Here is a 112212-nt window from a genome sequence, read left to right as displayed (position 1 = left end):
GCCCGCACTGACCACGATCTTACCTGAACCGCTTTAGCCCGGCGTCTTCCGCCGGGCTGTGGACACGCCCATTCCCATCTTGAGGAGGCGTTGTCCATGTATATAGCTATTCCCGCTGCGGTCTTCTTTACAAGTATTGGTTGGTTTGTGTTTCATGTTGCGGATGTGTTGGTTCGTCATCTCCACTAACCTCTCTGAACTCAATCCAAGAAAGGAGACAATCATATGAGCGCTCAAATGTTCGTCACAGTGGCAGAAGGCTTGACCCTTCACGCGGCTTTTGCCGCGGCGGTCGCTGAAGCCCAGTGGGAACACGGCCATGGCGGCTGCACGGGCACCATTGCCGAAAAAGACTCCGTCTGCGAAATCTCCCCACTCCGTCCCCAGATGTCCGATAACGAAAAATTGGCCTGGGCCTTGAGTCTTCTAACCGACGAAGATGCGGTCCCCCGCGCCTTGGACTGGGTCTTAGACAAATGGAGCCCCGCCGCCGCGTTAAAACTCTCGCAGAACCGCTGGGTCTTTTTTGGTTGGGCACCCGCCTAAGCGGATGCGGGCCGGAACCATTTCCCCATCTTTTGATCCCGCCTAGCGTATTCGTTGCAAAATCTAGTAGAATAAAGGTTACACAATATGGATAATCTCGTAGAGTATACGTATCATGCCCGACAACGCATGATCCAGCGAAATATTACCGAATCCGAGGTCTTAGAATGCTTATTTTGGCCAGACATCACTTATCCTGATGGCCACGGTCATATGAATTACATCAAAAACTCGATTCGCGTTGTCGCAACACTCGATAGAAAGAAGGTGATTACCGTTGTCCGCCAGTCATAATACGGTCACTCGGGTTCTGTCCCACCATTACGATGCGGAAGCGGATGCGTTCTATGTGACATTTCGAAAGGCACCCATCGCATCTCAAGTGACATTATCTCCCGAGATTATCCTCGATGAGACGGTGGATCATACCATCGTCGGCATGGAAGTGCTCTATCCCAGAGAAAATTGGCCCCAGGCTCAAAAATGGTTGCGCCAGCACGGTTTTCTCGTCGATTTCCCATTATCCAGCTTTGACGTGACACCATCCAACAATACGGATCAATAACCTATCCGACGTCCATCACGTCGATGTCACATAGGTGATCATGAGAATATATCACGACACTCCCATATATTTCATCACACCTCAAAGCCCATCGACTCCTTGAACGCGAGGTCTTCCATTATGAGGCTCCCTCAGACTATCCAACGGCTCTTCTATCGCTATCATGCGGACCTCTTAGAGACCGATCGTCACGCCGCGATCATCATTCCGACTGTGCTAGCCGATGGCCACAGTGCGGATTGGCAATGGTTATTCCAGGTGTACGGATGGGAGACCATCCAACAATGGATGCGGGAGTCCGGGCATGCTGCGATGCTCCCGCCTCCCAAGGAACGGTTTTGGACGACGATTCTCTTAGGCACGCCGCAAGAAACCCCACGCTGGGCGGGCGGCAATGCCCGGCGTCTCGTTCCGCCAGACGCCTTACCCAACTGGTTCCCAGATGATTTACGCTAAAACCATTCCCCTTCGTTTCCGGCGTAGCCACCGGGATCAGGTTTTCTCAAGGATTATCGGTTTCCGATTGAGGTTATCATGAAGAGCAAAGGAGAGAGTCTGGTGACGCCCTTCATCGCATCGTTAGATCAACGAATAAACCGCCTGAATGGCCAGCAACCGCTACCGGTGGAAACACGCCGATTCCTGGCAGAGGCTTTGCGGACGCGCATCACCTATGCCTCCAACGCGATAGAAGGCAACCACCTCACCTTAGCCGAAACCCAGATGGTGTTGTCCGGCGTCGCTGTCGGCGGCAAACCCTTGCGCGACCACCTCGAAGCCATCGACCATGCCGAAGCGTGGGATGCCATGATCCAAGCGGTGAATTCCCCGGAACCCATCACCTCTTTTTTGTTGCGCTCCTTGCACGGCCTCGTCTTGCGGCGATCACAGCCGGAGTATGCCGGCCAGTATCGTCAGGGGCCTGTCGCCATCGCCGGGAGTCCTCGGGTGCCGCCAGACCCCATTATGGTGCCCAGCGCTGTCGATGAGTTGCTGACCACATCACAGCACATGGACGCTCACCCCGTCGTGGCGGGAGCCATCATGCATGCCCGATTGATGAGGATTCATCCGTTTGTCGATGGGAACGGACGCACAGGGCGATTGCTGCTCAATCTCTGGCTCCTGCGTCATCACTATGTCCCGACTATCTTGGAACCCGATGATCGTCCGGCCTATTATGCGGCTTTGCAAGCCGCCGATGGCGGCCTCTTTGAGCCAATTATCAAAGTGGTCGCTCACGGCATTTCACGCACCCTCAGTTTGTATGAAGAGGTGCTCCACCTAGGACCTGAGCCGCCTGCTTCGAGACCCCCAGGTCTGCATTTGTAGTTCTCGCGATGATGCCTCAACACCGGTGCGCCCACCCCGACGAACGTCTATTTGTCCAGTGTTTGGCAAAAAGAGTCTCCGATCTTGATAAAAATATCAGATAAAAAATAAATAATAATAATAATAATGAATGATTCCTATGAGCTGTTATATCAAAGATTATTGCGGGAGTCCGGGCATGCCGCGATGCTCCCGCCCCCCAGAGAACGATTCTGGACAACGATTCTTTTAGGTACGCCACAAGAAACCCCGCGCTGGGCGGGCGGCAATGCCCGGCGCCGTGTTCCGCCGGACGCCTTGCCCCCGTGGTTTCCCAACGATTTACGCTAAAATCCTTCCCCTTTGTTCCCGGCGTCTCCGCCGGGATGTGATGGGTTTGACGCACGGTGCTGAGAAAACTTTCCAGCGAAAGGAAGGACTTCCTCATGACGGCATACGCTATCGAATCCGTGTCTTATGGCCCCTATTCTCGTCTTGTCATCGCAATGTCTTTTATGAATCCCTTCGACGATCTGACTTCGATCGAACACGATCTCTTAGGTTTTCAGGGAAAGGTTCTTTTCGATTTGCTTTTTGCTGTCGGACCCACTGCGAATAGATTTGTGGAATCCTTCTTTAATGGGAAACATTTTGTCATGGCCTCTGTTAAACCGGTTGTCATTCACGATGCCCATCTGAAGGCCCTTTTACACTCATTTTATACCGCCTACCCTCATGCAATAGATGCGAGTATCTTGTCACGGTGGGATCGGCTCCGACTTCAAAAAGGCAAAATATAGGTTTAATTTCTTATTTTTCCCATAATGGTCTATTCGTTCATAGATTCCTATATCCGGTTAAATGAATCGCCTCTATTTTGCATGAAATTTGGCGAAGATGGAGAAGATTGCCTATGATGGATCAGACAACAGTAAAAAAGATACTGATTTCTCTAAAGCCCGAACAGATGCAGCACTACTTGAAGATGAAGGGATGGACACGTTCTCAAACCTTTGATCGCGCTGAATTATGGACTCATGCACAGCATGACGCGGAGATTTTACTTCCACGCGATCAACATGTTGCAGACTACCTATTAAGAATGGCCGACGCGGTGGAAGTTTTACGTAAAATTGAGAACCGTTCGTTCATTGACGTGTTATCCGCGTTACATAAGAACACTATATTTCCTCCGCGTTGAAAATGCGCATCGAATCAATATCCGCAACCTTAGAAGGCAATTCCCCAGAGAAATCTATCGCAACGATTCATATTTTTATTGTCTATCCACCAAAGACTGTTCGTCTTTTGTATGAGATTATCCTCATTGTCATTGTTATCGGTTTTGTCAAGTGACTGCTTGCTCATTTAAATTTTTCCTACATCTGTGCTAACCGCATTGGCGTAAACCCATTTTTCACAAAAAGGATGTGTCTGAAAATGCCCTACGCGTTACGCTCTCCGACAATCCATGCTTTGCTTGATCACGCTTCCCGTCTCGATACGGTACGTATGCGTGATAAATTTTATGACTTGTACGAATGCGAACAGGATGGGTTGTTTCTGCTCTGCGAACATGGAACTGATCAGATCACAGCCGTTTTATCTCCCCTTTTCTGGGCGGATTTAAGCGGTGAAACCACAGATTAAGCTGTTTGGCATTTGATAACAGTCCAAATGAGGAGGTTTATTCACCCTATGATTCCTATCAAATCGGACGGCGTGCGCGTCCTGCGCGTGATCAATGCCCAGCGAGTGGTCTCGCCCTGGGCTCGTGAATTATGGGTCGTCCTGGCCGAAATTGTCAATCCCCATCCCTATGTCACATGGGAATGGAATCCCTCGACACAATCCCTCAGCCACGGCCATTATTTTGTGATATTGGACGAAGCACGCAAAGACTTTGACCAGCGAATCGCCGCATTTGCCGGTTTCCCATCATAGCGTGTGCTCACGACAAGGATTCTCGGTTTCTGATTGACGTTATCATGAAGAACAAAGGAGAGAATCTGGTGACGCCCTTCATCGCCTCGTTGGATCAACGCATGAACCGCCTGAATCAACAGGGGTCGCTCCCGGTGGAAACCCGTCGATCTCTGGCCGAGGCATTTCACGTACTTTCAGGGTGTATGAAACAATGCTTCATCGCACTTAGCCCGTTACTGTTCCGACAATCTACCGGGTTCTTTGTTTTCCCAATTTTGCAGACACATTTGGAAAGGAGTTCCCTCGCCGATGAAAGGATTGATTGAGCTCGTTACACGGTATCATGTCGAATGTCTCACATATAACTGTTTTGAAACATACGAGATGGTGGCGTTGAGCTTTAAACAAGTCGAGCAACAATTATACAGCAAAGGCTGGAAGCGACATCAAATCGTAGGAACTTGGCACTGTCCTCACTGTGTGCAACAACTCAATCTGACAGAAAGCATGTCTTTCTGATTATATTCAAGACCAAAAGATGATCTATGTTAATCCTGTGGCTAACCAATATTTTTCCGCATTGAAATGATTCAGATCATGGAATATGAGCATTCGGGACTTTCATATCAACGAGTCTCAGATCTTGCGGAATCCTTTCTTTAATGATTTCTTACCATAACGTCAACCGCAATAAGCCCTTCATTAATTGGATGGTTTCTTTTCCCGCCGTATCCGGCGGGATATTCATAACTTGTTAGGTTTTGACCATCCATTCCATGGCGCCGCGCGGCAAGATGACGCGCTGCTTACGAAGCGGCTCCCTGTGTTGAGTACCTTCGTGATGCGATGATGGCCGTCTGGGTCTCGTGAAGACACCTGACCATCAAGTCGGGGCAGGACCGACCGCCATGTCTGTTCAGTGCTTCACGAAGAGGGGCTTGCGTAGCGAAATCCTCTTTATTGTCAGTGTTTCACCGGAGGGGGGCCTGCGTAGCGGAATCCCCTCCCTTTCTTTTGCCTTAGGCGCGTCGTTCAACGGTAGGACAGCGGTCTCCAAAACCGCTAATGCGGGTTCGACTCCTGCCGCGTCTGCCAATTTTTTCTTGCCCAACGATAACCCGCTTTACACTCCTCTTCACCACAGTATCCCTGCAAATTTCGTGCCAACACGCTTTCCATGTCACGTCGTTATCCAATTTTTATTGATACGCACTGTGCATTATGGGATATAATAAAACCGAGGAGGAAATCTGACGATGGAGATTACTGTGATTGTCGAACAGTTACCCGATTCTCAAGAGTTTCTGGCCTATTCCGATGAAGTCCAATGCCTCGCCACAGGCAATACGGCTGAGCAAGCGATGCAAAATTTTCGCGAGGCTCTTCATCATCTCATGACGCATTATGGCAACGAGCTGATGGCTGATCTCTCCCACAAATCTATTCGTCAAGTCCCTCTCACCTAATGCCAAAGTTACCAGAAATCTCGTATCAAGACCTCTGCCGTTTAATCCAACATTTTGCACAAGATCATGTGGGATTGGGATCACCGCAAATTCGAGGTCGGAATCGCAATGGTGTCCCTTTTAGCATTCATGCGCATCCTGGACACGCGGTTCGACCTGACGTGCTTAGCCATGTTCTTCGCTATCTGGACGTGTCACGCACGGAATTTTTCCTGTGGTACAACCACTAACTTATCGATGCTTTGATAGCTTGGCTCAGAGTTTCTCCATTTATGTCAGAACAATTTTTGCAAAACCGTCACGTTTCTATTAAGCTGAAATGTTTAGAACTCGGAGTCCTCGTAGAAGGCGACTATTCCATGTCCGAACAGCCACCGATACCGCCACCTGCCCCGGATTTTCCTGACCATTGGGGCTTTTATCTCCTCCAAGCGATTAACCGATAAGATTGATGCGGTGCGGCGCGATCAGGACCGTGCAACAGATACGTTGCGTCAAGAAATCAGTGGTGTACGGCAAGAAATCGGAGATGTCCGCCAAGAACTTGGAAGCGTCCGCCAAGAAGTCCGGGCTCTTGATGCCAAATTTGAGAAAAAAGTTAATGCTTTCGATATCAAATTTGATCAAAAACTGACCCATCTCCCATATTGGTATGGGAGTACGCTCGTTGTTATGATTATCGGTTTTGTGACGCTGCTTTTCACTCATCCCTAGATGTCCCTTACGCGGTATCATCTTTTTATTTTTCACTCAAACCCTTCCTGGCGCGTCCTACGGTCTATTCAGACAGTAGGGGGATCAATCACGTTTGGGCAGTTCTCTCGTCATTTTCCAGCGGGAACTCTCCGAATCGTGTCACGTTTTCGGATGGAGGGGTCCGAAGACTGGCGCAAGGCACTAGCGCGGCGTCATCGCGGCGTAAGGCGCGGGAACCTATCCCGTAACGCACCTGGGCCTTGCCCACCCAGGAGACCCCCATGCGTCACAGGAACACTGCGCCATCGCGGTGTAAGGCGCTTTAGCTTCCCATCCTAAAGTACGCGCTTCCTGTGACGGTGGCCTGGGATCTTTCTTTTGGAGTGCTTATTCAATATTTTTTAAGATTTTGCCAGCTTTTTGAAACATCACCGTATTTTTTGCACGCACAACCTTGGACGATGCTTAAAACTCCTTGAGAGGTTGACACGACATTTTGAAGACGCTTAGCTATCTGAAAAGGGTTCATCCTGCTCAATTCGACAGACTACATACCATAAAAAGGTGATCACTATGCGTCAGATGACCAAAGAAATGATTCGGCATATTCACCCCAAAATTTATACGGAGCGATTCGAGCAATCGACAGCACGTCATAATGCTTTGCAACGAAATGGTATCCGTCGTCAATCAGATTTACTACAACACCCGGAACCTAGACATTGAGTGCATCCCCCAGCTCCCATCCCATTCCGATACGAGACCAATCGTTCCCACACAGATTCCTCTGCGTTTCCGATAACATCAAGGAGGTCATCTTCATGTCACACCTCAAAAGACACCACCATGCCTTCCGGGCGGATCCTCAACGGATTGTGGCTCTGCGTGAAATTGCGCGGGACTTAGCCGCAGGGCTGGCACGCCACGAAATGTTTGTCGAGGACCTGCCAGCGCCTGTGCGCCAGCAATTAATCCGTCTGCTGACCTCATAAAAAGTTTGACCATGAGAAGCCTGCCCGTGACAACGAGCCGGCTTTTCCTATCCCGCAGGGCGTGCCCTCTCAGCCATTTAGCGCGGCATCTCATCACATATCCTTATAAAAAACCTATCCTCACCGTTTTTGCTCGCGTAGAAGGGCTCACAGCGGCTCTGACGACTTGCCAGTCAATGACCCCCACCTGAGCCGTTGGCCCTAGGTGGAGGCTTGGGTAGAGACTTGCCCGACGCAAGCATTGCACTAGACCATTGTCATCGGCACTGTAGGACTAACGCCGCGGAATCTTTACCCAAGTTCCGTGTTCCGATGGGGCGTGAGAGTCCACGTCAGGTCGGCTTTTTTACGCCGACGACACAGCCTACAGTCGCATGGTCGATGGGACGTGGCCTGTGTGCCACACAAACTTCGCAAGAAGGAGGACTATCCTCAATGCGCATTGCCGTCGTTTCGCTCTACGGAAAACCGCTCAGTCCCACAACACCAGCTAAAGCGCGCAAGCTGATCAAAAGCGGGGGCGCCATTCCCAAACGGGACAAGCTTGGCACATTTTACCTTCAACTGACAACGCCGACGAGAGAAACGATTCCACACGATACCGTGGCTGGGATTGATCCGGGAAAACTATACTCTGGCCTGGGAGTGCAAACCCCTCAAGCCACGCTTTGGATGGGGCATCTGGTTCTCCCTTTTCCGGTGGTCAAAAAAGCTATGAAAACTCGTAAGACCTTGCGTGGCTTCCGTCGCTATCGCAAGACGCCCCAGCGCTCGATCCGCTTTCTCCATCGTACCGGGCACAAGTTGCCTCCCAGCATTCGGGCCAACCGCGATCTGGAATGGCGCGTACTCCAAGAATTGGCTAAAATCTATCCGATTACGCACGTCGTCTACGAAGTCGTCAAAGCGCGCGGCAACAAATCCTTCAGCCCCGTGATGGTCGGACAGCAATGGCAAATAGACCGCATAGCCCAGCAGTGGCCGCTGACACCCCGATATGGATGGGAAACCCAACGCCTTCGTGATGCTTTGGGGTTGTACAAAACTCGCACAAAAGCTGAACGCTCACCCGCGAGTCATGCAGTCGACGGCGTCGCTCTCGCTGCGAGCCATTTTTTGCGCTATGTCCCGTTTTACGAAAAAAACGGCGACCATGGCCAACGATGGGAAGGACACTGTGACATCACAGATGCTCCATTTGCTGTCATCGGGCGGCCCCTGTGGCATCGCCGGGCGCTGCATGATCAAAACCCGACCCAGGGCGGCCAGCGCGAACGGTTCGGCGGCACCACGACGCCATGGGGCTTCCGCAAGGGGGATTTCGTCGAAGCCACCAAAGCGGACCGCACGGTGCGCGGCTATGTCTCAGGCTATACGCACACGGCGAAAACCCGATCCCTTGCCGTCGCCGATGCCCGTTGGCACCGTCTTGGCCAATTTGTTGTGTCTCACGTGCGTCTGTTACGGCGTTCCACGCGCCTTCTGATAGACGCTGTGGCTTCCTCGGCATTCCTCCCGCCGCTGAACTTTGTTGCAGCGGGGGAATCCTGCCGAGATTCTGTTGAAGGAGGTCCACTGATCATGCGCATCTCTGACCACTTAAAGCAAGGTCAGTCCTTACCACGACAGGTCTGGGGGGCAATTCGCCCCGTCACCCGATCCGTGCCTCCTAAAAAGGGGCGTCATGCGCCCTACCGCCGACAGCCCCGACGCCGCTTGGACCAGGGTGGGGATCGGGAACCCGATTAGCCTGCCCTTTAACGGGCAGGCTCTTGTTTTGTCGTGCTTTTGACCTTCAAAAAGGAGTGATGAATATCATGATGAATCACATTATCCTCATTGGCCGTCTCACCCGCGATCCCGAAATGCGGTACACCCCGCAAGGCACACCCGTTGCCGCCTTCACGCTGGCCGTCGATCGTCCCTTTACCAATGCCCAAGGTCAGCGCGACACCGATTTTATTGATTGCGTGGTTTGGCGTAAACTGGCCGAAACCGTGGGCAATTATCTCCAAAAAGGCCGGCTGGTCGCGGTGGAAGGCCGCTTGCAAGTGCGTTCCTATGAAGCCCAAGATGGCACGAAGCGACGCGTCGCCGAAGTGGTGGCCGAGTCCGTCCAATTCTTGGATAGCCGCAAAGACGCGGCGGGCGTCTCTGCGGACGCGGCCTCTGCCGATGATGCGGCTTTGCCGGATGATTTGCCGTTCTAATCGACCGACACGCCGAAGGGCTTTCGTGCCCTTCGGCGTTTTCTTGTGATGACGAAAGGACTTGTCCGCATGACCCGTCGTACTTTCCGTGTCTCCCTCCCGTTTGGAGGCAGCCTCATCACCTATAGTGGGATTCTCTGGGGCACCGCCCACATTCTCCGGAACACGGTCACCCATATCACTGGCTCGTCGGTCTGGTGCGCATTGGCCCTCACGCCTTTGGCCGTCTGGTGGCAATATCTGGCTGTCCCCTCGTTATCGTTTACGCGGGAACGGTCCGTGCATAATTTTGTGCCCGCTTTATATGTTCTGATTTGGGTGGTCTGGGGCATTCCCGTGGCGGTCCTGACCGCTCTCGGCCATGGTCTTATGACCTTGCTCTATCGCTGGCAAGGCCCCCGCCTGGCTCGCCGTTCTCCCCGCCATCTTGCCGTTCGGGTGTGGGCTGTGCTGGTCAATGATACCCCCGAGCATCTCCAGCGCATGGGGCAAACGTGGGTGCCCTACGCCCAAAATGCTACCGCCGGTCTTTTCTTTCTCGGCTGGCTCTGGTGGTGGCAGTCCGTCATTCCCCCAGCCGATCCTCGGTGGACGGCCCACGCGGTGTCTGTGGCGGTCGCCGTCATCAGTGTCATTACGCTGAATAATTATCTCGGCATTTTTCTGCTCAGTCCCCTTTTGCCCCACGACGACGTCCAGCGGTTGTGGCGCAGCCATATTTGGGCCGACTCGATTCCCGTCAGCGTGGTCGAAAGCATTCTGGCCCTCCTCTTAATCGGCGCGTGGCCCGTGTGGTCGTGGGGTGTCCTGGCTCTGATTATGATTATCGTGCATCGCATGGCCTCCCAACTCACCCAACAACGGCGCCTCTTTGAGCAAGAATACCGCTTACGCCGCGAACAGGAAGCCGCCCGCACCGATACCTTAACCGGCTTGCCCAATCGCCGGGCCCTCGAAGAATATGCCCAGCAGATGACAGCCGAAGGCTTGCCCGCCGTGGTGGCCCTATTGGATATCGACCACTTTAAGCAGGTCAATGACACCTGGGGCCATGATATCGGCGACCATGTGCTCCAAGCCGTCGCCCACCGCGCCCGCCAAGACCGAACGTTCGAGATTATAGCCGACCTGGGATCCGGGATGAACTATTATAAAAAGCCTGAAGTGTCTTCTGAATGAAATCCTGGCGAATCAGGTCAGTCGGCTCGTGGTCACCCACAAGGATTGGCTATTACGCTTTGAAGCAGAGCTCGTCTTGGCAATTTGCGAAGCCAAACAGGTCGAAGTCGTGATCCACGATCATGGGGAAGATACGGCTCGGTTAAGGTGACCCAATTAAAGAATAGGCGAGAATTCCCCATCTCCTTTAGAGGATGGGGATGAAAGTGCCTACTTGCCTTGGCATCCTGGATGTACCGGGGAATGACTTCTGCCGACGCGGATCCCTTTGTTCCTACATAGTACGATCGTCCTAAGCTATTCCCGCCCGCATAGACGCTTGAGCTTTGGAAATCTCTCTCGTCGCTTGAGCAAGGTGTACCCCTTGAGCAGACATCTGGGTGGCGCAGACACGAAACAATACACATAGTTGATGTCCGTATCTCAAGCCAATAGTCTAAAGTCGTGCTGGTCGAAGCATTCCGCAATTAGCGACGTGCAGGCGACATCGACTGCCCCTACCAAAATCTTACGCCGATCCGTCAGTATCCATACAAAGTGAGGCAATTTGCCAATCTATGCAAATGGTGGGCCACAATTTTTTTGGCCAACGTAGATACGGCGTAACAATTACGAAGCCAGGGCAGAACGACAATTCGCTACCCTCACAAGATCAAGTCATTCTATCTACTCACGTGGCCCGCACAAACTATGCATCTGGAAGAATAGCGGATTGTACTCCCCATGGGTCGTGAACGCCCTTCACTGACGTTGCCAAGAGCCGATGACGACGCTGTGTCAAGTTCTGAAGCAACTGTTTTCTCACGCTCTCGTGCCCCATTTCGGACGCGAAAAAGGCCGATCGGCGTGGATCGGCCGGAACTCTGTTTCTTACAATAAAAAAATTGTGGGATGGTCCGCCGACCAAGGTCGAGGTCTGCCATAAATCATTTCTGCAAGAAATCCCGACACCACTTCCCCACGCGCGTCAACGGTCTTCCGAAGTCAAGGCTCGATCAAAAATCCCGCTAGTCGGCATAACCAAAGGTGTTTATGTTTTAACAGAGAAAGTTGAGGTGGTCTTTCTTTGAAGGCTGTGCAAAATCATTCCCAGAATAATAAGCGCCACGCCTCCCATAGATACCGGAGATGGCCAGGATTGACCCAAAAACACCATCGACCCTATCAGAGAAAATAAAACTTCTCCTGACTGCGTTGCTTCGATAGCCGCTAATTGCTCAGGATGTGCAAATGCGTGTTGCGTTGCCCAATAAAATAATACGGTTGCGATGACTCCTGAACCGATTGCTACGATGACGGATTGAATAATTTGAGGTTCCTGTGGCCATCCCCGTTCCATAAGCCCCCAGAAGGCTACGGTTCCCCAAAACGGTAAGCTTCCCAACGTCATTCCCAAGGTGCGCTCCGTAGCACTCATCTGAGGAGCATAGGTTATCATCATGCGATTGCCTAAAGGATAGGCCACCGCCGCCAGAATAATGGGGCCCACGACATTAGCGGTATTATGCCACGACGAGAGATGTCTGAAATGATCCCACTGCAGTAGGCTCACCCCCGCGAGAATGACCATTGAATTGAACAATGTTCGCCAGGGAATTCCTTGAGACAGACTCCGTGCGTGAATGCGGGTCCTCTTGACTACGGGTTCCAGTAATCCGCCCATGATGATCGTGAGTTGCCACGTTCCTGCAACAAGCCAAGCGGGCCCGTATTGTGCTGCAATAGTTAGGGGGGCATAGAATAATCCAAAACCAATCGTTCCGCCCCCAATCCATCGCCAAGGGTGTTCACTTAGTGCTATCCAGAATAATCTGCGTCGGGAACGTGGTGTTAAATAGAGGAGTCCCCACAGCAAAGGCACCATAAAAAAGTAACGCAAGGCGGCAGTCCATTGCCAACTATCATGAGCTAAGCCAAGAGCTTGGTTCACAACAAAGGTTAAAGAAAAAAAAGCCGATGCTACCATGCCAGCAATGATTGTTACTAAGAACGAAGGAGTGGAAAAACGAGTTGATTGAGTATGCAACATTTTATTCCTCCCACCAAAGTGGACTTTTTATCACCGATGGACTGGATGAAGAAATTGATCGGGTCAATTCCAAAAGATAATAGATCACAAAATCAATATCTTTTTCCGTATTAAAGGCGTGTAAGGAAAACCGGATTCCGTGTGGCCGAACGATATGGCGACAAATGATCCCATACTGTTGTAATGTCGCGGTTAACTGTTTGATATCCCATGCCTTACGAGGAATAAGTGTTACAATGCCCGCATCGCCTATTACCCAATAGCATTGAGATAAAATCTCTGAATTCGTAAGCAACCGTATAAAATAGGCATATAAGTGATAGATGCGTTGGGTAATGCGTGGGAATCCCAAATCTCGCAGATATTGTAGGACTGCAAGCCATCCAGCGAGTACAGTAATGTTGCGAGTGGATGATTCTAACCGCTTAACTCCATCCTGCCACTGAATCGCGCCGTTGAAAGCAAACGACTTTATCCCGCAGTATCCTGGTTGGGAAGGCCAAATTTCCTCGATCCACGAGGGGTGGACCCATAATGCGCCCGTCCCGGGAGGCCCACATAACCACTTATGTCCAGGAAAAGCATAAGCATCACAATCGCCGTCCCTTAGCCAAGAAACATCTACATGGCCTATTCCTTGAGCCCCTTCAACTAATGTTTTAATGCCTCGGTTTCGTGCCCAGCGACAAATCATATCCAGGGGACGAATGCGCCCCGTATTCCATGTCACATGACTGAGTATAATCAGCCGTGTAAGTGGGGTGACTAGCGTTTCCAGTTGATGAATTAAATCTTGAGACGTGCAGGGTTCCTTCCAATTCGTAGAAATCAGACGTACAGTCAGACCAAACCGTTTTTGCACAGCAAATACTGGGATAATTGTACTGGCATGTTCGTCAGTCGACACAATAATCTCATCGTCGGGCATCCACCGGATTCCGTTGAGAATTAAATGAAGCCCCTGGGTGGTATTCGTTGTTATCGCGACAGTTTCCGATGGAACCCCTAACAGTTGACTAAGGACTTGGCGGGTACGCTGCACGACGTATTCTGTTTGTTCCCACGGGGTTGCATGCATCGGTTCTTCATTTAAGGCTGTTATCATCGCATTCTTTACAAGGTCTAACAGAGGGCTACTCGTAGCAATATTGAAATAACGGCGGGAATCGCTTCGCGAAACCAGTTGATGCCACGACGGCCACGTTTGAGTCACAAAAATCCCCCCTATTTCCATTGATTTCGAAATCGCAATTTTACGGATATTTGGTTGTATGGGTCTGTTTGCAGGCAAACCGCGACGATGCTATGGTAGGGGCTTTGCCTTGTTGGCGAGTAATCTTCATCGGTGTCTAGGCGGTTTCGGTGCCACGCCGTCCGTAATACTGATAACTGTTAGGGAGAGACGTCCCTCGATTGAATGAAATCATTGTACCGCGCTTTTGGATGGTATAGTAGAGCCATATTGTATCAAAGTGAGCCATCCATAATTAGAAAGAAGGAACCCATGATGTTTATTAAATTGGATCGGTCCCTGTCCCGCCCATTGTGGCAGCAACTCGTGGACGCTCTTATTGAGCTGATGGCCCAAGGGCGATTGCAGGTGGGCGACGTCCTCCCGCCCACTCGCGATCTTGCTCATATTCTTGGGATTTCGCGTTCTACCGTCCAAGTAGCGTATGAGGAGGTCTTAGCTCGCGGATACGTGACCACGACGGGCAAAGGCGGAACGCGGGTGATAGCAGTACCGGCTCCTCGTCTCGATCATCTTGCGCCCCAGATGACAGATGCCCAAGATGTCCCCGTATTGCGCATGAGGCAAGACTCCATTGCCAAAGAACTAACGGATTGGCTTCAAGTCAATGCTGTGAAGCCGTTAGACATTGATTTTCGGCATCAAGAACCGTGGATTGATGACCATTTTCGGACGGCATGGCGACGTGCCGCCACCCGAGCTCTGCGTGTGATGAAGGCGGAGGATTGGAACTATCAGTCGCCTTATGGAACAAGCGATGTGCGGAATCAAATTCGAGACTATCTTGCGGTGGTTCGGGGCATTACCGTCGATACTAATCAAATTTTGATGACGTCTGGTGCTCAACATGCCGTCGATTTAATAGCGCAAACCCTACTCACACGCGGGGCTACGGCCGCCGTCGAAGACCCGGGATTTCCCGGCGCCCGCCTAACACTTGCTTATCGGGGTATCCATGTGGTCGGAGTTCCGGTCGACGCGGACGGTATACAGGTTGAAGCCATCCCTGCCTCCGCACGACTCATTTTTGTCACCCCGACGCACCAGCGCCCTACCGGGAGTGTGCTGTCTGCGAGTCGGCGCCAACTCCTGTTAGATCGAGCCCGCCAACACGGCGCATGGATTGTGGAGGATGACTTCGACAGTGAGTATCGTTATCGTGGCGGGCTCTTGCCGTCCCTCTTTGCCGACGCGGGCTCCCATGTACTCTATATTCTCACGTTCTCCAAACTTCTAACTCCTGCGGTGCGACTGGCAGCCATTATAGGACCCGCCTCCGCCATTGCGAAGCTTGCGAATGTCCATTCCCTCATTCAGCGGCATTTGCCGATTATGGAGCAGCTCACCTTGGCGGAATTTATGCGGACGGGGGATTTTACCCGGCATCTTCGGCGCATGCGCCAACTCTATCGCACCCGCCACGCAATCCTGATACGGCATTTGATGAATAGCCGACTCATCCGGTTGTTTCGTATTCATGGCGTGGAAACGGGACTGCATATCTTTCTGGAAGCAGATTCGACATTCTCAGAACAAGCTGCCGTGGAGGCCGCCGCAAATTGCGGAGTCGGAATTTATCCCTTGCGCCCCTATTGCTACCGCTGTTCGCGTCGAGGCCTGCTGATGGGTTTTGCGCAAACCGACCAACAGGCTATTTCTGAGGGCGTTCGACGATTGGACCAACTGTGGCGAAGTCATCCGTGATGCCGCCGGGGATTTGCGGTGCCCTGCCATGTTCCGTGCAAGAGGAGAATGCCCCATTTTTCGTGGAAATGGAAACTAGCGATCCTGAGGGCTCTGGGGTTGAATAGAGAGTGCTTAACCCATCTTCAGGAGGAATCGCTCGAACGACCCGTATCAAGAAAAAACCGCTGCTCGAACAGTCGGTGACGGGGCCGGGGAGGGACATCCTACGGGATGCCGAAGACGGATTGTTGGCCCTGTCGATGAAAACCCAATGACTGCCAAATTTTAGGTGCGGAAAATGTGATAAATTGTAACAAAGCGGCCCAATAACGCTAACGGGTGGGGCCTGCGGGAAGGAAGTGCTTAGGCTTATGCTGACGAATAGTCCTTATACCGGTTTGGTTCTCGGTTTCGTGTTTTTGACGGGCAGCATGCGCTACTATATCCGCTATAAAGACCAAGGATTTGCCCGCTATGGACTTTTTCTTTGTCTGAGTCTCCTGGGTCTCACCGCGATTGTTGTCGCGATCATCATGCTGATTACAGGGGTTTCCCAGCTATGAACGCGGTCCTAAAAATTTCCCAGGTTTCGTACCGGTATCGTAAAGAATGCGTGTTAAAAGATTTTACGATCTCTCTGCCTCTTTAGCCGCGCTCGCGTGCGGTTTAAATGACCATCTGGTGCTCCATACCGCGCCGATCCTATGGGCCGAAGCCTTATCCCGTTTCCATTGGGTCGGTCGCGGCGACGGGTGGGACCGCGCGCCAGACCGCTTTATCACACGGAAACCCGCTATGCGTTATCTTATCCCCGATATTTGGCACACCTTACACGCCTTGCAATTAATTCCTATGCCGTCTTAAACTGTGCCGCCGTTCGATTCGGTCCCCGTTATCACACACCCCCAGACCGTTTCCGGTGAACCGGAAACGGTCTGGGCCCTTGTCCCTCCACTCTATCAAAATCTTTGCCATCAGGAGCATACCGTCTATGACCCGTCACCCCTTATCGCGTCCAATTATCCGGTCTCGCCAACGCCTTCAAGCGGTCTATGCTCTCATCGCCTGGACCGAGACCATGGAATATGATGAGGATACGCGGTTTATCCCCTGCCCTGACAAAGTGCAGCGGGCCCTCATCAAATTTTTCTCCTAATTTCCCTGCGTTGAAAGGAGTGCGTCATCATGTCCTCCCGGCCTTCCGAATCTTCCCTCGTGACTTCTCTCCCAAGCCTCGTAGACGGGTGTGAACGCGATACCACCTTCCGCGACATCTTGCCAACATCCTGACGCCAACGGCTTTTACGGCTCTGGCCACAGTCCCCGGATCACCATGCCGCGTGTTTGCACGATGGGGAAACCCTCGCGAATCTCCTCGAAGATTCTCCATCTTTGCGGGAGATCATGCCAACCCGTTGCCGTCAGCGGTTTCTTATGCTGCTTCCCCATAGAGAATCCTCCTAACATGACAAATACATAAACAATTCCTTCAAAGGTTTTCTTCTGTCGTTCGATTTCTAACAAACGTATTATGTCCTTTTTGTGACGCATACTGTTTAATATCGGATATAACGGAACTTGCGGCAATCACGGAAAGGAGTCATAATGCAAGAAAACAAGAGGGGGATTGTGATGTTAACCTTAAGTCGTGACGAAATTCGTCAAATAGCTCCAGAAATCGAGAAAATTCCCAGCAGCTTACCACAAGTCCGGCAATTGATGGAGCGTTTAATAGCAAGTCTGTCGGTTTCTAGCGATCCTGTCGTATCCATCGCGATCCGTGAGCCCGACATCTCCTGGATGACCACCGCAGACGTTGCCACCCTCTATGGCGTCTCAGAGCGCACTGTCCGCCAGTGGTGTGAAAAACAATATCTCCAAGCTCAACGTATGCCCGGCCCTCGGGGATCCTGGCGGATTCGCTCGGACCAATTTCCCGCGGATTTGTTCGCGATTAAACGACTTATGACTACCGTGCAAGATATTAACCAACGATTTTCGGCTCCTCCACCGGATGATTATGAACGATAAGCTTCGTGTTGTATTGGACACTACAGTCTTTTGTGGGGCGTTGGTCAATCCAAATGGTAAAACCATGCAGTGTTTACTTTTGGCCAACGGCCCATTTTTCATTCCTGTCGTTGCTCAAACGGTTCTTGCCGAATTTGTCCACGTTGCGACATACGTGGCATTGGAACAGGACGACACCGCCGCATCTATCAGTATGAGGACGTCCAGCGTTTTCTAGAAAGTTTAGCTCCCTTGCTCGCGGGCGCTGTTCCTGTCGGATTGCGCGATATTTTACCGCATATTATGCGCTTGCCATATCTTCCGCTTGCTCAATTTTTTCAAAACCACGCCACGCATTGGCCTATAGGACATATCGAAACGTTTTCCCCCTCCGTGCGCGTCTCAACGATCGATTGATATGATGCTCACGTTATGCTGACTGCAATTGAACAACAAGCCGATCTCATCATCACAAGCAACACCAAGGAATTCCAGATACCCGGTGCACCATGGCGTGTGGAAACACCGCGAAAGTTTTTGTCCCGCTGGATCACCGACTCGGAGTGAACACACCTCTTCTATAAAGATTTTATCCTGACGATCCGTTGCTATTGACCGTTTCGAGGTTCTGGTTAACCGGAAACCGTTTCCCCTCTCGATCGATGCTCAAGGAGTGATGACATCATGAAAACCACCGTATATCACGGCACCCATACCCCGCAAGGGCCCTTTGTCTGGAAAGCCTCCCATAACGGGCGCAGGCTTCAAGCCTTAGAGCCCGTTACGGAGACCTTCCCATGGGATGCCGATCAGGGACCGGGAGCGACCGCCTGAGCACGAGCCCTTTGAGTCGATGCCCTGGGCGACGTCATCCTGGCCGCATCCTGGATGCACGCCTTTCAACACGATATCGTTGATCATCTCCCGCCAACCTGGACATTATCCGCCCAAACGATTCGCAATGGGATCCGCCCGCACTTACGTCCAGCCCTCGTGACGGCGATCACGTCTGCCAGCCCGCCCCGTCCATAAAACTCCTTTAACCCGCTTAGAGAACTTCTCCCTCATGTCCCCTGACTTCCGTTCCCCGCCTCGTATCTCGACAAGACCCTGCTGTTGTGTTACCCTGTACCCATCCCAGTTTTTCCCACCCGAGAGGATCGCTATGGTACGTCATAGCCAAGGTAATGCCGCGAAAAATACCAAACGCTGTCCCCATTGCGGCACCGAAAATGTACTGGCGCTGTGGGAACGCATCCTCCCTGGGGAAACCCGTGTCGCGCATTCTTGCCTAGCGTGCGGTCAATGGATTGTGCTCGATCCAACTGGATGGCAGACGTTTTGGTCCTAATTGTCTTTCTATGATAAGGATTCCCTGCATACATGCTCTTTGACTTTCCATCGTTCTGCCTGGTGCTCAGTTAGCCCGGTCGTCTTCCCGCGACCGGGCTTATTTTTTTGCATACGGTGGTCGGTTGTCCGTAAACCGTTCCCCTCCACCGTTTCCGGTTTCCGGTCATCGACGTGTTGTACCGATGTCTCTATGCCCTCTGTGTTGCCAAAGGAGTGATTCCCCTGTCTGACTCTTTATCCGTTTCTGCCCTCATTGCGCAGATAAAAACCGTATTAGAACTGGCCTTTCCCCGTGTCACCGTGCACGGCGAACTCAGCGGCGTCAAACATCATCCCTCGGGCCATTGGTATTTTACGCTCAAAGATGATCAAGCCCAAATTCGCAGCGTCCTCTTCCGCCGCGATGCGGCCCGGTGTTCTATCCCCTTGCACGATGGCCTTTCTGTGCAAATTACTGGACGCCTTGGCGTTTTTGAACGCGATGGGCAAACGTCCTTATATGCCCAGACTATCACCGCCGTCGGCGAAGGCGCGGCCAAACTCGCGCTCGAAACCTTGTACCGCCAACTCAAAGCCGAAGGCCTCTTTGACCGGCCCAAACGTCCATTGCCCCGCATTCCCCGCCGCATTGCCGTGATTACCAGTGCGTCCGGCGCGGCCCGCCGCGATATCGAAGCCGTGCGCAGCCGCCGCTGTCCCGGTATCGGCCTCGATTTAATTCCCGCGCTCGTCCAAGGCGATTACGCTGTCGAGAGTCTGGTCGCCGCGCTCACAGCCATCCAACCTGCCACACACGATGTCGTCATTATCGGACGCGGGGGCGGCGCCACCGAAGACTTGCAAGCCTTTAATGCCGAAGCCGTTGTCCGGGCCGTCGCGACTTGTCCCATTCCCGTCATTTCCGCTGTGGGTCATGAAATTGATACCACCCTCTCCGATTATGCCGCCGATTATCGCGCTGCCACACCATCTGCCACCGCCGAAATGGCCGTGCCCGACCTCCTCGCCTTACAGGACCTCCTGGAAAGCCGCCGCCTGCGCTTTCACCAAGCCCGCCGACGGGCCGCGATGAGCTGGCACAAACGCTGGCACACCGTCGCCCAACATCCTTTTCTCCGTGATCCGCAATTCCTCTTGCAACCCTACCAACGCCGCATTGATCAAGCGGCAGAACGCTGGGACCGCGCGTGGGACCAGTTCCGTCAACGGCTCAGCCACCGCCGATCGGGAAATCCGCCCAAGCTAAACCGTTACCCGGTCCGTCGCACTGGAAGTGCGACGGGCTTTAGAGAACGGTTTCCTCATTGCGCTCTCAGAGAACCTCAAATCCTGTCAGGCATGACATCACTTATCTCTTCCCTAACATTTCGCTTCCTGCAATGAATCTTTTTGCTCAGAGACACCATACTATACCATCAAGGAGGATTGACGTGTGTGGACAAATGCCGTACAATAACAATCAAATTCCATGACCGAAAGCGAGGAAGTCTGATGCCCACCCATTCCACCCTGCCGCGTAAAGACGCGCGTTTAGAAGTGCGATTGCCCGCGGACCTTAAAGAATTGCTTGACCAAGCTGCCGCATCCTTGGGCATGAGCACCTCGGCATTTGTTCTCACCACCATGACGGAGCGCGCTCAAGAAGCCCTCGCCCATCGCCAGGTGATGGCCTTAAATCCGGCGGAAAGTCGCACGTTCGTCGAGCACTTATTGAATCCTCCTCAACCCCATAACGCCTTACAGAAAGCCGCTGCGCGATATTGGGCGCGGATTGAACACGCTGAACCCTGATGGAATCCATCCGCGTCGAACGTTTAACCGCTCAGCATGATCGCACGCAATTTATCTGTCCCCCTGGCGGGTTAGACACGTACCTCCGCGAACGGGCTCGCCAGGATATCCGACGCCGAGCCGCAGCGGTGTTTGTCGGCGTTTATCCATCCGCTCCCCAAAGAATTTTAGGCTACTATACGCTTTCGGCATTGAGCCTGAAACTTCAGGATATCCCGGTTCCATACCAGCGCCCATTAGCTCGTTATCCTGATGTGGGAGTCACCTTGTTAGGACGTTTAGCGGTCGATGTGGCGTTTCACGGTCAGCACATTGGGGAATTCTTGCTTTTGGATGCCCTACGTCGTGTGGTCTCGTCATCGTCTACGATTGCGACCGCCGGGGTCGTTGTCGATGCTCTAGAGGGCGCTGAATCCTTTTATACCCATTATGGTTTTCTTCCTTTAACGGGCCAGCGCTACTGGCTTCCGCTCAACACCGTCCAGTCCCTTTTTCGCGTCCCCTTTGACCCCCTCCTCACAGAGGATAATTCCTAGCGCAATGCCCTCCGACACATCTCCATGACCCAATCCGCTCATCCTTCTATGTCATCCCACAGCCCGCTGCTTTAAACTCACGCTCGTCGATGGCGATACCGTGGAACCGGACAATTTGCACCGCCAACACTTTTTACCTAAGATATGGACCGCTTGAAAGCGGCGGTCTTGGCTGAACGTTTTGACAGTCTCTATCATCGTCCCATTTGGGCTATCTCCGACTATCTGCACGGTCCTACTGCGTTCGACGCGTGGATTCCCCCCGACCACGCCGCATTTTCTTATGGCGTGCCCTTTCCCCTTCTCATCGGTTGTGTCGATAACCACGCGACCCGCCAAATTCTCCACCAGATTTTTCTGCGCTGGCCCGAAGGCATCTATATCGACACGGTGGCCCAACCCCATCGGATGCTGACCAATGTCTGGGCGGCCATGACGGTGATGAGTGCCCTCACTGCGTTATTGGCCGAACAACAGATTCTGTGGCACGTGAGCAATTTTAACACGTATTATAGCACGCACCATATCCAAGTTCTGACCCCCTCATATTGGCATGCTCTTAAGCCTCTCATCTTGCCATGACGCGATGCGTCACGGTTTATCGCGCACGACCCCCTGATGAGAGACCGTGAGCGATGTTCCTATGCGTATACGAAAGGAGACCGCCAATGTCCTTACGCATTTTGATTTGTGGCAGCCGCCATTGGACCGATATCCGGCCCATTATGACGTTCATCCAGCGGGTGCCCGCCGATGCGACGATCATCACTGGCGGGGCGCCGGGCCCCGGCGCAACCGACAGATGCTCGCCATCGGCGTCGATTTGGTCATGGCGTTTAGATTGACCGGGCCGAGTCCGACCGCGAACAGACCCCATGATAGCAATTGGTCGCGAAGCTGAAGTGTCCGTTTTCGTCAACTTCGTAATGTCACGACGAGTTAACAAATTCGATAATGGTTTATAGGATAACGGGATCCGGGCCGTTGGCGTTTTGCGGATTAGATGAACTGACTAATAGAAAATTATGACTTATTCTCGTGTTATGTGGATGATGTACTGGAAACCAAAGCACTATGATGATAAAGCCTATTATTGTGATGAATCTCTTACTACGTGGCATTAATCGAATTAACCTCCTCACTTGATGTACAATGTTCCTTATAGAGCAGTTATTGGATAGGACACCATCACGAATATCGGAGGGAGTCACAGTGCTCCATCATCTCATTAACAAGCACCGTCTCGCTCACGGATGGTCTCGGGCCGAAATGGCCCGACAATTGCACGTAACCCGATCTCACATCTCAGCGATTGAAAACGGAACACGTAATCCATCTCCGGAACTTCTTGTGAAAATGACAAAATTGTTCACATGGTCCGTTTCAGACTGGATCGACTTGTATCTGATAAGTGGACCGTCTCCTTTAAATTTATGCCGCCTCGCCGAACATTTGCTGGATTATGGACTAACTGAACCGGCAGAAACTGTCGCCCAAACCGCGCTGCATATGAGTCGGTCGCAATACGATGGACGTTATAATAGTTATGTTTATCATGCTTTGGGGAAGATTCATGTGAAAAAACAAGATTTTCAATCGGCGTATTTTTGGTTCTCCCAAATGCTTGCTGCTTTGACACGAACCCCTATTAGCTTTCGAAAGGCTATAGCTCTCTACAATTGTGGACTAACGGCGGCGTTAGCGGGCCACGATCACGTCGCTAGTCTCCACTTTATTCGAAAAGCGCGCAACATTTTTGAGGAATTAAACCGTCAAAAGGAATATCAATTATCTTGGTATACAGAAGGACAAGTTTTGTTGGAATTGCACAATTATCATGAAGCATGGATGGCTTTCAATGTTGTACACGACTTAAGGGATCACCCTTCATTGGGTTACGAAGTGCAATTGGGTCAATTGATCTGTCGATGGGCCATTCATGGTCCAGAAACCGTCCTGACTGCGATGAAGCGACTGCAGAGGGCTACAACATCTTTTCCGAATTTACAAGGTCGACTACTCCATAACTTAGGCGTACTCTATCGGCAAACAGGAAATCTGACCGACGCAGAGATCACAATTCGCGATGCGCTCACCATGCACAGGATGCCCTCGACCCGTCAATATGCTGCTTCATTAGCCGAAAAATGCTTAATCGAAGGCCTCTCAGAAAAGTGGGATCAGGCTGCCAAAACATATGAGAAGTTTCGCTGTCTCACTCATCAGAGGGATATCCTGGACTTTGCTACCATGGCCACTTTAGGACGGATTCATCGCTGGCCGAGGCTCCAAGATGAACCCATGTTGTCTCTCAGGATTGGCGACAATTATGAGAGGCGTTTTTCGGCCGCCTGGCAGTTATTAATTCGGTTTTTCTAAGATAGTCGAGCAGAAAGTGCTGTAGAAAAACTTCCGATAATGTCAAGACCGTGTCCCGGTAACAAAGTGTCGGCCATATTTGCCACTCCGATTTGATCGACAGTTCGTAATGACGCCATGACTTGCGTAAAATTCGGATCATCGGTAAAGCCTTCAGGACATCCCAGCACACCGTCCTGGGATCCAACCATAACGTCGCCACATAATATTGCGCGATGGGCTGGGCTAAGGAGCAACATCTCGTCGACAAGTTTGGTTGTTTTGGACGGGTCACGTTCGTCTGGGACATTCACTGCACAAGGTATGGCGTGCAGTCCCGCTGGTAAGATATCTTTATCCCCATAGACAGTGAAATCTGTAAGATTTCGACCCTGTAAATATTCCCGATCGGCTTGCTGCGGAACATAAACAGGACACTGCAACTTTTGACCAAGCACTCGTGCGCCCCGCGAATGATAATGCGTGGTCAGAATAACAGCGATTGGCGATCCAATCTTTTGTATAGTGGGAATCAAAGCCGGAACGAAAGGCGGGTCAATTAGGACTATATCATGATCGGTCTTTATCATATGACCAACCATTATCCAATCGTTTTCCGGATCCGGAGTTTCCCAGCGCCATACATTTTCGATTACTTCTCGCAGGATCATACATTATTCCCCCTTTGTTAATTAAAAACGCCGCTAAGACACTGGTTTACCAGAGGTTGAGGATTCCGACATCAAACGATTTCGCGACCACATTGTCAATGTGCCATACCCGAGCATAACGATGCATCCCACCCCAAAACAGATTAACCAGAGATTGGTATCCCCCCATGCCGTCAACACGATTCCCCCCGCCAATGGTCCCAAGATTTGGGCAGCACCCCATCCCGCCGCATAAATCCCTTGGTAGGTGCCGCGCAAATGCGGCGGGCTAATTTGCCCAATCCATGCCGCGGCGACGGGCGTGGCAATGACTTCCCCCAGTGTCCAGATCATCACGGTCATCATAATGATCCCTTCACCATGGACGAAAGCCACCAAACCAAATCCTGTCCCCAGCAACAGAGCCGCGAGGCTCATCGCCCGTCCCGGTGACATGTGCCGAATCAGAGCATTGATGGGCAGGCTGAATATTAACACGGTCACGCCGTTCATCGCGATCGCCAGACCATAATCGGCGTCGGTGAGCCCCTGTGCGTGCATGACCACCGGTAACGTGGACGTGTTTTGAAAGTATACCATGGCAAACAAGAACGCCAACATAGCGAGCCCGATCAACAACCGATCATGGAGCAATTGATCCATGGTGTGACGCCACGAATGCAAAGAGCCATCAGACCGTTGTGTCGACACTCTGGGCAGCACACACCGACTCATCAGGATGGCAAACACCAAGGTGGTCAGCCCATCTAGAAAAAACATGGCGGTGGGGTGCCATTGCATCAGGAGACCCGCGAGCATCGGCCCAATGGCCACCCCCATGTTGCCTGCCCAGTAATTTAAGGCAAAGGCCTGACGTCGATGTTCTTCCCCAACCAGATCGACAATGGCCGCCTGGGCCGCCGGCCGAAACACATTGTTCGTAAACCCCCACATCAAAGCCAATCCATCGAGAATGGCTCCCGTCGGAACCAGCCCGAGTCCGAGGGTGCAAAAGGCGGCACTGATGAGGCTTGTGATTATTGTGGGACGCCGTCCCCAACGATCCGCCATAACTCCTCCAATGGGTGCGGCGACTAGCCTACCGATGCCGACCACGGAAAGGGATGCTGCGGCATACATGACAGAAACATGGCGGATTTGAGTTAAATAGATCATGAAAAACGGCGCAACGAACATTCCAAGTTGATTAATCAGTGTGCCACTCCAAATAAACCAGTAGGGAGGAGGGAGCTCTATTATGATACGTTTGTACCATCCCACTTTTGTTCTTCTCCTTAAATCGATACCTTCCTTGGTCACTGCACCTCATTAACGAAAATCAGGTAAAGCACTTCTTCTAGGTTCTTCGGGATAAAGATTGGATTGCCATCGCGCTAAGGCCGCCAACGCTTTTGTGAGCAGGACCACAGTCAGTCGGACGCCCTGTCTCAACATTCCATCCCAATTGAGTACTCACTCGTCGCCAAATGCGATTATACAGTCGTTTTTGATTGTCGGAAAAGAACTCAAGCATAAGCGGTGCATAGTGCAATTCACCGGCGGATGTCAACGTTATCATGTCATCGATAATCTTCACAAAGCCCTCATGTCGCAAACGTTCGAGGCGCTCGGAATATAACTCGAAATAATCCCAACGACGCAAATCTTTCAAGTCATAACGCCCGATTTTTGGAAAAAACACTAAACCTTTCTCGTAAGCATGATACGGCGACGACAAATGAACTGGGGACAGTCCAGTCTGCAAGCGCCTGATGTATTCTCTTTCATCCGGTACATTTTGATAAACAAGTCCTTGAAGTAAACTATAGGCACTAGCGCCAATTCCAATATATTCGTTGCTATAATTTCCATAGACGATATCGAACATGTATCGGCAAGGACTGATTCCCTCACGGCTATAGCAATAGGTGTTATCCTCCGACCAGCGCTGTTTCAGGTATTTCCGCGCATCATAGAACATCTGCATAATGGCAGATGCAGTAGGAGGAAGAGGTGTTATTCCTTGACGGAACAATTCGATCAGACGCGGTGTTGTCATAATATAGTCCATCGGATAAATGGATAAGCTGTCAATTCCACAACGAATCGCGATGTCTAAGTCAGTATACATGTCTGCCGTTGTTTGAGTCGGAAGACCCACAATTAAATCAATGTTATTGGCCCGTGGGAAAATGCGAGTACTAGCGGCAATCGCTGCATCCACTTGCTCTAGAGTTGCTGTCAGATTTAAAAATTTCCGCATGTCAGGATTAAATGTCTGCACACCAAAACTCACGCGTGTCACACCAAGATCTTTCAGCTCTAAAAGTTTATCTTCAGTGATTGACTTTACTTCTATTTCCATCGAAATCTCGCAGTCTGGCGAGAGCGAAAAGGAGTTCCGAATGACACATAAGAGTCGACGGATCTGAGCAATAGTCAATAATGATGGTGTGCCGCCGCCAAAGTAAATTGCATCGAATGTCCAATGCCTTACACGGAGGTCTTGAGACCGCAGGTGTAATTCAGTCTCCAAGGCTTGGACATATGCCTCAATACGTTCGTCATTCCCTACGTTCTTATAAAATGGACAGAAATGACATAACGTTTCGCAAAAGGGTACGTGAATATACATTCCTCTGAGCCCGGGGAAATGGCTGGGTGTTTTCAAAAATGCGTTCACGACTTCATCATGCTGAGCATGAAAGTTCAAATCAAAAAATGGATACGTAAACGATTCAAAGGGAGCGGACAATGATGTGATCATCTTATCCTCCTTCCGAAAGACCAGGACGGACGTATCCGCCCTGGTTATGTCATACGTTTAGGCTGCGCCGACAACCCAGAAAGAAATCTCCATGGAAATCCCTCCTCAAAAGGAAATGATGTTCCCACTTGATACTTTCAAGGTGCGGTTCATCCAGTTCGGAATTCCCGACCTTATCCAAATAATAATAGGAATTTTCATTTATCAATCGGCAGCCTAGTGGACATGAATGTGGCGATGTCTGATGCTTTATTGATTAACATGATCACTAACTAGCAAAAAAGACAACTGATCGTCTGCTCATTGCACCGTAATATCGAGCATTGTTGGCTACGGATCGTAAACGTGAATATCTAAGACTCTTTTAACGAACGAGTCATATGCAGATCACGATATCTATCCCGCAACATAACCCGTTGAGAACACGGTAAGCGTCAAATTCTACCCACCTATCGATTTTGGAGCCCGTCATTGATAATCGCCCCAAAAATGGTTTGACGCTTACTTCGATGCCTGGATTCCCCCCGACCACGCCGCGTTTTCTTATGGCGTGTCCTTTCCCCTTCTCATCGGCTGTGTCGATAACCATCCGACCCGCCAAATCCTCCACCCGGTCTTTCTGGTTTGGCCCGAAGGCGTCTATATCGATGCCGGTAATGATGGCATCGCCCCGCCGACAGACCCCGAATCGGTCCAGCAAACATCCGGCTATGGCGGCCATGTGGTTATCGGCTATCGACACCACAACACCACGATCTTGCCGCCCGTGGGCATGGTCTATCCCGATATTCTCACCGACACCACCACATCATTACCCGGCACGGCCAGTGGCCACCAAGCCGTCAGCCAACCCCAGCGGATGATCACCAATGTCTGGGCGGCCATGACGGTGATGATAGCACTCAATACGGTATTGGCGGAACAGCACATTCTGTGGGACATCAGCAATTTTAACGCGTATTACAGCACCCATCATACGCAAGCCCTCACCCCTTCATATTGGCATTCTCTCCATCCTCTAACCTCTCCGTAACGTCACTCGGCATGGTCTACCGCGCACAACCCCCTCATGAAAGGCCGTGCGCGATGTCCCTGCGCAAGCCCGAAAGGAGGTTGAGGGTTTTCAGAAGAAGATTGACGCGAGTATCGAGATCAATAAACCCCTCTCGTCGGGAGTCAACTTCAAGCCAATTCTCCGGTGTGTGGCACGGTTGACCACTTGTTTGACTGAGGATTGATACGCATATGAACGTAGTAGACTAGTCACTGGGATAGCTGATGTATTACTCTGGACCCATTCCGTCAAAATATGAACCCGCACGGAAGTGCCATTTGATAATACTTGTGAGTCTATCCCCGACGAGTCAATGGCAATGGCCAGACTACTCCATGCGGCGGCAAGTGTTTGAACTATCGGCTTAACATGGTTTCCTATCTTTATTTAAGAGAAGCGAAGAGCGGTTAATGTAAGGACCGCGCTGATGAGGTGAGGTCGACCCGCCGATTGCGCTTGACAAACCTCGTAAAAATTCGCATACTCTTGACAGAAGAAAGTCAATTAGAACGCACCGGAGGTGACGTTTTGTCAAGTGATAGTTTTCCAATCCCTCTTGATTTGGTACAACCGTTAGCGGACAGTCTTCCTTCCGCATATGAACAAGTATGGAAGGAATTACACGACGCTGTGGACAAGCCCCATTTTAACGAAAGCCTAAACGCTGTGAGGCGGTTATATGTGGCGAGAGCCTTGGAGTCTGCTGTTAAGGCTCATCAGTTACCGTTTTCTATTCAGTATCATGAACTGGCTTTCGGTTTCAAACGTCTCATGCTCGTGTGTCATGAGCCAGCAATGATTCTTCTAGAATGTTTCATTGGTCAGGACCAAAATTTCCCTTATCCATCGCGATATCGCGATGAATTACGCGCGTTATGGAACCTATCGTGGGGCAATGACTTATTCAGTGAGGCACCTCCCAGAAATCCATCTGACCCGCTTGTGGCCTATTTGGCTTATACGGGAAGGCCTCCGTATTTAGAATCGGTGTTCGTGGGAATTCCTCATCCGATCCATGAGCAATGGGCAGATCGGCGTCCTTTGAAAATCAATCCCCGAGCGCTGCCAGAGGAAACCCCTGACAAACTCCCCATGCAGAGTAAGGTTCAACCGCCTTCAGCAGAGGAAAACCCGTCATGATACGGACTACACTCATATCAAGATCAAAGCCGTTTGTTGCTCAGCGGTTACGCGAAGCACGTCTGGCGAGGCGCTTTACGTTGCAGGAACTTGCTGATGAACTAGGAGTTTCGAAACAGGTCATATCTCAATACGAGTTGGGGCTAACGGTTCCGTCCGATGATATTTTAGGCAAGTTGAGTAGAATTTTGAACCGACCGATAGCGTTTTTCTTTTGGCCCGTACATGGTCAAAGTGATGGGAGGAGCGCGGTGTTTTTTCGTAAAGGCACTAGTGCCTCGATGAGAGAGGCGGGCCCTGTGCATAGCTATCTGTCATGGCTTAGCGAACTCGTGAACTTAGTCGAACAATGGATTTCTCTGCCACCTGTATTCTTGCAGCCTATAACTCATGCTGAATATCCTTATTCACCCGAGGATCTCGAATCCGCGGCTCAAGCGACCCGTCGGGCCATGAAATTAGGAAACGGACCTATTTCGAATGTTACGCGCCTCTTAGAGCATCATGGTGTCGTTGTCGCTCACTGGCCGTTTACCGATGCGCCAATTGATGCGGGAAGTCAGTGGATAAACCGGCGACCTCTCATTCTGATAGGCCGGATAGGCGTTTCGATGGTACGGCAACGTTTAAGTGAGGCCCATGAATTGGGGCATATGGTACTTCATGCTACATTAGACGAACAAACCGTGAAAAAAGAGCACAAGCGTATCGAACAGGAAGCGGACTATTTTGCGGGAGCCTTTCTCATGCCTGCCGAGACGTTCGGTCAAGAATGTCTGATTCCTTCCTTGTCGTTTCTCCAGGGGCTTAAGCCGCGTTGGAAGGTCTCCATTGCGGCAATGATCCAACGCGGAGAACAACTGGGGATCTTTTCCAAGGAAGATGTCGGGCGACTGTTCAAACAACTCAACGCTAGGAGATGGCGTCACAACGAGCCGTTTGATACGGAATGGGACGTGGAAGAACCGGTATTATTTCGCCAAGCCTTGGAGCTTATTGATCGCGACCACATAGACATTTTTACGGAATTCCGCAATGAACTGCCCCTTCCGCTGGACGAGATTGTGGCACTGACGCATGTTGAACCAGAGCGGTTCGAAACGAACACGCTGAAGCTCAAACGACGCGGCGCTTCCGGTACTCAAGAGTAAGTCACATGGTGCTCGTTTGGCTGAAATAATGCTGATGACCACCCTTGATCTGCGGTATGGTTCTTCTAAAGAAGTTTCATTGGCATTTACTGTCAGGCTCAGTGGGAGCCATGTGTCAGATGGATAATCAACAAGGTCCAAGGCCATAGAGCAACCCGGCCAAGTATTACACCACGTAGTCGCCCGTGCCGTCGGTGCTAATGATAAAGAGATGCCAAGGCTGAATCCATTGAAAAGGAAGGAGGCCGACCATGCCCTTACGCATTGTGATTTGTGGCAGCCGCCATTGGACCGATACCCGGCCCATCGTCGCGATGATTCAACGTCTGCCGCCCGATGCCACCCTCATTACCGGCGGAGCGCCGGGTGCCGATACCTTAGCCCGGCAAGCCGCTCAACAACGCGGCTTATCCGTGGAAGTGTATCCCGCTGACTGGGCCCGTTGGGGCCGATCGGCTGGACCCCGGCGCAATCGGCAGATGCTTGCCACCGGCGTCGATATGGTTATCGCGTTCCGATTACCCGGTCACAGTCCGGGCACCGACCACATGATGACCATCGCCCGGCAAGCCGGGATTCCCGTGTTTGTCATCCCGGCTCCCGCTACCGTTTTCGGTTTCCGGTCATCGGTGTCTGATGACCCACCGTGTCCGCCTTAGCCGCCTTGCTGGCGGCTGGACCTATCTCCCATCTCACATCTTTGTCACCAAGGGAGATGACATGCTATGCCACAAAACATCTGGACGCCCGATCCCGATTGTTTGCCCACACAGCATCCGCAATGCGCCGGCCACGCTTTAGCCGCGTGGATTCGCACCGCGTTGACCACACCGTTTCCCATGACCCTGATGGGCAACGACAGCCTATGGCCGCCCGCTTTTTGGCAAGCCGTCTGCGCATCCCTGTCGTGGGCCGAACGCATTGATCTGGTCAGCCGCTTGCATCTGACCCATATCCCGCTGGCATCCTGTCGCGCGTTTCGCCGGGCCCTTACCCGTCAGCCGCTTCAAATTGTTCCACATTCGGTTATTGTGTGATAAAGAGAGTCCTCCATCATTCACTACGTCGTCACCACCTTGTAAAGCATAACGGGTATAATCGATAAAAATCCCCTATTCTGTAAGAAAGGACAGAAGAGCCATGGAGGACATGTTCACCAAACCACGATTTGCAGGGCATCAAATTGTCCGCTCTGAAGACACTGTGAAACATTTTGATACCCTTCGCCAATCAGCTAGAAAACACCCTGTTCTGATTACAGACCATAATCAGAGCGATACCGTGCTCTTAGACTATGATCAATACAAAAAATTGTATCAGCGGCTTTCAGAACTCGAACAACGTTATGAAGCAAGTCTCATCGAATTTCGTATCAATCGCATAGAAAAGAATCCTCACAGGACAACGCCTTGGCGCCAGGTCAAGCGAACTCCCGACGATCATGAGCCCGCGCTTTGAGGTACGTTTTGATAACGACGCGCTTAAGGAATATCAACAACTGGACAATGCCTTGGCTACGGTTGTTGATAACGTTTTAACCCGCCTTGAAACCTGCGCGGATGAAATCGGGAAGCCGTTACAAAATCAATATCTTACGCACGAGAGTTTTCCGGGTTGTGCACCTCATTGCTATTGCTCTTCAAACAGGCCGTGCCAAAGATCACGATCGCGTCCGCCTTCTTCCTCAAAGAAGGCCAACCTGACCTTAACCTTTTAACCGAAATCTGCCGTCGCTATCATTTGGTTCTTCCGAAGGAGGAACACAACGCATGAATACCCCATATCCCCATGAAATGACATCCCTTTTTGCGGCCAAAGAAGCCCGCCGGCAGGCTCTGGCTGCACTGCCTTATGAAGAGAAACTACGGATTCTATTGCACTTGCAACGCATCGCCGATGCCATCCGCCAAACTCGTGGATTGCCTCCTCAGGCTTGGCCCTTGGACAGCGACACGTTGTTACCGACAAAACCTTCAACACCCTCGTAAATGTTCTCGTGATGACAGGGTTTCTCATCGTCCGTGTTCCCTTTGAGACCCCTTGATGCCGCTCATCCTCATAATGCTCCCCATTTCCATTCTCTTAACCCGGAGTGAACATAATACCCGCGCATTCCCCTTCCCGGGCGAAGCCGGGAGGGGGTCAAGCGGGCGGGCGGCCTCTTGGCCGCCTGGCGGGGGTTCTCTTTCGTCCCTTGAGCCTCGACAGAGCGTTTTACCGTTTCTCAGGATGCTCCGCCGACACTCCCGACGTAATCGGCGCGGTGCCCCAAAAGTAGGGTTGCCCATAGAACTTTCGTCAGGGGTCCGCAAAGCGGTTCCGCATCCGACGCGAACGGGCCGATTTGAGGTGGTTGATCACGGGGGCGATATTCAACGCCGGATGGATGCCGATCAGCCGATGGACATGATCCGCTTCCCCGCCGCATTCGACCAGCGTGCAGCGCCAATCTGCCAGAATCTCCGCGAATGCTTCCTGCAAGGCATCGAGAATCTCCGGCGTCAGGGTCTTCCGTCGGTATTTGGTCACAAAGACGATATGTAGCCGAAGAGCCCAGACTGCATGAGAGGCTGACATCATTCCTATTTCACTCATAGTCACGGAATGATATAATGAAAATTATGGATTGAGCCAGAGAGTGATGATATGCTGAACGGGTATCGCTTTCGTTTATATCCAACGCCGGAACAGGAACAGATTTTGCTTCGGTGGATCGGGTGTCAGCGCCTCATCTACAACGCCAAGGTCCAGGAAGATCGGTACTTTCGTCGCTTTGCCAGGCACATGGTGGGCACAGCGGGGATGCCCATCCCGGTCGATCAGCGATATCACCAATTTGTGACCGAGCGTACCCCCTTTCTTCGCGAGGTGCCGTCGCAGGTGCTCCGCAACGGGGCCGTTCGCTTCCGCCAAGCCTATCAGCGGTTTTTTCAGAAGCTCGGCGGGCGTCCGAAGCTCAAAAAGAAATCGGGACGGCAAAGTGTGTGGCTCACGTCCGAACTCTTTGCGTTCATCCCGATCGAAGAGGTTACGCCAGATGCCGTATCGGGGTATGCGTTGTACGTAGGGACAGATAACTTTCCCGTGGGCAGGATCCCGTATGTTGCGCATCGGTCCCATGCGGTGCCCTCTTCAATTCATATTGCCGTCGAGGGGGGGGCATTGGTGGCTGTCCTTTGCGGCTGAGGATTTCAACATCACCCTGCCGGAGTCCGATGCCGATGCGACCACCGAGCGGATCGCCGAAGATCTCCGGCATCTTTCGCGAGAACAACTGACTGAGCGCACGCTCGGCGGAGACCGCGGCATCGCGAAACCCTTAACGACTTCGAACGGGCAGGTGCACGATCTGCAGCCCGTGCAAAAAACGCGCATCCAAAAGCATCGCAAAGCCGCCAAACGGTGGCAACGCCAAGCCGCTCGACGAAAAAAGGGGTCAAAGAATCAGAAAAAAGCCTATCGTAAAGTGGCGCGCTATCAGCAGTACGAAAAGAACGTCCGTCAGGATTATGCCCATCAGACCAGTCACCGTCTGGTCGCGAATGCGGCCTATAATCTCTATGTCTTCGAGGATCTTAAAATTTCCCACATGACCAAACGTCCAAAAGCGAAGCGTGATGCCCAGGGCCACTGGGTTCGCAACGGTCGTCGCGCCAAGGCCGAGCTGAATCGGGCCATTCTTTCTTCTGCTTGGGGAAATGTGGTGGCATTTACTCGTTACAAAGCCCTCCGTCAGGGAAAGTTAGTCATCACGGTCGCGCCCCAACACAGTTCGCAGGAATGTGCGGTGTGCACATTCACTTCTCCGGACAATCGGCCGAGTCAGGCCGAGTTCGTCTGTCAACGCTGCGGACATGCCGACAACGCCGATCACAACGCGGCGGTGGTCATCGCAAAGCGGGGCATCCAAAAACTCTTGGCGGGAGAACCGCTCACGCGGCCGCGCAAGCGGACGCGGTTTTTTCGTCCACTAGGGCCGGAACGGTCCGAAGTCACGCCTGGGGAGATCAGCGTAAGACGTCTGGGGCCAACGGCCCCGGCGCAGCGATCCATGAGCCAGAAACTTCCGGGAGCGATCCCGGAAACCCCCGCCTTAACCCGCGAGGGTTAGGCGGCGGGAGAGTTCATTCGCCAGATGAATACGCTGTTTCATCGTCTCGCAAAAGCTTTAGACCAGACCGGACTCAGCCCCTTCGCCTGGGACCCGGCTGAACCCTGTCCTCTAGACCATCCTGACCGCCATTCCGCATGGCGTATGGGGACTCAACCCAAAAACTTTGATCGGCTGGATATCCTTCTCGCCGCCGTCGACGCCTGGTGCAATCAACCCGGCGGCGCATGGGATATCGAACGAGAAAACTGGGAACCGGATCGCTATCACATACCCCTCATGGTTTTCCAACACAACGTACGCAAATGCTATAGTGCCCGCGGAGACCATTTAGCCTATACGCTGCAACAGGTCTTTCTTGCTACCCTTCAAGCGGATTCTGAGAAAGCGTAGAGGCCGCTGAAAGCGGCCTCTTTATTCTGAAATAGGGATGGACCTCTTTAATACATTGTTAATTGCCACTACATATGGTACTATTCTTTTTAGGAGTTGTGCCATGAGCCAATGGGAAAAGCTTTTAGCCAAAATACACAACAACCCCAAAACGGTAACCTTTAACGACTTAGATAAATTATTGCAACGTGCGGGTTATGTCCGTCGACAACCCCGCAGGGGATCGCGCCATGATGTTTACATCAAAGGCCATCGCCTATTAACCGTTCCGAAGCACAGTCCTTATGTTAAGGAACGCTATGTTAAAGAAGCCCTGAAAATCCTTCATGAAGAGGAAGACGAGGAGCCATGAATAGTCAGGATTTCGAACAATTGATACAGCGTCCCTACCGAATCGAGATCTATCCGGCTGAAGAAGGCGGATATGTCGCCACCATTCCCGATTTGCCCGGTTGTATCACGCAGGGAGAAACCCCGGAAGAAACGCTCCAACGGATCACCGATGCAAAAACCGCATGGATTCTTATTGCGCTGGAACAGTCAATAGACATTCCTATGCCCAGCACGCACTCCGTATCGTCTTCAGTCTATTCAGGAAAGCTCAATGTTCGCATGCCTAAATCCCTGCATCAGGCACTAGCCCAAGAAGCTCAAAAAGAAGGCGTAAGTCTTAATCATCTCATCGTCTACCGATTGACGCAAAGTCTTCACCACAATGGTGTACCTCGGCAAAGCCAAGGACCATCGTCCTCGCACAGTCGTTCCCTGCACAAATCCAATCATCATGAATAATGACTCGACAAACCTATTCAGCCGACTCACACGAAAAGGCAGGGATTTCGCATGACAATCCATCTTAATCTCGCCGCATTCTGCGGCACCGACACCTTGGGCCAGCGCGCTCAAGCCCGGCCTTTGCGACAACATCTCGAACATTTGCTCCAAGTCGGGCAGACGATTCATTGCGACTTTTCCAGCGTCGAGGTCATGACCAGTGCGTTTATGGATGAATGTTTTGGGAAATTGTGGGATACCCAGAACCGTGATGTATTACGTCAACACATGACTATCCACAACCTTACCGGCAACAACCGCATTATCTGGCGTTTTGTGCTGGCGCATCGTTAAAAAAAATCCACTCCTCTACGTCTCCACATATGTTGGGAGCGAACTCGATCACCCTTAAAAATCGTGCTAAATCTGTCAAAACAATTTGTCAAATGTAATGACAATAGTGTCAACGCGATCATTGATGTCATTAAAAATCAACGAAATGCCATAACCTTGTGACATCTTCATAAGCACTCCAATTACTGGCAAGAGATTACACTTTGCATGGGAATGTAAGGTCGACGCAACTGTATTCGTGCAACCTAGCTACCTTTTGTTAGACATTAAGGTAGACCGCCTTTAAGTCCAGACGACTCCATAATCGATTACGTGCTAACGAGTCAATTAAAGAATGAGAGGCCTTTTATATGAAATCCAGCGCATTACTTGCAGATATATCCTCTCTTAATAAGTTAGATCACATCTGTCGATCGACTTTGTTATTTCACGCCTGGCTTATGGAGTGGGACTAAAGAGTACCGAAGCAGAACCAACGTCACCAATCCAATTCCAATCGAAGATACGATAAAGATGGCTTCTAGGGATAGCTCTAAGCTAAGTCCCATAACAATCGCCAATCCCACAGGCCCGGCAATGCCTCCAACAATTAAGGTTAAAATTCCAAACATCCGTCCCTGCATGTCATCAGGAACGTACCGTTGTAACAACGAAATAATGTATGTGTCCTGTATGCCGTCACTGATCCCCATTAATGTCACTGCAGCCAGCGGCAGCCACAAGCCTCGTAACCATGGAAATGAGAAAATAACAAGCTGCAATAAGAGCCCGATACGAACGCCCTTCATCGGCGTGACCGCCTTCTTAGATAGCCAGTACGAGATACCATAGCCGGCCAAGAGACCTACAGCATCGCTAACCTTAAAAGAAAAATACCCTTGGTTGCCAGTATGTAAGATTTGCCCTGACCATGCAGGTAACAGATGCAAAAAGGGCATGGCAAAAACATTTGCAAGTGCCAGTAGTAAAGTCAGATTACGAAACGCTGAAAGCTGCCAGATTTCGGCTAAGGTGTGCCGATTCAACTTAGATTCAAAATGGTGGTCATTAACTTGTCGTTTCATCTCTGTCACAATGGTGGCTCGCCCCAACGGCATCCATAACAATCCCGCGAATACGGCTGCGCCCGCGGGAAAAGCGAATCGCCAAACCATGGACATCGAAAAATGAAAAATAAGAAGGTCGAGTAGGCCGCTGGCCATCACAGCAAGACGCCCAACAATACCATTCAGTGCATTAAGAGATGGCCATTGGGATTTTGGCACCCATTGCAGAGGCGCTGTACGAAAAAGTGAGGCCGAAGCATTTTGTAGACTCACGATTAAGCCGTAGATGATCATTAATATCATAACAGATATCTGATGCGTTTGACGCGTCCAGACGGACGTAATCCCTAACATCAAGGCGGTGATCCCCGCAAATCCTTTAAGCAACGACGTCGTTTCATATTGGTCGGCCCATACACCACCTAATCCGCTAAACCAATGGGCTCCCATGGAAAGAAACCCGAGAACTAATAACGCCTGAACCTTGTGCGTCTGTTGTTCAACCAACCAATAAACCATAAAGCCGAATGTATTAAAACTTAGACCTAAGAAGGTACGACCTAGCCAAAATAATAAAAGATATTTAGTATTGGCTGATGACCGCTGCGGGCCTAAAATACAGCATCCCTTCTTTCGGCTATTTATGACAACAGAGAGGGTCTCGAAGACCCCTCTGTTGCTACTGCAGGGTTATTAACAAGGGCAGTTATTACCCGAAACCGCAAACTCGCGAATCTTCTTCTCCAAGTCCACGGAGACGATGACTTCTTCAAAGTCAATCGTTAAGGTCTTCATAAACTCACCCCCTTTCAGAGCCATCCGGTGTGACACTGTAAATAGGGGACACACACCGGACAGATTGTCCCCTAAACTTTATGCCCGGTTCTTCATTTGCGTCATCTGCATATTAATGTCAAGTAGTCTAATAAAGGCGGGCAAATCTTTTCGCACAGTGGGACAGGGACGGGTGTTTTCTTCAATTCGAATGACAGGGCAGCTAGCTCCATGACACATTGGATGAACTTGGCAAGACTGGCAGGAAGAGTCGGTAGCGCCGTCAACCACCCATTGCGCGAAATATTGCTCGTTAATGTCCAAACGCCCATCAGGGTACAACTTCCCGACGTGGTTAATCGGATTGTCGAAGGCAACCGTGCACTTATAAACGATGCCATCCGATCCAATAACGAGCGAATTGGGCATCGCAGCATAGCAGGGGGTGTGAGGAAGCATTTGCTCGAAGAATCCGGTGTTGAGTCCCTTTTCTATTCCATACTGGGTCACTTTTGTCAATGTACAAACGCCGTCATTTTGTTCATACACCGAAAGATTGTTATCGTTCCTACCTCCCCACTTGCCAATAAGGTGTATACTAAATTGAAACCGCGAATCACCTTCCAGCTTCTCCGCTAGAACTTCGATTAGGCGGTAAAGATGTGGTCCATTATTCTGATCAATGTTCATGCGAATGGTAATTGACACGTCCAACTCCGAATGATGAATGTCCATAAGATTCTGCATGATAGTGTCATACGTTCCCTTACCGCTAATAAGATGACGTTTGATGTCGTGTTTGTCCTCAACGCCATCCAAGGTGATTTGGTAGCGATGGACTCCAAGCTCATGCAACTGCTGAACCCGATCAAATTTTAGCAAATAGCCGTTGGTGGTCATCGAAGCCCTGTAATGACACCTGGTGGAAGAACAGATGTCTATAAAGGCCTCAGAAAGCTCGTGCACAACATCATACGCAACTAGAGGTTCGCCTCCAAACCATGCTACGCTAAAATCGTTCCACTGTGGGGCATGATTCCGGACCCACGTAATGAGCCCTTGCCGTATGTCTGGAGCCATTTTTGGCTTGATAAACTCTTCATAACAATAGACACACCGGAAGTTGCATTGCTCCGTTGGTAAAATCAGTAGGGATTGCGAACGCGGGTCCTTCAGACGGTCGAATTCGTTGCGTACAACTGATAGTTCATTGATGGACTGGTCGACCAGAAATCCTAGATTGTAGAGCTTCTCATGTCCAGCAAACAATTCGTTACCCTCTTCATAATACGCTTGAATCGGTTGGGGATCAGCTTTGAATGCGAGCAAACGGGCAGTAGCGGTATTATAAAGTAGCCAACGCATCTCACCTGACGGCACAATGACGTTATAGCGGGACCAGTTCACTAAGTGATCGGTATCAGTGCACTTGGTACGTTCCATCTCAAAAAAATAACCTCCCTTATCCAGAACGGTACGTGAATACATTGTACATGCGTTAAGGAGCACCCGGGTCGGTTAGGCCATTAGGCAAAACTGACCCAGCCGCCAATTGAGTAACGTGCATAAAAGATTGGGATGCATCGAGTGCGACTGAAGCAGTAGATAAGATAACAGTTAACAAGATCAATGCGACTAATGCAGACCGCAGAGTGTGTCTCATATCTGTTCCCTCCATAAATGCTATGGCCGTAATTTTCTGTTAATATCAATCTAACAGCCATCTAGAGTTCACGGTGTGAAGATTCACAGCAAGCTAATGGAGGGATTCACATCAGCACCATCGGATCGCGATTTCGAATGGCGCGTAAGGCTGCGCGATTAACCCAGGAGCAAGTTGCACAAGGTCTTTGTGACCGTTCGTACATTAGTCTCCTGGAACAAGATAAGGTCTCACCACCGACAGATCTGTTGGTCCAATTGAGCCAACGTGTTCAAATACCAATCGGGGAGCTATTAGGAACCCAAGACTTCTCTACCCAAACTCGCTCACAGCTGCTCTATCTTGATGACTTGATGAACAAAGGTCAAATTATGGTAGCCTATGAATATTTGGAACACTTATGGTGGGATGCCATCCACGTCCATGACAAACGGACCATTCACGAAATCTACCGTCGTGTACAACGCATTCTCGAAGTTTGCTCCCAGAAGGACCTGTCTTGGCCGAATGCTATGGTCATGTGGTTTCTCAACGAAGGAGATCAGGAACGGGCCATTCAATTGGGTTATCACATTCAACGGACATTGTTCAGACAACAAAAATGGGGCGACACTATTCGTTGGGGCAAGGCTCTTTTGGAAATGTCGGTACCCTTAGATTTACGCCTTCGTATAGGAATTGCCACAGGATCTGCGCTTTTGAGGCAAGGCGATGTCAAGCAGTCAGAATACCAATACACTGATGTCTTAAATCGACTTAACGGCACATCACAGCGTTTGGTCGCGGAGGCATGGGTGACACATGGATTATCTGCAGTTTATGGTTACTTAAATGAATGGGAGCAGGCGCAGCAGTATGCCCAAAGGGCGAGTACGCTTTATCAGACTATGAATTCACCCATGTACTGGCTAGCTCTGCAAAACGTGGGAATTAGCATGGCAGCTTTGGGTAAACCAACTCCCGCGCTTCAGATTCTGATGCAATGTAGGGAGCACTGGATTCAGATGAACGATACGATTCGTCGGATTGACGTAGAGCATGACATAGAGCAAATCTAAAAATTACCATGCCCACACCTCATAAACAAGCATACCGTAAAGTAGCCGACTTCAATCGGCCGGTTTGTTTACGTATTTTGCTTCTTTCAGGAGGGATAGTCAACATATGGAAATCGATTGTTACGCCATTCAACTTCAAGATGCCCTAGCCGAATAGTTTCAGAATGTCTAAACTGCCTTACCCTACGGCGTTTTTAGCCTCAATGCCAATGGCTTTCATAGTCTAGCCTTTAGCGTCTTCATTGAACGCCTCACCGATTGCAACGCATACGCTCCAATTCTCAGTAACAATGCTGTCACAGAAATGCCCGATGCCTTAGACCCCCGGATTGGCGAGAATCCTCAAACCGATTGAATTGATGAGACCAATGCCTCTACGAACCCTCTGGTGGTGATGCAATGGCGATCATCACTGCTACCACCCCGAGATGTGCTTTATCGTGCCCTTGCTCCACTATCACCATGATCGCTGGCAACACTATTTGTTCCTGAACGAAAAGGCACTTGGAATTTTCTATTCTATAATTACATCGTCTCTCTTTTCGGTTTCTTATGGTTCATTATAGATGGCACAACCAAAATCGCTATTTTCACCAGCTGACACTTTTGGTGTATACGTCAGCACCTGTTAACCGAGTCCCGGGCGAGGAACCGTCACCGTATTCGTCTGTAACTCACAATGTTCTCTCATTCCGACAAGGAGCATACCTAAGTCCCCAAAACCTTTTTATCTTCGATGAGCCTTATCGCCCCAACGCTACGGTGTGCCGACCAACAGCTACAAGCCGGCGCATTCATTCTCGATGGGGTGGATGTCCCTATCTCCTACCGCTGTGATGATGGTCACACACTCTAAGATTCTTCCTCCTCTCTGTGGCAATGCAAACCCCTAGCGACCGGAAACGGGTTCCGGTCGCTTATGTCCCGCTCCGGTCATCAATTTTTATAGGAGGCTACGTCATGAACGCTGAGAACCTCGATACCCTGAAAAACGTTATCCGAACCCTCCGCAATGAGATCAACACCGTCAACAATCTCTTGACGAACATGCAACGAGTTATGCAAGACCTCGGCGAGATTCTGTACAACGTGGCCCGCGAAAAAGAAAAACCGCAATCATAATGGATCAAAACCCATTGAAAGAGTTCTCGCTGAAGCGCGGTCGGCTAAAGAATTCGTTAAAGTCGCCTGACACCTTGCAGAGCCCACAGTTTTTTATCCCTCTCTCTCACCAGAAAACCTCTCAAAATGTTGTGACCGGAACCCATTTCCGGTCGCGAGATTCTTCCCGTTCCTGTCACGCTGTCATCATGCCAGTCAAGGAGGTCGTACCGTATGCCCCCGTCTTTGCCCTTCATGCTCCACGAACTCGATAGCTCCTATGCATTCGCCTCAGAACGCTATGTCGTGTCGTTTATCGTCACCTGTTCAGCGCACGAAGCTCATTCTCCACAAGAAGCCGTCGCTCGCGCCCTCTCGATCACCCGCGATGAGGAATCCTCCAGCACCCATTGGTATGTTTATGACCGGGAAACCCAACAAATGACGTGTATCCCCCAACAAGAGGCGGAAGCCCTTATCACGGAGGATGATTAATATGCGTTCCTATGCTTTTTCCATTGATCCCGATGATTTTTATGCCATCACCCGTCAACAATGCACGGCCAATATTCGCTCCGAATCTCAAGACACCCCGTTTTCTGTTGGTGATCACATCACGTTTTATGAATACCAGCCGAACGTGGGCCGAACCGGCCAATTCTGTCGAGTTCGTATCACAGACGTTACCCGCAATCCTGAGCTTTATCCCGGTTTTGCGCTTCTGAGCTTTCAATTAGAACCCAATGTGCCTGCCACCATTTCGACTCCTGGCGGTACTCTTACCGTCATCGGCGCTCCACATGACGAGTATCCCGGCTACGATATTGCCATTAACGGACAACTCGCAGCCAGCGTGGAATGGCATCCCGTTCAACAGGCTCTCATGATTCGCACCTATACCGCCCAATCGGACGATCCCGTCACGTACTATCACTGGGCCACCGGAAACCCCTTCGACGAGACGGATGTCCTGCATACCGATGAACACGATCTCCTCCACATGTATCGTCGCGTGAACGCCGCTCAACAACACACGATTCGCGAAATCTTACACGCCTTCTTGGCGTTATCCTCGCCCCATTAGGAAAGGAGTGTCACCATGCCGACCGATCGTCTGATCCTGTCTCCTCAACTGTTTGAACAATTCTCGCGCCGGCCCATCTCCACCCTCTTTCTCCCCCGTGCCGATTATCCCTATGGGTTTACCGTGGGCCAAACGCTCACCGGTATCGAAATCCGTCCCGAAGACATTCCGGTGCCCACCATGACCACGCCCCGAGCCATTCAGCGCCAAGCCGAACACGCCGCCTATACCGGTCGCACCATGACGGCCACCCTGTTAGCTATCATCGAAGGTGATCCCATCCCGCCCTCCCTGATCGGTTTGGTGCTCCAGCCACACGTCACGGCTCCACCGCAAAACGTTTCCGGTTTCCCGTCATCCGATGACTCCGACGTCGAGGACGCTATTCCCTGGCTTTACGAAGTCCTCGATTATTCCGGCGGCGTTATCCAAAATTTCTACCTCACACCGAATCCCGAATATGCCCTGCAAGTCGCGCACCGCTGGGAAGATCCCCACGACGACGAAAACGCCCTCATCATTCTCGGCATCACCATACATCCCGGCGGCTATGACCTTGAAGAACTCGATGTGTACAATCCCACCGAAAACGGCTGGAGTATCTTCGAGGATGATGAGGGCCACCAATCGCCCGGCTGGGTGTACTCTCGCCACCCGGAGTGGATGCGGCATGACAAAGACACGGAAAGCCTGTAAATTATTATCCAGAGACGATCACCACCCTATTGCATGGCGAACGGGCTCAATCCGTTCGCCATTTCGTCATTCTTTGAGAAAGGACCGTGCCCTCTCAATGGCAGACCCTCTCAAAACACAAATCCTCGCCCTGCTACAAGACCTTTCAGAACCGCAAGCAGCCTGTCAGATAACACCCAATATGATCGCTCGGATTGTTAATCGCCCTGTCCAGGAAGTCTTTGAAGCCATGGTTCACCTATCCGATGACGGTCTCGTCCTGCAACATTTTCGCATCCTCTGTCCGTTTTGCTCTCACCCATCTCCCTGTTCCGCTCCTGAAATCGACAAGTCCGTCATCTGTCCTGCGTGCCATCACACGTTCCCCCTATCGCTAGACCATCTGATTGTGCGCTTTGCTTTATCGTCTGCACATCCCAACATGACTATCACCGATGCCTACCACGCGGTAGAAACCTTCCATGCCCAAAACGGGTTTCCCATCACCACCGGCACCCGCCACGATCTCCTGCTCCGCCTAGCCCTCATGCAAGAAGAATTGGGTGAAATTGCCTCGGTTGTGACCAAGGCCCCTCGGGGCACCGATCACACCGGGTTTACTCAAACCGATTGGGACCACTTGACCGAAGAACTGACCGATCTCCTCTATTTATGGATCGGCACCGCCGTACATTGCGGCTGGACTCCCACAGAAATCGCCCAACGATTTCACGACGTCCATCACAAAAATATGGGGCGCGCGCCCCGCCATACCGCCTTAAATAATGATAAGGAGTGAATCTCATGAGCCATTCTGCAAACCCTTCGGTTCCCTCTCCCGTATGTCCGCAAACTACCACGCCGTGTCCCCTTTGGCACACTGTTCACAATGCCGCCGCAACCATCGGCCAACGCGTCGCGGACCGTCTGGGCCCCTGCGAAGCCGATATTCTTTACGATCCCATCGAATTCGGAGACGATGACGGGAAACGGTCTTATGCCGAGATGGCCCAAACCATTCAGCGCATTGTGCAAGAAGAAATTCTGCGGGTATTATCTTGATTCTATTCGACCCCTAACATGTTCTCATGAGCTGTAGCCCGCCCTATCCGGCGAGCTGTCTGTCAAGGCCACCGAAATCCTGATCCCGGAGGGCGTGCCCATGATCCTGATTAACCAATACCGTGACACCCGCGAAGATGACGAACCTTTTATTCTCTCCATTTTCCAAATCGATGCGTCGCACTATCTGGTGCGCACCCAATACCTCCACGGGTCTGATCGTCCCGACGACGTCATTTTTACCTCTCTCGAAGACGCGCGCAACGAACAATGCTACCGATGGCACCAATTAACCGATTGTCACACCTTCTGTCCCTTTTTCGACCACGATAATGAGCCAGACGGTCCCTTTGGCGGAGCCTTCGCGTCCGACCAGGATTATTGGTATTGGCGCGAACGATGGATAGATCGCCGCCCATAACCCAAGCGTTCGCGCCCCCCATTATGTTCGTTTCATCCCTTCAACACGAGAGATGGCCCCTGACCTCTTTCCTACCCTATCTATTCCTCAACACCCTAGGATGAGCGCTCGGCCTCACCTAGACCGCTCCAGGATTTTTCCGTATGTGTATTGTATTCCACATCATAATGCGTCGTTTATTACACATTCTGATATAATAATTCACGAGTCTTTACATCCTATAGAAAGCGAAAGAAGGACATCACGCCATGAAACAAAACCTGTTTGAACACCTTGAAGCTGTTCGACGCGGATTCGATTTACACAGTCGTGTTAGCGTGACGCAGTTAGGTCGTTCCACGCAATGGCGGGCCGATCTCAATAAATTCTCTGTTTTAGAAGTTTTGGATCGGAATCAAACCACAGCGATTCTCCTGAAACCCGAAGTCTATCAAGCTATAAAAACCTATTTGGACCAACTTGAAGAAGAATTGGAACAAGCCCGTGTAGACGCCTTGTTTGCCCAACGAGACGCTTTACAACACTGGGCCTCCGGTGACGATTTAGCCCAGCAGGCATTAGCAAGCTTCACAAAACGCCATGATCATCTCCGCAACGTCTTAGACAACCATGATCAGTAATGCCGCGCTAGCCGCATGGATTCAACGCATTGCCGCCATCCCCGGCATTGAAATGGATCCGAACGCCCTGGTAGATGATGTGGTCCTCATGGCGATGGCTTTTCCCGAAGAAAAACGCTGGCATACGGCCATGATCCATGTCGAGGAAGCCCTCGTATTCATCGTGCAGCGGCGCGATATCGGGCAAAATCTTCGGGACCATCTCAGCGGATGGAAATCGTATCACTTCCAAAGTCAACACACCCGTAAGCATCCTGCCGATCTGCGCATTGTCTATCAAGACACCGGACAGACCATTCGCGTGCGCGGATTCGGTCATCGTTGGCTGCCTGACAATGTATATCAGCGATTATATCCGCGCTGAACTTCCCCCACATTCCCAACTATGTGAGTCGTTTTATCCTATGATGCCTGATCTTTTCTCTTCTATGCATCACACTCGCACGACACAAGCAACACCGTTCCATTCTGTTCTAAAATGATCTAAAACATCCGCTAAAACACGTGTACCAATATTATTTTCCAAAATCAATCAACGACAATGAGTCAATAAAGGGGGTCATTACAGTGAAGTTTCTGAATCCTGTCACCCGTCTAAAAGTTGTCACGGGTAAAGAATCCGCAGCCCTACGGGAACACCGGTATCAAATCGCACGGGCGCATCTGGCTTTGAAGATTCAGGAAGTCCATTTATCCGACGAGGACATCATGGCTGAAATCCAAGCATTACGAGAAGGTGAGTGAGATGCCGAGATTGTTTGTGCATATCCGCGTTGCATCCCCGCAAATTCCAACGGGTATCAGAGGATTATTCTACCATCGCGATCATACGCCCCGCTGAATCCTGTTGTCCATCAATAACACTCGTTTGTGATTTATTCTAAAAAATCTACGATGTCCTAAGACCATAATAGTTGGCATTTTATCGCTTTCAGCCAATTATGATTGGCATCAGCCCATGCCAACCATTTCGAAAAATCTTGACCATTTTGCCCACTTTACCGAAAACGCCTATCGTCACGGATAGGCTTTCTACCAAACAATTTTCCATTATCCCGATGGGAGATGATTCTTTGAAATTCTATGACAAGATTTCCCTTCTCGGACTCATTCCCTGGCTTGCCGGATGTGGAACGCTATCCGTCCCCCTGTCCAATACCCCACCATCTTTCATCGCCCCCGCTCCGTCCGCTTCCCCGACAATGGCTCCGTCTGTCATTATAGAACCCGCTGATGGTGTGACGCCCTGGATCACCGCCATTGACCACGCCCGCACTGGCATTGACCTCAATGTCTATCTCATTGATGATTCCGCTATCCTCACCGCATTACGCCAAGCGGGCCAACGCGGCATCCCCATTCACGTGCTACTAGCCCCCAATCCGTACCATGACACAGCCGCCGTGACGCAAGAAGAACACATGCTCCACACGATTCCCAATTGCACCGTCCGATGGGCTCCGCCTCGCTTCGATCAAGCCTATGCCTTCGACCATGCCAAATACCTCGTCATCAATCCGGGCACCATCGGTGCAACCGCCATTATCGGATCGCCTAATTTCACCGCCAGTGCCTTTGATGGGACGAATCTCGAAGTCGCCGCGCAAGTCACAGGCCCTACGGCCAACGCCGCCGCCCAGGTCTTTCAAGCCGACTGGACCCGGCAACCGGCCGGAGCCGCTCCGCGTCGCACCTTAGTCCTTTCTCCGGGCGCGACAACGACCTGGTTACACTTGCTCCAGTCCCCCGGCTCCATTGCGATGATGACCGAAGAAATTGGCGATGACCCCACCATTCTCGCCCAAATGGCGGCGGACGGACCGCGTTTGTCCCTACTGTGTCCTCCCCCCGCCGATGCTGCCGCCGCAGCGCGTCTGGCGACCTTAGCCGCCGCCGGCGTCCACATTCGGACCCTGAATACGCCTTACGTCCACGCCAAAACCCTGATTACGCCCACCCAAGCCTTTCTCGGCTCCCAAAACCTCTCGGCCGTCTCCCTCCAAGACAATCGGGAAATGGGCCTTATCGTGTCCGGCACCGATCGCCAACACCTCGCGGCCTGGTTTCAACACAATTGGCATCAGGCCACGCCGTGGACCGCCACCGCTTCGGCTTCCCCCGCGTCATCCCGGCCCTGGCTCCCGGATGGCGCCTCTATGACCACCGTCCGACATCTCTGGGGTCCACCGGAACGCACCTATCCGACCACCTATCACGGCCAATCCCAAATCGCTTGGGTCTATCCGACCGCCACCGTCTATTTTGTCCATCAGCATCTCGTCGCCGTGAGCGATCGATAACGCTCTTGCGACCGATTCACGACTCACAAAATCTGAAACAAGGCGACGCACGGTCGTTTTCCCCTTATTTGGGTCAAACGACAGATTAATTTGCCCATTGATTATCCTCTGCCTCCCTGGAATATACTAAGAGACAGAGGAGGTAACGTCAGGATGCTTTTACAAGATCTTTCTAACCGGCGCACGGAAATCCTGGAATTGGCTAACCGGTTTGGCCTGACGAATATCCGGGTGTTTGGGTCACAGGCACGTGGCACCGCATCTTCGCGTAGCGACGTCGATTTGTTAGTCCACGTAAGCCCCGGACACAGTTTGCTGGATCTCCTGAGTTTCGAGGGCGCGGTTGAGGCATTGCTCGGTTGCCCTGTGGACGTGGTGTCCGACCGGGGACTACCCCCGGCCATTGATGCAGCCATTCGACGGGATTGCATTCCATTATGACGGCGCGAGCCCCCGCTTATCTGACGCAGATTCTTCAGAGTCTTGATCGCATCGCGTCATATAGTGCAGAAGGTTCCCGAGCATTTTTCGAGTCCCCGCTCCTCCAAGATGGTATTGTGCATAATCTCGAACTCATCGGAGCATCCGTCAAGCAGCTTCCAGCGGAGTTGTTGGCCTCGCATCCGAACATTCCCTGGTCCGCCATTGCGCGCATGAGAGACCGTTTAGCTCATCACTATCTTGGCCTCGACTTGGAACTTGTGTGGGAAGTTGTACAGCATGACTTGCCACCCCTGAAAGATGCGGTCATCGCCATGTTGCAAACGATAAGTCAAGAACCCGCGGTGGACGTCTCTCGTCATGCTTCCGAAAACGGCCCAGGGAAGGGCAGCAACGCCTGACACCCTCTGACGCCCGGCTGATTTTTCATGAGGATCGCCAAAATCTCACCGGTAATGTTTCCGTCTATATTTCGGCCCCATGCCCCAACACACCTCATGGATTATTCGATGCTCTGGATGCAGCGGATTGATCATCAACTGCCCATGTTGTACCACCCGATTCTACCCCGGTTGCGACTTGATAAAGCTACCAACAATTCTCTATCTTCGGTCCTCATCACGTCCCGGATTGCGTCCCTCACGGGCCGCATTAGCCGTCTCCCAAGGAGGCGACTGATATTGACCATGCCCTTATTACCATTACATGACAAAGCCTTAACCTGTAATGATGCCGCCAATTTGCTCCGGGGTATCGCCGAACTCTTGGACGTCTATCCCGCTGACGGCGTGCTGCTCACCTTAACGTTAGACGCGATTGGGCCTTCTACGGCAACCACCCGTTCCGCTAAATCCGCCAAACGCTCCACGACCGCAAAACCCTAGGAATTGCGTTTGTTTCGGTTATTTCATATAATACGATTGATATGATAGGATCGTTGAGGGAAACAGAGACAGGAGAAACGATAAATATGTCAGACAACGTGCTAATCACGCCGAAAAAGCAAGATATCGAACCGATTAAGCGTGTGGCAGAAGACCTCGCAGCGCGTCCGAACTCTCATCGGCTGGTTCTGATGGATGACGCTCAGCATGACGCCGTGGATCTCCCCACACCGCTGGTTCGCGTGTTGATAGCAGCCATCCAACAGTTAGCCCAAGGGCATTCCGTCGCAATTTTGCACTACGAAGAGGAGTTGACGACGCAACAGGCTGCGGATCTGTTGCAGGTTTCCCGTCCGTTTTTGATTAAGCTGCTCGAAACGGGCCATATCCCATATCACACCGTGGGATCGCATCGTCGTATCCTTTTGAGGGACCTCATGGAGTACAAGCAGAACCGGAATCGTTTGCGTAAGGACCGCATCCATCAGATAGTGCGCGTATCGGAGAGCATAGGATTGTATGAATCGGATGATTTCGTTGAACGGGAGCCGTAAACGTGGCTTTTGTCGCATTCTTAGACGCGTGCGTCCTGTTTCCTCCGAATCTCCGGGATGTCATTCTCACCGTGGCTGAAACCGGTATCTGTCAAATCCGCTGGAGTCCCGATGTCTTGGATGAGATGCAACGAAACATTGTCAAACGCGCGAAAGTCGAAGATCCTGCCGTAGCCCAATCCAAAGCACAGGACCTTCGGCGTGTGATGGAGGACGCTTTTCCCGAAGCCATGGTAGAGCGCAACCTGTATCAACATTTCATTAACGTCATGCCGAATGACCCAAAAGATCGTCATGTGTTAGCTGCCGCCATTGCCAGTGACGCCGATATCTTAGTCACGGCGAACCTCAAAGATTTTGTTGTGCCTTCCGGATTCTGCCGGGTGAACATTCAGCACCCGGACCCGTTTCTTCGCCATCAGCTAGAGCTTGCCCCACAAGAATTTTTTAATGCACTCCAAGAATTAGCAGCAGAACGGTGTGCACCCATGGATTCGGTGCCTGCTATCTTGAAATCACTCCAAAAAACGGTGCCCGATTTTGCGTTGCAAGCAAAAGACATGCTATCTGACTACTGTCGTTAAAGACTTCTTCTTATGCAAAAGATACGGCCCAATCTTATGCAGAGGTACACATTGCCACGTTTTCGGTTTCTGTTTTTCCGTTTCTTATTATCCGACCTATAAATTTGTGTGAAAGGAGTTTTGACTTTATGAGCTTAGATTGTTATGCCATCAAAATCACAGATGCCCCCGCTAAGTGGTTCGCTGACCTTGTGCCGTCTTTACCCCCGACCTCTTTCATCCCCACGCCACCGGCTGTCATGGCAATGTGGCAAGGATACTCCCACTTCTAAAGTGGGGGAGGAATTGCCACAGACTTTTTCCTTTCAAAGTATCACCAAAGATGTGATATCGTTTTTGAAAGGCGGTGATCGTGTGGAGCTTGTGTTAACTGCAAAAGTTAAGATTTTGCCGACTGACGCACAACAAACGATGTGACAGCAAACATTACAGGCATATCGTAAAGGCTGTAATGATGTGTCGGGTGTGTGATTTACACATCAAAAAAGCTGGTTCAAGCCAGTTTGCATACCCTCACTTACCATCCGTTGCGCAAAGAGTTTGGTCTTCGTTCGCAAATGGCGCAATCGGTTACCAAGACAGTGATCGCCCGATACAAAAGCACGATGGAAAACAGCCACGACTGGACGAAAGTAGAATTCAAAAAGCCCGAACTGGATTGGGTCTGGAATCGTGACTATTCGCTGGCACAAGGCGTGTTTTCCGTCAACACCCTGGAAGAAAGAATCCAAGTGCCGTTCGAATCCCAAGGGATGAAACACTTCTTCGACGGAACGTGGAAGTTCGGCACGGCAAAAGTGGTTTATAAACACGGGAAGTTCTTTTTGCACATCCCCATGACCCAATGCATCGAAGAGACAGAATGGGAACAACTCAAAGAAATTGTCGGCGTGGATAGGGGCTTGAATTTTCTCATCGTTTATGATTCCCATGGTCAGACGTGGTTTATCAAAGGTCGCCCGATAAAAGATCGCCGTGGGCACTACAAGCAGCTGAGACGGCATTTGCAACAACGCCAAACGCCGTCAGCAAGGCGGCGACTCAAGAAGATCGGGCAACGAGAAACCCGTTGGATGACCGATGTCAATCATCAGGTCAGTAAGGCACTCGTTGAACGGTATGGCAAGAACACAGTGTTTGTCTTGGAAGATTTGACGGGAATACGCACCGCCACAGAAAAGGTGCGGAAACGGAATCGCTATGAATCCGTATCGTGGGCGTATTATCAACTGCGGCAGATGATCGAGTACAAGGCAGCCAAAGCACAATTGAAAGTGATTGCGGTGGATCCGCATTATACATCGCAAACGTGTCCGAAATGTGGTCACACCGAGAAAGGCAATCGCAATAAGAAACACCATCGGTTTGCGTGTCAGAACTGCCATTATCGGTCCCATGATGATCGCATTGGCGCTATGAATCTGCACCGAAAGGGAATCGAGTACCGGGTGGCAGTGGCCGCGCAGGCATGACCTGTGTGGCCGGGGTGTTGTCAACCACCCCACGATGTATCCCTAAGTCAAGGAAGGAGACGAAAGTCGTTCGCACTTCCGGGGAGATACAAGCTCCCATCTCTATAGATGGGAGCAGTTGACGGCAGCCGACTCGCTAACATGATTGGACAAATAACGGGTAGTCCTCTCAATAAAACTCTATTAAGCAATAACGACATCATCGACATGGCCGATGCCCTGCAAGAATGGATCGACGAACATCCTGATACCGATTGGATGGATTTCCAAAATTCCGATTCTCCCATTCCGTTCCCCACCATTGTCGGGCTGACGCAATGGTTCCAACGCTTAGCCGACCAGGGCGGCGGCCTCTACCTGTGGTGGTAACCAATCCCTTAAGCCCGGCGAATCCGCCGGGCTTTTTTTCTGTCCAAAGCGACAACAAAAAACGACGAGGCGGCTACAGCATCCTGTAGCCGCCTCTCTCACACAAAGGGGATGTCGAATGTCCTCTTTCATCATAAAATTCTTCGCCCTCTCAATCAACCCTCCCCCATCTTATCCCGAAAGGAGCACACGATGACTCGTCAAGAACGCGAAGACCTCATTCGCCAGCATCTAACCGCCCTCACCGAGCAAGATGCCTGGACCGATTTTCTACGTACCGCCCAAAAATTTTGGCACTATTCCTTGGCCAATCGCCTGTTAATTTGGGCACAAATGCCTCAGGCGACCCGCGTCGCCGGCTTTCACACCTGGAAAGCCCTTGGACGTTTCGTGAAAAAAGGCCAGCACGGCCTCAAAATTCTGGCGCCCATCATTGTCAAAACTCCCGATCCCTCCGAACCCGAGAACCCCGATGCCGCCCTCCCTCAATTGAAAGGCTTTCGCTGGGTCACCGTGTTCGATATCAGTCAAACCGAAGGCAATCCTTTACTCCCTCTCGATCCGCCACTTCTCACTACTGCCACGTTCACCGACACCCTTACAGCGCTCATCGAACACAGTCCCATTCCCGTCCAGTTCGTGTCCCCCGAAATCTTACCGACCGGAGCCAACGGCGCCTATATTCGCGCAACGCAATCCATTCAGATTCGCCAAGATTTAGCTCCCGATCAGCAACTTAAAACCCTGCTCCATGAATGGGCCCACTACGCCGGTCTCAATGAATCTCATGACGAAACCTGGGACCGGTCCTGGGAAGAATGCGCCGCCGAATCCACGGCCTACCTCATTGCGCAATCCCTCGGATTAGACACCGCCGTTTATAGCGCGGCCTACCTCGCCGGCTGGTCACACGCACAACCCGACCGACTTTGGCAGTTACTTGATATCATTCAGCACCGGATCGATTGCCTGACCTCATGGATTCACGCCGCTCAACAAACTCCTGCTTCGGCTCTCATCTCTTGACAGATGTCTCTCCCTTATGCGAGGTTATCCGTATGACGACCCCATTTTCTTCGTTTGATGATCCAATTTGATGATCCAACCTGTGACGACGGGCTGAACGCCCTCACCACCATTCCTCCGTTAGACGCCGCCACCACGCGCCAATATCTGGAAGCTGCGGCCCACGGCGACCAACACGCTCGCGCTCTCCTCATCCGTCACAACTTGCGCCTGGTCGCCCATATTGCCCAAAAATACCGGGACCGTGGCTTGCCGTGGGACGACCTCTTTCAATAGGGCGTCATCGGCCTCATCCACGCCATTGACAAATTTGATGTCACCCAACAGACCGCCTTAAGCACGTATGCTGCCTTCTGGATTCGCCAAGCTATCCAACGCGCGATGGACAACGAAAGCCGGCTCATTCGCTTACCCGTCCACGCCGTGCAACAGCTGACCGCATTGCGCGACAGCGAGGACGAATCCCATTCGCTCAACGACCTACAACGCGCCATGCTGGCCGCCGACCACCCCTGGCAATCCTTAGATGAACCCGCCAGCACGGCGGACAGCGACGATCCCTTAGCCGCGATTATTCCCGCCAGCGACCCGTCCCCGGACGATGTGGTCATTGCCCGCGACCACCAAGCCCGTATTACCCAAGCCTTTCAGATGCTGCCCACCCGCCAGCGCCGGATTGTCATGGCTTGGCTCGGCTGGCCGGATCACGAACCCCAAACCTTTGCCGCGATTGCCCGCCAAGAACACCTCTCATCCCAACGCATTCAACAAATCGTCCACGAGGGCCTCACCCGTCTCCGGCAACACCCCGACCTCTATGCGTTATTACGCAGTGCGGCCCAGTCCTAACGCATTTGCTATAATAGACTGTATCAAGCTCTTTCAGTTCGACATCATCCGCATCCACGCCATTTTGGACATCCAACGAAAAGAGACAACGATAATGTGGCCATCAGCCTATCGGACCCGCCATGGATGGCTTTTTGCCGCCTTAAGCGCGAGCTTTTTCTTTGCCACGGCCATGGTTTATACGACGCTTTACCACCATACCGGTCTGTTGCGCCTTACGCTCCACCCCGTGCGCCTCTTTGCCATCGGCGTGCTGTTAGGCGGGTGCCTAGCCGCATGTATCGTCACCCGTCTCTTTAAATTTCTGAACACCGCCCGGAGGCCCGATCATGGATCACACTAAAGCCTACCAAATGCTCGGATTAGACCTTCTCCAGCCCTATACCGCCGAAGACGTCCATCAAGCCTTTCGCCAAGCTGCCATCCAATTCCATCCCGACCGGTTTAAGACGCCGACTGAGCGCATTCGCGCCACGGAAATTCTCAAACAATGCAGCACTGCGCGGGACCTCTTGCTCGACAGCTTACGGCAGACCACGACCTATCGTGCCACAACCGCTGACACAGCTTAACACCAGTCTCCGCACCAGTCTCCACATCCTCGCACCAACAGCATGCCCACCGAAAGAAGCGCTATAATCGCCGGTGTTCAGCGTGTCTATCATTGGTCTACGCCGGCCCTATCGGATGGGTCCTTTGGACGCTCTCCCTGCTCCATCAGGTTCTGGTTTACTCGGCCCTCATCCTCTCGTCGCTCTCGTGGCTCTCATTCATCCCGCCCGGCGCCGTACTGTTGTTGAGCACCATCGACGTCCTCCGCCATTTCCCCACACCGCGCAAACCGTGGCGAGAACGGATCCGGTTCTGGGGCAATATCATTGGCAAACTTCTCCTTGTCGGAACGCTTCTCCTGCTGATCGTTTATAGCTTGATGACCGTCCTCATTCTCTTTTTTGTCATCGCTGTCATTCGTCGTCCTCTTCGTTGTCATTCTGGGTAGTTTAACCTACAAGATAATCTTTTCTAGGCTCAGCCCTATCAGTGTGAGTCTCGCTGGCCATGTCATGCATCCCTTAGCCGGACGAATTCCTCTCATCATAAGCCTCAGTATGGCGAACACCACGGTGGCTCTTCATCTCACGCATGCCCTACGCCCAACGGATCAGACGCTCATCATCATGCAAATCATCCGGCAGCATACGCCACCTGGTTATGCCCTCGCCGTGATCAGTGTCATTCTCACACGGCATCCGATCCAACCCGGTTCTCTCCCGGTCGTTCCCCTCTATCGTGCAATGTATGTGACTAAACCGCATCCCCACCAGCCAATCTCTCATCACCCCTCTTCGGTTTAGCCAACCCTGACGGTTTGGCTAGGGTTTGCGAGAAATTTATCACTCAACCCGTTCGCGATGAGATTCCCTATCATCTCCAAGCAATCTGTGTCCTCTCCATCGCAATGACCATGAGTTCCCTCATCGATTAACAAAGACTCATCCCGTAGCCTCAAGATGGCGGGATAAAAAATTTTTTGAGGTTTTTTCCCACATCTCAACTTTCTCAGGTAAAGACTGAGCCTTTTGCCTTGAGCTATGCCGCTTTGCGGGCTTTTTGATCGGAGCTGGACTTCTGGAGGCCGTCGATCCGGTCGCGGAGTGGGGCCGGGAGCCTTTGCAGAAACGCTTGATAGAGCGCCTCCACTTGGTCGGGTGTCAAATCGAGCGTGTCGCGCAGCGCCGCCTCGAAGGCGGCCATGATCTGATCCCAGACGATGGCCCAGGTTAAATCGACCAGCTCATCCACCATGACAAAAAACAAGGACCCGATGGAGCGCAAATCCTGTTCCGTGCGCGTTTCCTCGGTCAAAAAGAGATAACGCCAACAGACTAAAGTCGTGTGTGCAATCAAGGCATCATAGGATCGACTCTGAAATTCCCGGGCCAGTCCCAACAAGGATTTGCTGACTTTGAAGAATGTTTCAATGTCCCATCGTTTCCCATACAGCCGGACGATTTCGTCGTCGGGCAGACGGATCTCGGTGCACAGCAATGCCAGCCATTCCCGCGAATGACCGCGCCGATCGCGGATAAACACGAGTTTGACCGGCAGGAGTCCCCCCGGAGTGGGGAGATGCACCACGACTGATCCTTGCAGTTCATGACGACTCCACGAGCGGCGCAAGGCCCGATAGATCTGCGACAAGGTGAGGAGCCGTCCCTGCCAGACATAGCGCAGGGAGCTATTTTTGAGCATGCCAATAACCTCACACCCGGTCTCGTCCACAATGCGACGGATTAAAGTGGGCGTGGTAAACCAGCGATCACAGACGACATACGCGGCATGCAATCCGTTCTTCAGAGCCTGCTGGATCAGCCCCACAGCTACCGTGGGGGCGGGCAACAGCGCTTCTCGGCGCCGTGCGGCGCCGGGACTCCGCGACGGAATCCCAGCGTGGGCCGGTTGACGCTGGTCGACTTTTTGCGTGGTCAATAAGGCAAAATCGGACGGAATAATCGTCTGGCCATCGGTCCAGACCAGCACCAGCCACCGAAATCCCCGGCGCATGCGCTGAGCGGCATGGTCAAAGAGAGGTCCCATCAGTTCGACTCCCTGGCTCCGGGAGCGATCATACAGGCTATCATCCAAGGCGAAGACCGCGACGTGCTGAGATAAGGGCCGCACATGCCGATAGACCTCTCGCGCCACGTGACTTAAAACGCGGCGCCAATTCCAGCGGGGGTCATTGAGGAAACGGTAGATCACGTCTTTGCCGAATGGCACGGCGTCGGATTGGCGGGTTTCCAACCACCGCCAGAAATTCCGCTGGGTGAAGATCAGGCCGAGGAGACACGGTACCACGATACGGGGAGCGATCCCCACCGCAGCTTTATGGATGCCTGCCGCATGGAGAATGCGGGCGAAGCCGATCGTCGAGAGGAACTGAGAAAGTGTTGACTCCGGATGATTTTGTGGTATCATTATCTTGCCTCTTTCTGGTTAATTTTTGTTGGACACCTAAATTATACCAGAAACGAGGCGTTTTTTGTTGTCAAACGGTCAGGAAAACGCCAAAAATCGTTTCCTTGACAATGTTTTCGGACACTTTTCTCCTGCGAAAGTTGAGCCACATAACAATACCAAACAATACTAAACAATACTAAACAATACTAAACGCAATGATAAAATATTAAATGATACGGGAAATCACTAATGAAATCAAGGGTTTTAGGTTGACATGCAGGGCGAAATTTTTTAGAATAATCTTCACAAGAACAACTGTTCTCTTTCTGTATTCGTTCCATCAATTTCTCATTCCCATCGAGGAAATACTCCATTTTCTTAAGGAGGATTGATTGTGGCTCGTCAAATAACACCCCTCACCCAGAAATCAAAAATCGCACGATTCCGACCATCCAAATCGGCCAACGTCTGCTCATTCCCCTAAACTGGGTGCAGAAACAGCAACAGATTACAACGCCATCAGAACCTTTGTCAGCAATACAATCCGTGTGATAACACTGGTTGACTCTCGCTCGCATGATTTTTCTACGATACATTAAGGAGGCCCCATGGTCTTATGCGATTGTGGCTAAAAATCGTTCCTCAAACTCAGCCTTTTTCCCTCTCCACGGCTTATAACCATCTGCTTGCCGCGTTTTTCTACCAAGCTCTCCCCCCAGACGTTCAAGCCTTTTGGCACCGCACCGATCACGGCGTGCACCGTATTCACCCCTTTAGCTTTTCCCGAATCCTCACGCCGTTTACAACCATGACGCCTCACCAGCTTCATTTCGATCAACCGCTCATCATCGCCATTTCCACCGCCGATGAGACATTAGCCCAGCATTGGCTCCACACATTCACCACACAACCTTCTCGCACCTTGGCCAATCAACCTATTCTCATTGACACGGTACGTGTGGAAACCTATGACGCCCCGACCTCCACCGTCCTGGGCTTATCCTTATCCCCTATCACAACCTATTACACTCCTCCCGGCCAGTCTCAAAAAATCTATGTGGGGCCCCATGACCCCCAGTTTGCAACCTTGCTTTATCGCAATCTCACCACCAAATGCCAGCAATTGCTCCATCGCGATCCCCTGGAACCTCTGCACTGGCATCCGTTACAACTAACTCATCACGTAATTCATTACAAACACGCCGCCATCTCCGGCTGGCACGGCACCTTTATGCTCTCCGGTCATCCCCGCGATTTGACCTTATTGTGGCAGACAGGTCTCGGACCGTTAGGATCTGCCGGATTTGGCTTGTGGGAGGCACGCTGGCATGATTGATCAATTCATTCAACTCGGACAAGTCCTCGCGGCATCTCTTCCGCCCGACCAATTAACCAATTATATCACCCAACCCCTCACATTAAAGGAACCCCAAACCGTTGGCATCTTGCATATTCAAGCCAACGGCACGATAACCTTGGAAATCAGCGAATGGCACAATCATCCGCATGCCGAACGGGATTGGTTTTGGATGGATTTTGAAAATCACGAAAATCAACAAATCAATGCGATTGTCAAACCCCAAAATCTCTATGGGTTACTCATCAGCCTGCCCAAAATTTTCAATGCACATCGTGCTCACCAGCCTGATGATCCCCAATGGCACGCCTGGCGCACTACGCTAAACCGCCATTCCATAGTCTTAAAAGATTTTTTAAGTCAATGGGAAAAACCCTTACCGCTCACATCATCCAAAAAATCTGTCAATCTTCTCAACATCTTCCCACTGGTAGCTCAAAGCTCGCTAAGCTGTGATGCTATTCAAACACTGATACCCAAAGATCGAAATGTTAACACATTTCTGACCTCTTTGATGGACGAAATTTTTAAACAACAATTTAACAATCAAAAACCCGATTATTGGGCCTTAAAAATCGACGGCACCCTCCTCGCTCAATCTCCTCTCTATCGCCAATACGCCTTCGATTTTATGACCCATCCTTCTCATGACACAACATACTTTCAGACCACCTGCTGGAACTGTCACCAAAATAAACTCTGTTCTATCAGTAATATTCGCTTTCGACTCAAATTCTTCTCAACATCCGATCCCCGCAGTCATTTAGCCTACAACGGATATCTTGACAATTTAAATAAAACGCGACCTCTCTGCGATGACTGCTATGCGTATGCCAAACTCGGCGAGCAATACCTCTTACACGATTGGACTATCGCACTCTATTACAATAAGTCCAACAAAACCCGTTATGATTTGGTCATGGTGCCTCGCCTTCTGCCATCGGTCCTGTCATCCCAGGCGTCGCCACTTCCTCGCAGCATCGTCACATTTACCCCACGCGACGCCACACCCAGTCAACTTACGCAAAAACTCATGCAATGGTCCGATCAAGTCCCATTACTGGCGCTCGATGGCATGATTCTCGAAACGCCTATGCGTAATAGCACCGACTTAAAATTTTTTCATGCGATATCGCCCATCGATCCGGCACGGCCCGAACACCTTGACACGATTTTCTATCATGTCACGCAATTATGGACGCGGACCCATCAAATCCCTATCCATCAAATCACTTGGGAATCTCTGCCTGTCATCTGTTTAGGATCTCATCATCCCGATCTCATGTTTACTACATGGAGCCGCTATTTATTACCTGATATTTCTCTGCAAGCCCACTCTCCACAATCGTTTTTTCAACACTTTACTGAAGCCACAGTTCACCACATAGCCAAACTCTGGTTGGACAACACCGTGTCCGATCCCTATCGCATATTGCGTCTGTTATCCCTTGTGACGCTTACGTATCTTTTTCATTACGCTTTGGAGGTGTTTTCCCCTATGCCAAGTCCTATCGACATTCCTCAGATTTTGCAACAAACCTATGCGCCCCTTCCGCCCGACCAATTACCCGAAAGCGTGAAATATTTTATCGAGCTAATGCAACAAAGCCATTTCACCCCGACCCAAATCGGCCTTTTCGCCCTCGGAGAAATTATGGGCATCATCAGCGCTCAACAATATCGCGAATTAAAAAGCACGCCCATTCTCCGGGCGATTAACGTCCAAGGAATGAAAAACACCCAAATCACCCAATTGGCCACCCTTCTTATCGGCAAATGTCGGGATTATGACTGCTTCCATACCACGGCCCAATATTTTTGGTCGATTTTTCAACAGCTGTGGCTCGACCAACCACCCAATCCACGGCAACAGACCAATCCTTGGGAAAATGTACTGTTCCCGCTTTTAGGCTATGCCCACTACCGTCTACACAAGCAACCTGCTCAATCTGCTCAAACTGAACACGAGGAGGACACCCCCAATGACTAACACGGATTTCAACACGCCCATTACCCACAATAGCGATTGGCTCTTTTTATTTGATGGCACCCACACTAATCCGAATGGCAATCCCGACGCGGACAATCAGCCCCGTATTGACTGGCAACCGCAAGGCCCCATTGCGCTCAGTTCCGATGTGCGCCAAAAACAATTCGTACGCCAAGTCATTCAACAATGGATGTCTGATGCCCAACACGCTCAGGGCTATGACATCTTTGTCAATCGCCAAGCCTTTAGCGAAGTCGTCACCGCGCAAAAACGCTTTGAACAATTTCTGAAAGAGAATCACCTGGCTAGAGCCCCGTTAGAAGATAAAATCGCCGCATTACTCCATCGCTATATCGACATTCGATGGTTCGGCGTTCTGATTCCTTTAAAGGGCAAAGACAACAAGAATACCAACACAAAAAACTCTAAAAAAGACTCACCGTCTAAAAACAACGCCCAGAATGCTAAGCAAAATCCAGAAGTTTCCCAAATAAAAATGGAAGACCTTTCTGGTCAAAATTCCGCAACAGAATCACCTGCTGATAACCCTGCTCCCAATGATGTGGACAGCCCCGCCATTGATATCCCCTCAGATTCTCCATCACGTTCTGACAAAGGCGATGCCATCGTCAGAATCGGTCCCATCCAAATCACCTGGGCGACATCTTTGCATCCCGTTGAACTCTTATCGCATACCTTAACGTCAACATTTGCTTCAACCGACAATAAAAATCAAGGCACCTTTGGCAACGATCACCGCCTGCGCTATGCCTTTATGGCCTCCAGCGGCGTCATTAACGTCGCTCGCGCGCAACAAACGCTTCTCACCCCGTTGGATGTCGATTTATTCGACTTTAGCCTCATTCACGGGTTTGCTCTCGTTCCGAGTCGTAGCAAAATCGGCTTAGCCTCGCGCTTTTATCTCCGCATTGAATATCGCGATCGGTTTACCACAGCCGGCGATTTACGCGAACGCATCCACCCTGTCATCTCCACGAATGAACCGACGCGCTTAGCCGATGTGCAAATGGATCTCATGCCTTTGATGGATTGGATCACCGACCATGCCGAGGCTATTGAACACGTCTGGTATTGGCACGATCCCATCCAAACCCCGTTAGATGCTGCATCCCAGCAAGCGCTGCACGCGCATCCGTTGTGTCAGCCCTTAGACATGAACCACTTGCGCAATACATTCCTGAATCCCCCAGTGCGATCCATGACCGCATCCAAATAATTTGTGATCAGGAGGTCTGGCGCATTATGTTTTCTTCATCGCTCCCCCTCCCCGAGACGTTTATCGTCTTCGACGTCTCGGGGTCCATGGCTCAATTTCGTGAACCCGACACCAATGCCGTCGCCCGCACATTTCCCCTTCCCCCGCGTCCAACGGTGTTGGGGATTCTCGCCGCCATTTTAGGCTATGACCGCAATAGCTATTACGACGATATCTTGTCCCCAACGAAGTGCTGGGTTCACACAGAATGCTTAACGCCTTATCATACGGTCGTGCAAAAAGTGCAACGCTTTCAAAATAACCCCGACGCGCCGATCAATTTTGTCACCGAGCAATTTCTTCGACCCGATACCGACACGTTACGCTACCGCTTCTGGATTGGTCTGCGTGATCGCACTATCGCTCACAAATTGCTGAACCGCATTCACCACCATCAACCGGTCTATCCGATTAGTTTAGGTCCTGCCTATTGTCTCGCCACTCTTCATGACGCGGTGTATGCCACGGCTCACATCACACAAGACGCCGGACCCGTTTGGGGCCTCGTTCCCGTGGACACCATTCAACCCGGTAGCTTAAAACTTACGCCCTCGCTCATCACCTTAACCCTTCCCTATCACTTTACAGCCCAACGCGAGGGCACAAACAAACGCTTTCTCTACGATGTCTATGGACACGCGATCGATGCCGCATATACCGTACCCCGAATCCAATTATCCGCCGTGCTCCATCACGAGGAGGTAAGCCGCTGTGTTATTTTTCCAGAAAGTGCAGGATAGTCCCCAATATTGGGCCCATTCACCCGAATATGATGCTCAAGGCCACGGGCATCCCGCCGATCCGCTCATCGTGCATCTCATCCAAGTCGCCCATGACGTCGCCCACCTCGCGCAAACGCTCAGTCCGCATCTGGTGGCGGCGGCCTGGATTGCCGGCGCCTGCCACGACTTTGGCAAATATACCCCCGCCTTTCAAGACTATATTCACAACACACGCCAAGCCTCCGACGCCACGCAACATGCATTACTTAGTGCTTTTTGGGGAGCCTATCAGGCCCTGGCCAATCATTTACCCGACCCGTGGCCCTATGCGATTTTTACCGTCATTCGCCGCCACCATGGCAATCTTCACAATCCTGAAGAGGATCTCCATCATCTCGCCCATTCCACACTCTTACCCACCCTGGCTGCACAGATAGCCGGCATCTCACAATCTTGGCCCACTATCGCACCGGAAACCCAGCAATGTCTTTCGGAAGCTGCACGCTGGCATCTCACCTGGGACAATGATTGGCCGAAATTTGCCCAACTCTGGCAACATCCGACACAAAGTCCGCTCATGAAAACCTTACGCCGCCAAAGCTATCAATTAAGCACAGACAACCATCTTGCATGGCCAGATGTGTTCCGTTTGTTTGCCATTTTACTCGATACCGATAAACGCGTATCCAGTCGGGAACGGCTCCCCGATCCGCAGCCTCTGCCTTCGTATGCCCAATGGCAGACCGCGCATACCGCGTTAATCGCATCCCATCAAAACGACCGTCTTGCGCCCTTTCGTCAAACCGTGCGCGAGACCGTCTTAACCCGATTACGCCAACACCCCGACCACCCTCTTTATACCCTCACCGCTCCAACAGGCAGCGGCAAAACATTGACCGCCTTAGAAGCCGCACTGATTTTACGAGAACACCTCCAATGGCAGGGACCCATTATCTATGCCGTGCCATTTGTCACGTTAACCGAAGATATTACCGCGCAACTACAACGCTGGCTGCAAACATGCTATCACCCCAATGACAACGCCCATTTCGACCCAACCCCGTGGATTCTTCGTGATGATTATCTGGCTCCGTCATCACGACACAACACACCCAATGATCACGAAACATTAACGGTCGAACGCTACCATCAATGGCTGCCTCGATGGCACAGTCCCATTATCGTCACAACATTCGTTAAACTCATGCAAACGTTAATGAGTCCCCAAAATCGCGGGATTCGCCGCTTAGTGCGACTGCATCAAGCGATTATTATTGCCGACGAAGTTCAATCGCTGCCCGCCGAACATTGGCCCATTTTCCGGCAATCCTTTATCACCTGGTCCCAAACCTTACCCGCTCGTTTTCTACTCATGAGTGCCACACAACCCCACATTTTTTCGGACACGGATACACAGAAACCCTACGAACTCTTTGGTCAACCGCTGCCATCCACAGTACCTGCCCGTACCCACATGATTTATCACGATACGCCGTGGACACCCGATGACTTAGCTCAACAGGCTTTACAAGACTTGAATCGTTATCCCCATACCCTCATTATTGTCAATACGCTGAGCGCCTCCGCCCAAGTCTTTCAAGCCCTCACCCAGCGTTTGGCCGCGCAGTCTCCACGCAACGTGACAGTGCGGTATTTGAGCACGCTGATTCCGCCACAAATTCGCCGCGCCCGGCTTCGCGATATCAAAGCTCATTTACAAACACCTCATCCAGATCAACATCCTCTCATCGTAGTGGCCACCCAAGTCATCGAAGCCGGTGTGGACGTGAGCTTTCATCGCGTATTCCGCGAACTGGCCCCGTGGGACGCACTCATCCAAGCCGCAGGCCGGTGTCAACGGCATGGACAAACCACAGACACGCCACCGGGTCCTGTTCACGTCATGCCCCTGATTATCAACCAACGTCACCATTGGGGCGCCATCATTTATGGCCCCGTCGCGATGGCCGCTACGCAAAACATTCTTCAACACCATCAAGGCCCGTGGACCGAAAAAGAATATCCGCAACTTTTAGACCAGTATTATCGCTATTTAGCCATCAATGGCACCCAATCCGCAGACAATTGGCAAGAGGCCATGCGTTCCTGGCATTTCGACTATCTCAACACCTTACAAATTATTCAAGAATCCCCATCCCATTATCGTGTGCCGCTGTTTGTTGCATGGAATACTGAAGCCGATCACGTCTGGCAACAATGGCAAACTCAGCACCATGCTCCAGATTTCTGGCAATGGATCGTGAATATCCCATTCGCCCATCACAAAACCCTTGGCGCCCAATACATTGACCCTATCCTGCCGCTCTATTATCTGTCACCCGAATGCACACGACCCACATATACCCAAGAACTGGGGTTAGCACAGGTCTTACTGGATCAAGGAGAGACCATCATTTGGTAAATCTGTGACTTCTTGGGGATTACCCCGCCTTACGGCGGGGTATTTTCCACTTCGTCATCCTTATGTGTCGTCGATCGGCAATCGCGCAAAAATACCGGAGGATCGACGACACACCCAAAAACCGGGAAACCCTGATGAATTCTCGCTTTCTCAGTGCGACTCATTATCATCGCCAATAATTTCCATTTACTGTACAATATATAGGTCATATAATTTAAAGTGTAAATGGGTTTCTAGAGTGCCTATAAGGCTTCAAAATGTGCATCCCGTTCTCGCGAAAGGCCATCATCTCATCGGTTTCTAGAGTGCCTATAAGGCTTCAAAATGCTCATGGTGCTGTCCCTCCTAGTGTCACGGGCAAGGTTTCTAGAGTGCCTATAAGGCTTCAAAATTCGTATGACAGGGAGGTTGCCCCACTGCCCAAAAGGTTTCTAGAGTGCCTATAAGGCTTCAAAATAGTACGGGAGCAACGAAGGGCAGCGCCCGCATTATGTGGTTTCTAGAGTGCCTATAAGGCTTCAAAATCCCCAACGGCTAAAGCGGCCTGACGACGTGCTCACGGTTTCTAGAGTGCCTATAAGGCTTCAAAATCGAGAAAAACCGGCTATGCGAGAAGTGTCTGGCGGTTTCTAGAGTGCCTATAAGGCTTCAAAATAAAACGCATTTGCCGGATGTCCTGAGCGGATTAGCTGGGGTTTCTAGAGTGCCTATAAGGCTTCAAAATATTTCATTTATCCAGCGATTTTAATGACTTTTTATTACGTTTCTAGAGTGCCTATAAGGCTTCAAAATCCAGCAAACCTCCAATTATCGTGGGTCGTCGGCGGGTTTCTAGAGTGCCTATAAGGCTTCAAAATTCGTTCATGGCTTCGGTTAAAAAGCGTTGCCTTGGCGTTTCTAGAGTGCCTATAAGGCTTCAAAATGAGACCGCGGTCTTGTGGTGGATGATCCGTGAAAATCGTTTCTAGAGTGCCTATAAGGCTTCAAAATATACAAATCGTAATCATACTGACTTGGTGCATTCAGGTTTCTAGAGTGCCTATAAGGCTTCAAAATCTGAACATGTAAACCAAGGATTTTCCATACAGTTTCGTTTCTAGAGTGCCTATAAGGCTTCAAAATGAATATCACGTCGAACGGGATGCCGCGATTATTCGTTTCTAGAGTGCCTATAAGGCTTCAAAATGGACAAACGTGGAGCCCTGCGGTGCCGTCCGGGGAGTTTCTAGAGTGCCTATAAGGCTTCAAAATACGTAAACCAGCCGTCTATCCGATACCCGATGGTGTTTCTAGAGTGCCTATAAGGCTTCAAAATCCGTCGATAATTTTTTTCATGGTATTCGCTCCTTCGGTTTCTAGAGTGCCTATAAGGCTTCAAAATTCGGTTTCCATGCGTGTCCCTCCTCGTATAAAGATATTGGGCTTGGACCTGCTTCTTAGGAAGCACGGCCCATGGGATTCGGTGGAGTCCCTGGCCAGGGACTCCACCGAAACTCGAGCCCGATCTGGAAATATTTGTCTTGCTCCGCAAGACCCGGTCGATGATCCTGGATTGGATCCGGACGACTGCCGCGAGTTCCTCCTGCCTCGAGGGACACCCGAAAGGGTGCAGAAGGCTTTGAAAGACTGCGGGGTCGACCGACGGATGGGAAGCTAACGCGCGGGTTGCCGCCCTCCACCGAGAGTACCGCTGGCACCGGTACCGTCGCACAACTCGGAGGAGCGTGACGGCTAATGACGAGGTGGCATAGCCCATCCGTGGGCATCGACCGGTTCCCTTTCCGGATCGCGACGAAAACGTCGCAACCCATTCTCGAAAGGAGGTGTCTCGCATGTTTTCTACCCTGTTTGTTGGCGTCGATGTGAGCCAAGCAGAACACGTCGTGTGTGCCATGACCGCTGAGGGTCAAGTCTGGGCACGCGTCCGCGTGCCCAATGACCGACCGGGCATTGAGCAGCTGATCCAGTGGATGAAGACGCAGGCCGCTGAATTCGATCGGCTCGCCGTGGGTTTGGAATCCACGTCGGTCTATCACTGGCCGCTGTTTGAGGCGTTGACCCAGGCCGAAGGGTTGCACCGATGGCAGCCCCAATGGTTTCTCATGAATCCCAGTATTGTGCAGGGATTTCGCAAAACATACGTCGACCGAGCGAAAACCGATCCCGGCGATGCGTTTTTGATTGCGGATACCATCCGGTTTGGACGCCTGCGCCCGGCGCCGGCCCCCGATCCTCGCTACACGGCGTTGCGGGTTGTCACGCGCCATCGTTTTCACCTGGCGCAGACCGTCTCGCGCGAAAAAAGCCGCGCGTTGAATGAACTGTTCTGTCTGTGGGGGGGATATCGGGCGACCGCCAAAGATCGCGATCAAGCCTTTTTTTCCGATGTCTTTGGTCGCGCATCGGAATATGTGTTGACCCCATAGACCCCCGATCGCTTGGCCACCACGCCCTTGGCCACCCTGGCCGAAGAAATTGCCCAAATCGGCGGCGCGGCGCTGAAAGCGCCGGACGACATCGCCCAGACACTGCAACGGTTGGCCCACAAGGCCTTTCGTCTGCGGCCCAAAGAATCGGAAGCCCGCCAGTTCAGTCTGGTCATGCACTGGGATACCATTCGCCTGTTGGAAAGCCAAATGCGCCAACTGGACAAAGCGATCGCCCGCGATTTGGCCGCCATCCCTCAAACCGTCACTGCGATCGACGGCATCGGTCCGGTATTTGGAGCGGGCATCGTGGCCGAAATTGGGCCCATAAGCCGGTTCCCTTCCGACGATGCGGTCGCCAAATATGCGGGTCTGACGTGGCGTGCTCATCAATCGGGCACGTTCGACGCGGATGATCGACCGCTGACGCGGTCGGGTAATGCCTACTTGCGGTATTACCTGATCGAGGCGGCCGACCGGGTTCGTGTGCGCGACCCGGAATTCGAAGCCTTTTACATCCGCAAATATCGCGGCGCTACCCACCACCCTCACAAGCGGGCGTTGGTGCTGACCGCACGCAAGCTGACCGGCGTGATCTACGGGCTGCTGACCCGAGGTCAACTTTATGATGGAAGGAGATTTGGTTCGTAACACCGTGGCCCCATAGGTCATTGCCAGTTCCTCCCTGCCATTTACTGGTTCATTAGAACCGGTTAATGGAATGATGCCTTTTTTCGCCCTGCGAGTGAAAAAATAATGCTTGACTTTTTACCGCGGGTCTTCTGCCGACATCGTTTCTAGAGTGCCTATAAGGCTTCAAAATTGCTGAACAGTAGTTATGGTAAAACCATTATGCGTCGTTTCTAGGATGCCTATGAGACTTCAATATAGTTCATCAAGTTCGTCAAAGATGAGTAAGCTTCAACTTCTACCCCCCTATCGGTTTTGGGCCCGTCATTGATAACCGCCCCAAAAATGGTGAGGGGATAGGCCATGACACATGAAGAACACTATAACAGATTTGAGCTGAGCAGGTGGCGGATTTTCAGGCAAGGGGTCCATCGCGGCCACTATGGGCCGCAGCCCATGGCGTAACGGTGCCACCCATTGGCCTATGCCTTTCCCGATGCCGAGCGGGTGTGTGACTGAGCACAGAAATCCGCCGGGAATTGTCAGTCATCGCGGCACCAGTCACAGTGATCGCACAGGTCCAACAGGTTAACGCTTGTCGGCACGGTGAGCGCGAGACGCTCACGACTCCAATCAAAACGGCACCCATACCCAAACCAGTCTATCCCGTCAGTCTCGCGTTGGCGTCTCTTCTGGCGTTCACGCTCCACCAAAAATTCACCGAACATCTGCCCCTCTATCGGCTGGAGCAAGAATGGGCACGCCAAACCTGGGTAATTTACGCACCGCAGACCGAGCTCCGACCCATTTATTGCGCGCGGATGAAAGCACCCTGACGGTGTTATGGGAAGAGGGCTGACGAGCCGAACAACAATCCTCCATGGGCTGCATCAAAGCGGATGTTAACACCTGCCTATCGTGTCAGAGCCTCTTGGGCATTTCAGCCAATTGCTCCGCGTCCTGGGTCCGCCCACCGCTTTGATGGAGCCTGTCAGCTAGTGTCTCTCCCACAGTCTTTTGGCCCTCACACCTCGTCCAGTCGGTCATCGTCCCCAGACGTATATCTGCTCCCCTTCGCCGCGCCAAATCCCGATCAACAAGAATAGCATCCCCGCTGGACCCGGTCCTTAGCGCGTTTCGCTTACGACCACGGCTTTTGGCCCTATGCTCCGCATCTGTATGCTCCCCAATTTTTGGATGACAAACAACCCGATGAACGCACCGATGGCCTGACCTGGGGCTTACGCCAACTCCACCAAGCACTCTGTCTCATAACATTACCCGTCATCCCCAGTCCCGGCATGCGCCAAGAACTCGCCGCTGCTCGTCCGGAACAACCGATAATGTTCCTCAATCTCCCCGGTTTCTTGCCCGAATAACCCGATTCCCGCCGTATCCGGCGGGATACAAGTATCCTGTTTGTCACATCCTGTCAAAGGAGCGTACCGCCCATGCCTGACACCTATATCGGTAAATGCTGGCTCGCGTCCCGCGATCATCATTGGCTCATCCAAATCGAACGCCGCGAAGCTGACGGCTGGCACCGCTACTGGCTCATTGACCCGGTCACCCGCACACTCCGCCGCTTCACCTCGTATGACGCAGCCACCACGATCCTCAACACATTTCTCGCCGCACCCGACCCCACCCACATCGCGTCTTTTGCCACCAGCGCCGTCTGCTAGTTTTTACCGTGCCCCGCAACCGGAAACCGTTTCCGGTCATCTTCTACAACGAAAGGAGCCCCAAACATCTATGGATATCACATCAATCATCACCGCCATTCAAGATTTAGAAACACAAAACCGCGCCCTGCGCACACAATGCGACACCATTGCGACCCAACTAACCCATCTCAAAAAACAATGGCCCATTGTCGGCACACCCGCAGTCAAATCTTTGCGTGCCTGTCTCGTCCAGCGCGTCGATGAATGGCTCGACCAATACCCCGATTTTGTCCCGATTCGTCCCACCATTTTGAGTGCCGGCTATCACGCATTATTTCACCAATTCGACATCCCCGAACTCAAAGCCCTACCCGTCGACCAAATGGCCCAAGCCTCCCAGTTCTGGCTAGCGTGGCAACCCGATGCCAACCGCCTGTGGTTTTTACTCATCCGTCATACCATCCGAGAACGCATCCGCCGCGCTCTCCAGCGCCGCACCATCACCCGCGACGAAATCCCGACCATCCGCCGCACCCTCTGGCAATCCGTTGGAGCCACGAAACACACCCTGCCCGACGCCATTCTCCAACGCCAGAAACTGCTCACCCGACTTCAACATCAACCCCTTCATGCGGATAAACGACCGGCCAAACGCCGACAAATCTCCTAGCCCTTTAGCCCGCCGGACGATTTCGTCCGCCGGGCTTTTTTTATGCCATTCTCACAACGAAAGGAGCCTATTCCCCATGCTGCGTTTTTATCGCCGCGCTTGTCCCTATTGGACCGATCATGAATCGGCCCAAACCCTTGCCGGTCTCCTACTCCGTCCCGAAGCCATCAATGGGCGCTATGATGACTATCTCATGGTCTATCCCCGCGAAAACACCGCTCGTGGCAAACGCTATTACGTCATCTTACAAAGTGCCGTCCCCGGCAATCCCGATCAATTATTTCACACCGAATGTCCCACACTCATCGCATTACACGATATCGGCTACCGCCGCGTGTCATGGAAAACCATTCCACCCCGCTGGCAACAAGCCTTTTTCGCCCATCTCGGCGAGAAGGAGCGTGACACCCTTGCCCTCATCTAAATCTTCCCGTCTCGTCTATCTGCCCCATGCCCTGATCCACTGGGGTTCCCGCACCTTTTATATCCGCTCCCGCTGGGCATGGCTCCACGCTCTCGCCCGCTGGCAAGCCCGCCGTCGAATACCCCATTCCCGACACCCGGCATCCTCAACTCCCATGTCTTCAACAAGGAGGCCCGAATCATGAGCGAACGTCCCACCACTGATCAATTACACCGTGCCTTTCTCGAAGCGGAACGCGCCGCCAATCCCTTTGACCCTCATGAAATCCGCTTGTCCGCCACCGGCGGCTGTCCCCGCCAGCAAACCTTGCGCATTCTCGATTTTCCCCATGACCCCGAAACGCCCGAACAACTGAGCATCTTTCATGCTGGCCACTACTGGGAAGATTATCTGGCCAGCCTCTGGGAACAGCAATTCCCTGGCGGCGTCAACCGCCAAGTCACCGTCGACACCCCCTATGGCACCGGTCATATCGACTTATGGATTGAACCCATCCATCATCTTGTCGAATGCAAAACCACGACTGCCAGTAACGTCGCCCATCTTCCGTTAGAAGAACACCTCGATCAAGTCAACCTCTATCTCCATTTCTGGGGCAATGCCCAGCAAGCCACCGCCGAAATCGCCTACGTCATCAAAGAAACCGGTAATATTCTGACGTTTCCCGTGACCTACGATCCGGACCGCATTCCCCCCTTAATCGAGACGTTACAAGCTATTCAAGTCGCCGTCACCTTCGACCAGACGCCGCTCCCGATTCCTGATGGCTATCATCCCGCCCAATTTCCTTGCAGCTGGCGCAAAAAAGACGGGAGTTGGGCCCATTGCGGGTATTGGCGGCTCTGCTGGCAAGCGGATCGTCCCCTCCCCGACGAGGAGGAATCCATCGTGCCCGCGCCCGCCGAATGGCTCCCCGTTCTGACCGAATGGCAAGAGCTCTCTCAGCATATTGCCGACTATAAAGCGATTCTGAAACCCTTAGAACAACGCAAAAAAGATCTGGAAGATGCCTTACAAGCCTGGCTGGCCAGCACCCACGCCCAAGGCCTCGCCACCGCTGAGGGCTTCTTAACCTGCACCGAAAAGAAACCCTCGCTCACCTATGATGTCAAGGCGGCCTTAAAAGACGGCGTGCTCACCGCCGATCAGCTCGCGCCTTACCAAAAATGGCGGGCCAATGGCGTGAGTTGGACCTGGCACCCCGCTGTCGCGGAACCCCAGGCCGCATCCGATTCCCCGCCCGATACGTCAGCTCAAAAAGCCCGCCGGCGATCCCGGCGAGCTTCCTAACTGGATTAACCAATCATAAGGAGGAACCATCCATGACCCCTATCGCGGATAATCACGTCATTCCCTTGTCCAAAAATCCCGCGCCCTCACTCATCGCCAAACTGGCCCGCGTCCTCGGCCAAATTCACCGCGTCCCCAAACGCGGCAAAAATACGTTCCACAATTATGAATACGCCACCGAATCCGATATTCTCGATGCCGTCCGCAAATATCTCGCAGAGGAAAATCTCTTTATTTTGAGCTCCATTGATCAGGTCCAGCAAACGGTGCTCGAAACCAGCAAAACGCCGCAAATTAAAACCACCGTGACCATGACCTTTACCCTCCTCGATGGCGACTCAGGCGAATCCCTGATCAGCCAGTTTCAAGGCGAAGGCGCCGATGCCACCGATAAAGGACTGCCCAAAGCCATTACCGCATGCGTCAAATATTTTCTCAAAACCAATTTCCTCATTGCCACCGGCGAAGACGCCGAGGGCGATACCTTAACCGACGCGCTAGCCGCTGGCAAAATGCCGCCGTCCGCTGTGAAGAGCTCTCCCAAAGCTCCACCAGCGGCTCCCAAAGCGACTTCCCCCGCAGCATCCAAAGCCCCCGCACCCCAACCGGAGAATCCCAAAACACCAGACACTCCATCCCACACGAACTCAGCACCTTCATCCGCATCCGATTCGGCATCCCCCACCGCCTCCTCAGCACCCACCAATGCCGATCTTGCGCAGATTGCGCAAAAAATGAAAGCCAAAGGCATCGCCGTCACCCAATTGCTCGATCTCATCCGGCAACATTTGCACTGCACCGTGAAAACCCCCCGCGATTTAACGACCGAGCAAATTCCGCTTGTCCTCGCGGTCTTAGAAGCCCTGCCCGATTCCGCTGCGTCATAACCCTAGCCCCGGTCCCAACAGACCGGGGCTAATTCCCGTTTCCATTCCCCCACCCAAGGAGCCGATGTCCCATGACCACCACCGTTGATCCCATCACCCGCACTGTCACTTTTACCGATCAGGGTCTCACCATTATCGCCGATGACACCCAGATTTACGCCGCTTTTTTCATCTATGGCTCAAAGACCATTCCTTGCGATCTGGACCTGGACTCCATTCGCAGCTCCTATCATCGCGCCACCCAAGCGGCTATCCATGCCGCTTGGATACAAAAAGCCCAAGACCTGCTCCATGCCGATGACACACAAACACGGCCTAGAGATTCCCGCATCGAGAAGGTGAGTGCCTGATGCTGATCACCTTTGACCATCAATGGGCCCAGTGGACCGCCACTACCAGGACCTGGAATCAATTCCTGCACGAACGCTGTGCCCACGGCGAACTCGACTGGATTCGCATCATCCAGCAGGAACCGGCATATACCCGTGACCACATTCCCCGCCTCGTCAAAAACGCTTTACGCACGATTCAAACCCGGCGCTGTATCTGGTGCCATGCCCCCCTCCCATTAAACGACACCACCCTCGAACATGTGATCCCCCTCGCCAGTCCCGTATGGGACACCATGTTTTCCCTCGAACGCTTGCTCAGCCTACGTCTCGCCCACACCACCTGTAATCTGGCTTATGCCCAATGGCGCCGCGAATATCCCCATCGCGCAAAACGATCCGATACCGCACGGCTCCGCCGGATTCGCCACGTCTTACGCACCGATGAAGACCAAATTGCCTGGCGGGCCTGGCTCACCACGAGGTATCCCGAAACCCTCATGCATCCGTCGTTATAAGTTAACGCCATTCCCAAAAGGCGATCATGTCATGGCGTGATAGCATCCGGGATAATCTGCCAAACCAGCATCGGAAACGGTTTCCGGTAAAGCTACGGAACCCAACGCATCATTAAACCCATCTTATCCCGAAAGGAGTCAATCCTCTTGTCCCTGAGCAAGATTTCGCTGTGGACGGCACTCATTCCTGATACCGTCCTTGTAGATCTGTGGCAAACACTCACCCACAACCTCTTTGATCGCGACACGCTGTCACAAATTCGCAGCGACTCCCTTTGGCCCCTCTTCGTGCCCGATGCTTTATTACCTGCTTTGGCTCAACACGGGCACCTCGCCATACGCGAAGCCATTGCTGCCTCTCCGCACTTAAATAAGACCTTAGCCAATATTCTCAGCCAGGATGCCGATCACCATGTTCTCGCAGCCCTCAGCATTAATCCCCGAACACCGCGATCAGCCCTGGCACAGCTTGTCGAGAATCCGCACATCACAGACAATTCGACGCTCCATGCCATTGCTGCTCATCCCCACGCCAATGACACCCTACGGAACACCATCTACGCACGCCTCCGACCACAAACATGAACGATAATCCCAGAATTCCCCTTCTCTCCAAGCAGAAAACTTCTATCACAACGCTAAAGGCAGAATGTCATCATGAGGCCCCGGATCCCTAGAAGGATTCGGGGCCAATTCCATGGTTCCGTATCAAAATGGTAACGACAAGGGGGCACATCGTTACCCGTTGAAAATGCCGATTTGATGACGTTTTATTTCACCACAGAAAGGATCATCCGTCTTGGAGTGGATAAACGACCGCTATCCTGAAGGCAACCATATATTTAATTCTGACATTGAAGCCTGGGAGTGGGCGGATTCCCTTCTCAATGACTTTATTCCCTGGGATGGTATTGGCTATGCTACGCCGGACGAGAAAGTATTCCGATACTTAGTACAGCTAGTCCCCCAATGGATCAAGGACAATAACATATCGTCGGTTATGCATACGGCCATCGATAAAAACCTGATAACTCTCCGTATCAAAAAATCCTTCCTCAACTCTAGAGCCCATTAACCGTGACTAGAAAACCGCATTCCATCGTCTACATTCTGCGCCCGATCCGCCCAAGTTTGCGCATAGCGCTGCCAATACGCCTCCGGTTGCTGAGCCAGCCAGGTGTCCACCGAGGCCACAAAGCCGTGATATTGGTCCGCGGTCCACCACCCCCGATGGGCCGCATACCGCCCATAAATCAACGCCGTGGTTAACACGTCGCTGACGCAATACTGCCGAATCGCCGCCCGTTGGCCGGCCGCCTCCGCATAGGCCACCTGCGACCCATCCAATTCTTGTTTACCGGGAATCCCCAAAATCCGGGCCATTTCGTCCAATTTCATGCGCGTGCTAGCCCCATAAAAGCTCAGCACATCCATTAAATCCAGATGGCTGTCCTCATCAAACCGTTTGCGATAACCTTGATACGGCGCACCCCAGGTATAAAACTTCGGCGCAACCACATGATGCACCATCGCCCGATACACCAGTACGGGCAAATCAAACCCACTGGAATTCCATCCGACCAATCGGGGATGATAGGTTTCGACAATCTGAAAAAATTGCTGGACCAGCTCTGCTTCCGGACTCTCGACCGTGCCCAACGCAGCCAACCGTTGCAAGCTCCCTCCCTCATCAATCCAGGCCGCCGCCAACGCGACAATCTGTTGACACCCCGGTTTCAATCCGCTGGTGTCGGTCTCTGTCGCGCCACAACGTGGATCGGGAATGGTTTCGCAATCAAACACCAAAATCGTCATGGTCTCCCTCTTTTCATTCCCCAAAATTCGTCTTATTCCTCCAAAGGCCGCACCGACAACACGCCATGCTTAAAGAACGCCACCGTCTGTCGGCCGACTTGGACGACCAGCTCATATTGCTTGACGTCCAGCAACCGCCCTTGAACCGGGGGATAATCCGGCACCAGCGTTTCAATTTCCACGCGTTGTCCGACCCAATCCCGCCATGTCCACCGCCGTGGCGATTCCTCCGCGTTGACCGGCGGGGTGTTGTTTTCTGCCATCATTGTGCGCCTCCTTATTCGATCCGAAACACATAGCCCCGCTGTCGTTTACGGTGTTGCTGCTGTTCCGCTAATCGGTGCATCGCCTCCACCGGGCCTTCACCTAAAATGCGCTGACCGCGCGCCGCTTGACCGATCCGGCCCCAGGCGACCAGACACCGCCAATCGCCCCATAACGTCGGTTGCACGTCAATCCGATACCAACGCCATTGATGCCGCGCCGGGTTAATGCGTTGCCCGATCCATGCCATGCCGTCTCCTCGGTCGATCCGCCGCCGTGATTAAGGCGTGCGTACACGCTTGCTGAATCCGCCACCACAGCCAATGAGACGGCTGCACGGGAGACTCCCATTGCGCTTCACACCACCGCAACAAGTCGTCCACATCTTCGATGCGTAAGTACACCGGAATTTCTTGTGCCATGGGCTTATTCCTCCTCGGTTTCCGCATTGCGGACCTGCCACACTGCCGTACTCCACGAAATGTCTTGCTGACCCCAGACTTCCCAGACCCTCAGCCACAACGATCGATCCGCCATCTCCACCCCCGGCCACGCACACACGACTTGTCCATACCACGCCCAATCGGATCGGGATAACGACGGGAACCGTTCCGGCAATTGCTCCGCAATCACCGTCCACAGGGCCGGATCCCAGCGCATCGTCCGCTGCCCCTGACTGATCGCCTGCCACACCGCCCGCCACGGATGCTGCGGATCGGCTTGCGCGGCCCACAGCGCGTCCGGGGGAATCCACAGACCGCGTGGGGGTGGGACCACAGCCGTCTCAGGCAGCGGAACAAAGGCGTCCCCATATTGCGCCCATAACGTCTCCGCATCGGGAATGGCCCGCAGACAGAGCTGACCCGGAGCGGTGACGGTCGTTAATAGCAACTGGCCGTCCGTCCACCCTAACTGGTGGCGATCGGCTTGCGGCACGGTAATCGTGCCCCGTTTTTGTAAATTCGTCAACGCGATGGCATGTCCCTTCTTTCTGTCCTCGTTGTCTCTATCATACGGCATCATCCCGTGACTGTCACGCGTTAATGATATCAAACCTTGTAATCCATCACGATACCGTATCTATACGACCTCTGACGGTTTCTATACCCTATGCACCGTATTAGTGAAGAGAATACGGAATCGGACAGAAGGCCATTCTGTCCGATTCGTCTGAAGCCCGCCCCACGCCCGCGAACGCGCATAGGCTCTGCCCTTCACGGTCCGCCGAAAAGGCCCGGAGACGCGCTCCTACACGACAGGACGCGGCGAATCGGTTATAATACAGGAGATACCGCGGATATGCCTGATACCGTATCCGGTTATCAGATTCCGTAGGGAAGGATGGATAGCCGTGAAGACAGTAGAACCCCTGCGCGATAAACGCCAGATTGAGGCGATCAAAAAAATTCTGGCCGCCCAAAATCTCCGCGATGCGGCCTGGTTTACGCTGGGGATTAACAGCGGACTCCGTATTAGCGACCTCTTAGCGTTACGCGTTGGGGATGTGCGCCTGACCCCCACCAAATGGCGGGAGCGAATTCAGATCACGGAACAGAAAACCGGTAAAACGAAAGATTTTCCGCTCAGCGCGTCAGCCAAAAAAGCCCTGGCGGCGTATCTGGCCACCCGCCCGGATGCACAGCCCGATGATCCGTTGTTTCCCTCCCGAAAACACGGACGCCCGCTCAAACGCGGACAAGCCTGGCAGATTCTGCATGACGCCGCCCAAATGGCGGGTGTCACGGACGCGATTGGCACCCACACGCTGCGCAAAACGTTTGGGTACTGGGCCTATCAATCGGGAGTCGATTTAGCCATTATTCAGCAGATTTTGAACCACAGCAGTCCGGGGACGACGCTTGCCTATATCGGGATTCGCCGGGAGGATCGGGATGCCGTGTATTTGGGGTTGAATTTGTGATCAAATGTGAAACACACTATCATACACTCACTACTATAATGGATAAAAGTCAACAAATCGTCTATACTTATAACAGAAGCAAAACCCCGCTCTTGTCAAAGCAACGAGAGCGGGACCGGTTCAGCTTTACGAATCGGGGATGTTAAATTTTCAGGCTTTCGGGCCGCGAACCTTTAGTGCCTGAACATCCCAATATCATCTTAAAAGAAGTAGCGTTTGATAGCGCTACTTCTTTTTTGTCGGCTTAATAAGAGCGCGTATCACGTGTTTGACGACCGACGATGGCGTAATCACAATGAGTACAGGAAACACTCCGATTTCCTCCTCTCTCGACCCGCTACGCCGAACCGGCAATATCGAGAGGAGGCCTATTTAAGCCACAATTCGCGTATCTATGTCTATCTTATCGAATGATCGAGATTTCGCCTAGAGGTGTTACCCCTTGATCAAAGCGCTACGCATTATCAAGCGCGCCGTAAAACCCTGCCTTGAGGCCTGAGGAGTGTCAAAGCTATCTTGCTTTGACGCTAATAACCCCGCAACATGACATCATCAAAGCGATTTTTCTAACTATGAGTCTCGGAGATAACTCATTTTGCATTTTTCTTCCTTATTTATAAGCACTTTGAATATCCGCGCAAGCATAAAGCATTTTTCTTTAACACCGCATGGTTTGACATCCTCCCCACGGCTAAAGGCATGGGGAGTGTCAACGATGCTCGTAATCTGTTCGAGAATTTAGCTCTTACGATAAACAACCCGTTACGATATGCAGAAGGGGCTTTCCATCCTCGGTGCGTGGGGCCGACATTACCGGGCCGTCATCCCCTTTTCGCGCAATTTGCGCCGCGCACGCTGCAATGCGTTGTCGACCGCCTTCCGCGAGCATCCCCAGTGCCGTGCGACCTCCTCATACGAGTATCCTGCCGCAATATCCCACACTACCCGCCACTCTAAGAGGGTGAGATCGTGAAGGGCCGCGTAAAGATCCGTTCGCATTTGATGGCGCTCGACAACCTGTAAGGGATCGAGATCAGTCCCCTCCCCCGCGAAGCCCACGGGGTGTCGACGACCCTCCGTCCCGTCCGGCGCATCCCACCGCAGCAGGCGGCCGTCCATTAAACGTTTCTGGCGATGAGCTTGCCGTACCATGTCATCTAGACGCCGACGAATCACGAGTCGCAACCACGCTTCCAGCGGCACGTGTCGCTCCGGATGATATTGCATTACCGCTTGCCATACCCCAATCCGCGCGATTTGCCAGAGATCCTGCCGGTCATGGCTCCCTGATGGGCCATAGTACGGTCGCAAAAGAACTCGTAAAAGCGGCATCGTGCCATCAAAAATCTGTTGCCACACCGTTTGATCCCCCGCTTGGGCCCGCGTCACCCAGTCCAGCCAGATGCCATCGTCCATGGGGCGTATTAGACTTTGATGGGGAGGTCGCACCGTATCTGGTTGCCCCCGGTACGTTTGACTTGTCAAAGACTCCTCATTCCTTCAATCAATTTTTGGGCCGTAGACATCCCGGCTTTCACCCCTAAGAGGAGCCGCGCCTTCTCACTTTTTTTAGTGGATTTTTGGATCGATAGACCACTGCGGCACAGCAATCTGTGGCGCATTCTCTTGCTGGGATTTGAACCTGTGTCAGGTTTACCCACTTATTGCCTATCGGGAGGCGTTGTGTCTCCATAGCGCGCCCTCTCATGATGCATTTCTCGGTCCCTTGGCCAAGATATCCCGCTCCGAAACTTTACGATAACGAATGCTGCGAAATCCATCGGATTCGGCCAACCGCGGCGGGATCCTACGCGATTGTCGCAAAAATACGTTCCAACACCGAAACCCAACGCGCATCTAATTGCGTACCTGCAAGCGATTGAAGCTGCTTCCAGGTAGAAGTATGCCCGGCCGTCAGGGTGCCTTGGGCATACGCGTCGGCCACAGCATAAATCGCAGCCGCCTCGGGAATTTCCGAAGCCGTCCGTCCTGCTGGAAACCCTTTACCGTCCGGCTGCTCGTGGTGATAAGCAATCGTGTCCAACACATCGTGATTCAGCCCTAAAGGCGCTAATAATTGACAACTGAGCCACGGGTGCTGCCGATATTGCTGCCAAGCCCCCGGCGACCGATGCGGATTGTCCCGGGCGAGGGGATCAATTGCGGTGAGGCCAAAGTCCGCCAGACGACAGGCAGTCGCTAAAGCCCCCCGCTGGGCGTCAGACCACTGGGCATGCTCCGCCACAGCTTGCGCCGCATGATTCCGCACTTCGGCGATGTAGCTCGCTTGAGGCCATACAATATCTAAGGCAAACAAGGTTTCCATCCACTGCACGGCACGCCGCAATTCCGCCACTAACGCCGTGTGATCGATCGCCATCACGGCTCCGTGCGGCGTGATGTCGGAGCGCACGCGTCGCCAGGCCTGCCACTGCCCCAATTGTCCATACAGCGTTTGCGCCACATCTTCAAACCGCCGTGCCAACGTGGACTCGCCCAGAGTATCGGCGGCCCGTGCGAAGACGACACTCAGCCGGGCCCATTCATCAGCCTCCCATGTTAGCCAGTGATCCCACATGATTTGCAGAGCCCGTTGAGCATCCGCAAGACTAGCCAAAACATCTCCGCGGTAAAAAGCTGCCAACGCACGTTCGACCAATACCGGTCCTTGACGATCACGACTGGGAGCACAGGACAAAGCCGCCTCCAAGTGGCGGTTCGCATCATCCCATTGGTGCAAGGCCACATAGCAAACGCCCAAATTGGTATGCCAGAAATACCCGTAACGTTGCTCATCCTCTGGGGCCCAGTGTTGCGCCACCGCGTGCAGCGTGGCGATGGCTTGATGCGGATAATCATAATCAATTTGGACCGCCGCAAGATTGAGTCCCAACAGCGTATGAAGGCGGGGAGATACGGCCGTCGCCTCGTGCGTGAGCTGCCATAATTGGCGATACGCGAGATCGGTTTGGCCCGTTTGTCCCCAAACCAATGCCTGGTGCATGGCAATGCGCATGCGTCCTTCGGTGTCGTCTCCGGGAAGGATGATCAATGCTCGTCGAAACGCATCGGCGGCATCCTCCCACCGGCCGCGGCGAGCCGCGACCTTGCCGAGATTATCCCACGCTACGGCCTGTTGGAATGCTCCCCCCTCCATCGCCACCACCTGCTGCCAACATTCGCGGGCCGCATCCAGCCAGCCATGCGTAAACCATTGGTCACCGCGGGCTAGGGCCTCATCCACAGTCATAGCGCTGCCCGGTCCCACAGCAGACGGCAGATCGTGCCCTTCCCCGGGGCCGTGTCCAGCTGCCACGAAGCCCCGACCAACGCTGCACGCTGCGCCATCGTATGCAAGCCATAATGCCCCGGATGCATAACGGCTGGATCAAACCCTCGGCCATTGTCTCGAAGCATGATGACAAGGCCTTCGGACGTTAATTCGGCACTCAGAGTGACATGGGTCGCCTGAGCATGCTTGTGAATATTGGCCAACGCTTCTTGTAAAATTCGAAAGACCCCCACCTTATCATCCGCGGACAGCGGCCAGGCAGCTTCCGGAATCGGCCAGTTCAACGTGCAGGCGATACCCGTCTCCTCAGTCCAGCGACGGACCAGCAGGTCTACCCCGCCAGCCAATCCGGCCTCATCCAACACAATGGGTTGCAAATCATACAACACTTGCCGCAATAAATTGATGGCCTCCCGCAGGCGGTCGTTCAATCGTTCCCATTCCTCATGGGCTAATGCGGGATCCACAGCCAATAAGCGGTTCATCATACTAAGCCGCATGCTCAGGTTAGTGAGTAATTGCACGGGGCCATCGTGCAAGTCACGGGCCAAACGCTGCCGTTCCTGTTCGATCAGCGTTAACACGGTCGAGGACGGGCCCCGATCCCCGTCGCCCGTCGACGGAGATCGGCCAGCCCCATACAAGGTCATACGTTAATCCCACACATACACGCGGCCATCGTGCGTGAATTTATTGGTTGTCCCCGTGGATGACCGGTGGGTTTGCCCTTGGGGACTCCCCGGATTAGATTGCGCGTACACCGGTTTACCCGTGGTCGCTGACCCGCTGCGCACCACGTCGGCATACGTGGGCACGGTACTGCCAAAAATCATCGCCGCCATAATGGCCCAACCCCAAATACGCATAGAAAACCTCCCCTTCATTAACAAAGTTTAACGACGTTTGATGCAGGAGAGTCTTCGCTCCGCTACAACATTTCAACCTGTTCGGGATCGCCGTCCACCACGACATGTTGTAAGACGCTGCGAATAAAGTGGCGCTGGGACCCAACCACAATGACCGTGCCGGGATAGAGATGATCAACTTCGACGATCCCCGTCGACTCCAGCGTTTGCACCACGGTTTCGGTTCCCCGCGGATTCCCCAGTTGATGCGCCTGCACGCGGTGGAGCACCCGACAAAAGCCTCCCACAATGCTGTCGCGAACACGCAAGACATCCACTCCGTCGATTTCACAAGCCTCTGCAGCTATCATTTCGAGCGTTCCCGCTCCCCGCACAATACAATCGCGTAAACGACCCAATTCCGAAGGCGGCACGGCATTCGCACACGAAGTCGGCGTCCAGAGCGCCAATGCCTCGTCCATCCGGGCCTGACAGGCCCGGAGTTCCGTAAACTCCGTGTACTGCCGTAAAGCGGCTTCCGAGGTTAAGCGGGTCAATGTCGCGAGCGTATCGCGGATCATCACGGGCACGTCGACCACCGTAAGGAGTCTTTGAGCCACGTCCAGTGCCGAAGGCACCGTGGGGAATTTGTCGTGGAGCACCTGCACGAGCAGTGCACCATAATGCAGCCGCACCGTCACGGGAGCATGTGCCTGAAGGGCCTGCATCGTGCGCTCCAGACTCGCCACATCCTGAAGAATTTGTTCCATGAGCCCGCGAAAATGGTCCTCCAAGACACCAGGACCGACAAACAATTGGGTATGCGTAACGGGACCCGTGAGATCTAGCCCCTCCTGCGCCCGAATGACACAATGGTCAACCGGTTCAGTACTACGCACCCTTCCCGTGGCGAGAATCGTCGCATGGCGCCAGGTTCCCACCAGAGCGGCATCTCCGTTAACTACCACGACACCCGGAGCATCCGTCGAGGGCGTTAGCACCGTTTCAGGGATCACATCGAGAACCGTCGGGGTGCGGCGCACCCGTCCTGCATACTGGGCGACGAGATCCCCGGTCTCGGTGCGCAACACCCCAGGACCCCATTCCGGCACCGAAGGAAGCCGCTCTGGTGGGGTAATGGATGTGCCAAATACTGTCCGGCCCAATTTTCCCGGTTGAGCGGGTAAGAGACGGCCCAAGACGGTGCCTGCTGCCACGCGCACGGGCGAGTCGTCCACGGATCCGGTTCCCACGGTCCACGCAATCGGCGCCGGTTCACCCGGTTGCGGCGGAATACCGCGCGCGACCGGCAGGCGTCCGGATTGCCGTTGCTGCAGGAAGGCTATGAGCTCGGACTCTGGTAGTCGACCCTCCACAATGTGACGCTGGTTTAGCTCGGTCTCAATAGCCGCTACCGGAATGTCTTCCGGTTCCCACGGAATCTGTTCGGGGTGCAGGACCAGATGGGAGCAGGGCGAACAGGGTCGCAGACGAGCCCTCCACCCCGGGGCATAGTGAACCACCACGTCGGCCGTTAAGCCCGATTCATCCACTTCGATCGTCCAATCGTGAACGGGAGGTTGTTCATGCAAGGTATACCGAATAGCATCTTGTTCGGTCACAACCTGTAATCCTTTCACGGCTTGATCGTTGACCCACACCGTAATCGGAGAATCCTCAGGAACCTCCAAAACGGCATAGGTTTTTCCCTGCGGCCCGGGATTTTTCACGCGAATAAGACCCTGCGCATCAATCCACACCATTCCCGGATCCGCCGCCGGGGCCAAAAGGGACGGTTCTGCGTGAGGTGTCGCGCGCCGCGTTTTGCGGGGGAGTTCCTGAATCCATGTCCAGACCGTGCGCCACGCCGCCCCACTCATGGCATGTCCTCTCCTTCGAACGGGCGCACCCACGCCGCCCAGTCCTCCGGCGTACCACGCGCCAACGGTTCCCCGACCGTTCGCAAAATCATCCGAATCTCGTCCACCGTGACAGGTTTCCCGAGAAAGTGACGGATTCCCGCATCCAACGCGGCTTGACGGGTCGCCGGATCGGCCATCACTGTAATCATCACGAGAGGAAGAGTCGGCCATTGGACATGCAAATGCTGCGCAGTAACGAGACCCGACCACCCCGTCATTTGATAATCCAAAAACACTATGTCGACGGGAGTCTGCTGAATAACAGCGGGGGCTTGACATCCAGCATCCAGCGTAGCGACGACCACTCCTCCTGCCATACTAACCATATGGCGTAAAATGTCGCGGGTTTCCGGAGTGTCATCCACGATAAGGACGCGGGGCCCCCCAGGATTTGATCGGTCATTACGGTCCATACCGACTCCTCCCTTAAGCGTATGTTCCGGGTTGATCAATGACATGTCTCCACCGTTTCGTACAAACCGGTGGGCTCATCATCTCCTGATATCAGAAATTCGGCATGCTGACCGCAATTCCTTTTTTTCACCCGTATTTTTTGTCGAAGGTCAGTGTCGAAATGTTGAACGGAAAAAAGGGTTTTGTCAAATCATCGCGAATGCCTAAAATGACGCTTCAAGGAAGAAATCTCGTTCCACGGAGGGAACCATGACAAGCGAACTCGTCAAATGGCGCGACGCGCTCATCGCGGCCATTGAAGAGAGACAGATTCAGCCCGTTTTTCAACCCGTTTGGACCATCGACGGGACACTTATGGGATTTGAGGCGTTAACGCGATTTCCTAACGGCAGTCCGCCAGACCGGGTGTGGGCGTTGGCCGAGGACCAAGGGCTCGTCGAACAATTGGACGCGGTGGCGCTTACTGCCGCAGTTCAAGATGCCCAGACGCTTCCGGGAAAACTGTTTCTCAATATTGGCGCCCTGTACTTAGCGTGGATCATGCAGTGGGAGCATGGCACCGACCCGGCTCGCATCATCTGGGAAGTGACGGAAACCGATCCCTTGACACCTGACGGCGCCGCCACCGTCGGGCGACTAAAAAACCGTGGGTATGCCTTTGCCTTGGACGATGCGGGGACAGGTTATGCCACACCCCACCAACTGTATGCTTTGCAACCCCAAGTGGTGAAGCTAAGCCTTAACATGGTGCATCAATGGCACCGCGGACATGTCCAACCGCTCCAATTGTGGATTCGTGCAGCCCATGCTATGGGTGCGACGGTCGTAGCCGAAGGGATGGAAGATCGAGCATGGCTATCAACGTTAGCCGCTGAAGGAGTTGACGCCATCCAAGGTTATGCCATGGGAAAACCTCAACCTGCCGCCTCATGGCAAGATGCTTCACGGATGTTCAAAAAATAAGACTATGAGGGGAGTGTGCCTCGTTTCGCGGGTCTATCCTCGTACAAACCGCTGCAGTCAGAAGTTAAATACGGACACAGCAAGATCGACCTCCCTTGAACAATCTGCCACGTCTTATTCATAACCGTCGGCACCCCAGATTCTTTTGCGACATTGGGACAACGGTCGGCCTAAAGAATTCATGACGTGTAGCGGGCACACCCGATAATTTTGTGAGTCATGTAGGAGGAAACCATTTAGATGATTCGTCGGATCGTAGAAATCAGCACCTTGGGAATAATCGTGACGAGCCTGGGCTTGTTACAGAAAACAGCAGTAACTGCCTACGACACCCCTACAATGCCATTCGTAACCTTAACTCCGCAACGCAGGATCGTTCAATCAGGCACGACCGTGACTTTTCGTGCCAGGGCACAGGGCATCGCTCATCCCTTATACCAATTTTGGGTTGAAGAACCGAACGGAACATGGATCGCCGCACAAAACTATAGTCAGCACCCCACCTTCACGTTAGGCCCGGTTCAGCGGGGTAATTACCTGGTTCTGGCCGATGTTTTAACCGCCACCCAAGTTCAAGCGCATCAGTGGTCCCTTGTGCGCTCCTCGCCAATCGCCAGCGTATTTGTTCACAGTGCCATTACCCTCTCGACTTCGACATTATCATCTTGGGTCGATCAGCCCATAACCATTCACGCATCTGCACAGCATATTTATCATCCAGTCTATCAATTTTGGTATTGGAGTCCGAAAGGACAATGGCGCTTGGGACAACATTACAGTCCAGCAAATACATTCATCCTAGTACCGCGGGATGTTGGGACATATAAAATCATTGCCTATGCCAAATCACCAGCCGCACCGGGCACCATAGCCGGTGCCGTCTTTAGTTCACCGCTTCAGGTTGCGGTCAGCCTTCCGCAAGGCCCTGCCGGACGAAATGGCACCTCAATCTTAAGCGGAAGTACCCTTCCCCAGAATACCTTAGGTGTTGTCGGTGACTTCTATCTTGACACAGCGAACGAAACGCTTTATGGCCCGAAGACATCTCAGGGCTGGCCTGCTCAAGGAACCACATTAGTTGGCCCGTCGGGCCCGCAAGGACCCCAGGGACCCAGTGGCCCCGAAGGACCCGAGGGACCAACCGGTCCGCAAGGCCCTGCCGGACCGCCAGGCCCCACGACAGGAGCCGCTACACGATTAACCAATACGGTGCCACTCGGGACATCAGGCACAACGGTCATGTCGGTCACGATCACGCCACAGTTCTCGGGTACGCTCATGATGGAGAGTTCCTTAACCGATAGTGGGGCAGTCGGTGACGCTCTTCAGGGATGGTTGGTAGTCAATGGCCACGGTCTTCCCGCCGCCAACGGCAGTGGCCAATCCTTTCAGGAGTTTATTAATGACATCCCCATCAGTGGGGGATATACGAGTGTGACACCGGTCGGATCGTTTTCTGTCACCAAAGGACAAACCTATACGGTGGCGGTACAAGCTGCTGGAACAGGCACATTGACTGCCGGGTCCTTGAACGCATGGGTAGTCGGTAACTAACCCCGTGACGGTGCGCCAACGGGATATTAGGTCATGCGACATCCCCTACGAATTTGGTATTCCGTGTGGCGAACTTCACCGTGCACGCTCCTTAGATTTGCACACCTATGATGACCGTACGGACACCAAATGCGATCCGGCGATGTCGAATGCAACCCACACCATCACCAACGTCCGGGCCCAATACGGGGAATCGGGATGCATAATCCGGTCCGCTGATCCACATGCTAGAGAAAAAAGGAGGGCATTGCCATGATGATCGGGTTCGGGGCGGCGGCCGCCGAGATTGCCGCCAGACCCCATTCCGCTCCCGCGACCGCTGCGCCCATTATTCGCCAGGCGATGACGCCCCATAAGGTGGTCGCACTCACCTTTGATGATGGTCCGAGCCCCCGTTGGACGCCCAAAGTCTTGGCTGTGTTGAATAAAGATCACGTCCATGCAACGTTCTTTATCATTGGCTCTCATGCGTTGCGCCATCCTGCCTTAGTCCGCGAAGAACAGCGAGCGGGGATGGACGTGGAAAGTCATGGACACCAGCACCTCATTCTCCGTCATCGGACGGCGGCGGAGGTTCGTCAAGAAGTCGAGTATAACGCACACATCCTGAAATCCTTGGGCGTCCCTCATCCCACGTTGTACCGCCTGCCGGGGGGGCAGCAGATCCTATCGCATTGCAGGCGTTGGGGCAAATGGGTTATCGCGTCATTGGCTGGAGCATCGATCCCCGCGATTGGCAACACCGGTATAGCGCGGCCCAAATGGTTCATCGGATCGCAACCCAGATTCATCCCGGTGCCATAATCATCTTTCACGACGGGCCGAACGGTTCCCAAGCCACGGTGGATACCGTGGCTCAGATTATTCCGGATCTCAGGCGCGACGGATACCGCTTTCTCACGGTTCCCCAACTGTTACAGGACGAAGCGTCAGCTCAACACCGATCCCCGGGAACTCCGCGCGCTAACGTATCCCCATAGATTCCCAGACACTTCGGGGATGCCATCGCCATACCCTGGTCAAAACAGCCAAGGGAGGCACGCAAGGTGTCCCATCCGGATGCAACACGCTGTCCCCGCTGCCCCTTGGAGCAGTTGGTGGCGGCGGCCTGTCGCGGTGATCTGCTCGCGTGGTGGAAAACCTGGCATCAGTGGCGAAAGTCCGCCCCGTCCGCCACACCCTGTGACCGGTGTTCACGGCCGAACCCCGATCGAGGCCATAGTTAATCGTCCTCACATCAGGGGACTGGAAGGGAAACGGTGCGCGGGCCTCCTTGTGCATTCAGTCCATGAACTGTTCTGGGGTGAGCAGATGTTTCCCTGCCTCCGCGTCGGTAATCACCGTTACGTTCGGATGGGTTTGCAAAACACTGGGGGGCAGTCTTCCCCGACAGGCCCGCGCACGGTACGGGTCAAGGCCTCCCGCACTTTGCGTTTGTTTCGGTTATTGCGTATAATACGGTTAATGACCGGGGATCGTAGAGGAAAACCGAGACAAGAGGAGAGATCGATATGCCAGAATACGTGCTGATCGCACCGGAAAAACGAGACATCGAACCGATTAAACGCGTGGCAAGAGACCTCGCGGCGTACCCAAACCTCCGTCAGCTGGTTCTGATGGATGACACCCAGCATGACGCGGTGGCGCTCCCCACACCGCTGGTTCACGTGTTAATGGAGGCCGCTAGACAATTGGCCCAAGGGCATTCCGTTGCGATTTTGCATGACGACGAAGAGCTGACGACGCAACAGGCTGCGGATCTGTTGCAGGTCTCCCGTCCGTTTTTGATTAAGCTGCTCGAAGCGGCTCATATTCCGTATCACTACGTGGGCTCGCATCGCCGCATCCGTATGACGGATCTCATGGAGTACAAGCGGCACCGGGATCGTCTGCGTAAGGACTACGTCAACGAGATGGTGCGCGTGTCGGAGAACATGGGCTTATATGAGTCGGATGACTTCGTCGAACGGGAGTCGTAAGCGTGGCTTTTGTTGCGTTCTTAGACGCGTGCGTCCTCTTTCCTCCAAATCTCCGAGATGTCATTCTTACTGTTGCTGAAATCGGTATCTGCCAAATCCGCTGGAGTCCCGATGTACTGGACGAAATGCAACGAAACGTCGTCAAAAGAGCGAAGGTCCAAGACCCTGCCGCCGCCAATTCCGGAGCACAGTATCTCCGGCGTGTGATGGAGGCCGCTTTTCCCGAAGCCATGGTAGAGCGCACCGTATGAGCATTTCATTGATGTCATGCCGAACGACACAAAAGATCGTCATGTGTTGGCTGCCGCCATTGCCAGTGGCGCCGATATCTTAGTCACGGCAAACCTCAAAGACTTTGCTGTGCCTCCCGGATTTTGCCAGGTAGACATTCAGCACCCAGACCCGTTTCTTCGTCATCAGTTAGAGCTTGCCCCGCGCGAATTTTTTAATGCCCTTCGGAATTTGGCAGCAGAACGGCATGCACCCATGAATTCGGTGCCTGCCATCTTGAACTCGCTCCAAAAAACGGTGCCCCATTTTGCGTTGCAAGCGAAAGACATGTTACCTGACTATTGTCCTTAAAACTTACTTTCCGCACGTGGCGGGAACAAAAAAATTATTTTTTTTGGGCTGATCGCAAAGGAGATTGTGTATCGCATGGCGAAGTAATCTCTTATGAACACACCCATGCCGACACCCGTTGTTGTGGGGGCTGGACCGGTCATCCGAGCCCTCTGTGAGGAAATTGGATTCGTCGAGGCCATAAATCAGACCGTTGCGTGGGATTCGCAGCGTTGCCACCTGTCGCCCGGCGAACGGATTTTCGCGCTCGTCGTCAATTTGCTCACCGCTCGTCGACCTCTGTATCGCGTCCACGAGCAATTTCAGTTAACCGATGTGCCCTTGTTGTTTGGTTCCGGCCGCACCGCGGACGATTTTACGGATGATGCCCTCGGACGGGCTCTGGATAAAGTCGCCGCCGCCGGTGGCGCCACCGTCTTCAGTGCCGTTGCAACGCGAGCACTCTTGCACGACCACGTGTGGACGCCCGATAGTCCGGTGTTTGTCCACTGGGATAGTACGACCCGCTCGGTCTATGGCACGTATCCGGACACCGGATCCGAGACCGGAGTGCATCCCACCTATGGCCATTCCAAGGATCATCGTCCCGATCTGCGTCAAATTCTCCTGACGCTGTTGGGGACCCGAGAAGGCATTCCGGTGGTAGGCACGGTGCAAGACGGGAATCGGAGTGATAAAACCCTCAATGCCGAGATGATTGCGGCCTTAGACGATTACTTTTCGCCTCAGCAACTGCAACAACTGGTCTACGTGGCCGATTCCGCTCTCATCACAGGTCCTAACTTAAAGGCAATGGCTGACCGTTCGCTCCGCTTTCTCTCGCGTTGTCCGGAAACATTTCGGGCCGCGCACGATGCGAAGACGGCCGCCTTGGCGGCCAACGCCTGGGTTCCCCTCGGCAAAATCGGGGAGCGGGCCGATGCGGCCACCTACGCGGCCGCAGAACAGACCGGCGAAATTGAGGGCCGATCCTATCGGCTCGTGGTTTATCGGTCCGATCATCTAGCTGAGCGGAAAGCTCACACCATTGCCCGCCAGGTCGAACGGGCCCATAACCAGTTAACCCGGGCGGCGACTCGCCTCGCGGAGACCGTGTTTGCCTGTGCTCATGATGCCGAAGCGGCCGTGGCCGCTTGGCGGGCCACCGCCCAATGGCATCATGTCGAGGCGACGGTTGTCGCGGAAACGCAGGTCCCCAAACGCACGACCCGCGGGCGTCCCCGCCACGATGCCCCCGAACCGGCTACCACCACGGTATACCGGGTCCATCCCACCATTGGGGCAGTCGATGCGCAACGCGTGCAGGCGGCACAGGACCGGGCGGCGACGTTTGTCTTCATCACCAATCTGCCGGCCTCCTCCTTTGATGCCCGCCGATTGCTCGAAGAATACAAAGGCCAGACGGTCATCGAACACCGTTTTCGCTTTGTAAAAGACCCGGCCTTTGTGGATGCGCTCTATGTGCACAAGCCGGAACGGGTGGAAGCCTTAGGTTATGTGCTCTTGCTCGCCGCGTTGGTGCTCAGTCTCATCGAACGTCGGGCCCGGCAGGCCCCGCCCCTTCCCACGCCGACTCGCGGTCTGTTGGCGCGGCCCACCGGGCAGGAGGTGTTACATCATCTGCGCGGACTGATTGTCGTGCCGCTGGATGCCCAGACCCGTCAACTCTTTGTCCCGGCGGTTCATACCCAGTCGGTGGCGGCCATTTTGGCCGCATGGGGTTTTACGGACACGATTTACACGCAGGTGCCCCCTAGACCCTCGGGATAAATTCCACGGCTTTCACCCATCACGTGCGGAAGAGGAGTTAAAAGCGTCTTTTACCGCAAAAGGCACGACTTCGGTCAACATCCGTGGTCGTGCTTTTCGTTGACAACATGGCTGATGAATTGGGAATTCGTCGCGTAGATGTTATGGGACGTGCCGTCGTCTCCCTCCTGGCCATGGAGGCTGTACGGATACCATTGCCGAGAAAGAACCCGTCCGCGAAATCGCTCCACCCCGGTCCCAGATGTCCGATGACGAGACGGTGCCGCCCGCCCTCGATTGGATTCTTGATAAGTGGAATCCGGCTGCCGCTTTGAAACTGTCCCACAATCGGTGGGTCTTTTTTTGGTTGAGCGCCGGCCTAAGCGGATGCGCGCTGGCAAAATGTGCAAAATCTTGTAGGATAAAGGTTACACAATATCGATAATCTCGTAGAGTATACGTATTATGCTCGGCAACGAATGAAACAACAATTACCGAATCCGAGGTCTTAGAATGTTTATTCCGGCCAGATATTACTTATCCCGATGGCCACGGTCATATTATCTTATTTGTGATACGATCTTCGTACCAAGCCAGCAAATTCAAAACGAAATCGTGTGGTATATCCCTACGGCCCATAGCGATGAACAACTCCAACGTTATGAGCGTAACCATACCTAACTCGATTCTACGCAAAAACGCTGCCATCATCTGGCACAATATCCCGATCACGGTATAGCATTTTCCACCTTGCGCTATGTCCGTCCGAAGTGATCTCGGCGACCCGTTACGTTCCACCACACCCCCTTGCAAATGGTCACGCGCAAGGTCGGCATAGCTCAACATTGTATTGGACACTAATTCGTGGACATAAACAAAAGGGTTGCAACCCATGTTCGCAAAATAGGCTTCACGCCACGCAGGACAGCGAGATATTCCTACGGTTAGAAGAGTAGTATCCCCTTTATCTTCCGGCGTCTTGATAGCCCCGGTCCACTCAGGCGTCAAAAAACTAGTCCTAAAAACAAGGAGAGTAGATAATGCTGTCGAATTTAGCCACGTATAAGCACGTATCAGAAAGACGCTTCACATAGATAATGAGACCCGCGGTAAAAAGTCAAGCATTATTTTTTCACTCGCAGGGCGAAAAAAGGCATCATTCCATTAACCGGTTCTAACGAACCAGTAAATGGCAGGGAGGAACTGGCAATGATCTATGGGGCCACGGTGTTACGAACCAAATCTCCTTCCATCATAAAGTTGACCTCGGGTCAGCAGCCCGTAGATCACGCCGGTCAGCTTGCGTGCGGTCAGCACCAACGCCCGCTTGTGGGGGTGGTGGGTAGCGCCGCGATATTTGCGGATGTAAAAGGCTTCGAATTCCGGGTCGCGCACACGAACCCGGTCGGCCGCCTCGATCAGGTAATACCGCAAGTAGGCATTACCCGACCGCGTCAGCGGTCGATCATCCGCGTCGAACGTGCCCGATTGATGAGCACGCCACGTCAGACCCGCATATTTGGCGACCGCATCGTCGGAAGGGAACCGGCTTATGGGCCCAATTTCGGCCACGATGCCCGCTCCAAATACCGGACCGATGCCGTCGATCGAAGTGACGGTTTGAGGGATGGCGGCCAAATCGCGGGCGATCGCTTTGTCCAGTTGGCGCATTTGGCTTTCCAACAGGCGAATGGTATCCAAGTGCATGACCAGACTGAACTGACGGGCTTCCGATTCTTTGGGCCGCAGACGAAAGGCCTTGTGGGCCAACCGTTGCAGTGTCTGGGCGATGTCGTTCGGCGCTTTCAGCGCCGCGCCGCCGATTTGGGCAATTTCTTCGGCCAGGGTGGCCAAGGGCGTGGTGGCCAAGCGATCGGGGGTCTATGGGGTCAACACGTGTTCCGATGCGCGACTAAAGACATCGGAAAAAAAGGCTTGATCGCGATCTTTGGCGGTCGCCCGATATCCCCCCCACAGACAGAACAGTTCATTCAACGCGCGGCTTTTTTCGCGCGAGACAGTCTGCGCCAGGTGAAAACGATGGCGCGTGACAACCCGCAACGCCGTGTAGCGAGGATCGGGGGCCGGCGCCGGGCGCAGGCGTCCAAACCGGATGGTATCCGCAATCAAAAACGCATCGCCGGGATCGGTTTTCGCTCGGTCGACGTACGTTTTGCGAAATCCCTGCACAATACTGGGATTCATGAGAAACCATTGGGGCTGCCATCGGTGCAACCCTTCGGCCTGGGTCAACGCCTCAAACAGCGGCCAGTGATAGACCGACGTGGATTCCAAGCCCACGGCGAGCCGATCGAATTCAGCGGCCTGCGTCTTCATCCACTGGATCAGCTGCTCAATGCCCGGTCGGTCATTGGGCACGCGGACGCGTGCCCAGACTTGACCCTCAGCGGTCATGGCACACACGACGTGTTCTGCTTGGCTCACATCGACGCCAACAAACAAGGTAGAAAACATGCGAGACACCTCCTTTCGAGAATGGGTTGCAACGTTTTCGTCGCGATCCGGAAAGGGAACCGGTCGACGCCCACGGATGGGCTATGCCACCTCGTCATTAGCCGTCACGCTCCTCCGAGTTGTGCGACGGTACCGGTGCCAACGGTACTCTCGGTGGAGGGCGGCAACCCGCGTGTTAGCTTCCCATCCGTCGGTCGACCTCGCAGTCTTTCAAGGCCTTCTGCACCCTTTCGGGTGTCCCTCGAGGCAGGAGAAACTCGCGGCAGTCGTCCGGATCCAATCCAGGATCATCGACCGGGTCTTGTGGAGCAAGACAAATATTTCCAGATCGGGCTCGAGTTTCGGTGGAGTCCCTGGCCAGGGACTCCACCGAATCCCATGGGCCGTGCTTCCTAAGAAGCAGGTCCAAGCCCAATATCTTTATACGAGGAGATAGACATATGGTGCGATTTACGAGGTTTGGCGGCGGCGTGGTGGGGTTGTCCCTAATCTTGAGTGGATGTGGTTCCCCTTTCAGCAGCCCGGCGCATCCGGCCACACAGACCCCTCCAGCCACACAGGCCCCTCCAGTACGTTCCTCCCCGGTATCTGGTGACCCGCAAGCGGTACATATTGTGCTACAAAAGACGCAAGGTCGTGTAACCGTACGGCTTTCGACATCTCATGCCGTGTCCCCAATCGAATCTCAAAAATTACAGAGTGCTGTGAATCAACTCAACCAGTTGCTTGAGCAGTTACAAAATCCATAAATTGAGGTGAGATTTATGAAAATAACTCCATTAGCCGCGGCCTTGGCGGTATCGCTCATCGCCACCGTACCAGCCATGGCCGCGGGTCATAGTTCCGGAAATCGCCCGACTCACACGTCTTCTGATGTGCCTTCCCAGACGGCGTCAACCATGCCGAGCCATACGAACATGCCGTCTTCGAGCCCATCCGGAGTACCCGGAAGTCAGGATTCATCGACACCGTCTCACGATGCCTCCCGGTCTTCGACGCCCTCCTCGCACGGGCAAGGCACGGTGCCTTCGTCAAATCGACCAAGTCAAGCGTCCTCTCTACCCAGTCACGCATCATCACGGTCGAGTCATCCTCCCCAAAAGACTTCGACTTCTATGTCATCCCCACAGCGCGGACAGTCTCAAACTGTATTAGCTGATGTTGAAGAAATGCGCACGCTACAAGAAAAAATTCGTAGCGCACGCCAAAATTATCTGGCCGCCATTGGGGCATATGTGAAGGCGTTGTCCGGAGATTTAGCGGCAGGACAGACATCCATTCAAACGGCTTTAACCCAACTCCAAACCATTAACACGACCCTCGCCCAAACGGTCAAACGCGAGAAAACGGCCCACAGTGCGTCGGCGTCGGTCGGTTCTCACTCAAGCTCTCAGGCCCTCTCTCAAGTTATCGCCATGTTTCAAGCCGAATTAACGGCCTTGACGCAAGCGACAACGCAGGTCCAGTCGTTAACGGCAAGTTTGAGCGCCACGACGTCATCAACCACCCCCAGTGCCGCCATGAGTCCAACCCCTACCACCAGTCCCTCGTAGAATCCGGTCGAAAACATCTGAGAACAAGACGCTTCCAACGTTTGGGAGCGTCTTGTGTTGCTCATCTACTGGTCAGAAGCGGATGACGAGCATTCTCGTACTCTCAAGTACAGACCATGGCGTTGGGATATTTAAAAGACGTTGAAGGAAAAAGGGGAAGTGAAATCCCGACAGCTTACGTGGCCACGCACCGTAAGGGATCTGAACTCACAGGCCTACAGTAAGAACACGCAGGACCGAAACTGTCGGCGATGATAGGGTGAACACGTCCGCCAGTATTTCACCAGTTCCGACGCCCCGTGGTACAGATCTTCTATGGTGTGAAGTATGATACCGCAAGGCACAATCTAATCCCCGATCAGGCCCTTTATTCCCTGTCAAGTTCCCAATACTGCCGGAGCTTGCGCCGAGCGCGTTGTAAGGCGTTGTCCACCGCCTTCGGGTGCCGTCTGCGAAGCCGGGCAATCTCGCCATAGGATAACCCGTCGACCACATCCCATAGAACCTGCCATTCCCATGCCGTCAATGCCTCCATACCTTCGTACAAGTGGTTGCGTTCCTCTAGACGCTCTACCCATTGCAGGGGATCAGAACATGCGTCTGCAGCTAATCGGTGGTGCCCCGTCACGAGAGGTGAGTTGGTCTCGCCTCCCGTTCCCCACGGACTATCCAACCGCAAAGCGTGACGATAAAACACCTGTTTGTGCCGGGTGGCCTGGCGCACGCCATCGGCGAGTCGTCGACGCACAACCCACCGCACCCAAGCACGCACCGGGATCTGACGGGTTGGCTGATACTGCATCACGGCTTGCCACACGCCGATCCGTGCAATTTGTTCTCCATCGTTCCTATCACTGTCGAACCCCGGCCAATAATAGGCCCGGAGCATGCGCCGAATGAATCCGTCGGCCGCCGCAAAAATCGACGCCCACACCGCTTCATCTCCTGCTTGCGCACGGGCTATCCACTGGTGCCACGTGGCCTCGTCCGGCTCCTCCGTGGTCTTTTGCGGAGGATTATCAGTCCGCAAGAGCGTCCGGCTCTGCCGAGAACCCCTAGCGGATCTTGTGTTGAGGTTATTGGTGTTATTGGTCATGTCGCCCTCCCCCCCGTTCTTCCAATATTCGCCTAGAGCATACGCCCACGACCACATGCCCTGCACCGTCGACGACGCCAGCGGATCACGCGTCACCCTGGCCAATTGTTTCGTTCATGCCGTTTGATCTCTCGGACAGCCCAACCAAACGCCTCCCGTGGTGTGTGATTCGGCGCGGGATGCGGTAACCCTGTAACCAGTTCCACTGATACCGTAAGCGGGCATCGAAATCGACACGCCACAATCCGATATCCAGACCACAGGTGTTTGGACGATACGAAAACCTAAGGGTTCGCATTGACTTGGGGCGCGCGTCCGAGGCCATTGCAGCCCCCACAACACCAATTCTTCGCCCTCCCACAAAATCCACCTCTTTCTTGTTCGGGGGCTTCCCGTCATGGATGATCACTGGGCCACCCTGTTGCATCGGTGGAAAACGTGGCAATCTTTCGCCAGGGCGTCCAGTGGGCGATGATCCACCGATCAAGGCTATAGGCTGGCAATCCCTCCATATATTGCATGGCAGCCAAATAGACAAAGACTAAAAAATAAATAATGGACGTGCCAATATCGGTGGCGCCGGGGGTGTACGGACCGCCAAACCCCTCTGCTGTGCTCCATATGGCTAAACTAAAGAGGCTCCCGATGAGATATCCCAGTTTTTGAGCAAATCCGAAGATCAAGCCCAGCGCTGTTACCGTTTCTATTAGCGCAGTCAGAACGGCCCAAACATCCGGATGTGGCGAGACGAGTGCGATCCAACCATGAAACCAGGGCTGCAACCACGGAGGCTGTCCCACCGCGGCGGCTTTCAACAGACCCACGTACTCGTGAAAAAAGGCCGGTGACCATTTGAGTCGGGCATCAATGAGCCAGAACACCCCGAACACGATGCGTAATCCCCCTACCAGTTTTTGTCTATTTTTCCGCGTTGGATCATTGGGTCCTGACTGGGCTAATGACTGATTGGGTATTGAGTCCTTAAACATCGTAAAACACCTACCTTGACTAGCGTGTAATGGGTTTCGCCCCGGACGAGACGCTACCGCTATCCCCATGATGAGTAGAGCTGAACGTCCCGACGATAGTAGTCCAACAGGCTTGTGGGGTCGACTTTATAACAGGTCGAGTTCACCACTGCCGATCCAATACGTCTGCACAGAGATGCGGAGGAGAGTCAGTTCCTCCTCGGACGCCACCACAACGGGCTCTCGTTAGCGGGTTATCTGCAAGATCCACTGCGGCATCGGATGCGCCCAGAAATAACCTTGACCAGCATCCACCCCCCATTGGCGAAGCATCGCGGCTTGAGACTCCGTCTCCACCCCTTCCGCAATGACCCGCATCCCTTGGTCATGCGCCCAATCTGTCAATGTCTGGATAAGGGTTCGACTGCGGCGATCATCGCCAATCCGGCGCACTAGCGCAATGTCGATTTTGATCCACCCTGGGCGCCAGCGTACCAGTCGTGCTAAATCAGATTCCCCCGCCCCCACATCGTCCTGAGCGAAGATCACCTCCGGATACGGTTGCGTTAACGTCTCCCAGTCAACCCCGTCGACGTGTCGCTCGGACACCTCAATGACCAATTGATTTGGCGGCACGATCTCACAAAGATCCTGCCAATGACGCCGAAAGCGTGGCGGATTCTTCAAGGTTGCACTCACCACGTTGACAAAAAGCGTCTGACTCCCTGGCCAGGGCCCTTGCCCTTGGATTGCCTGAATAATCGTTTGCAGGCAGCGGCCATCCAGTTGCACCAGCACTCCAGCTCTTTGCGCCCTCGCAAAGACCGGGAGCGGAGACAATATCTGTCCATGATATCGCGGACGAATTAGAGCCTCCTGTCCTATCACCGATTCACTCACCAGGGCGACCACGGGTTGAAATACGGCCTGGAACGTGAGATGACGTAGAAAATCCCCCTCGGGGGTGTCAACATCCGACGCCGCATGGGATAGTGGGGATGCCACAGGCACCGGACTTTCTGCAGGACATTCCTGCACGGTGCCCCAATAGCCAATCACTTGGGAGCCGATAGCGATGGGAACCAGGGTCTCATAGGCCCACCATAGAGTGCCATCGGGCCGGCGATTTTTTAAATGCCCGTGCCAGGTTTTGCCGTCTTGTAGACGCTGCCATAACGCCTCATAGACGTGGGAGGGCGTCTCGCCCGCGCTGTTGATGCCGGGTTTCTGGGCAACCAGTTCGTCCCCTGTTCGTCCGGTTAGCTGTTCATACGCGGCATTCACAGCAACAATGGTCCCCGCGGCATCGGTCAAAACCGCTGCGGTAGACCATTGTGCCCAAAAGGCCTGGGCCGCGTCGGCGAGCCAACCGATTTGCGCCGTCGGGGTCTTTCGGGAACCGGCGATTTCTGACGGATCAGGAGCACGGATGACACGATTTTTGCCTTGGCGTTTAGCCCGCAGCAGATTTTGGTCGGCGAGGCGGGCGGTGTCATCGGACAGCACGCCGACCGCCCAGCCCACCGACACCCCCAAGACAAATGATCCCGTTGGGAATGTGTAGGGTTCCGTGGTCACCGCATTGTGCAACCGTTCGACAATCCCCGCTGCATCGCGGGGTGCAATATTTGGCATCCATATCGTAAACTCATCTCCCCCCGGACGCACTAAGGCGTCTTCGGCCCGGAGTTCAGCCCGAATGCGGTGGGCGAACGCCTGCAAGACGTGATCCCCAACATCATGCCCCCAGGTGTCATTGAACCATTTGAAATCGTCGAGATCGCACGCTATAATCATGCCCGCAGATCGAGCGCTCGGTGACAAGTGGCCCATCCAGGTTTTGAGACCATATCGTGTGAAAGCCCCGGTTAACGCGTCATGCTCAGCTCGATAAATATCTTCTTCCCATTGCCGCATTCTGTCAGCGCGTTCGACAATATAGGCGACGGTAAATCCCGCAATAGTAATGGACGTCAAGACATCGGATATAGCATCCCGCCCGGGAATCAAGGGAATCAAAGCCATGCTTGACACAGCGGCATACAATCCTATCCGTTTCTTTAAAGTTTTGAGATAAGGAATGAGCAGTGCAAGAACGAGGGACAACAGGGTAATAGTTATCATTTCTAGAAATCGCTGGGCACTCCATGGTGTGGCCGATGCGGCAACCGCAGCGATAAGCAGGGTACTGCCCAACGGTTGCCATAAAGAGTGAGGGATCATGACCCACAATGCGATGTCTGCGACAAGAAAGATCATAAACGGAATTTCAAACGGTCCCCAACGACTTAAGACCCCCAACACAATGGGAATACCGAGCGTTAACCAGAGCCGACTGCCTCTAACCCATCGCCGCCGCAAAAGGTCGCTCCATTCCCACATTCCTACGAGTAGTCCAGCCAATAAGGCGCCGTTAATGATATCTTGTGGCCAGGGAGTGAATGACAACTCCTGTCCCATCACAACCGATCTCCTTCTGGGATCGCATAAATTAGATGATAGAGTCACTCTTGCTTGCAAAGAGATGCAGGAATGAGGAGATGTGTTGGCGAGTGCTATGTCGGAGACAACAAATGCCTCTTGTTTACTCGCCGTCCTGGATGATGTCCTCTTTTATGTCTAGTATAGTCGAATAAAGCATAACCATGGTATATTTCCAGCGTTTAAAAGTCGTAGCGAGTAAACTTTTTCCGATAGTTCGCTGCTATAGTCACCGCAATCATGGCCATGATGGGAATCATGCAAAACCCTTCGGCTATGCCGCCGGCAGCCATCAAAAAACCCCAAGGTGAGTCCTCATCATGAGGCACGGAGGCGTGACCTGCACTCAAAGCCTTCTGGGAGAAGTCTCGGTAAAGCGGGCTGGTGGCGACCCATAGCGCATCATGACATCTCATTGTGAGGTCTGGCCATGTATTTTAACCGGTTTTCTCTCAGGTTTCGCATCCTGAGCGAATCGTGGCCAAAGAAGTAGCTATGAGGGTTGCCGATAGGTGAACTAGTTTCCCATGACTCATCATCACAAAAGATTATGCCCATTCAAATCAGACGGTCCTCATTGCATAACGCGTCACGAATTGGCGACAGGGGGCCGTCGTTCTACAAAAGATTGGCTGGCGCCTGCGGTTGCACACGTATCCGCATGCGACACAGAATCTTTTTACGATGGTTATCGCCTATTATCATCCCCCCACAATCCACCCGCACGAAATAACAGCCAACATTCTCCGTCTGTACGAACAGGCAAGTACTTCTGGCAGTTATCCAAGTCCCGGTGGTGAACCAGCTCAATATGTTGCGGGCGCACCCGGTGTTGTGGAAGAACTAGCCACTAGGGTCTGCCCATCCCTTGGCGGCCTGTCTGGTATTAATCCGCCAGGGGTTCGACGATTAGCGATCCCCTCTTACGGAGTCCAGTTCCTTGTATACGATACGGAAAACACGGAATATTCCCACAGAATTCGCTGAATACCCGGAGAATCGCATTTAATGACCACCAGGGTCAACCTCGGATGCGTCAAGACCGATTTGTCCGGATCTTAGCAGGGTTTGATCGATGGTTTCCACAACAGTGTTGAAATTCCATGATTCTTGTCAATCGCGATGCATGAACGGATAGGGAGTTGGAGTTGTGTCGTGTGCAGGTCTCCCGTTGGACTTTCGGTCCGCAGTGCTACGGGATCGTCTCGTATGAGAAGATGACTCATCACGGGTTCGCAGGTCTTGACCGATGTCTAGAAGCGTTGGGGACTTAATAGCCATCCTCCATGATGCGGTGGCACGTCCGACAGATATCCTCCCAACAAAAAAGAATCTTATCCCCTGGGCTGAAGTCCGGGGCTGGCATCACCGGATTTTCGGTCATTAGGGACATATTTTATCATCGGCACAAATCTCCGGATAACGTGAAATCCCTGATGACGATAGAGATGATAGGCCGGGCTCCCTTCCACGCAATGCAAAAAATAGGCTCGGGACACCGCATGAGCTCGCATATAGCGGAGCGTATAGTAGAGCAACGCTCGACCCCATCCTTGCCCGCGCACGGCAGGCACCACGCCAATCGGCCCTAAGCGCCCCAGCGGTTCGCCGTAGCCCCCCACTACGCTGATGCCTAACACCTCGGTGGCCGTATAAAGTCCTAGCACCCGTTCCGGGCTCACGGCACACTGCCACGTTTCCCGCACGGCCCGTTCCCATCCGGGGCCAAAGGACCGTGCGGTTTCCAATGCGCGATAACGAAGCCAACGGGGGAGCACCCCAACCTCAACGGTGGTCGCCACCTTCTGCGGTACGATGATGTGGTCCCTCGGTAAATCATCCAAGCGCCGCTCCATTGCCACGACCGGCAGTTGCGGTTGGCATCCCCGCCGTAAGAACCATGACCACGCAGCGGCATACTGCGTGCGATCCACTCCGGGAATAAATACATGCGGGAAAATGCCCTCCAATCGTAACGATTCGCCCGCGTCCAAGGTTGCACAGATCGCCGCCCAGAGGCGCATCCCGATTCCCTGACCGCGATAAGCGGCATCGACGGCGATGGCTCCCAGTTTCCGTCCCGAGGATGTGGGCGCCGAGATCAGGGCGAATCCCACCACGTGACGCCCGCGCGTTTTCACCACCCAGAGGGAATCGTTGCGGAAGGCGGGGTCGCAGAGGAGTCCCCCATAAAACCGTGCGCGGCCGATCGCATCGACAGGCAACGCGGACGCCCACAACCGTACTATCGCGTCGTAATCCCGAGGGTCGGCCTGCTCCACTCGCATTATACGGTCTCCTCAGGAGGCGCGAAGCTGTCGCTCCGTCTCCCGGGGCCGCGGATGCCTTCAATGTCATAAACCCATTGACTTAAGGCGACCGCATTGGCCCCGCGAAGTCCCACGTCGAGGCCCTTCGCCGCCGGGCGGATTTGGGGCCCGGGATCATTCCAAAACCGCGTGCGTCGCTTCAGGTGATGCCTCACGTCGTGCTCCATCTGCGGCCAGACATCTGCTAGCCAGCCGCCCAGGACAATCTGGCGCGGGTTAAACAGATTGACAATGGCCACCATAGCGGTGGTGATCCAATCCACGAGATCAAAATAGGGCCCCCGTTGATCCCACCGCTGCAAGGCCGTCACGAGGCTTTCTCCCTCCGTCACATTTAGCAAGGCTTCGATGTGGGCCTGATTTAAATAGGTTTCCACGCATCCCACGTTGCCACACCAACACCTCTCGCCCTGCCAATTGATGGTCATGTGGCCCAATTCGCCGCCAATGCCCTTGGGGCCACGAAACACCTGACCATGGGTAATCGCGCCGACGCCGATCCCCTGGCCCACATAGAAAAACACTAACCAGGCCGACGCATCCGGTCCCCCAAAGAGCATTTCCCCCAGGGCCATTCCGCGGGCGTTGTTATCCATCGCGACGGGCAACCCGGTTTCTTGACTTAACAAGGCGGCCCACGGAACGTTTTGCCATTGATACGCCAATGCCGCATTGACCATGCCCGTTTCGGTATCCACTATCCCCGACGTTCCGACACCAACGCCCACGATGTGACTGGCGGTTAGGGTGCGCACCAGGTGGATGATTTCGCGCCCCACCTGCTTCGCCAAGTGCTCGGGATGCGGCTGATCGGGAATGGTCAACGATTGCATCGGCGTCACCGCGCCATCCAATTCGCCGAGGCCTATCGTGATGGTGCGGCGTTGCATATGGACGGCGACCGTGCGGTAGTGGCCATTGCGAATCCGCAATCCAATGGCCCGTCGACCACTAGATCGAATTTCATCCAGGGTCCCCACTTCTTGAATGTACTGTTCGTTAATGAGGGCCCGGGTAATGTTCGAAACCGAGGCCGGCGTGAGATGCGTCCGTTCCGCCAATTGAATCCGGGAAATGTGGGGATTCTGTAAGATTAATCGCAAGATAAGCCGTCGATTTTGTTGGTGAACCCCTGAAATATTCAATCCGCGTCCCATAATCGAGCTTCCCCGCTCTCTTCCATGGTAGTGATGGTTTGCCCTACGCTGCCATACCGCTCCAAGGCCTGCTGGGCCTGTCGACACGACAGCCCACAGCGTAACATAATGATGGCCACCGGCAGACGGCCCTGGGCCGCTTGGAGCGTTTTCCATGCGATTTGCCGCGGTTGTCCGGTGGCCATCATCAGAACCCGCACGGCCCGTTCGCGTAATTTCTCATTATGCGTCTGAAAATTCACCATCAAATTATCATACGCATGGCCCGTTTTGACCATCGTCAGCGTGGATAACATATTTAACACAATTTTTTCCACGGTGCCGGCTTTCAACCGCGTGGATCCTAAAAGAATTTCAGGACCGGTGTCCACAAAAATCACTTCATTGGCCACCGTAGCCACCCGTGTGCCGAGGTTATTGACTAACGCCACGGTAAAGCCCCCCCGCCTTTGGGCTTCTTGGAGGGCCCCCACCACGTAAGGCGTGTCGCCGTGCGCAGTCACGCCCAAGACGACATCACGCGACGTAATGCCCCGGGCTCGAATCGCCCGACACCCGGCTTCGCCGCCATCTTCGGCGTCTTCGTGAGCCTGTTGAAAGGCTGCGATCCCCCCGGCCAAGAGGGCTTGGACGCGCCCCGAAGTCACCCCAAAGGTTGGCGGCAGTTCCGCCGCATCCAGGACGGCGAGCCGTCCCGCCGATCCCGCGCCCACATAAAAAATTCGTCCTCCCTGGCGATACGTGTCGACCAGCCGTGTCAGAACGCGGTCTAAGACCGGAATCGCGGCGGCGATGCGGCCGACAGCCTGCTGTTCTTCGTGAATCCACTGCCGCATCACGTCGGGACTCGATTGGCTGTCTAACCAGCGAAAGGTCGTCCCGGGATGCGGTTGTTCGGTGCTATAATGAGCGGCATGGGTCGCCCGGTGAGGCTGATCCAAGCGCCAGGGGGTGCGTCCTTCCCACAACTCCTGACCGATTAATTTCTGCCTCAGGGCCGTCCATACGGTATCATGCGTATCAAACACCTGAATTTTAACCGCGTGCGGAGGCGCTAGCCCGACGATCGCTGGGTGGGCGTACACAACAACTACATCCGCCTCGGGCTGAGACGCCTCCGGGAGTCGGTCCATCCAGACATAAACGGTCGGTCCATGGTGGTCCCGCCCTTTGCCGTTCAGGAGTTCGGCGACGCGCTGTTGCAGGCGGCGCTGCGGCGCCACCACGACAAACCGCGTGTCCGCCGGAAAGGGTAAACGAGCCGGATCGTCGATTAACTGAATGCTGGCGGTGCGCATGCGATTTAACCGCTTTTCAATAGTGGCTCGCGCGGGACCACCATGGGGCGGCGGGTTCGCGTGCGATGATCGAATGTGAGGAAAGTCCTTAACCGCGACCCAATACCATTGCGGCGGGGCGTTGAGCGCCGCGGTACGCCAGGGCACGATACGACCGGCCCCGTCGAGCCACCATTCCAGGTCCGGTCCCGTTTCCGGCGCCACCGCCCAGGCTGTCTGGATGCCCGCCTGCGCAAATCCCTGCTGGGCCGCGATCCGAATGTGGGAGCCGAGCCATGGCAAGGCGATGTCACTGAGAATGCCGGCGGGACGGCCAAACACGCCCTGTATTCCGACAGTCGCCAGCGTCGTACCAAACCACTGCGCGATGGTTGTCAGTCCCGGCAGATCCCCCGCCGCGCCGATGAGTTGGGGGGTCGGCCAGGCGAGATCGCCGTGGTTATAGCACCGTAACGCGTCCTCCATAATCCAACAGGATTCGCGTCGGCATAAACCTTGCAGCTTCTGCACGTCGGTAGGCGTTAACTGCGCAAAGTCGGTGATCACCCGAAGAATCGGTCCGTCCGTCATGAGGTCGACCGCGTTGTGATCGGCCAGGGTTCCCGTTAATACCCATCCAGTCCATAGCATATTACCAATGCCCGACCTTTCGTCCACATAACACGTGGGACCCGGATGCGGTGCGCGCTTCATAATAGAGAATCCAGCCATCTGGGGTCTTTACCGGGGCGACGTATCGCAACGAGCCGTAGGACGAACACATCCAGGGTTCCTTCCCCGGCACTTTGTAAAAGTGTTTCAGATCGGCAGTCAGGGCGACCCCGACGCGCTCTTCATAATTTTCTGTGACGCTGGCGGATCCATCATAAAACGCCAAATAGACCGTGTCCAACGGCATCAATCCCGTAATGCGCGACACCAAGGAATCCCACCCCGTCACCGACGCACTCAGCACTTCGCCGACCCACCGATGCGGGTGGTTGGCCAGGCCAATGGCCAGGCCGGTGTGCGACTTGACCAAGCCCGTCGTAAAGACGTCATCGCTGGCATGTAAGTGGTCGTCGGGCCGAAGTTCCCGAGTCAGCGACGCCGGCGCGTAACTGACATACATGAAACTGACGGGTCCTTGGCGGACAATCACGGGATCTTTCACGGCATGACCGTTGATTCCCGAAGGGGTTAATTCGACCGTCCGCGTTGCGATGTTCAACGTCTCCGGACGATCGCCATCAATCCGATCAATTTGCCACTGATGCGTGTCCGGATGGACATAGCTTAAGTACAGCACCCACCCCTCAGGCTGTTTCACGAGACAGCCGCGTTCAATGGAGGGGGACGCGAGTTGTTGCTGGGTCACGACCCACACATCCTGAAAATGCACGCCGTCGCGACTTTGGGCGATACGGGCTTCATACCCGCGCCCCTGTCCGCGGGGGCGTCGGAGCCGATAGTAGAGATACAGCACGTCATCATCGTCATCATAATAGGCCGCAGGGGCACCGGCCCAATATCCCTCCGCATCGTGCGGACTTTCGCGGACGAGAAATTCCTCGCCACGATGTAACCAGGAGGCTTGCATTAACTCCATTAGGGTGTCACGTCCTTTCCGTGTTCAACGTTTTATGGGGGGCTCGTGCAGAAAATCCCACGGGACAGTGCCCCGACACTGCCGCGGTTGGGGAATGCCCAGCAGATAGGCCACAAGCGGGGCGATGTCCGTCAAGGACACGTATCCGTCCCGAGCCACATCGCGGGCATAGCCAGACCGAATCGTGGGTCCGAGAGCCATGACGGTGGCCAAATTGCTCGTTCGGGTCGTGCGGGTCGTAGGCAACTGAGCCCCATGATTGGCGGTGCCATCACCCGGGCCAATGGTCTTGTCCCCTTGAGGAATGCCCCACGCATAGCCCGGATTATACAGAAATAAGATATCGCCGATGCGATCACCGAAATACCCCAACAGGGCTTGGTGAGGGGCCGGGAATGCATACGCCACGGGGCGTTGTCCGGTCTCTGCATCCTTCCAATCGCACAACGCATCCAGGGCTTGCTGCAGGACGCTTTCATAGTCAGCGGGCGCGACAATCCCGCCCGCATTGCGTCCCTGCACGTTAATGGCTAACTCATGCGGCGAGAGCACGTACACCGCCGACCGCGTGCGATCAATCACTTCGCGCGGGGATTGCCGCGTATCAAAAACCGCTAAGCCCACTTCCACCAGGCGGCGCGCAATGCTCGCAATGCGGCGATTGGGCACATGGCCATGATCGGAGACGATGATCAGATGATCCTCCGGTGTCATCAGGGTCAGTAATCGGCCCAGGAGTTCATCGGCTAACTGGTAGGAGCGGCGGATAAACTCTTCAGCGCGTGGATCCGGTTCTTGTCCCTCTTCCGGATCCAATGCGGCCAGAAACGTGTGTTGCGCCGTGTCAATCCAATGCCAATGAAACATGCACAACTGCCAGGGATGCGACGTGGCCGTATCTTCAATGACGGTCGCATACCACTTAATCTGGTCCGCAATCTCCTCCAATACCGCTTGCATGCTATCGTCGTCGTCCCGGGCCACGACGGCGGGGTGTTCAATAAAAGGCCCCGCAATGTCGTAGATCCTTTCCGCTAATTGTGGGGGATCGGTAAAATGTGTGGTCGGGTAAATTTCTGATCGAATTAATGTAACGTGGGAGCCATCTTGGCGCACCCATTTAAACCGAACCGAGCCACGCTGACCGTTGGCATATTGCACCTCGCCCCAGGAACTCCATTGTCCACACGCCAACACCAGAGGTTTCACCGTGCCGCGAATAACAAGATGCGTACCATCGCGGGCGACCGTAAAGTGAATCGGGGCATGCTGGTCGTCGTGTGTCATCTCTCGATGACCATCTTCGGTGGGCACAATGACGGGTCCCGTAATTTGACTGGTCACTGACAACTCTACCGGCTGTGCGTTCGGCACACAAAGACGGTAGGAGGCCCCGCGCGCAAGCACATGACCCGTTAGGCCGCGATAGAGCGGAGCCACCACCATGGTCCCGGGGACGCGTCGGGGATACGATCCGGGATAGGTAATGACTAAACTCTGTAATCCGTGTTGACTGGCCGTCACCCATATGGGTTCGGCATTGAGAGCACGGGCATCAAATGTCGAACGCGGCACACGATCGAGGGGATCTTGCATCGTGACGTCGGTCCAGTTTCCGGCACCGTGACGGCCCGGTAAGGCTCCCGTGGCTATCGTAGCCCAGTTTGTGGGGGTGTAAGGCGGTACGACCGACAACGCCTCACTAACAGCCCCATGTCGGAGAACGGTTAAGAAGTTCGGTAACACCCCCTCTCCGGCGAACCGTTTGACGAGCGGCAATACCATCGCATCGACTCCCATGACTATCACTCGTGACATTCTCGCCCCTCCTCGTGTTGTGATTACCATTCAGGCTCCGATCGTTATTGCATCGCTAAGTTCTTAACAGCGAGTGCACCACATCGACGGCATAGAAGGGATTACCTCGCACTACGACCGTGGTTGAGGCTTCTGACAACAGCTCCGCATCCCAAGGATCCGTCACGGCGACATGGAGCACGTTCCGGTGTTGGCAAAATCGTTTTACGATCGCAACGGCTTTCTTGGACTGCCAAAGGTTGTCTGTATAGACAATTGCTGCATGGGATGCAATCTGATCTAACGTTTTCCCCAACCGTGGCGTGTTCATGGGGTGATAGAGCACCGGCTTATGTGCGAGCCGTCCTTCCCTAATCTGAGTTGGACGTTTGGCTGCAATCCAAATTTGGGGTAACGCGATCGAAAAATCTCGAGGATTTCCGCGGACCACCGAACTGCCGCGAAACACCCACTGCTGAAACTGCTTTTCTATCTCGGCCACCCCGTCAACGGCAGGCCAGCAATCCGGACTACGAATCAGTTGCCGCCACCGTCGAACGCGGCGCTGGGCCGTTGTGAGAATGTGACGAGGCAGACGATGATGCTCAATGGCCCACGCAACGGCATCACACACGCTGGTCGCTAAATCAGCATGCCCGCCACAATCAATGAGATCCGCTCCCGCTTGGAGAGCCCGAACCGCGGCATCTTCCGGCGTAGAGAATGTGCGAATGGCCCCCATGGCTAAGGCATCAGTGATCACGATGCCGCGGTAACGGAACCGTTGCCGCAAGACTCCGGTTATCCATTTGCTAGATACCGTTGCAGGATGGTAATCGAATTCCGAAAACTGAACATGCGCCGTCATGACTGCGGGCGCCTCTGATAATACCTCTTGAAAGGGCAATAAATCCTGTTCCCACACCATCTCTATCGTGCCTTGGGAAAGCCCCCGATGCGAATCCTCTAATGCATGACCATGCCCCGGAAAATGTTTAATCGTCACGGGGACACCGGCGGCTTGATGCCCCATCATCCACGCTTTCCCGATCATGGCCACCTGGTGTGCGTCGTCGCTAAATGCTCGGGAACCAATGACCTGATTGCCCGACACGTAGAGGTCCATGACAGGAGCTAAGTTCCAATTAAATCCTTGCATAGCCAACAACTGCCCAATAAGGTGTCCCACATCATAGGCTGTACGCGCCCCAAGCTGGCCCGTCGACAGGGGCGACGGCGGAGGCGCTATGCCAGGGAACCGATGAACCACTCCACCTTCTTCCGTCACCATCAGTAACGGCGGGGGTTGATTCGCGCGACGATAGCTGTCATAAATGGCTGCCAGCATCGACCGGGTCGCGGCGACATTTTCGAGGTCACGGTGATGAAAAATATATCCTGCATAAGGCCATTGTTGGGGATCCCAGTGCACGCCCTTGTCCCAATTGGGCAGGAGAAATTGGGCAGCCAATTCTTGCGCGGAGCGCTTTGTTGTCCACGCTGTCATTCTTGGAACCCTCCCACGGCCTCAAAGGCAAATCGTGTTCGGGGGCCAATGGCATCGATGAGTCGCTGATCGTCTGGTATCACGCGACCGACCACATTAGTTCGGGGATCGGCGGGCAAATCGACTTTGGCAATATGCAGCTCTCCGGCGTAACGCGGGTATAAGACATTGTCGACGGCGACAGTGCCACGGGGACGGGGAAGAAGCTCCGGGGCAGGAGTAATTGTTTCTAACGTCGGCCGTTGGCGGTCTCCGCGCGCCCGGCAGGTGAGTTCAAACAATTGGGGCAGATGTTCATGCACGCGTCCAAGGACAATCTTGCGTTCAGGGTCTCGTGCCTGATGGCTAAGTTGCAATCGCAAGATAAGATGAGGGCTTTGTCGAACCTCTGCCAGTCGGCTTAACTCCTCTGCATTTTCTGTTTGATCTCCAATGTATACGTGGTCGGCCCAACCTCGGCTTAACAATTCCCGTGCCGCTCGATGCGGCTCGAGAAACCGATGCACTTCAAGTGTGGGCAACCCTTCATACGTCACATAGCGATGATGAGATTGACTCGCGACGAAGGCGACCACCGTGATTCCAAAGCGATGCAATAAAGTGGCTTGTTGGGCCATAAACACGGTCGACATACCGGATTCGATACGAGGGTAATAATTATGGCAAGCGACCATGTCCTGAAGGGGCAACCCTAAATCGTGAAACCGTTGTAAAGACGCGGCGGTGACCGCACTAGCATTGAGGACAATCCGCATTCCTAAGCGGCTCGCCGTATGATAGAGCGTTAGCGTCTCTTCTTCAGAGAATCCGGCGTCCAGCCGTAAATCGGTAATGCCCAGTTCTTGCAGGGGCGTTAAATTCGCTACATTGCCTCCCACCCGTTGAAAAGCAATGGGATGGACATCAGCCATGATGCGGACGTTCTTTCCACGTGCGAATTGAGCCACGGCTCGGAATTCCTCTAAGTGGTCGGCAATGGATGCTTCGGGCATTTGGACGGTGGTGAAAAAATGTTGAATCCCCATGTCCAAGGCGAGGGCGACACAATCGTATGCAGATTTTTTGGTACTGGATGGAATTCCAATATAAAAGGATGTTCCTACGGCCATATCCACGATAAAACCCCTCCTATTGATGCCGCCATCAATTTTTAATGCCGCCGGTGGTTAATCCCCGCACGAAGAACCGTTGTCCCAATAAAAAGATCAGGATCGTCGGAATGGCTGTAATGACCCCACCGGCTAAAACATAGCCATAGTTGGTGTAATATTGTTGCTGTAAGGTGGATAATCCAACCGGCAAAGTAAACAGTTGCGTGGAATTCAAAGCAATCAGAGGCCAGATAAAATCATTCCAATTGGCCACAAATGTGAGGAGACCCAATGCGCCTAAGGCCGGCGTGCTTAAGGGGACAACGAGTTTCCAAAACACCGTCCACTCGCCAGCTCCATCCACTCGGGCCGCATCAAAAAACTCAGTGGACAGCGTCTGCATGTATTGCCGCAAGAGAAACACGCCCCACACCCGACCCAGAGCCGGTAAAATGAGGGCCCAGTACGTATTCAACAGGTGCAGTCGACTCATCACAAAAAATTGGGGAACCAAGGTGGCTTCGGCGGGAATCATCATGGTGCTCAACACCACCCAAAATAGGGTATCACGCCCACGGAAGCGGCCTTTGGAAAACGCATAGGCTGCCATCGCATCGAAGACCAAATTGCCTAGGGTCACCACTGTTGACACGAATAAGCTATTGCCAAACCAGCGCCAAATAGGCGCGGAGTGAAAAAGATACACAAAATTCTGCCACGTCCATGGAAATGGCACTATCCGGGGCGGAATGCTCACAAACGCCTGCGGGGAAGACAAAGCGGTATCGAACAACCAATATAAGGGAAACAATCCTAAGAGGGCCCAAACACTCACAATTCCGAACACGACAGCCCGGACCGTAATTCGCGGCCGTCTTGAAGGTGGCAGGGTCCGCACAGGAAGCCGATTTTCTGGCCGGGGTTGTCTCTGTGGTCTAGTATTCAACATGGCGTCCCAACACCTTAAATTGCACATAGCTAAATATCGCAATCACCAGGCCCAGTAATATTGCCTCCGCGCCCGCGTGGCCCAGTTCGAAATACTGAAATCCCTTGTCATAAATTTCTCCGACAATCGTCAACGTCGCGTTGCCAGGGCCACCGCCCGTCATTACGTAGATGGCGGTGAAAATTTGAAACGCTGCAATGGTATGCATGACGGCGAGGTATAGCGTGGTGGGCATCACCATGGGCCAGGTAATATAGCGAAACTTAGCCCATGTACCGGCTCCATCAAGTTCAGCGGCTTCATAATAGCCTGCAGGAATTGATCCTAACTGAGACATGTACAACACGATCCCCATCCCGGGAGGCGTCAAAATCGTCATCAACATGATGCTCCATAATGCCAAGTGTGGATTTACGAGCCATCCAATACCGTGAAGATGCACTGCGCGAAGAAGGCCGTTCAGTAACCCACTGGAATCATCGTAAATCCACGCCCAGACCAGCGCCATCACGACAACCGCAGTAACGGACGGAAGATAAAACACGGCCCGGAACACCGATCGCCAGAAGTCAGGCAAGGTCATCAGCAAGTTGGATAGGATGAACGCGGTGCCGATAACCACTGGCGTCGTCACTACCGTATAAATCAGGGTGTTCCGCACCGATGTCCAAAAGGTGCGATCACGCACAACGTCCGAAAAATTTTTTAGGCCTACCCATGTCAAATGACCGGGTGTCACATGACTCATCGCAATAAAGAGGGCCAACATG

Annotated in this window: 135 protein-coding genes, 1 tRNA gene, 3 pseudogenes and 1 CRISPR repeat array (1 of these 140 running past the window's edge); of the genes and pseudogenes, 101 read left to right on the top strand and 38 right to left on the bottom strand. The window is 53.2% G+C overall.

Features of this window, described 5'->3' with window-relative positions:
- The first annotated feature begins 225 nt into the window (after positions 1–225).
- From AOA63_RS01780 to AOA63_RS20095, 19 genes and pseudogenes are all read left to right on the top strand, one after another.
- A complete protein-coding gene (locus AOA63_RS01780) occupies positions 226–546 on the top strand; it encodes a hypothetical protein (RefSeq protein WP_053958100.1) in 321 nt (106 codons plus the stop codon).
- Positions 547–633: 87 nt separating this feature from the next.
- The gene (locus AOA63_RS18815) at positions 634–840 is read left to right on the top strand and encodes a DUF4258 domain-containing protein (RefSeq protein ID WP_082343683.1); all 207 of its coding nucleotides are present in this window, start codon (positions 634–636) and stop codon (positions 838–840) included.
- Positions 824–1111, top strand: a complete 288-nt coding sequence (locus tag AOA63_RS01775) for a DUF2283 domain-containing protein (RefSeq protein ID WP_053958099.1) — start codon at positions 824–826, stop codon at positions 1109–1111. Before AOA63_RS18815 ends, AOA63_RS01775 begins: the two co-directional genes overlap by 17 nt.
- Positions 1112–1231: 120 nt before the next feature.
- Complete coding sequence (locus AOA63_RS01770) at positions 1232–1567, top strand: DUF6922 domain-containing protein (protein WP_053958098.1); 336 nt, start codon at positions 1232–1234, stop codon at positions 1565–1567.
- A 102-nt stretch (positions 1568–1669) separates the two neighbouring features.
- Positions 1670–2443 carry a Fic family protein gene (locus AOA63_RS01765; RefSeq protein WP_053958097.1) on the top strand — a complete coding sequence of 258 codons (774 nt, stop codon included), beginning with the start codon at positions 1670–1672 and terminating at the stop codon, positions 2441–2443.
- A 126-nt stretch (positions 2444–2569) separates the two neighbouring features.
- Positions 2570–2773, top strand: coding sequence for a hypothetical protein (locus AOA63_RS01760; RefSeq protein ID WP_053958096.1), 204 nt, complete (start codon positions 2570–2572; stop codon positions 2771–2773).
- A 95-nt stretch (positions 2774–2868) separates the two neighbouring features.
- Positions 2869–3222: a type II toxin-antitoxin system RnlB family antitoxin gene (locus AOA63_RS01755; RefSeq protein ID WP_053958095.1), complete on the top strand. Its 354-nt coding sequence runs from the start codon at positions 2869–2871 to the stop codon at positions 3220–3222.
- A gap of 113 nt (positions 3223–3335) precedes the next feature.
- On the top strand, positions 3336–3623 hold the full coding sequence (locus AOA63_RS01750) for a hypothetical protein (protein ID WP_053958094.1): 288 nt from the start codon (positions 3336–3338) through the stop codon (positions 3621–3623).
- Between the two features lie 239 nt (positions 3624–3862).
- A complete protein-coding gene (locus AOA63_RS01745; RefSeq protein WP_053958093.1) occupies positions 3863–4072 on the top strand; it encodes a hypothetical protein in 210 nt (69 codons plus the stop codon).
- Between the two features lie 48 nt (positions 4073–4120).
- Complete coding sequence (locus AOA63_RS01740) at positions 4121–4366, top strand: hypothetical protein (protein ID WP_053958092.1); 246 nt, start codon at positions 4121–4123, stop codon at positions 4364–4366.
- A gap of 291 nt (positions 4367–4657) precedes the next feature.
- Positions 4658–4867: a hypothetical protein gene (locus tag AOA63_RS01730; protein WP_053958090.1), complete on the top strand. Its 210-nt coding sequence runs from the start codon at positions 4658–4660 to the stop codon at positions 4865–4867.
- Positions 4868–5369: 502 nt separating this feature from the next.
- Positions 5370–5443: transfer RNA gene (locus AOA63_RS01725), tRNA-Trp, on the top strand.
- A 161-nt stretch (positions 5444–5604) separates the two neighbouring features.
- Entirely contained in the window at positions 5605–5814 is a 210-nt protein-coding gene (locus AOA63_RS01720; protein ID WP_053958089.1) for a type II toxin-antitoxin system HicB family antitoxin, read from the top strand.
- Positions 5815–6270: 456 nt separating this feature from the next.
- Positions 6271–6528 carry a hypothetical protein gene (locus tag AOA63_RS01715; RefSeq protein ID WP_053958088.1) on the top strand — a complete coding sequence of 86 codons (258 nt, stop codon included), beginning with the start codon at positions 6271–6273 and terminating at the stop codon, positions 6526–6528.
- A gap of 803 nt (positions 6529–7331) precedes the next feature.
- Positions 7332–7502 carry a hypothetical protein gene (locus AOA63_RS19560; protein ID WP_171822575.1) on the top strand — a complete coding sequence of 57 codons (171 nt, stop codon included), beginning with the start codon at positions 7332–7334 and terminating at the stop codon, positions 7500–7502.
- 435 nt (positions 7503–7937) lie between these two features.
- The gene (locus AOA63_RS01710) at positions 7938–9251 is read left to right on the top strand and encodes an RRXRR domain-containing protein (protein ID WP_053958087.1); all 1314 of its coding nucleotides are present in this window, start codon (positions 7938–7940) and stop codon (positions 9249–9251) included.
- Between the two features lie 68 nt (positions 9252–9319).
- Positions 9320–9712: a single-stranded DNA-binding protein gene (locus AOA63_RS01705; protein ID WP_053958086.1), complete on the top strand. Its 393-nt coding sequence runs from the start codon at positions 9320–9322 to the stop codon at positions 9710–9712.
- Positions 9713–9760: 48 nt separating this feature from the next.
- Positions 9761–10753: pseudogene (locus AOA63_RS20455) on the top strand (GGDEF domain-containing protein); the annotation flags it as partial.
- Between the two features lie 66 nt (positions 10754–10819).
- Positions 10820–11033 (top strand): annotated as a pseudogene (locus tag AOA63_RS20095) (IS607 family transposase); the annotation flags it as partial.
- Positions 11034–11921: 888 nt separating this feature from the next.
- On the opposite strand, the gene AOA63_RS01695 reads toward AOA63_RS20095, so the two are convergent.
- The gene (locus AOA63_RS01695) at positions 11922–12920 is read right to left on the bottom strand and encodes a DMT family transporter (RefSeq protein ID WP_053958084.1); all 999 of its coding nucleotides are present in this window, start codon (positions 12918–12920) and stop codon (positions 11922–11924) included.
- A 1-nt stretch (position 12921) separates the two neighbouring features.
- Complete coding sequence (locus tag AOA63_RS01690) at positions 12922–14133, bottom strand: aminotransferase class V-fold PLP-dependent enzyme (RefSeq protein ID WP_053958083.1); 1212 nt, start codon at positions 14131–14133, stop codon at positions 12922–12924.
- Positions 14134–14424: 291 nt separating this feature from the next.
- On the opposite strand from AOA63_RS01690, the gene AOA63_RS01685 reads away from it, so the two are divergent.
- The 4 genes from AOA63_RS01685 to AOA63_RS19555 all read left to right on the top strand — a co-directional run bounded on the left by AOA63_RS01685 (position 14425) and on the right by AOA63_RS19555 (position 17014).
- Positions 14425–15876 (top strand): PLP-dependent aminotransferase family protein, encoded by a 1452-nt coding sequence (locus tag AOA63_RS01685; RefSeq protein ID WP_197648371.1) that lies wholly within the window; start codon positions 14425–14427, stop codon positions 15874–15876.
- 353 nt (positions 15877–16229) lie between these two features.
- Entirely contained in the window at positions 16230–16421 is a 192-nt protein-coding gene (locus AOA63_RS01680; RefSeq protein ID WP_053958081.1) for a hypothetical protein, read from the top strand.
- Positions 16422–16467: 46 nt separating this feature from the next.
- On the top strand, positions 16468–16722 hold the full coding sequence (locus AOA63_RS01675) for a hypothetical protein (RefSeq protein ID WP_053958080.1): 255 nt from the start codon (positions 16468–16470) through the stop codon (positions 16720–16722).
- Between the two features lie 127 nt (positions 16723–16849).
- Complete coding sequence (locus tag AOA63_RS19555; protein ID WP_171822574.1) at positions 16850–17014, top strand: hypothetical protein; 165 nt, start codon at positions 16850–16852, stop codon at positions 17012–17014.
- Between the two features lie 146 nt (positions 17015–17160).
- Here AOA63_RS19555 and AOA63_RS19550 read toward each other — a convergent pair whose 3' ends face one another.
- On the bottom strand, positions 17161–17307 hold the full coding sequence (locus tag AOA63_RS19550; RefSeq protein ID WP_171822573.1) for a hypothetical protein: 147 nt from the start codon (positions 17305–17307) through the stop codon (positions 17161–17163).
- 183 nt (positions 17308–17490) lie between these two features.
- On the opposite strand from AOA63_RS19550, the gene AOA63_RS01670 reads away from it, so the two are divergent.
- The 9 genes from AOA63_RS01670 to AOA63_RS01640 all read left to right on the top strand — a co-directional run bounded on the left by AOA63_RS01670 (position 17491) and on the right by AOA63_RS01640 (position 23927).
- The gene (locus AOA63_RS01670; RefSeq protein WP_053958079.1) at positions 17491–17889 is read left to right on the top strand and encodes a helix-turn-helix domain-containing protein; all 399 of its coding nucleotides are present in this window, start codon (positions 17491–17493) and stop codon (positions 17887–17889) included.
- A 663-nt stretch (positions 17890–18552) separates the two neighbouring features.
- Positions 18553–18702, top strand: a complete 150-nt coding sequence (locus tag AOA63_RS19545; RefSeq protein ID WP_171822572.1) for a hypothetical protein — start codon at positions 18553–18555, stop codon at positions 18700–18702.
- A 331-nt stretch (positions 18703–19033) separates the two neighbouring features.
- Positions 19034–19219, top strand: a complete 186-nt coding sequence (locus tag AOA63_RS19245) for a zinc ribbon domain-containing protein (protein WP_139061458.1) — start codon at positions 19034–19036, stop codon at positions 19217–19219.
- 173 nt (positions 19220–19392) lie between these two features.
- The gene (gene xseA / locus AOA63_RS01660; RefSeq protein ID WP_206742803.1) at positions 19393–20604 is read left to right on the top strand and encodes an exodeoxyribonuclease VII large subunit; all 1212 of its coding nucleotides are present in this window, start codon (positions 19393–19395) and stop codon (positions 20602–20604) included.
- Between the two features lie 108 nt (positions 20605–20712).
- Positions 20713–21012, top strand: a complete 300-nt coding sequence (locus tag AOA63_RS01655; protein ID WP_053958076.1) for a DUF1778 domain-containing protein — start codon at positions 20713–20715, stop codon at positions 21010–21012.
- Entirely contained in the window at positions 21012–21548 is a 537-nt protein-coding gene (locus AOA63_RS01650) for a GNAT family N-acetyltransferase (RefSeq protein ID WP_053958075.1), read from the top strand. Before AOA63_RS01655 ends, AOA63_RS01650 begins: the two co-directional genes overlap by 1 nt.
- A gap of 144 nt (positions 21549–21692) precedes the next feature.
- Positions 21693–22130: a hypothetical protein gene (locus AOA63_RS01645; RefSeq protein ID WP_053958074.1), complete on the top strand. Its 438-nt coding sequence runs from the start codon at positions 21693–21695 to the stop codon at positions 22128–22130.
- Positions 22131–22216: 86 nt separating this feature from the next.
- The gene (locus tag AOA63_RS19240) at positions 22217–22393 is read left to right on the top strand and encodes a DUF2493 domain-containing protein (RefSeq protein WP_139061457.1); all 177 of its coding nucleotides are present in this window, start codon (positions 22217–22219) and stop codon (positions 22391–22393) included.
- A 367-nt stretch (positions 22394–22760) separates the two neighbouring features.
- Positions 22761–23927 carry a helix-turn-helix transcriptional regulator gene (locus AOA63_RS01640; protein WP_053958073.1) on the top strand — a complete coding sequence of 389 codons (1167 nt, stop codon included), beginning with the start codon at positions 22761–22763 and terminating at the stop codon, positions 23925–23927.
- Here the strand turns inward: AOA63_RS01640 and AOA63_RS01635 are convergent.
- From AOA63_RS01635 to AOA63_RS01625, 3 genes are all read right to left on the bottom strand, one after another.
- Positions 23924–24577, bottom strand: coding sequence for a hypothetical protein (locus AOA63_RS01635; protein WP_053958072.1), 654 nt, complete (start codon positions 24575–24577; stop codon positions 23924–23926). The genes AOA63_RS01640 and AOA63_RS01635 overlap by 4 nt on opposite strands.
- Positions 24578–24610: 33 nt before the next feature.
- Positions 24611–25837, bottom strand: coding sequence for an MDR family MFS transporter (locus AOA63_RS01630; RefSeq protein WP_053958071.1), 1227 nt, complete (start codon positions 25835–25837; stop codon positions 24611–24613).
- Between the two features lie 76 nt (positions 25838–25913).
- Entirely contained in the window at positions 25914–27323 is a 1410-nt protein-coding gene (locus tag AOA63_RS01625; RefSeq protein WP_053958070.1) for a coproporphyrinogen-III oxidase family protein, read from the bottom strand.
- A gap of 550 nt (positions 27324–27873) precedes the next feature.
- Here AOA63_RS01625 and AOA63_RS01620 point away from each other — a divergent pair.
- The 8 genes and pseudogenes from AOA63_RS01620 to AOA63_RS01590 all read left to right on the top strand — a co-directional run bounded on the left by AOA63_RS01620 (position 27874) and on the right by AOA63_RS01590 (position 32656).
- Positions 27874–28356 carry a hypothetical protein gene (locus AOA63_RS01620; protein ID WP_053958069.1) on the top strand — a complete coding sequence of 161 codons (483 nt, stop codon included), beginning with the start codon at positions 27874–27876 and terminating at the stop codon, positions 28354–28356.
- A 477-nt stretch (positions 28357–28833) separates the two neighbouring features.
- On the top strand, positions 28834–29517 hold the full coding sequence (locus AOA63_RS01615; protein WP_139061456.1) for a hypothetical protein: 684 nt from the start codon (positions 28834–28836) through the stop codon (positions 29515–29517).
- Positions 29514–29717, top strand: a pseudogene (locus AOA63_RS20520) (helix-turn-helix domain-containing protein); the annotation flags it as partial. The gene AOA63_RS01615 and the pseudogene AOA63_RS20520, both read left to right, overlap by 4 nt.
- Positions 29718–29768: 51 nt before the next feature.
- The gene (locus AOA63_RS01610; RefSeq protein ID WP_242848254.1) at positions 29769–30668 is read left to right on the top strand and encodes an ImmA/IrrE family metallo-endopeptidase; all 900 of its coding nucleotides are present in this window, start codon (positions 29769–29771) and stop codon (positions 30666–30668) included.
- A gap of 251 nt (positions 30669–30919) precedes the next feature.
- Positions 30920–31327, top strand: a complete 408-nt coding sequence (locus AOA63_RS01605) for a DUF2493 domain-containing protein (RefSeq protein WP_053958066.1) — start codon at positions 30920–30922, stop codon at positions 31325–31327.
- Positions 31328–31393: 66 nt separating this feature from the next.
- Complete coding sequence (locus AOA63_RS01600; RefSeq protein WP_053958065.1) at positions 31394–31705, top strand: hypothetical protein; 312 nt, start codon at positions 31394–31396, stop codon at positions 31703–31705.
- A 103-nt stretch (positions 31706–31808) separates the two neighbouring features.
- Positions 31809–32126, top strand: coding sequence for a type II toxin-antitoxin system prevent-host-death family antitoxin (locus AOA63_RS01595; RefSeq protein WP_053958064.1), 318 nt, complete (start codon positions 31809–31811; stop codon positions 32124–32126).
- A gap of 311 nt (positions 32127–32437) precedes the next feature.
- Positions 32438–32656 (top strand): hypothetical protein, encoded by a 219-nt coding sequence (locus tag AOA63_RS01590; RefSeq protein ID WP_053958063.1) that lies wholly within the window; start codon positions 32438–32440, stop codon positions 32654–32656.
- A gap of 310 nt (positions 32657–32966) precedes the next feature.
- On the opposite strand, the gene tnpA is transcribed toward AOA63_RS01590, so the two are convergent.
- A complete protein-coding gene (gene tnpA / locus AOA63_RS19235; RefSeq protein WP_278277060.1) occupies positions 32967–33245 on the bottom strand; it encodes an IS200/IS605 family transposase in 279 nt (92 codons plus the stop codon).
- A gap of 69 nt (positions 33246–33314) precedes the next feature.
- Between tnpA and AOA63_RS19230 the strand changes: the two genes are divergently transcribed.
- The 6 genes from AOA63_RS19230 (at position 33315) to AOA63_RS01560 (ending at position 36300) form a co-directional block, all read left to right on the top strand.
- Positions 33315–33854, top strand: a complete 540-nt coding sequence (locus tag AOA63_RS19230; RefSeq protein WP_139061454.1) for a helix-turn-helix domain-containing protein — start codon at positions 33315–33317, stop codon at positions 33852–33854.
- Complete coding sequence (locus tag AOA63_RS01580) at positions 33769–34779, top strand: RNA-guided endonuclease InsQ/TnpB family protein (protein WP_139061453.1); 1011 nt, start codon at positions 33769–33771, stop codon at positions 34777–34779. The genes AOA63_RS19230 and AOA63_RS01580 overlap by 86 nt, the downstream gene beginning before the upstream one ends.
- 24 nt (positions 34780–34803) lie before the next feature.
- Positions 34804–35172 carry a hypothetical protein gene (locus AOA63_RS01575; RefSeq protein WP_053958062.1) on the top strand — a complete coding sequence of 123 codons (369 nt, stop codon included), beginning with the start codon at positions 34804–34806 and terminating at the stop codon, positions 35170–35172.
- Positions 35173–35275: 103 nt separating this feature from the next.
- The gene (locus AOA63_RS01570) at positions 35276–35524 is read left to right on the top strand and encodes a type II toxin-antitoxin system HicA family toxin (protein ID WP_053958061.1); all 249 of its coding nucleotides are present in this window, start codon (positions 35276–35278) and stop codon (positions 35522–35524) included.
- Positions 35521–35964: a toxin-antitoxin system HicB family antitoxin gene (locus AOA63_RS01565; RefSeq protein ID WP_082343677.1), complete on the top strand. Its 444-nt coding sequence runs from the start codon at positions 35521–35523 to the stop codon at positions 35962–35964. Before AOA63_RS01570 ends, AOA63_RS01565 begins: the two co-directional genes overlap by 4 nt.
- 51 nt (positions 35965–36015) lie before the next feature.
- Entirely contained in the window at positions 36016–36300 is a 285-nt protein-coding gene (locus AOA63_RS01560; RefSeq protein ID WP_053958060.1) for an STAS-like domain-containing protein, read from the top strand.
- A gap of 422 nt (positions 36301–36722) precedes the next feature.
- Here the strand turns inward: AOA63_RS01560 and AOA63_RS01555 are convergent, their stop codons facing one another.
- The 3 genes from AOA63_RS01555 to AOA63_RS19540 form a co-directional block, all read right to left on the bottom strand.
- On the bottom strand, positions 36723–37964 hold the full coding sequence (locus tag AOA63_RS01555; protein ID WP_278277059.1) for an MFS transporter: 1242 nt from the start codon (positions 37962–37964) through the stop codon (positions 36723–36725).
- A gap of 255 nt (positions 37965–38219) precedes the next feature.
- Entirely contained in the window at positions 38220–39563 is a 1344-nt protein-coding gene (locus AOA63_RS01550; protein ID WP_053958058.1) for a radical SAM/SPASM domain-containing protein, read from the bottom strand.
- 55 nt (positions 39564–39618) lie between these two features.
- Positions 39619–39783: a hypothetical protein gene (locus AOA63_RS19540; protein WP_171822569.1), complete on the bottom strand. Its 165-nt coding sequence runs from the start codon at positions 39781–39783 to the stop codon at positions 39619–39621.
- 104 nt (positions 39784–39887) lie between these two features.
- Between AOA63_RS19540 and AOA63_RS01545 the strand changes: the two genes are divergently transcribed.
- The 24 genes from AOA63_RS01545 (at position 39888) to AOA63_RS01435 (ending at position 54855) form a co-directional block, all read left to right on the top strand.
- A complete protein-coding gene (locus AOA63_RS01545) occupies positions 39888–40841 on the top strand; it encodes a helix-turn-helix transcriptional regulator (RefSeq protein WP_347474796.1) in 954 nt (317 codons plus the stop codon).
- A 960-nt stretch (positions 40842–41801) separates the two neighbouring features.
- The gene (locus tag AOA63_RS19535) at positions 41802–41963 is read left to right on the top strand and encodes a hypothetical protein (RefSeq protein WP_171822568.1); all 162 of its coding nucleotides are present in this window, start codon (positions 41802–41804) and stop codon (positions 41961–41963) included.
- A gap of 213 nt (positions 41964–42176) precedes the next feature.
- Entirely contained in the window at positions 42177–42437 is a 261-nt protein-coding gene (locus AOA63_RS01535; protein ID WP_139061451.1) for a hypothetical protein, read from the top strand.
- Position 42438: 1 nt separating this feature from the next.
- A complete protein-coding gene (locus tag AOA63_RS01530; RefSeq protein WP_053958054.1) occupies positions 42439–43026 on the top strand; it encodes a DUF3850 domain-containing protein in 588 nt (195 codons plus the stop codon).
- Between the two features lie 15 nt (positions 43027–43041).
- A complete protein-coding gene (locus AOA63_RS19530; protein WP_053958053.1) occupies positions 43042–43722 on the top strand; it encodes a hypothetical protein in 681 nt (226 codons plus the stop codon).
- A gap of 97 nt (positions 43723–43819) precedes the next feature.
- Positions 43820–44500 (top strand): nucleoside triphosphate pyrophosphohydrolase family protein, encoded by a 681-nt coding sequence (locus AOA63_RS19525; protein ID WP_053958052.1) that lies wholly within the window; start codon positions 43820–43822, stop codon positions 44498–44500.
- 5 nt (positions 44501–44505) lie between these two features.
- Entirely contained in the window at positions 44506–44763 is a 258-nt protein-coding gene (locus tag AOA63_RS01515) for a hypothetical protein (RefSeq protein WP_053958051.1), read from the top strand.
- A gap of 100 nt (positions 44764–44863) precedes the next feature.
- Entirely contained in the window at positions 44864–45184 is a 321-nt protein-coding gene (locus AOA63_RS01510; RefSeq protein WP_053958050.1) for a hypothetical protein, read from the top strand.
- A gap of 248 nt (positions 45185–45432) precedes the next feature.
- Positions 45433–45804 carry a hypothetical protein gene (locus AOA63_RS01505; protein ID WP_053958049.1) on the top strand — a complete coding sequence of 124 codons (372 nt, stop codon included), beginning with the start codon at positions 45433–45435 and terminating at the stop codon, positions 45802–45804.
- A complete protein-coding gene (locus AOA63_RS01500; RefSeq protein ID WP_053958048.1) occupies positions 45794–46168 on the top strand; it encodes a hypothetical protein in 375 nt (124 codons plus the stop codon). Before AOA63_RS01505 ends, AOA63_RS01500 begins: the two co-directional genes overlap by 11 nt.
- Positions 46169–46371: 203 nt before the next feature.
- Complete coding sequence (locus AOA63_RS19520) at positions 46372–46548, top strand: hypothetical protein (RefSeq protein WP_171822567.1); 177 nt, start codon at positions 46372–46374, stop codon at positions 46546–46548.
- Positions 46549–46862: 314 nt separating this feature from the next.
- Positions 46863–48104 (top strand): phospholipase D-like domain-containing protein, encoded by a 1242-nt coding sequence (locus AOA63_RS18795; RefSeq protein ID WP_082344028.1) that lies wholly within the window; start codon positions 46863–46865, stop codon positions 48102–48104.
- A 153-nt stretch (positions 48105–48257) separates the two neighbouring features.
- Complete coding sequence (locus tag AOA63_RS01490; protein WP_053958047.1) at positions 48258–48545, top strand: nucleotidyltransferase family protein; 288 nt, start codon at positions 48258–48260, stop codon at positions 48543–48545.
- Positions 48542–48946 carry a HepT-like ribonuclease domain-containing protein gene (locus AOA63_RS01485; protein WP_082343672.1) on the top strand — a complete coding sequence of 135 codons (405 nt, stop codon included), beginning with the start codon at positions 48542–48544 and terminating at the stop codon, positions 48944–48946. The genes AOA63_RS01490 and AOA63_RS01485 overlap by 4 nt, the downstream gene beginning before the upstream one ends.
- 54 nt (positions 48947–49000) lie before the next feature.
- Positions 49001–49429 (top strand): hypothetical protein, encoded by a 429-nt coding sequence (locus AOA63_RS19225; protein ID WP_053958046.1) that lies wholly within the window; start codon positions 49001–49003, stop codon positions 49427–49429.
- A gap of 86 nt (positions 49430–49515) precedes the next feature.
- Positions 49516–49983, top strand: coding sequence for a helix-turn-helix domain-containing protein (locus AOA63_RS01475; RefSeq protein WP_053958045.1), 468 nt, complete (start codon positions 49516–49518; stop codon positions 49981–49983).
- Positions 49984–49985: 2 nt separating this feature from the next.
- Positions 49986–50567, top strand: coding sequence for a PIN domain-containing protein (locus tag AOA63_RS01470; protein ID WP_053958044.1), 582 nt, complete (start codon positions 49986–49988; stop codon positions 50565–50567).
- A gap of 467 nt (positions 50568–51034) precedes the next feature.
- Positions 51035–52039, top strand: a complete 1005-nt coding sequence (locus AOA63_RS01465) for a transposase (protein ID WP_347474745.1) — start codon at positions 51035–51037, stop codon at positions 52037–52039.
- Positions 52040–52147: 108 nt separating this feature from the next.
- A complete protein-coding gene (locus tag AOA63_RS01460) occupies positions 52148–52408 on the top strand; it encodes a hypothetical protein (RefSeq protein WP_053958043.1) in 261 nt (86 codons plus the stop codon).
- A gap of 192 nt (positions 52409–52600) precedes the next feature.
- Positions 52601–53434: an ArdC-like ssDNA-binding domain-containing protein gene (locus tag AOA63_RS01455; protein WP_053958042.1), complete on the top strand. Its 834-nt coding sequence runs from the start codon at positions 52601–52603 to the stop codon at positions 53432–53434.
- Between the two features lie 57 nt (positions 53435–53491).
- Complete coding sequence (locus AOA63_RS19220) at positions 53492–53710, top strand: hypothetical protein (RefSeq protein WP_139061447.1); 219 nt, start codon at positions 53492–53494, stop codon at positions 53708–53710.
- Positions 53711–53716: 6 nt separating this feature from the next.
- Positions 53717–54283 carry a sigma-70 family RNA polymerase sigma factor gene (locus AOA63_RS01445; RefSeq protein ID WP_082343671.1) on the top strand — a complete coding sequence of 189 codons (567 nt, stop codon included), beginning with the start codon at positions 53717–53719 and terminating at the stop codon, positions 54281–54283.
- The gene (locus AOA63_RS01440; protein WP_139061446.1) at positions 54252–54626 is read left to right on the top strand and encodes a hypothetical protein; all 375 of its coding nucleotides are present in this window, start codon (positions 54252–54254) and stop codon (positions 54624–54626) included. Before AOA63_RS01445 ends, AOA63_RS01440 begins: the two co-directional genes overlap by 32 nt.
- Positions 54613–54855, top strand: coding sequence for a DnaJ domain-containing protein (locus tag AOA63_RS01435; RefSeq protein ID WP_053958038.1), 243 nt, complete (start codon positions 54613–54615; stop codon positions 54853–54855). The genes AOA63_RS01440 and AOA63_RS01435 overlap by 14 nt, the downstream gene beginning before the upstream one ends.
- A gap of 194 nt (positions 54856–55049) precedes the next feature.
- On the opposite strand, the gene AOA63_RS01430 is transcribed toward AOA63_RS01435, so the two are convergent.
- The gene (locus AOA63_RS01430; RefSeq protein ID WP_053958037.1) at positions 55050–55274 is read right to left on the bottom strand and encodes a hypothetical protein; all 225 of its coding nucleotides are present in this window, start codon (positions 55272–55274) and stop codon (positions 55050–55052) included.
- 52 nt (positions 55275–55326) lie between these two features.
- Here AOA63_RS01430 and AOA63_RS01425 point away from each other — a divergent pair, with 52 nt between their 5' ends.
- Positions 55327–55638, top strand: a complete 312-nt coding sequence (locus tag AOA63_RS01425; protein WP_139061445.1) for a hypothetical protein — start codon at positions 55327–55329, stop codon at positions 55636–55638.
- Positions 55639–55873: 235 nt separating this feature from the next.
- On the opposite strand, the gene AOA63_RS01420 is transcribed toward AOA63_RS01425, so the two are convergent.
- Positions 55874–57262, bottom strand: a complete 1389-nt coding sequence (locus AOA63_RS01420; protein ID WP_053958035.1) for an IS4 family transposase — start codon at positions 57260–57262, stop codon at positions 55874–55876.
- Between the two features lie 598 nt (positions 57263–57860).
- Between AOA63_RS01420 and cas6 the strand changes: the two genes are divergently transcribed.
- From cas6 to AOA63_RS01340, 17 genes are all read left to right on the top strand, one after another.
- Positions 57861–58580 (top strand): CRISPR-associated endoribonuclease Cas6, encoded by a 720-nt coding sequence (cas6, locus tag AOA63_RS01415; protein ID WP_053958034.1) that lies wholly within the window; start codon positions 57861–57863, stop codon positions 58578–58580.
- A complete protein-coding gene (locus AOA63_RS01410) occupies positions 58573–60591 on the top strand; it encodes a TM1802 family CRISPR-associated protein (protein WP_053958033.1) in 2019 nt (672 codons plus the stop codon). Before cas6 ends, AOA63_RS01410 begins: the two co-directional genes overlap by 8 nt.
- Positions 60584–61828, top strand: coding sequence for a type I CRISPR-associated protein Cas7 (locus AOA63_RS01405; RefSeq protein ID WP_053958032.1), 1245 nt, complete (start codon positions 60584–60586; stop codon positions 61826–61828). The genes AOA63_RS01410 and AOA63_RS01405 overlap by 8 nt, the downstream gene beginning before the upstream one ends.
- A gap of 26 nt (positions 61829–61854) precedes the next feature.
- Positions 61855–62607 carry a CRISPR-associated protein Cas5 gene (gene cas5, locus AOA63_RS01400; RefSeq protein WP_053958031.1) on the top strand — a complete coding sequence of 251 codons (753 nt, stop codon included), beginning with the start codon at positions 61855–61857 and terminating at the stop codon, positions 62605–62607.
- The gene (locus tag AOA63_RS01395) at positions 62579–65011 is read left to right on the top strand and encodes a CRISPR-associated helicase/endonuclease Cas3 (RefSeq protein WP_053958030.1); all 2433 of its coding nucleotides are present in this window, start codon (positions 62579–62581) and stop codon (positions 65009–65011) included. The genes cas5 and AOA63_RS01395 overlap by 29 nt, the downstream gene beginning before the upstream one ends.
- 229 nt (positions 65012–65240) lie before the next feature.
- Positions 65241–66392: direct repeats of the CRISPR family, unit length 30 nt; unit sequence GTTTCTAGAGTGCCTATAAGGCTTCAAAAT.
- Positions 66393–66843: 451 nt separating this feature from the next.
- Positions 66844–67437 carry an IS110 family transposase gene (locus AOA63_RS18780; protein WP_082343668.1) on the top strand — a complete coding sequence of 198 codons (594 nt, stop codon included), beginning with the start codon at positions 66844–66846 and terminating at the stop codon, positions 67435–67437.
- 12 nt (positions 67438–67449) lie between these two features.
- Complete coding sequence (locus tag AOA63_RS18775; protein WP_082343667.1) at positions 67450–68088, top strand: transposase; 639 nt, start codon at positions 67450–67452, stop codon at positions 68086–68088.
- Positions 68089–68633: 545 nt separating this feature from the next.
- The gene (locus AOA63_RS20515) at positions 68634–68903 is read left to right on the top strand and encodes an IS66 family transposase (RefSeq protein WP_431607691.1); all 270 of its coding nucleotides are present in this window, start codon (positions 68634–68636) and stop codon (positions 68901–68903) included.
- A 357-nt stretch (positions 68904–69260) separates the two neighbouring features.
- On the top strand, positions 69261–69446 hold the full coding sequence (locus AOA63_RS19215; RefSeq protein ID WP_139061444.1) for a hypothetical protein: 186 nt from the start codon (positions 69261–69263) through the stop codon (positions 69444–69446).
- 72 nt (positions 69447–69518) lie between these two features.
- Positions 69519–69752 carry a hypothetical protein gene (locus AOA63_RS19210; protein ID WP_139061443.1) on the top strand — a complete coding sequence of 78 codons (234 nt, stop codon included), beginning with the start codon at positions 69519–69521 and terminating at the stop codon, positions 69750–69752.
- 70 nt (positions 69753–69822) lie between these two features.
- The gene (locus AOA63_RS01375; RefSeq protein ID WP_053958027.1) at positions 69823–70404 is read left to right on the top strand and encodes a hypothetical protein; all 582 of its coding nucleotides are present in this window, start codon (positions 69823–69825) and stop codon (positions 70402–70404) included.
- Between the two features lie 76 nt (positions 70405–70480).
- The gene (locus tag AOA63_RS01370) at positions 70481–70828 is read left to right on the top strand and encodes a hypothetical protein (protein WP_053958026.1); all 348 of its coding nucleotides are present in this window, start codon (positions 70481–70483) and stop codon (positions 70826–70828) included.
- A gap of 180 nt (positions 70829–71008) precedes the next feature.
- Entirely contained in the window at positions 71009–72118 is a 1110-nt protein-coding gene (locus AOA63_RS19515) for a hypothetical protein (RefSeq protein WP_053958024.1), read from the top strand.
- A 32-nt stretch (positions 72119–72150) separates the two neighbouring features.
- Positions 72151–73005 (top strand): ERF family protein, encoded by an 855-nt coding sequence (locus tag AOA63_RS01355; protein WP_053958023.1) that lies wholly within the window; start codon positions 72151–72153, stop codon positions 73003–73005.
- A gap of 71 nt (positions 73006–73076) precedes the next feature.
- Positions 73077–73355, top strand: a complete 279-nt coding sequence (locus AOA63_RS01350; RefSeq protein WP_053958022.1) for a hypothetical protein — start codon at positions 73077–73079, stop codon at positions 73353–73355.
- Positions 73355–73852 (top strand): hypothetical protein, encoded by a 498-nt coding sequence (locus tag AOA63_RS01345; RefSeq protein ID WP_053958021.1) that lies wholly within the window; start codon positions 73355–73357, stop codon positions 73850–73852. The genes AOA63_RS01350 and AOA63_RS01345 overlap by 1 nt, the downstream gene beginning before the upstream one ends.
- Positions 73853–73999: 147 nt before the next feature.
- On the top strand, positions 74000–74437 hold the full coding sequence (locus tag AOA63_RS01340) for a hypothetical protein (RefSeq protein WP_053958020.1): 438 nt from the start codon (positions 74000–74002) through the stop codon (positions 74435–74437).
- 486 nt (positions 74438–74923) lie between these two features.
- Here AOA63_RS01340 and AOA63_RS01330 read toward each other — a convergent pair whose 3' ends face one another.
- From AOA63_RS01330 to AOA63_RS01310, 5 genes are read right to left on the bottom strand one after another with little or no spacing between them, the layout of a single operon-like run.
- Positions 74924–75667 (bottom strand): 3'-5' exonuclease, encoded by a 744-nt coding sequence (locus tag AOA63_RS01330; RefSeq protein WP_053958018.1) that lies wholly within the window; start codon positions 75665–75667, stop codon positions 74924–74926.
- 32 nt (positions 75668–75699) lie between these two features.
- Positions 75700–75933: a hypothetical protein gene (locus AOA63_RS01325; RefSeq protein WP_053958017.1), complete on the bottom strand. Its 234-nt coding sequence runs from the start codon at positions 75931–75933 to the stop codon at positions 75700–75702.
- Positions 75934–75944: 11 nt separating this feature from the next.
- Positions 75945–76181, bottom strand: coding sequence for a WGR domain-containing protein (locus AOA63_RS01320; protein WP_053958016.1), 237 nt, complete (start codon positions 76179–76181; stop codon positions 75945–75947).
- Positions 76156–76353, bottom strand: coding sequence for a hypothetical protein (locus AOA63_RS01315; RefSeq protein ID WP_053958015.1), 198 nt, complete (start codon positions 76351–76353; stop codon positions 76156–76158). The genes AOA63_RS01320 and AOA63_RS01315 overlap by 26 nt, the downstream gene beginning before the upstream one ends.
- A gap of 4 nt (positions 76354–76357) precedes the next feature.
- Complete coding sequence (locus AOA63_RS01310; RefSeq protein WP_242848252.1) at positions 76358–76954, bottom strand: hypothetical protein; 597 nt, start codon at positions 76952–76954, stop codon at positions 76358–76360.
- 328 nt (positions 76955–77282) lie between these two features.
- Here AOA63_RS01310 and AOA63_RS01305 point away from each other — a divergent pair, with 328 nt between their 5' ends.
- Positions 77283–77852 carry a site-specific integrase gene (locus AOA63_RS01305; protein WP_053958013.1) on the top strand — a complete coding sequence of 190 codons (570 nt, stop codon included), beginning with the start codon at positions 77283–77285 and terminating at the stop codon, positions 77850–77852.
- 810 nt (positions 77853–78662) lie between these two features.
- On the opposite strand, the gene AOA63_RS01300 is transcribed toward AOA63_RS01305, so the two are convergent.
- The 6 genes from AOA63_RS01300 to AOA63_RS01275 all read right to left on the bottom strand — a co-directional run bounded on the left by AOA63_RS01300 (position 78663) and on the right by AOA63_RS01275 (position 84324).
- Positions 78663–79337 carry a sigma-70 family RNA polymerase sigma factor gene (locus AOA63_RS01300; RefSeq protein ID WP_053958012.1) on the bottom strand — a complete coding sequence of 225 codons (675 nt, stop codon included), beginning with the start codon at positions 79335–79337 and terminating at the stop codon, positions 78663–78665.
- Positions 79338–79659: 322 nt separating this feature from the next.
- Positions 79660–81168 (bottom strand): tetratricopeptide repeat protein, encoded by a 1509-nt coding sequence (locus tag AOA63_RS01295; RefSeq protein ID WP_242848251.1) that lies wholly within the window; start codon positions 81166–81168, stop codon positions 79660–79662.
- Positions 81099–81794 (bottom strand): sensor histidine kinase, encoded by a 696-nt coding sequence (locus AOA63_RS01290; RefSeq protein ID WP_082343665.1) that lies wholly within the window; start codon positions 81792–81794, stop codon positions 81099–81101. The genes AOA63_RS01295 and AOA63_RS01290 overlap by 70 nt, the downstream gene beginning before the upstream one ends.
- 3 nt (positions 81795–81797) lie before the next feature.
- Positions 81798–82010 carry a hypothetical protein gene (locus AOA63_RS01285; RefSeq protein ID WP_053958010.1) on the bottom strand — a complete coding sequence of 71 codons (213 nt, stop codon included), beginning with the start codon at positions 82008–82010 and terminating at the stop codon, positions 81798–81800.
- Between the two features lie 62 nt (positions 82011–82072).
- Positions 82073–83869 carry a flagellar assembly protein A gene (locus AOA63_RS01280; protein ID WP_053958009.1) on the bottom strand — a complete coding sequence of 599 codons (1797 nt, stop codon included), beginning with the start codon at positions 83867–83869 and terminating at the stop codon, positions 82073–82075.
- Complete coding sequence (locus tag AOA63_RS01275) at positions 83866–84324, bottom strand: response regulator (RefSeq protein ID WP_053958008.1); 459 nt, start codon at positions 84322–84324, stop codon at positions 83866–83868. The genes AOA63_RS01280 and AOA63_RS01275 overlap by 4 nt, the downstream gene beginning before the upstream one ends.
- A gap of 250 nt (positions 84325–84574) precedes the next feature.
- On the opposite strand from AOA63_RS01275, the gene AOA63_RS01270 reads away from it, so the two are divergent.
- From AOA63_RS01270 to AOA63_RS01240, 9 genes are all read left to right on the top strand, one after another.
- Positions 84575–85288: an EAL domain-containing protein gene (locus AOA63_RS01270; protein WP_053958007.1), complete on the top strand. Its 714-nt coding sequence runs from the start codon at positions 84575–84577 to the stop codon at positions 85286–85288.
- 240 nt (positions 85289–85528) lie between these two features.
- Entirely contained in the window at positions 85529–86842 is a 1314-nt protein-coding gene (locus AOA63_RS20320) for a hypothetical protein (protein WP_053958006.1), read from the top strand.
- A 252-nt stretch (positions 86843–87094) separates the two neighbouring features.
- Positions 87095–87646: a polysaccharide deacetylase family protein gene (locus tag AOA63_RS01260; RefSeq protein ID WP_053958005.1), complete on the top strand. Its 552-nt coding sequence runs from the start codon at positions 87095–87097 to the stop codon at positions 87644–87646.
- Positions 87604–87822, top strand: coding sequence for a hypothetical protein (locus AOA63_RS20090; RefSeq protein ID WP_242848250.1), 219 nt, complete (start codon positions 87604–87606; stop codon positions 87820–87822). Before AOA63_RS01260 ends, AOA63_RS20090 begins: the two co-directional genes overlap by 43 nt.
- A 66-nt stretch (positions 87823–87888) precedes the next feature.
- On the top strand, positions 87889–88068 hold the full coding sequence (locus AOA63_RS19205; protein ID WP_139061441.1) for a hypothetical protein: 180 nt from the start codon (positions 87889–87891) through the stop codon (positions 88066–88068).
- Positions 88069–88353: 285 nt separating this feature from the next.
- Entirely contained in the window at positions 88354–88821 is a 468-nt protein-coding gene (locus AOA63_RS01255; RefSeq protein ID WP_053958004.1) for an excisionase family DNA-binding protein, read from the top strand.
- A gap of 2 nt (positions 88822–88823) precedes the next feature.
- Entirely contained in the window at positions 88824–89072 is a 249-nt protein-coding gene (locus AOA63_RS01250; RefSeq protein ID WP_053958003.1) for a hypothetical protein, read from the top strand.
- A 16-nt stretch (positions 89073–89088) separates the two neighbouring features.
- A complete protein-coding gene (locus AOA63_RS01245) occupies positions 89089–89403 on the top strand; it encodes a hypothetical protein (RefSeq protein WP_053958002.1) in 315 nt (104 codons plus the stop codon).
- A gap of 105 nt (positions 89404–89508) precedes the next feature.
- Positions 89509–91173, top strand: a complete 1665-nt coding sequence (locus AOA63_RS01240; RefSeq protein ID WP_053960586.1) for an IS1634 family transposase — start codon at positions 89509–89511, stop codon at positions 91171–91173.
- 1209 nt (positions 91174–92382) lie between these two features.
- On the opposite strand, the gene AOA63_RS18760 is transcribed toward AOA63_RS01240, so the two are convergent.
- Both AOA63_RS18760 and AOA63_RS18755 read right to left on the bottom strand, forming a co-directional pair.
- A complete protein-coding gene (locus AOA63_RS18760) occupies positions 92383–93021 on the bottom strand; it encodes a transposase (RefSeq protein WP_082343660.1) in 639 nt (212 codons plus the stop codon).
- A gap of 12 nt (positions 93022–93033) precedes the next feature.
- The gene (locus AOA63_RS18755; protein WP_082343659.1) at positions 93034–93627 is read right to left on the bottom strand and encodes an IS110 family transposase; all 594 of its coding nucleotides are present in this window, start codon (positions 93625–93627) and stop codon (positions 93034–93036) included.
- Between the two features lie 440 nt (positions 93628–94067).
- Here AOA63_RS18755 and AOA63_RS19200 point away from each other — a divergent pair, with 440 nt between their 5' ends.
- Together AOA63_RS19200 and AOA63_RS01220 are read left to right on the top strand one after the other, a co-directional pair.
- Positions 94068–94376, top strand: coding sequence for a hypothetical protein (locus AOA63_RS19200; protein ID WP_139061440.1), 309 nt, complete (start codon positions 94068–94070; stop codon positions 94374–94376).
- Positions 94377–94391: 15 nt separating this feature from the next.
- Entirely contained in the window at positions 94392–95180 is a 789-nt protein-coding gene (locus tag AOA63_RS01220; protein ID WP_053957999.1) for a hypothetical protein, read from the top strand.
- 367 nt (positions 95181–95547) lie between these two features.
- Here the strand turns inward: AOA63_RS01220 and AOA63_RS01215 are convergent, their stop codons facing one another.
- The 4 genes from AOA63_RS01215 to AOA63_RS19195 all read right to left on the bottom strand — a co-directional run bounded on the left by AOA63_RS01215 (position 95548) and on the right by AOA63_RS19195 (position 100141).
- On the bottom strand, positions 95548–96372 hold the full coding sequence (locus AOA63_RS01215; RefSeq protein WP_082343658.1) for a sigma-70 family RNA polymerase sigma factor: 825 nt from the start codon (positions 96370–96372) through the stop codon (positions 95548–95550).
- Between the two features lie 299 nt (positions 96373–96671).
- Positions 96672–97265, bottom strand: coding sequence for a DoxX family protein (locus AOA63_RS01205; RefSeq protein WP_139061439.1), 594 nt, complete (start codon positions 97263–97265; stop codon positions 96672–96674).
- Between the two features lie 225 nt (positions 97266–97490).
- Positions 97491–99704, bottom strand: coding sequence for a bifunctional diguanylate cyclase/phosphodiesterase (locus AOA63_RS01200; RefSeq protein ID WP_053957996.1), 2214 nt, complete (start codon positions 99702–99704; stop codon positions 97491–97493).
- A gap of 203 nt (positions 99705–99907) precedes the next feature.
- Positions 99908–100141, bottom strand: a complete 234-nt coding sequence (locus tag AOA63_RS19195; RefSeq protein ID WP_139061437.1) for a hypothetical protein — start codon at positions 100139–100141, stop codon at positions 99908–99910.
- A 229-nt stretch (positions 100142–100370) separates the two neighbouring features.
- Between AOA63_RS19195 and AOA63_RS20015 the strand changes: the two genes are divergently transcribed.
- On the top strand, positions 100371–100712 hold the full coding sequence (locus AOA63_RS20015; protein WP_139061436.1) for a hypothetical protein: 342 nt from the start codon (positions 100371–100373) through the stop codon (positions 100710–100712).
- Positions 100713–101059: 347 nt separating this feature from the next.
- Here AOA63_RS20015 and AOA63_RS01195 read toward each other — a convergent pair whose 3' ends face one another.
- The 9 genes from AOA63_RS01195 to AOA63_RS01155 all read right to left on the bottom strand — a co-directional run.
- Positions 101060–102013: a GNAT family N-acetyltransferase gene (locus AOA63_RS01195; RefSeq protein ID WP_053957995.1), complete on the bottom strand. Its 954-nt coding sequence runs from the start codon at positions 102011–102013 to the stop codon at positions 101060–101062.
- A complete protein-coding gene (locus tag AOA63_RS01190; protein WP_053957994.1) occupies positions 102013–103212 on the bottom strand; it encodes an ROK family transcriptional regulator in 1200 nt (399 codons plus the stop codon). Before AOA63_RS01190 ends, AOA63_RS01195 begins: the two co-directional genes overlap by 1 nt.
- Positions 103197–105203: an N-acetylmuramic acid 6-phosphate etherase gene (locus AOA63_RS01185; protein ID WP_171822564.1), complete on the bottom strand. Its 2007-nt coding sequence runs from the start codon at positions 105201–105203 to the stop codon at positions 103197–103199. The genes AOA63_RS01190 and AOA63_RS01185 overlap by 16 nt, the downstream gene beginning before the upstream one ends.
- A complete protein-coding gene (locus AOA63_RS01180; RefSeq protein ID WP_053957992.1) occupies positions 105142–106098 on the bottom strand; it encodes a hypothetical protein in 957 nt (318 codons plus the stop codon). Before AOA63_RS01180 ends, AOA63_RS01185 begins: the two co-directional genes overlap by 62 nt.
- Positions 106099–106122: 24 nt before the next feature.
- The gene (locus AOA63_RS01175; protein WP_053957991.1) at positions 106123–107916 is read right to left on the bottom strand and encodes an alkaline phosphatase family protein; all 1794 of its coding nucleotides are present in this window, start codon (positions 107914–107916) and stop codon (positions 106123–106125) included.
- 55 nt (positions 107917–107971) lie between these two features.
- On the bottom strand, positions 107972–109402 hold the full coding sequence (locus AOA63_RS01170) for a glycoside hydrolase family 3 N-terminal domain-containing protein (protein ID WP_053957990.1): 1431 nt from the start codon (positions 109400–109402) through the stop codon (positions 107972–107974).
- Positions 109399–110511, bottom strand: a complete 1113-nt coding sequence (locus AOA63_RS01165; protein WP_242848358.1) for a MupG family TIM beta-alpha barrel fold protein — start codon at positions 110509–110511, stop codon at positions 109399–109401. Before AOA63_RS01165 ends, AOA63_RS01170 begins: the two co-directional genes overlap by 4 nt.
- Before the next feature lie 34 nt (positions 110512–110545).
- Entirely contained in the window at positions 110546–111328 is a 783-nt protein-coding gene (locus AOA63_RS01160) for a carbohydrate ABC transporter permease (protein WP_206742800.1), read from the bottom strand.
- Positions 111329–111428: 100 nt separating this feature from the next.
- On the bottom strand, positions 111429–112212 hold the 3' portion of the coding sequence (locus AOA63_RS01155; protein WP_053957987.1) for a carbohydrate ABC transporter permease. The gene runs 77 nt beyond the window's last position; only the last 784 of its 861 coding nucleotides appear in the window; the start codon falls outside the window, past its right edge; its stop codon occupies positions 111429–111431.

This window comes from Sulfobacillus thermosulfidooxidans (genome assembly GCF_001280565.1).
Lineage (GTDB): Bacteria > Bacillota > Sulfobacillia > Sulfobacillales > Sulfobacillaceae > Sulfobacillus > Sulfobacillus thermosulfidooxidans_A.
The sequence above is the reverse complement of the archived record's forward strand: the minus strand, read 5'-3'. Positions and strand labels throughout refer to the sequence as shown.

What these genes read in the sequence shown, in the direction of transcription:
- AOA63_RS01260 (WP_053958005.1), top strand. Translation starts at nt 87,095, where the DNA reads ATGATGATCGGGTTCGGGGCGGCGGCCGCCGAGATTGCCGCCAGACCC.
- AOA63_RS01175 (WP_053957991.1), bottom strand. Translation starts at nt 107,916, where the DNA reads ATGTCACGAGTGATAGTCATGGGAGTCGATGCGATGGTATTGCCGCTC.
- AOA63_RS01595 (WP_053958064.1), top strand. Translation starts at nt 31,809, where the DNA reads ATGGAGGACATGTTCACCAAACCACGATTTGCAGGGCATCAAATTGTC.
- AOA63_RS01205 (WP_139061439.1), bottom strand. Translation starts at nt 97,265, where the DNA reads ATGTTTAAGGACTCAATACCCAATCAGTCATTAGCCCAGTCAGGACCC.
- AOA63_RS01405 (WP_053958032.1), top strand. Translation starts at nt 60,584, where the DNA reads ATGACTAACACGGATTTCAACACGCCCATTACCCACAATAGCGATTGG.
- AOA63_RS01375 (WP_053958027.1), top strand. Translation starts at nt 69,823, where the DNA reads ATGGATATCACATCAATCATCACCGCCATTCAAGATTTAGAAACACAA.
- AOA63_RS01695 (WP_053958084.1), bottom strand. Translation starts at nt 12,920, where the DNA reads ATGTTGCATACTCAATCAACTCGTTTTTCCACTCCTTCGTTCTTAGTA.
- AOA63_RS01195 (WP_053957995.1), bottom strand. Translation starts at nt 102,013, where the DNA reads ATGCGAGTGGAGCAGGCCGACCCTCGGGATTACGACGCGATAGTACGG.
- AOA63_RS01355 (WP_053958023.1), top strand. Translation starts at nt 72,151, where the DNA reads ATGACCCCTATCGCGGATAATCACGTCATTCCCTTGTCCAAAAATCCC.
- AOA63_RS19240 (WP_139061457.1), top strand. Translation starts at nt 22,217, where the DNA reads ATGTCCTTACGCATTTTGATTTGTGGCAGCCGCCATTGGACCGATATC.
- AOA63_RS01220 (WP_053957999.1), top strand. Translation starts at nt 94,392, where the DNA reads ATGAAAATAACTCCATTAGCCGCGGCCTTGGCGGTATCGCTCATCGCC.
- AOA63_RS01185 (WP_171822564.1), bottom strand. Translation starts at nt 105,203, where the DNA reads ATGAAGCGCGCACCGCATCCGGGTCCCACGTGTTATGTGGACGAAAGG.
- AOA63_RS01560 (WP_053958060.1), top strand. Translation starts at nt 36,016, where the DNA reads ATGACAATCCATCTTAATCTCGCCGCATTCTGCGGCACCGACACCTTG.
- AOA63_RS01710 (WP_053958087.1), top strand. Translation starts at nt 7,938, where the DNA reads ATGCGCATTGCCGTCGTTTCGCTCTACGGAAAACCGCTCAGTCCCACA.
- AOA63_RS01680 (WP_053958081.1), top strand. Translation starts at nt 16,230, where the DNA reads ATGCTGACGAATAGTCCTTATACCGGTTTGGTTCTCGGTTTCGTGTTT.
- AOA63_RS01570 (WP_053958061.1), top strand. Translation starts at nt 35,276, where the DNA reads ATGAGCCAATGGGAAAAGCTTTTAGCCAAAATACACAACAACCCCAAA.
- AOA63_RS01180 (WP_053957992.1), bottom strand. Translation starts at nt 106,098, where the DNA reads ATGGAGTTAATGCAAGCCTCCTGGTTACATCGTGGCGAGGAATTTCTC.
- AOA63_RS19555 (WP_171822574.1), top strand. Translation starts at nt 16,850, where the DNA reads ATGACCCGTCACCCCTTATCGCGTCCAATTATCCGGTCTCGCCAACGC.
- AOA63_RS01635 (WP_053958072.1), bottom strand. Translation starts at nt 24,577, where the DNA reads ATGATCCTGCGAGAAGTAATCGAAAATGTATGGCGCTGGGAAACTCCG.
- AOA63_RS01190 (WP_053957994.1), bottom strand. Translation starts at nt 103,212, where the DNA reads ATGGGACGCGGATTGAATATTTCAGGGGTTCACCAACAAAATCGACGG.
- AOA63_RS01705 (WP_053958086.1), top strand. Translation starts at nt 9,320, where the DNA reads ATGATGAATCACATTATCCTCATTGGCCGTCTCACCCGCGATCCCGAA.
- AOA63_RS01290 (WP_082343665.1), bottom strand. Translation starts at nt 81,794, where the DNA reads ATGACCTTGTATGGGGCTGGCCGATCTCCGTCGACGGGCGACGGGGAT.
- AOA63_RS01535 (WP_139061451.1), top strand. Translation starts at nt 42,177, where the DNA reads ATGCCCCCGTCTTTGCCCTTCATGCTCCACGAACTCGATAGCTCCTAT.
- AOA63_RS01670 (WP_053958079.1), top strand. Translation starts at nt 17,491, where the DNA reads ATGTTAACCTTAAGTCGTGACGAAATTCGTCAAATAGCTCCAGAAATC.
- AOA63_RS01650 (WP_053958075.1), top strand. Translation starts at nt 21,012, where the DNA reads ATGGAATCCATCCGCGTCGAACGTTTAACCGCTCAGCATGATCGCACG.
- AOA63_RS01255 (WP_053958004.1), top strand. Translation starts at nt 88,354, where the DNA reads ATGCCAGAATACGTGCTGATCGCACCGGAAAAACGAGACATCGAACCG.
- AOA63_RS01685 (WP_197648371.1), top strand. Translation starts at nt 14,425, where the DNA reads ATGATGTTTATTAAATTGGATCGGTCCCTGTCCCGCCCATTGTGGCAG.
- AOA63_RS01770 (WP_053958098.1), top strand. Translation starts at nt 1,232, where the DNA reads ATGAGGCTCCCTCAGACTATCCAACGGCTCTTCTATCGCTATCATGCG.
- AOA63_RS01505 (WP_053958049.1), top strand. Translation starts at nt 45,433, where the DNA reads ATGAAACAAAACCTGTTTGAACACCTTGAAGCTGTTCGACGCGGATTC.
- AOA63_RS01530 (WP_053958054.1), top strand. Translation starts at nt 42,439, where the DNA reads ATGCGTTCCTATGCTTTTTCCATTGATCCCGATGATTTTTATGCCATC.
- AOA63_RS19225 (WP_053958046.1), top strand. Translation starts at nt 49,001, where the DNA reads ATGTTTCCGTCTATATTTCGGCCCCATGCCCCAACACACCTCATGGAT.
- AOA63_RS01485 (WP_082343672.1), top strand. Translation starts at nt 48,542, where the DNA reads ATGACGGCGCGAGCCCCCGCTTATCTGACGCAGATTCTTCAGAGTCTT.
- AOA63_RS01720 (WP_053958089.1), top strand. Translation starts at nt 5,605, where the DNA reads ATGGAGATTACTGTGATTGTCGAACAGTTACCCGATTCTCAAGAGTTT.
- AOA63_RS01475 (WP_053958045.1), top strand. Translation starts at nt 49,516, where the DNA reads ATGTCAGACAACGTGCTAATCACGCCGAAAAAGCAAGATATCGAACCG.
- AOA63_RS01675 (WP_053958080.1), top strand. Translation starts at nt 16,468, where the DNA reads ATGCGTGTTAAAAGATTTTACGATCTCTCTGCCTCTTTAGCCGCGCTC.
- AOA63_RS01740 (WP_053958092.1), top strand. Translation starts at nt 4,121, where the DNA reads ATGATTCCTATCAAATCGGACGGCGTGCGCGTCCTGCGCGTGATCAAT.
- AOA63_RS01550 (WP_053958058.1), bottom strand. Translation starts at nt 39,563, where the DNA reads ATGGAACGTACCAAGTGCACTGATACCGATCACTTAGTGAACTGGTCC.
- AOA63_RS01500 (WP_053958048.1), top strand. Translation starts at nt 45,794, where the DNA reads ATGATCAGTAATGCCGCGCTAGCCGCATGGATTCAACGCATTGCCGCC.
- AOA63_RS18815 (WP_082343683.1), top strand. Translation starts at nt 634, where the DNA reads ATGGATAATCTCGTAGAGTATACGTATCATGCCCGACAACGCATGATC.
- AOA63_RS01320 (WP_053958016.1), bottom strand. Translation starts at nt 76,181, where the DNA reads ATGGCATGGATCGGGCAACGCATTAACCCGGCGCGGCATCAATGGCGT.
- AOA63_RS19245 (WP_139061458.1), top strand. Translation starts at nt 19,034, where the DNA reads ATGGTACGTCATAGCCAAGGTAATGCCGCGAAAAATACCAAACGCTGT.
- AOA63_RS01460 (WP_053958043.1), top strand. Translation starts at nt 52,148, where the DNA reads ATGGGAGCAGTTGACGGCAGCCGACTCGCTAACATGATTGGACAAATA.
- AOA63_RS01165 (WP_242848358.1), bottom strand. Translation starts at nt 110,511, where the DNA reads ATGGCCGTAGGAACATCCTTTTATATTGGAATTCCATCCAGTACCAAA.
- AOA63_RS20090 (WP_242848250.1), top strand. Translation starts at nt 87,604, where the DNA reads ATGGTTCATCGGATCGCAACCCAGATTCATCCCGGTGCCATAATCATC.
- AOA63_RS01315 (WP_053958015.1), bottom strand. Translation starts at nt 76,353, where the DNA reads ATGGCACAAGAAATTCCGGTGTACTTACGCATCGAAGATGTGGACGAC.
- AOA63_RS19550 (WP_171822573.1), bottom strand. Translation starts at nt 17,307, where the DNA reads ATGGGGAAGCAGCATAAGAAACCGCTGACGGCAACGGGTTGGCATGAT.
- AOA63_RS19530 (WP_053958053.1), top strand. Translation starts at nt 43,042, where the DNA reads ATGCCGACCGATCGTCTGATCCTGTCTCCTCAACTGTTTGAACAATTC.
- AOA63_RS01600 (WP_053958065.1), top strand. Translation starts at nt 31,394, where the DNA reads ATGCCACAAAACATCTGGACGCCCGATCCCGATTGTTTGCCCACACAG.
- AOA63_RS01745 (WP_053958093.1), top strand. Translation starts at nt 3,863, where the DNA reads ATGCCCTACGCGTTACGCTCTCCGACAATCCATGCTTTGCTTGATCAC.
- AOA63_RS01565 (WP_082343677.1), top strand. Translation starts at nt 35,521, where the DNA reads ATGAATAGTCAGGATTTCGAACAATTGATACAGCGTCCCTACCGAATC.
- AOA63_RS01325 (WP_053958017.1), bottom strand. Translation starts at nt 75,933, where the DNA reads ATGATGGCAGAAAACAACACCCCGCCGGTCAACGCGGAGGAATCGCCA.
- AOA63_RS19560 (WP_171822575.1), top strand. Translation starts at nt 7,332, where the DNA reads ATGTCACACCTCAAAAGACACCACCATGCCTTCCGGGCGGATCCTCAA.
- AOA63_RS01170 (WP_053957990.1), bottom strand. Translation starts at nt 109,402, where the DNA reads ATGACAGCGTGGACAACAAAGCGCTCCGCGCAAGAATTGGCTGCCCAA.
- AOA63_RS01760 (WP_053958096.1), top strand. Translation starts at nt 2,570, where the DNA reads ATGAATGATTCCTATGAGCTGTTATATCAAAGATTATTGCGGGAGTCC.
- AOA63_RS01240 (WP_053960586.1), top strand. Translation starts at nt 89,509, where the DNA reads ATGCCGACACCCGTTGTTGTGGGGGCTGGACCGGTCATCCGAGCCCTC.
- AOA63_RS01515 (WP_053958051.1), top strand. Translation starts at nt 44,506, where the DNA reads ATGAGCCATTCTGCAAACCCTTCGGTTCCCTCTCCCGTATGTCCGCAA.
- AOA63_RS01490 (WP_053958047.1), top strand. Translation starts at nt 48,258, where the DNA reads ATGCTTTTACAAGATCTTTCTAACCGGCGCACGGAAATCCTGGAATTG.
- AOA63_RS01350 (WP_053958022.1), top strand. Translation starts at nt 73,077, where the DNA reads ATGACCACCACCGTTGATCCCATCACCCGCACTGTCACTTTTACCGAT.
- AOA63_RS01455 (WP_053958042.1), top strand. Translation starts at nt 52,601, where the DNA reads ATGACTCGTCAAGAACGCGAAGACCTCATTCGCCAGCATCTAACCGCC.
- AOA63_RS01580 (WP_139061453.1), top strand. Translation starts at nt 33,769, where the DNA reads ATGTTGCGCATCGGTCCCATGCGGTGCCCTCTTCAATTCATATTGCCG.
- AOA63_RS19545 (WP_171822572.1), top strand. Translation starts at nt 18,553, where the DNA reads ATGAAAACCACCGTATATCACGGCACCCATACCCCGCAAGGGCCCTTT.
- AOA63_RS01245 (WP_053958002.1), top strand. Translation starts at nt 89,089, where the DNA reads ATGCCGAACGACACAAAAGATCGTCATGTGTTGGCTGCCGCCATTGCC.
- AOA63_RS18795 (WP_082344028.1), top strand. Translation starts at nt 46,863, where the DNA reads ATGGGAGATGATTCTTTGAAATTCTATGACAAGATTTCCCTTCTCGGA.
- AOA63_RS01575 (WP_053958062.1), top strand. Translation starts at nt 34,804, where the DNA reads ATGAATACGCTGTTTCATCGTCTCGCAAAAGCTTTAGACCAGACCGGA.
- AOA63_RS01645 (WP_053958074.1), top strand. Translation starts at nt 21,693, where the DNA reads ATGGACCGCTTGAAAGCGGCGGTCTTGGCTGAACGTTTTGACAGTCTC.
- AOA63_RS19515 (WP_053958024.1), top strand. Translation starts at nt 71,009, where the DNA reads ATGAGCGAACGTCCCACCACTGATCAATTACACCGTGCCTTTCTCGAA.
- AOA63_RS01755 (WP_053958095.1), top strand. Translation starts at nt 2,869, where the DNA reads ATGACGGCATACGCTATCGAATCCGTGTCTTATGGCCCCTATTCTCGT.
- AOA63_RS19195 (WP_139061437.1), bottom strand. Translation starts at nt 100,141, where the DNA reads ATGAGATGTCATGATGCGCTATGGGTCGCCACCAGCCCGCTTTACCGA.
- AOA63_RS01270 (WP_053958007.1), top strand. Translation starts at nt 84,575, where the DNA reads ATGACAAGCGAACTCGTCAAATGGCGCGACGCGCTCATCGCGGCCATT.
- tnpA (WP_278277060.1), bottom strand. Translation starts at nt 33,245, where the DNA reads ATGTCAGCCTCTCATGCAGTCTGGGCTCTTCGGCTACATATCGTCTTT.
- AOA63_RS20320 (WP_053958006.1), top strand. Translation starts at nt 85,529, where the DNA reads ATGATTCGTCGGATCGTAGAAATCAGCACCTTGGGAATAATCGTGACG.
- AOA63_RS01310 (WP_242848252.1), bottom strand. Translation starts at nt 76,954, where the DNA reads ATGATGCCGTATGATAGAGACAACGAGGACAGAAAGAAGGGACATGCC.
- AOA63_RS19540 (WP_171822569.1), bottom strand. Translation starts at nt 39,783, where the DNA reads ATGAGACACACTCTGCGGTCTGCATTAGTCGCATTGATCTTGTTAACT.
- AOA63_RS01780 (WP_053958100.1), top strand. Translation starts at nt 226, where the DNA reads ATGAGCGCTCAAATGTTCGTCACAGTGGCAGAAGGCTTGACCCTTCAC.
- AOA63_RS01510 (WP_053958050.1), top strand. Translation starts at nt 44,864, where the DNA reads ATGATCCTGATTAACCAATACCGTGACACCCGCGAAGATGACGAACCT.
- AOA63_RS01275 (WP_053958008.1), bottom strand. Translation starts at nt 84,324, where the DNA reads ATGGACCGTAATGACCGATCAAATCCTGGGGGGCCCCGCGTCCTTATC.
- AOA63_RS01655 (WP_053958076.1), top strand. Translation starts at nt 20,713, where the DNA reads ATGCCCACCCATTCCACCCTGCCGCGTAAAGACGCGCGTTTAGAAGTG.
- AOA63_RS01440 (WP_139061446.1), top strand. Translation starts at nt 54,252, where the DNA reads ATGCGTTATTACGCAGTGCGGCCCAGTCCTAACGCATTTGCTATAATA.
- cas6 (WP_053958034.1), top strand. Translation starts at nt 57,861, where the DNA reads ATGCGATTGTGGCTAAAAATCGTTCCTCAAACTCAGCCTTTTTCCCTC.
- AOA63_RS01625 (WP_053958070.1), bottom strand. Translation starts at nt 27,323, where the DNA reads ATGATCACATCATTGTCCGCTCCCTTTGAATCGTTTACGTATCCATTT.
- AOA63_RS01420 (WP_053958035.1), bottom strand. Translation starts at nt 57,262, where the DNA reads ATGATACCACAAAATCATCCGGAGTCAACACTTTCTCAGTTCCTCTCG.
- AOA63_RS01285 (WP_053958010.1), bottom strand. Translation starts at nt 82,010, where the DNA reads ATGCGTATTTGGGGTTGGGCCATTATGGCGGCGATGATTTTTGGCAGT.
- AOA63_RS01590 (WP_053958063.1), top strand. Translation starts at nt 32,438, where the DNA reads ATGAATACCCCATATCCCCATGAAATGACATCCCTTTTTGCGGCCAAA.
- cas5 (WP_053958031.1), top strand. Translation starts at nt 61,855, where the DNA reads ATGTTTTCTTCATCGCTCCCCCTCCCCGAGACGTTTATCGTCTTCGAC.
- AOA63_RS01370 (WP_053958026.1), top strand. Translation starts at nt 70,481, where the DNA reads ATGCTGCGTTTTTATCGCCGCGCTTGTCCCTATTGGACCGATCATGAA.
- AOA63_RS01280 (WP_053958009.1), bottom strand. Translation starts at nt 83,869, where the DNA reads ATGAGTGGGGCGGCGTGGCGCACGGTCTGGACATGGATTCAGGAACTC.
- AOA63_RS01200 (WP_053957996.1), bottom strand. Translation starts at nt 99,704, where the DNA reads ATGGGACAGGAGTTGTCATTCACTCCCTGGCCACAAGATATCATTAAC.
- AOA63_RS01730 (WP_053958090.1), top strand. Translation starts at nt 4,658, where the DNA reads ATGAAAGGATTGATTGAGCTCGTTACACGGTATCATGTCGAATGTCTC.
- AOA63_RS01430 (WP_053958037.1), bottom strand. Translation starts at nt 55,274, where the DNA reads ATGACAACGAAGAGGACGACGAATGACAGCGATGACAAAAAAGAGAAT.
- AOA63_RS19535 (WP_171822568.1), top strand. Translation starts at nt 41,802, where the DNA reads ATGAACGCTGAGAACCTCGATACCCTGAAAAACGTTATCCGAACCCTC.
- AOA63_RS18755 (WP_082343659.1), bottom strand. Translation starts at nt 93,627, where the DNA reads ATGTTTTCTACCTTGTTTGTTGGCGTCGATGTGAGCCAAGCAGAACAC.
- AOA63_RS01410 (WP_053958033.1), top strand. Translation starts at nt 58,573, where the DNA reads ATGATTGATCAATTCATTCAACTCGGACAAGTCCTCGCGGCATCTCTT.
- AOA63_RS01345 (WP_053958021.1), top strand. Translation starts at nt 73,355, where the DNA reads ATGCTGATCACCTTTGACCATCAATGGGCCCAGTGGACCGCCACTACC.
- AOA63_RS01330 (WP_053958018.1), bottom strand. Translation starts at nt 75,667, where the DNA reads ATGACGATTTTGGTGTTTGATTGCGAAACCATTCCCGATCCACGTTGT.
- AOA63_RS19220 (WP_139061447.1), top strand. Translation starts at nt 53,492, where the DNA reads ATGATCCAATTTGATGATCCAACCTGTGACGACGGGCTGAACGCCCTC.
- AOA63_RS19210 (WP_139061443.1), top strand. Translation starts at nt 69,519, where the DNA reads ATGCCTGACACCTATATCGGTAAATGCTGGCTCGCGTCCCGCGATCAT.
- AOA63_RS18780 (WP_082343668.1), top strand. Translation starts at nt 66,844, where the DNA reads ATGTTTTCTACCCTGTTTGTTGGCGTCGATGTGAGCCAAGCAGAACAC.
- AOA63_RS19230 (WP_139061454.1), top strand. Translation starts at nt 33,315, where the DNA reads ATGCTGAACGGGTATCGCTTTCGTTTATATCCAACGCCGGAACAGGAA.
- AOA63_RS01435 (WP_053958038.1), top strand. Translation starts at nt 54,613, where the DNA reads ATGGATCACACTAAAGCCTACCAAATGCTCGGATTAGACCTTCTCCAG.
- AOA63_RS19525 (WP_053958052.1), top strand. Translation starts at nt 43,820, where the DNA reads ATGGCAGACCCTCTCAAAACACAAATCCTCGCCCTGCTACAAGACCTT.
- AOA63_RS01605 (WP_053958066.1), top strand. Translation starts at nt 30,920, where the DNA reads ATGCCCTTACGCATTGTGATTTGTGGCAGCCGCCATTGGACCGATACC.
- AOA63_RS01750 (WP_053958094.1), top strand. Translation starts at nt 3,336, where the DNA reads ATGATGGATCAGACAACAGTAAAAAAGATACTGATTTCTCTAAAGCCC.
- AOA63_RS19200 (WP_139061440.1), top strand. Translation starts at nt 94,068, where the DNA reads ATGGTGCGATTTACGAGGTTTGGCGGCGGCGTGGTGGGGTTGTCCCTA.